Annotated in this window: 97 protein-coding genes and 1 tRNA gene (1 of these 98 only partly in view); 50 read left to right on the top strand and 48 right to left on the bottom strand. The window is 73.9% G+C overall.

The window, feature by feature from the left end; translation table 11 throughout:
• The 4 genes in view from AB0L45_RS17665 to AB0L45_RS17650 are tightly spaced (each overlapping or abutting the next) and all read right to left on the bottom strand, a layout consistent with a single transcriptional unit that may run on beyond the window.
• On the bottom strand, positions 1-774 hold the 5' portion of the coding sequence (locus tag AB0L45_RS17665; RefSeq protein WP_365840779.1) for a CDP-alcohol phosphatidyltransferase family protein. It extends 6 nt beyond the left edge of the window; the window shows 774 of its 780 coding nt (coding positions 1-774); it begins with the start codon at positions 772-774; the stop codon falls past the left edge of the window.
• Positions 752-1813 (bottom strand): iron-containing alcohol dehydrogenase family protein, encoded by a 1062-nt coding sequence (locus tag AB0L45_RS17660; RefSeq protein ID WP_365840777.1) that lies wholly within the window; start codon positions 1811-1813, stop codon positions 752-754. The genes AB0L45_RS17665 and AB0L45_RS17660 overlap by 23 nt, the downstream gene beginning before the upstream one ends.
• The gene (locus AB0L45_RS17655; RefSeq protein ID WP_365840775.1) at positions 1801-2538 is read right to left on the bottom strand and encodes a phosphocholine cytidylyltransferase family protein; all 738 of its coding nucleotides are present in this window, start codon (positions 2536-2538) and stop codon (positions 1801-1803) included. The genes AB0L45_RS17660 and AB0L45_RS17655 overlap by 13 nt, the downstream gene beginning before the upstream one ends.
• Entirely contained in the window at positions 2535-4328 is a 1794-nt protein-coding gene (locus tag AB0L45_RS17650; protein ID WP_365840976.1) for a DUF5941 domain-containing protein, read from the bottom strand. The genes AB0L45_RS17655 and AB0L45_RS17650 overlap by 4 nt, the downstream gene beginning before the upstream one ends.
• Positions 4329-5364: 1036 nt before the next feature.
• Here AB0L45_RS17650 and AB0L45_RS17645 point away from each other — a divergent pair.
• Positions 5365-6282 carry a cation diffusion facilitator family transporter gene (locus tag AB0L45_RS17645; RefSeq protein ID WP_365840773.1) on the top strand — a complete coding sequence of 306 codons (918 nt, stop codon included), beginning with the start codon at positions 5365-5367 and terminating at the stop codon, positions 6280-6282.
• 56 nt (positions 6283-6338) lie between these two features.
• Positions 6339-6950, top strand: a complete 612-nt coding sequence (gene idi, locus AB0L45_RS17640; RefSeq protein WP_365840771.1) for an isopentenyl-diphosphate Delta-isomerase — start codon at positions 6339-6341, stop codon at positions 6948-6950.
• Here the strand turns inward: idi and AB0L45_RS17635 are convergent.
• The 4 genes from AB0L45_RS17635 to AB0L45_RS17620 form a co-directional block, all read right to left on the bottom strand.
• Positions 6925-7431: an ATP-binding protein gene (locus AB0L45_RS17635; protein WP_365840769.1), complete on the bottom strand. Its 507-nt coding sequence runs from the start codon at positions 7429-7431 to the stop codon at positions 6925-6927. The genes idi and AB0L45_RS17635 overlap by 26 nt on opposite strands.
• 131 nt (positions 7432-7562) lie before the next feature.
• Entirely contained in the window at positions 7563-8231 is a 669-nt protein-coding gene (locus tag AB0L45_RS17630) for an HdeD family acid-resistance protein (RefSeq protein WP_365840767.1), read from the bottom strand.
• A 207-nt stretch (positions 8232-8438) separates the two neighbouring features.
• A tRNA-Met gene (locus AB0L45_RS17625) sits at positions 8439-8512 on the bottom strand.
• Positions 8513-8571: 59 nt separating this feature from the next.
• Positions 8572-10230 carry an ABC-F family ATP-binding cassette domain-containing protein gene (locus AB0L45_RS17620; RefSeq protein ID WP_365840766.1) on the bottom strand — a complete coding sequence of 553 codons (1659 nt, stop codon included), beginning with the start codon at positions 10228-10230 and terminating at the stop codon, positions 8572-8574.
• Positions 10231-10358: 128 nt separating this feature from the next.
• On the opposite strand from AB0L45_RS17620, the gene AB0L45_RS17615 reads away from it, so the two are divergent.
• A complete protein-coding gene (locus tag AB0L45_RS17615; RefSeq protein ID WP_365840764.1) occupies positions 10359-11111 on the top strand; it encodes an enoyl-CoA hydratase/isomerase family protein in 753 nt (250 codons plus the stop codon).
• Positions 11112-11132: 21 nt separating this feature from the next.
• Here the strand turns inward: AB0L45_RS17615 and AB0L45_RS17610 are convergent, their stop codons facing one another.
• Complete coding sequence (locus tag AB0L45_RS17610; protein WP_365840762.1) at positions 11133-11528, bottom strand: hypothetical protein; 396 nt, start codon at positions 11526-11528, stop codon at positions 11133-11135.
• A gap of 139 nt (positions 11529-11667) precedes the next feature.
• Here AB0L45_RS17610 and AB0L45_RS17605 point away from each other — a divergent pair, with 139 nt between their 5' ends.
• Entirely contained in the window at positions 11668-13761 is a 2094-nt protein-coding gene (locus AB0L45_RS17605) for an ATP-binding protein (RefSeq protein WP_365840760.1), read from the top strand.
• A gap of 9 nt (positions 13762-13770) precedes the next feature.
• On the opposite strand, the gene AB0L45_RS17600 is transcribed toward AB0L45_RS17605, so the two are convergent.
• On the bottom strand, positions 13771-14409 hold the full coding sequence (locus tag AB0L45_RS17600) for a DJ-1/PfpI family protein (RefSeq protein WP_365840758.1): 639 nt from the start codon (positions 14407-14409) through the stop codon (positions 13771-13773).
• Positions 14410-14529: 120 nt separating this feature from the next.
• Complete coding sequence (locus AB0L45_RS17595) at positions 14530-15498, bottom strand: DJ-1/PfpI family protein (protein WP_365840756.1); 969 nt, start codon at positions 15496-15498, stop codon at positions 14530-14532.
• Between the two features lie 141 nt (positions 15499-15639).
• On the opposite strand from AB0L45_RS17595, the gene AB0L45_RS17590 reads away from it, so the two are divergent.
• The 3 genes from AB0L45_RS17590 to AB0L45_RS17580 all read left to right on the top strand — a co-directional run bounded on the left by AB0L45_RS17590 (position 15640) and on the right by AB0L45_RS17580 (position 20258).
• Positions 15640-16512: a hypothetical protein gene (locus AB0L45_RS17590; RefSeq protein ID WP_365840754.1), complete on the top strand. Its 873-nt coding sequence runs from the start codon at positions 15640-15642 to the stop codon at positions 16510-16512.
• A gap of 118 nt (positions 16513-16630) precedes the next feature.
• The gene (locus AB0L45_RS17585) at positions 16631-17368 is read left to right on the top strand and encodes a class I SAM-dependent methyltransferase (protein WP_365840752.1); all 738 of its coding nucleotides are present in this window, start codon (positions 16631-16633) and stop codon (positions 17366-17368) included.
• 454 nt (positions 17369-17822) lie between these two features.
• The gene (locus AB0L45_RS17580) at positions 17823-20258 is read left to right on the top strand and encodes a Tex family protein (protein WP_365840750.1); all 2436 of its coding nucleotides are present in this window, start codon (positions 17823-17825) and stop codon (positions 20256-20258) included.
• A 51-nt stretch (positions 20259-20309) separates the two neighbouring features.
• Here the strand turns inward: AB0L45_RS17580 and AB0L45_RS17575 are convergent, their stop codons facing one another.
• From AB0L45_RS17575 to AB0L45_RS17565, 3 genes are all read right to left on the bottom strand, one after another.
• Entirely contained in the window at positions 20310-20537 is a 228-nt protein-coding gene (locus AB0L45_RS17575) for a hypothetical protein (protein WP_365840748.1), read from the bottom strand.
• Between the two features lie 511 nt (positions 20538-21048).
• Positions 21049-23391: an FUSC family protein gene (locus tag AB0L45_RS17570; protein ID WP_365840746.1), complete on the bottom strand. Its 2343-nt coding sequence runs from the start codon at positions 23389-23391 to the stop codon at positions 21049-21051.
• Between the two features lie 266 nt (positions 23392-23657).
• On the bottom strand, positions 23658-24695 hold the full coding sequence (locus tag AB0L45_RS17565) for an oxidoreductase (protein WP_365840744.1): 1038 nt from the start codon (positions 24693-24695) through the stop codon (positions 23658-23660).
• Positions 24696-24839: 144 nt separating this feature from the next.
• On the opposite strand from AB0L45_RS17565, the gene AB0L45_RS17560 reads away from it, so the two are divergent.
• The gene (locus AB0L45_RS17560; protein WP_365840742.1) at positions 24840-25808 is read left to right on the top strand and encodes an FAD-dependent oxidoreductase; all 969 of its coding nucleotides are present in this window, start codon (positions 24840-24842) and stop codon (positions 25806-25808) included.
• A 131-nt stretch (positions 25809-25939) separates the two neighbouring features.
• Here the strand turns inward: AB0L45_RS17560 and AB0L45_RS17555 are convergent, their stop codons facing one another.
• From AB0L45_RS17555 to AB0L45_RS17545, 3 genes are all read right to left on the bottom strand, one after another.
• Positions 25940-27661: a BCCT family transporter gene (locus AB0L45_RS17555; protein WP_365840974.1), complete on the bottom strand. Its 1722-nt coding sequence runs from the start codon at positions 27659-27661 to the stop codon at positions 25940-25942.
• A 121-nt stretch (positions 27662-27782) separates the two neighbouring features.
• Entirely contained in the window at positions 27783-29096 is a 1314-nt protein-coding gene (locus AB0L45_RS17550; protein ID WP_365840740.1) for a M14 family metallocarboxypeptidase, read from the bottom strand.
• 106 nt (positions 29097-29202) lie between these two features.
• Positions 29203-31170, bottom strand: a complete 1968-nt coding sequence (locus AB0L45_RS17545) for a Xaa-Pro dipeptidyl-peptidase (protein WP_365840738.1) — start codon at positions 31168-31170, stop codon at positions 29203-29205.
• A gap of 245 nt (positions 31171-31415) precedes the next feature.
• Between AB0L45_RS17545 and AB0L45_RS17540 the strand changes: the two genes are divergently transcribed.
• Both AB0L45_RS17540 and sph read left to right on the top strand, forming a co-directional pair.
• Positions 31416-32927, top strand: coding sequence for a M1 family metallopeptidase (locus AB0L45_RS17540; RefSeq protein ID WP_365840736.1), 1512 nt, complete (start codon positions 31416-31418; stop codon positions 32925-32927).
• 152 nt (positions 32928-33079) lie between these two features.
• Complete coding sequence (gene sph, locus AB0L45_RS17535) at positions 33080-34099, top strand: sphingomyelin phosphodiesterase (RefSeq protein ID WP_365840734.1); 1020 nt, start codon at positions 33080-33082, stop codon at positions 34097-34099.
• On the opposite strand, the gene AB0L45_RS17530 is transcribed toward sph, so the two are convergent.
• The 3 genes from AB0L45_RS17530 to AB0L45_RS17520 are packed head-to-tail and all read right to left on the bottom strand — an operon-like array spanning position 34084 to position 36807.
• On the bottom strand, positions 34084-34734 hold the full coding sequence (locus tag AB0L45_RS17530) for a response regulator transcription factor (protein WP_365840732.1): 651 nt from the start codon (positions 34732-34734) through the stop codon (positions 34084-34086). The genes sph and AB0L45_RS17530 overlap by 16 nt on opposite strands.
• Complete coding sequence (locus AB0L45_RS17525) at positions 34686-35978, bottom strand: sensor histidine kinase (protein ID WP_365840730.1); 1293 nt, start codon at positions 35976-35978, stop codon at positions 34686-34688. Before AB0L45_RS17525 ends, AB0L45_RS17530 begins: the two co-directional genes overlap by 49 nt.
• Entirely contained in the window at positions 35968-36807 is an 840-nt protein-coding gene (locus tag AB0L45_RS17520; protein ID WP_365840728.1) for a CPBP family intramembrane glutamic endopeptidase, read from the bottom strand. The genes AB0L45_RS17525 and AB0L45_RS17520 overlap by 11 nt, the downstream gene beginning before the upstream one ends.
• Before the next feature lie 173 nt (positions 36808-36980).
• Here AB0L45_RS17520 and AB0L45_RS17515 point away from each other — a divergent pair, with 173 nt between their 5' ends.
• On the top strand, positions 36981-38474 hold the full coding sequence (locus tag AB0L45_RS17515; RefSeq protein ID WP_365840726.1) for an MFS transporter: 1494 nt from the start codon (positions 36981-36983) through the stop codon (positions 38472-38474).
• Positions 38475-38637: 163 nt separating this feature from the next.
• Here the strand turns inward: AB0L45_RS17515 and AB0L45_RS17510 are convergent, their stop codons facing one another.
• Complete coding sequence (locus tag AB0L45_RS17510) at positions 38638-39042, bottom strand: NTP pyrophosphohydrolase (RefSeq protein WP_365840724.1); 405 nt, start codon at positions 39040-39042, stop codon at positions 38638-38640.
• An 87-nt stretch (positions 39043-39129) separates the two neighbouring features.
• Positions 39130-40626, bottom strand: a complete 1497-nt coding sequence (locus AB0L45_RS17505) for an amino acid permease (RefSeq protein ID WP_365840722.1) — start codon at positions 40624-40626, stop codon at positions 39130-39132.
• A 437-nt stretch (positions 40627-41063) separates the two neighbouring features.
• Between AB0L45_RS17505 and AB0L45_RS17500 the strand changes: the two genes are divergently transcribed.
• Both AB0L45_RS17500 and AB0L45_RS17495 read left to right on the top strand, forming a co-directional pair.
• Positions 41064-41795, top strand: coding sequence for a MerR family transcriptional regulator (locus AB0L45_RS17500; protein ID WP_365840720.1), 732 nt, complete (start codon positions 41064-41066; stop codon positions 41793-41795).
• A 17-nt stretch (positions 41796-41812) separates the two neighbouring features.
• Complete coding sequence (locus tag AB0L45_RS17495; protein WP_365840718.1) at positions 41813-43279, top strand: ATP-binding protein; 1467 nt, start codon at positions 41813-41815, stop codon at positions 43277-43279.
• A gap of 96 nt (positions 43280-43375) precedes the next feature.
• Here the strand turns inward: AB0L45_RS17495 and AB0L45_RS17490 are convergent, their stop codons facing one another.
• The 4 genes from AB0L45_RS17490 to AB0L45_RS17475 all read right to left on the bottom strand — a co-directional run bounded on the left by AB0L45_RS17490 (position 43376) and on the right by AB0L45_RS17475 (position 49293).
• Positions 43376-45550: a 3-hydroxyacyl-CoA dehydrogenase NAD-binding domain-containing protein gene (locus AB0L45_RS17490; protein WP_365840717.1), complete on the bottom strand. Its 2175-nt coding sequence runs from the start codon at positions 45548-45550 to the stop codon at positions 43376-43378.
• A 32-nt stretch (positions 45551-45582) separates the two neighbouring features.
• Positions 45583-46797 (bottom strand): acetyl-CoA C-acetyltransferase, encoded by a 1215-nt coding sequence (locus AB0L45_RS17485; RefSeq protein ID WP_365840715.1) that lies wholly within the window; start codon positions 46795-46797, stop codon positions 45583-45585.
• Positions 46798-46880: 83 nt separating this feature from the next.
• Positions 46881-48023 (bottom strand): acyl-CoA dehydrogenase family protein, encoded by a 1143-nt coding sequence (locus AB0L45_RS17480; RefSeq protein ID WP_365840972.1) that lies wholly within the window; start codon positions 48021-48023, stop codon positions 46881-46883.
• Positions 48024-48084: 61 nt separating this feature from the next.
• On the bottom strand, positions 48085-49293 hold the full coding sequence (locus tag AB0L45_RS17475; RefSeq protein ID WP_365840713.1) for a CaiB/BaiF CoA-transferase family protein: 1209 nt from the start codon (positions 49291-49293) through the stop codon (positions 48085-48087).
• A 357-nt stretch (positions 49294-49650) separates the two neighbouring features.
• On the opposite strand from AB0L45_RS17475, the gene AB0L45_RS17470 reads away from it, so the two are divergent.
• Positions 49651-50388, top strand: coding sequence for an MgtC/SapB family protein (locus tag AB0L45_RS17470; protein WP_365840711.1), 738 nt, complete (start codon positions 49651-49653; stop codon positions 50386-50388).
• A gap of 31 nt (positions 50389-50419) precedes the next feature.
• Positions 50420-50854 (top strand): protein-tyrosine phosphatase family protein, encoded by a 435-nt coding sequence (locus AB0L45_RS17465; RefSeq protein WP_365840710.1) that lies wholly within the window; start codon positions 50420-50422, stop codon positions 50852-50854.
• Here AB0L45_RS17465 and AB0L45_RS17460 read toward each other — a convergent pair.
• Together AB0L45_RS17460 and AB0L45_RS17455 are read right to left on the bottom strand one after the other, a co-directional pair.
• Positions 50839-52362: a sialate:H+ symport family MFS transporter gene (locus AB0L45_RS17460; protein WP_365840708.1), complete on the bottom strand. Its 1524-nt coding sequence runs from the start codon at positions 52360-52362 to the stop codon at positions 50839-50841. The two genes, AB0L45_RS17465 and AB0L45_RS17460, sit on opposite strands and share 16 nt — an antisense overlap.
• Positions 52359-53324, bottom strand: coding sequence for a dihydrodipicolinate synthase family protein (locus tag AB0L45_RS17455; RefSeq protein ID WP_365840970.1), 966 nt, complete (start codon positions 53322-53324; stop codon positions 52359-52361). The genes AB0L45_RS17460 and AB0L45_RS17455 overlap by 4 nt, the downstream gene beginning before the upstream one ends.
• 239 nt (positions 53325-53563) lie before the next feature.
• On the opposite strand from AB0L45_RS17455, the gene AB0L45_RS17450 reads away from it, so the two are divergent.
• A complete protein-coding gene (locus AB0L45_RS17450) occupies positions 53564-54793 on the top strand; it encodes a saccharopine dehydrogenase NADP-binding domain-containing protein (protein WP_365840706.1) in 1230 nt (409 codons plus the stop codon).
• A gap of 16 nt (positions 54794-54809) precedes the next feature.
• On the opposite strand, the gene AB0L45_RS17445 is transcribed toward AB0L45_RS17450, so the two are convergent.
• Positions 54810-55529, bottom strand: a complete 720-nt coding sequence (locus AB0L45_RS17445; protein WP_365840704.1) for an endonuclease V — start codon at positions 55527-55529, stop codon at positions 54810-54812.
• A gap of 76 nt (positions 55530-55605) precedes the next feature.
• On the opposite strand from AB0L45_RS17445, the gene AB0L45_RS17440 reads away from it, so the two are divergent.
• Positions 55606-56169 carry a GNAT family protein gene (locus tag AB0L45_RS17440; protein ID WP_365840702.1) on the top strand — a complete coding sequence of 188 codons (564 nt, stop codon included), beginning with the start codon at positions 55606-55608 and terminating at the stop codon, positions 56167-56169.
• Positions 56170-56226: 57 nt separating this feature from the next.
• Here the strand turns inward: AB0L45_RS17440 and AB0L45_RS17435 are convergent, their stop codons facing one another.
• Complete coding sequence (locus AB0L45_RS17435; protein WP_365840699.1) at positions 56227-56928, bottom strand: TetR family transcriptional regulator; 702 nt, start codon at positions 56926-56928, stop codon at positions 56227-56229.
• A 137-nt stretch (positions 56929-57065) separates the two neighbouring features.
• On the opposite strand from AB0L45_RS17435, the gene AB0L45_RS17430 reads away from it, so the two are divergent.
• The 3 genes from AB0L45_RS17430 to AB0L45_RS17420 all read left to right on the top strand — a co-directional run bounded on the left by AB0L45_RS17430 (position 57066) and on the right by AB0L45_RS17420 (position 59441).
• A complete protein-coding gene (locus AB0L45_RS17430) occupies positions 57066-58256 on the top strand; it encodes a cytochrome P450 (RefSeq protein ID WP_365840697.1) in 1191 nt (396 codons plus the stop codon).
• Positions 58257-58261: 5 nt separating this feature from the next.
• Positions 58262-58477: a ferredoxin gene (locus AB0L45_RS17425; protein ID WP_365840695.1), complete on the top strand. Its 216-nt coding sequence runs from the start codon at positions 58262-58264 to the stop codon at positions 58475-58477.
• Positions 58478-58919: 442 nt separating this feature from the next.
• A complete protein-coding gene (locus tag AB0L45_RS17420; protein ID WP_365840693.1) occupies positions 58920-59441 on the top strand; it encodes a hypothetical protein in 522 nt (173 codons plus the stop codon).
• Between the two features lie 123 nt (positions 59442-59564).
• Here the strand turns inward: AB0L45_RS17420 and AB0L45_RS17415 are convergent, their stop codons facing one another.
• Together AB0L45_RS17415 and AB0L45_RS17410 are read right to left on the bottom strand one after the other, a co-directional pair.
• Complete coding sequence (locus tag AB0L45_RS17415) at positions 59565-60398, bottom strand: nucleotidyltransferase domain-containing protein (RefSeq protein WP_365840691.1); 834 nt, start codon at positions 60396-60398, stop codon at positions 59565-59567.
• 196 nt (positions 60399-60594) lie between these two features.
• Positions 60595-62013, bottom strand: coding sequence for a sugar porter family MFS transporter (locus AB0L45_RS17410; RefSeq protein WP_365840689.1), 1419 nt, complete (start codon positions 62011-62013; stop codon positions 60595-60597).
• Positions 62014-62392: 379 nt separating this feature from the next.
• Between AB0L45_RS17410 and AB0L45_RS17405 the strand changes: the two genes are divergently transcribed.
• The 4 genes from AB0L45_RS17405 (at position 62393) to AB0L45_RS17390 (ending at position 66218) form a co-directional block, all read left to right on the top strand.
• Positions 62393-63304, top strand: coding sequence for a sugar isomerase (locus AB0L45_RS17405; protein ID WP_365840687.1), 912 nt, complete (start codon positions 62393-62395; stop codon positions 63302-63304).
• Between the two features lie 134 nt (positions 63305-63438).
• Positions 63439-64323: a class II fructose-bisphosphate aldolase gene (locus AB0L45_RS17400; protein ID WP_365840685.1), complete on the top strand. Its 885-nt coding sequence runs from the start codon at positions 63439-63441 to the stop codon at positions 64321-64323.
• A gap of 192 nt (positions 64324-64515) precedes the next feature.
• Positions 64516-65319 carry a DeoR/GlpR family DNA-binding transcription regulator gene (locus AB0L45_RS17395; protein WP_365840683.1) on the top strand — a complete coding sequence of 268 codons (804 nt, stop codon included), beginning with the start codon at positions 64516-64518 and terminating at the stop codon, positions 65317-65319.
• 164 nt (positions 65320-65483) lie between these two features.
• Positions 65484-66218, top strand: a complete 735-nt coding sequence (locus AB0L45_RS17390) for an N-acyl homoserine lactonase family protein (protein WP_365840968.1) — start codon at positions 65484-65486, stop codon at positions 66216-66218.
• A gap of 157 nt (positions 66219-66375) precedes the next feature.
• Here AB0L45_RS17390 and AB0L45_RS17385 read toward each other — a convergent pair whose 3' ends face one another.
• The 3 genes from AB0L45_RS17385 to AB0L45_RS17375 all read right to left on the bottom strand — a co-directional run bounded on the left by AB0L45_RS17385 (position 66376) and on the right by AB0L45_RS17375 (position 69135).
• Positions 66376-67155, bottom strand: a complete 780-nt coding sequence (locus AB0L45_RS17385; protein ID WP_365840681.1) for an SDR family oxidoreductase — start codon at positions 67153-67155, stop codon at positions 66376-66378.
• Positions 67156-67352: 197 nt separating this feature from the next.
• A complete protein-coding gene (locus AB0L45_RS17380; protein WP_365840679.1) occupies positions 67353-68300 on the bottom strand; it encodes an SDR family oxidoreductase in 948 nt (315 codons plus the stop codon).
• Positions 68290-69135, bottom strand: a complete 846-nt coding sequence (locus AB0L45_RS17375) for an SDR family oxidoreductase (RefSeq protein ID WP_365840678.1) — start codon at positions 69133-69135, stop codon at positions 68290-68292. The genes AB0L45_RS17380 and AB0L45_RS17375 overlap by 11 nt, the downstream gene beginning before the upstream one ends.
• 98 nt (positions 69136-69233) lie before the next feature.
• Between AB0L45_RS17375 and AB0L45_RS17370 the strand changes: the two genes are divergently transcribed.
• From AB0L45_RS17370 to AB0L45_RS17350, 5 genes are all read left to right on the top strand, one after another.
• The gene (locus tag AB0L45_RS17370; protein ID WP_365840676.1) at positions 69234-70085 is read left to right on the top strand and encodes an enoyl-CoA hydratase family protein; all 852 of its coding nucleotides are present in this window, start codon (positions 69234-69236) and stop codon (positions 70083-70085) included.
• Positions 70086-70096: 11 nt separating this feature from the next.
• Positions 70097-70957: a CoA-transferase gene (locus tag AB0L45_RS17365; protein ID WP_365840966.1), complete on the top strand. Its 861-nt coding sequence runs from the start codon at positions 70097-70099 to the stop codon at positions 70955-70957.
• On the top strand, positions 70954-71739 hold the full coding sequence (locus AB0L45_RS17360; protein WP_365840674.1) for a CoA-transferase: 786 nt from the start codon (positions 70954-70956) through the stop codon (positions 71737-71739). The genes AB0L45_RS17365 and AB0L45_RS17360 overlap by 4 nt, the downstream gene beginning before the upstream one ends.
• The gene (locus AB0L45_RS17355; protein WP_365840964.1) at positions 71736-72794 is read left to right on the top strand and encodes a nitronate monooxygenase; all 1059 of its coding nucleotides are present in this window, start codon (positions 71736-71738) and stop codon (positions 72792-72794) included. Before AB0L45_RS17360 ends, AB0L45_RS17355 begins: the two co-directional genes overlap by 4 nt.
• A gap of 318 nt (positions 72795-73112) precedes the next feature.
• On the top strand, positions 73113-73424 hold the full coding sequence (locus tag AB0L45_RS17350; RefSeq protein ID WP_365840672.1) for a hypothetical protein: 312 nt from the start codon (positions 73113-73115) through the stop codon (positions 73422-73424).
• Positions 73425-73458: 34 nt separating this feature from the next.
• Here AB0L45_RS17350 and AB0L45_RS17345 read toward each other — a convergent pair whose 3' ends face one another.
• The 3 genes from AB0L45_RS17345 to AB0L45_RS17335 form a co-directional block, all read right to left on the bottom strand.
• Positions 73459-74616: an acetyl-CoA C-acetyltransferase gene (locus AB0L45_RS17345; protein ID WP_365840670.1), complete on the bottom strand. Its 1158-nt coding sequence runs from the start codon at positions 74614-74616 to the stop codon at positions 73459-73461.
• Positions 74617-74705: 89 nt separating this feature from the next.
• Complete coding sequence (locus AB0L45_RS17340; protein WP_365840668.1) at positions 74706-75332, bottom strand: TetR/AcrR family transcriptional regulator; 627 nt, start codon at positions 75330-75332, stop codon at positions 74706-74708.
• 21 nt (positions 75333-75353) lie between these two features.
• Entirely contained in the window at positions 75354-76169 is an 816-nt protein-coding gene (locus tag AB0L45_RS17335) for an SDR family oxidoreductase (protein ID WP_365840666.1), read from the bottom strand.
• Positions 76170-76247: 78 nt separating this feature from the next.
• Between AB0L45_RS17335 and AB0L45_RS17330 the strand changes: the two genes are divergently transcribed.
• The 4 genes from AB0L45_RS17330 to AB0L45_RS17315 all read left to right on the top strand — a co-directional run bounded on the left by AB0L45_RS17330 (position 76248) and on the right by AB0L45_RS17315 (position 80935).
• Complete coding sequence (locus AB0L45_RS17330) at positions 76248-77417, top strand: acyl-CoA dehydrogenase family protein (RefSeq protein ID WP_365840664.1); 1170 nt, start codon at positions 76248-76250, stop codon at positions 77415-77417.
• Positions 77418-77444: 27 nt separating this feature from the next.
• Positions 77445-78449, top strand: a complete 1005-nt coding sequence (locus AB0L45_RS17325; protein WP_365840662.1) for an acyl-CoA dehydrogenase family protein — start codon at positions 77445-77447, stop codon at positions 78447-78449.
• Positions 78450-78499: 50 nt separating this feature from the next.
• Entirely contained in the window at positions 78500-80161 is a 1662-nt protein-coding gene (locus AB0L45_RS17320; RefSeq protein ID WP_365840660.1) for an FUSC family protein, read from the top strand.
• A gap of 267 nt (positions 80162-80428) precedes the next feature.
• The gene (locus tag AB0L45_RS17315; protein ID WP_365840658.1) at positions 80429-80935 is read left to right on the top strand and encodes a MarR family transcriptional regulator; all 507 of its coding nucleotides are present in this window, start codon (positions 80429-80431) and stop codon (positions 80933-80935) included.
• Between the two features lie 64 nt (positions 80936-80999).
• Here the strand turns inward: AB0L45_RS17315 and AB0L45_RS17310 are convergent, their stop codons facing one another.
• Positions 81000-81800 (bottom strand): phytanoyl-CoA dioxygenase family protein, encoded by an 801-nt coding sequence (locus AB0L45_RS17310; RefSeq protein ID WP_365840656.1) that lies wholly within the window; start codon positions 81798-81800, stop codon positions 81000-81002.
• Between the two features lie 466 nt (positions 81801-82266).
• Here AB0L45_RS17310 and AB0L45_RS17305 point away from each other — a divergent pair, with 466 nt between their 5' ends.
• Positions 82267-83001 carry a class I SAM-dependent methyltransferase gene (locus tag AB0L45_RS17305; RefSeq protein WP_365840654.1) on the top strand — a complete coding sequence of 245 codons (735 nt, stop codon included), beginning with the start codon at positions 82267-82269 and terminating at the stop codon, positions 82999-83001.
• A gap of 170 nt (positions 83002-83171) precedes the next feature.
• Here AB0L45_RS17305 and AB0L45_RS17300 read toward each other — a convergent pair whose 3' ends face one another.
• On the bottom strand, positions 83172-84272 hold the full coding sequence (locus AB0L45_RS17300) for an oxidoreductase (RefSeq protein ID WP_365840962.1): 1101 nt from the start codon (positions 84270-84272) through the stop codon (positions 83172-83174).
• A gap of 239 nt (positions 84273-84511) precedes the next feature.
• Here AB0L45_RS17300 and AB0L45_RS17295 point away from each other — a divergent pair, with 239 nt between their 5' ends.
• On the top strand, positions 84512-84826 hold the full coding sequence (locus AB0L45_RS17295) for a GNAT family N-acetyltransferase (RefSeq protein ID WP_365840652.1): 315 nt from the start codon (positions 84512-84514) through the stop codon (positions 84824-84826).
• Between the two features lie 38 nt (positions 84827-84864).
• On the opposite strand, the gene AB0L45_RS17290 is transcribed toward AB0L45_RS17295, so the two are convergent.
• The gene (locus AB0L45_RS17290; protein ID WP_365840650.1) at positions 84865-86331 is read right to left on the bottom strand and encodes a sigma factor; all 1467 of its coding nucleotides are present in this window, start codon (positions 86329-86331) and stop codon (positions 84865-84867) included.
• A gap of 274 nt (positions 86332-86605) precedes the next feature.
• Here AB0L45_RS17290 and AB0L45_RS17285 point away from each other — a divergent pair, with 274 nt between their 5' ends.
• The gene (locus tag AB0L45_RS17285; protein ID WP_365840648.1) at positions 86606-87019 is read left to right on the top strand and encodes an SsgA family sporulation/cell division regulator; all 414 of its coding nucleotides are present in this window, start codon (positions 86606-86608) and stop codon (positions 87017-87019) included.
• 137 nt (positions 87020-87156) lie between these two features.
• Positions 87157-88125: an aldo/keto reductase gene (locus tag AB0L45_RS17280; protein ID WP_365840646.1), complete on the top strand. Its 969-nt coding sequence runs from the start codon at positions 87157-87159 to the stop codon at positions 88123-88125.
• Here AB0L45_RS17280 and AB0L45_RS17275 read toward each other — a convergent pair.
• On the bottom strand, positions 88119-88736 hold the full coding sequence (locus AB0L45_RS17275) for a TetR/AcrR family transcriptional regulator (protein WP_365840644.1): 618 nt from the start codon (positions 88734-88736) through the stop codon (positions 88119-88121). The two genes, AB0L45_RS17280 and AB0L45_RS17275, sit on opposite strands and share 7 nt — an antisense overlap.
• Before the next feature lie 98 nt (positions 88737-88834).
• Between AB0L45_RS17275 and AB0L45_RS17270 the strand changes: the two genes are divergently transcribed.
• The 3 genes from AB0L45_RS17270 (at position 88835) to AB0L45_RS17260 (ending at position 91452) form a co-directional block, all read left to right on the top strand.
• Positions 88835-89353, top strand: coding sequence for a PH domain-containing protein (locus tag AB0L45_RS17270; RefSeq protein WP_365840642.1), 519 nt, complete (start codon positions 88835-88837; stop codon positions 89351-89353).
• Entirely contained in the window at positions 89350-90888 is a 1539-nt protein-coding gene (locus AB0L45_RS17265; protein WP_365840640.1) for a PH domain-containing protein, read from the top strand. Before AB0L45_RS17270 ends, AB0L45_RS17265 begins: the two co-directional genes overlap by 4 nt.
• Before the next feature lie 156 nt (positions 90889-91044).
• Positions 91045-91452, top strand: a complete 408-nt coding sequence (locus AB0L45_RS17260; protein ID WP_365840960.1) for an SsgA family sporulation/cell division regulator — start codon at positions 91045-91047, stop codon at positions 91450-91452.
• 100 nt (positions 91453-91552) lie between these two features.
• On the opposite strand, the gene AB0L45_RS17255 is transcribed toward AB0L45_RS17260, so the two are convergent.
• Positions 91553-92305 carry a polysaccharide deacetylase family protein gene (locus AB0L45_RS17255; RefSeq protein ID WP_365840638.1) on the bottom strand — a complete coding sequence of 251 codons (753 nt, stop codon included), beginning with the start codon at positions 92303-92305 and terminating at the stop codon, positions 91553-91555.
• A gap of 187 nt (positions 92306-92492) precedes the next feature.
• Here AB0L45_RS17255 and AB0L45_RS17250 point away from each other — a divergent pair, with 187 nt between their 5' ends.
• The 5 genes from AB0L45_RS17250 to AB0L45_RS17230 all read left to right on the top strand — a co-directional run bounded on the left by AB0L45_RS17250 (position 92493) and on the right by AB0L45_RS17230 (position 98115).
• Positions 92493-93203, top strand: a complete 711-nt coding sequence (locus tag AB0L45_RS17250; RefSeq protein WP_365840636.1) for a response regulator transcription factor — start codon at positions 92493-92495, stop codon at positions 93201-93203.
• The gene (locus tag AB0L45_RS17245; protein WP_365840634.1) at positions 93200-94873 is read left to right on the top strand and encodes a HAMP domain-containing sensor histidine kinase; all 1674 of its coding nucleotides are present in this window, start codon (positions 93200-93202) and stop codon (positions 94871-94873) included. Before AB0L45_RS17250 ends, AB0L45_RS17245 begins: the two co-directional genes overlap by 4 nt.
• Positions 94870-95457, top strand: coding sequence for a hypothetical protein (locus AB0L45_RS17240; protein ID WP_365840632.1), 588 nt, complete (start codon positions 94870-94872; stop codon positions 95455-95457). Before AB0L45_RS17245 ends, AB0L45_RS17240 begins: the two co-directional genes overlap by 4 nt.
• 466 nt (positions 95458-95923) lie before the next feature.
• On the top strand, positions 95924-97624 hold the full coding sequence (locus AB0L45_RS17235) for a CocE/NonD family hydrolase (RefSeq protein ID WP_365840630.1): 1701 nt from the start codon (positions 95924-95926) through the stop codon (positions 97622-97624).
• Between the two features lie 92 nt (positions 97625-97716).
• Entirely contained in the window at positions 97717-98115 is a 399-nt protein-coding gene (locus AB0L45_RS17230) for a VOC family protein (protein WP_365840628.1), read from the top strand.
• Positions 98116-98145: 30 nt separating this feature from the next.
• Here the strand turns inward: AB0L45_RS17230 and AB0L45_RS17225 are convergent, their stop codons facing one another.
• The gene (locus AB0L45_RS17225; protein ID WP_365840626.1) at positions 98146-99402 is read right to left on the bottom strand and encodes a DUF4185 domain-containing protein; all 1257 of its coding nucleotides are present in this window, start codon (positions 99400-99402) and stop codon (positions 98146-98148) included.
• 240 nt (positions 99403-99642) lie between these two features.
• Here AB0L45_RS17225 and AB0L45_RS17220 point away from each other — a divergent pair, with 240 nt between their 5' ends.
• The 3 genes from AB0L45_RS17220 to meaB are packed head-to-tail and all read left to right on the top strand — an operon-like array spanning position 99643 to position 104804.
• Positions 99643-101535, top strand: a complete 1893-nt coding sequence (locus tag AB0L45_RS17220; protein WP_365840624.1) for a methylmalonyl-CoA mutase family protein — start codon at positions 99643-99645, stop codon at positions 101533-101535.
• A complete protein-coding gene (gene scpA, locus AB0L45_RS17215) occupies positions 101535-103760 on the top strand; it encodes a methylmalonyl-CoA mutase (protein WP_365840622.1) in 2226 nt (741 codons plus the stop codon). The genes AB0L45_RS17220 and scpA overlap by 1 nt, the downstream gene beginning before the upstream one ends.
• 12 nt (positions 103761-103772) lie before the next feature.
• Positions 103773-104804 carry a methylmalonyl Co-A mutase-associated GTPase MeaB gene (gene meaB, locus AB0L45_RS17210; RefSeq protein ID WP_365840620.1) on the top strand — a complete coding sequence of 344 codons (1032 nt, stop codon included), beginning with the start codon at positions 103773-103775 and terminating at the stop codon, positions 104802-104804.
• 12 nt (positions 104805-104816) lie between these two features.
• On the opposite strand, the gene AB0L45_RS17205 is transcribed toward meaB, so the two are convergent.
• The 4 genes from AB0L45_RS17205 to AB0L45_RS17190 are packed head-to-tail and all read right to left on the bottom strand — an operon-like array spanning position 104817 to position 108021.
• Positions 104817-105191 carry a VOC family protein gene (locus tag AB0L45_RS17205; RefSeq protein WP_365840618.1) on the bottom strand — a complete coding sequence of 125 codons (375 nt, stop codon included), beginning with the start codon at positions 105189-105191 and terminating at the stop codon, positions 104817-104819.
• A 49-nt stretch (positions 105192-105240) separates the two neighbouring features.
• Positions 105241-106143, bottom strand: a complete 903-nt coding sequence (locus AB0L45_RS17200; protein WP_365840616.1) for a LysR substrate-binding domain-containing protein — start codon at positions 106141-106143, stop codon at positions 105241-105243.
• A 13-nt stretch (positions 106144-106156) separates the two neighbouring features.
• On the bottom strand, positions 106157-106966 hold the full coding sequence (locus AB0L45_RS17195; protein WP_365840614.1) for a glucose 1-dehydrogenase: 810 nt from the start codon (positions 106964-106966) through the stop codon (positions 106157-106159).
• Positions 106967-106971: 5 nt separating this feature from the next.
• Entirely contained in the window at positions 106972-108021 is a 1050-nt protein-coding gene (locus AB0L45_RS17190; RefSeq protein ID WP_365840612.1) for a multicopper oxidase domain-containing protein, read from the bottom strand.
• Positions 108022-108319: 298 nt separating this feature from the next.
• On the opposite strand from AB0L45_RS17190, the gene AB0L45_RS17185 reads away from it, so the two are divergent.
• Positions 108320-110734, top strand: a complete 2415-nt coding sequence (locus AB0L45_RS17185) for a ThuA domain-containing protein (RefSeq protein WP_365840610.1) — start codon at positions 108320-108322, stop codon at positions 110732-110734.
• Positions 110731-112650 (top strand): family 16 glycoside hydrolase, encoded by a 1920-nt coding sequence (locus AB0L45_RS17180; protein WP_365840608.1) that lies wholly within the window; start codon positions 110731-110733, stop codon positions 112648-112650. The genes AB0L45_RS17185 and AB0L45_RS17180 overlap by 4 nt, the downstream gene beginning before the upstream one ends.
• Positions 112651-112749 lie beyond the last annotated feature (99 nt).

Raw genomic sequence — 112749 nt, 5'->3', positions numbered from 1 at the left:
GAGCCTGCTGGAGGCGAGAATGGACACCAGGTGCAGCACGGTCTGGAGCAGCGCGATACCGGCCATCACCGCGACACCGAGCCGCGAGAAGAACAGGTCGTCCCGCACCGCGTCCACGACCGCCAGCAGCAGGATCACCAGCGACGCCTCGATGCCGAGGATCAGCCGGTGGAACTTGAGCGCCGCGGCGGCCTTGCGGGCCAGCGCCATGCCGGACGAGCGCGGTTCGGACGCCGCTTCCTTGACCGGCGGCAGTCCGCCCTGGTGCCGGGCCACGCCGACCAGGTCGGTCTCGGCCTTGATCAGGATGGCGCCGAGGGCGGCGAGGGTGCCGAGGAAGGCCCACAGCCAGTCGATCCGCCCGGAACCCCACAGGTCGGCGGCGCGCAGGCCGAAGCCGACCAGCACGGCGGCGTCGGTGAGGTAGGCGCCGACCCGGTCCAGGTAGACCCCGCCGAGCGAGAACTGCTTCTTCCAGCGGGCCACCTCACCGTCGACGCAGTCGAGCAGCAGGTAGAGCTGGACCATCACCACCCCGAGCACGGCCCCCCAGACGCCCGGCACCAGCAGGGCCGGGGCGGCGAGGACACCGCAGAGGGTCATCACATAGGTGAGCTGGTTCGGCGTGATCCTGGTGTTCACCAGGTACCGGTCGCAGCGCAGCGAGATCTCCCGCATGTACAGGCGACCGGCCCAGTGCTCACCGCTGCGCCGGTCCTTGACACCCTCGGGGTGCACGACCGGGCGGAGTTCAGCTACGGACGGCTTGTGCATAGTCGGCGTATGCGTCCCTGATCTGGTCGGTGGACAGGTCGAGGTGTTCGAGGATGGTGTAGCGGCCGGGGCGGGTCTGCGGCGCGTACTCGACGGCCCGGACGAACTCCTCGTCGCTGAAGCCGATCTCGCCGGGCGTCACCGGCAGGCCGTGCCGCCGCAGCACCTCGATCATCAGCCCGCAGGTCTCCTTGTCCCCGCGCAGGTGCGTGGCGAAGGCGGCACCGAGGCCGCACTGCTCGCCGTGGCTCGCCGCCCGCTTCGGGTACAGGATGTCGAAGGCGTGGTTGATCTCGTGGCAGGCGCCGGAGGCCGGGCGGCTGTCGCCCGCCACGGACATCGAGATGCCGGTGAGGACCAGGCCCTCGGCCAGCACCTGGAGGAAGCCGTCGTCGCCGACGCCGCCGGGGTGGCGCAGCACGGCCTCGCCGGCCTGGCGCGCCATGGCGGCGGCCAGCCCGTCGATGTTCTCGCCGGTCTCGCGGTGCGACAGCTCCCAGTCCGCGACGGCGGAGATGTTGGAGATGGCGTCGCCGATCCCGGACCGTACGAAGCGGACCGGGGCCTCGCGGATGACGTCCAGGTCGATCACCACGGCGATCGGGTTGGGCACGCCGTACGAACCGCGGCCCGCGTCGTTGTCGAGGGTGGCGACCGGCGAGCACAGGCCGTCGTGCGACAGGTTCGTCGCGACGGCGACCAGCGGCAGGCCGATGCGGGCCGCCGCGTACTTCGCACAGTCGATGATCTTGCCGCCGCCCAGGCCCACGACCGCGTCGTAGTGGCCCTTCTTCATGGCGTCGCCGAGCTTGATCGCCTCGTCCAGCGTGCCGCCGCCGACCTCGTACCAGTCGGCGCCGGGCAGCGCCGGGGCCAGCCGCTCGCGCAGCCGGGCCCCGGAGCCGCCGCTGATCGCGACGGCCAGCTTCCCGGACGCGGAGATGCGCTGATCGGCCAGCAGGCCCGCCAGGTCGTCCAGTGCGCCGGCGCTGATGTCGACGACGACCGGGGACGGAATCAGGCGGGTCAGTACTGGCATGCGATCTCACGGCCCTTCGCGAGGTCGTCGTGGTTGTCGATCTCGACCCACTTGACCTCGCCGATCGGTGCCACGTCGACCTGGAAGCCGCGGTTGACCAGCTCCTGGTAGCCGTCCTCGTAGTACAGGTCGGGGTCGCGCTCGAAGGTGGTCTTCAGCGCGTCCGCGAGCTCCTCGGCGGCCGAGCCCTCGATGAGGGTGACGCCGATGTACTCACCGGTGGCCTCGGCCGGGTCCATCAGCTTGGTGATCTTCTGGACGCCCTTGTCGGGGTCGACGACGACCTTCATCTCCTCGTCGGCGAGCTGCTTGACCGTGTCCAGCGCCAGGATGATCTTCTGGCCGTTGCCGCGGGCGGCCAGCAGCGTCTTCTCGACCGAGACCGGGTGCACGGTGTCACCGTTGGCGAGGATCACGTCGTGCTTGATCGCGTCCCGGCCGCACCACAGGGAGTAGGCGTTGTTCCACTCCTCGGCCTTGTCGTTGTCGATGAGGGTGAGCGTGAGGCCGTACTTCTGCTCCAGCGCGGCCTTGCGCTCGTACACGGCCTCCTTGCGGTAGCCGACGATGATCGCGACCTCGGTCAGGCCGATCTCGGCGAAGTTGCCGAGCGTCAGGTCCAGGATGGTGGTGTCACCATCGACCGGCACCAGCGCCTTGGGCAGGGTGTCGGTGTAGGGACGCAGACGCCGTCCGGCGCCGGCGGCCAGCACGAGGCCGATCATGCGGGTTCTCCTTCATCGTGTACGGCGGGTGCTCCGGAGGACACCCAGAAGCGGATGCTCTCCACGAGCACCAGCAGCGCCAGGACCAGTGCCAGGACCGTCAGCGCGATTGTGAAACCTGAGCCGTGCAGCAGGGCCGCCAGGAGGACGACGAGCAACGTGCGCCCCTCGTGCCCGCCGGCCGCCCGCACCAGCCAACGCGGCGGGGCCCCCGTGCCGACGCGGATGCGGTAGACGGTGTCGTAGTGATGGTAGGCGACCGCCGCGACCAGCCCGAACGCCGCGGGCAGCGCCTGGTCGGCGTCCGAGCGGGCCGCCACCACCAGGATGGCGACGTACTCACCCGCGCGGAACAGGGGCGGGACGAGCCAGTCGAGGGGGCCCTTGAGGGGGCGGGCGACGGCGGCACCGGCGAACGCCGCGTACACGGCCGCGCCCACAACCGGCCACCAGCTGCCGGCGTCGCTCCACGCGAGCTGCGCCATGAGGAACGCCACGCCCGCGAAAGCCATCAGGGGCGCGGAGACCGAACCGCCGGCGGCCGGGCCCTTGGCGGCCAGTTCCGCCGGCGACCCGGAGTCCGCCAGCTCGGCGAGTGCGGCCGCTGCCCGGTCGGTCCGCCGCGCGCGCCGCGTCAGCGAGCGCAGTACCCGGCCCGCCGTGGTGTAGCAGGCGGCCAGGGCGCAGCCGATGAGCAGCGCGTAGAAGACGATGCGCGGGGTGGTGCAGGCGGTCAGTACGGCGATCATGGCCCAGCGCTCGCCGATGGGCAGCACGATCATCCGGCGTACCCAGACCGTCCAGCCGACGCTGTCGAGCCGGTCGGACAGCGCCGCGGTGGGGCTGGTGTTGCCGGTGGCGTCGTGGTTCGCCTCGTTGAACGAGAAGTCGACGACATGCCGGCAGGTCTGGAGCACCATGGCACCCAGCGCCAGGGCCCACACGTCGTCGCCGCCGCGCGCCGCGCCGAGCGCGAGGCCCGCGTAGTACGCGTACTCCTTCGCACGGTCGAAGGTCGCGTCGAGCCAGGCACCCATCGTCGAGTACTGGAGCGAGTAGCGGGCGAGCTGCCCGTCGGTGCAGTCCAGGACGAAGGAGAAGAGCAGCAGCAGCCCCGCGGCGATGAAGCCGCCACGGCTGCCGGTGGCCGCGCAGCCCGCCGCGATCACTGCGGTGAGCAGCGATGCCGTGGTGACCTGGTTCGGGGTCAGGCCGCGGCGCGCGCACCAGCGGGCGAGGTAGCGGGAGTACGGGCTGATGCAGAAGGTGGTGAAGAAGCCGTCGCGGGCCTTCACGGCGGTACGCAGCCGTACGGCCTCGTCGTCGACGGCGGCGACGGCCTCCTCGGCCGTGGCGCGCTCGGCGGGCGTCAGCGGCACGGCCGCGACCAGACTGCCCAGCTCGACGCGGTGCGGCGCGGCGTCCCCGGCCTCCATCGTCTCGGCGAGCGCGTCCGGGAGGACGTCCACGCGGTAGCGGGTGCCGGGCCCGGCGGGCACCGCGGTGGCGGCGCGCTGGAGCGCGGCACGTGCCTCGGGCTGCGCGGTGACGGCGCCCGGTACGGCGGCGGCCGGGAACCGCGGGTCGGTCAGCGCCAGCCGGAGACTGTGCAGGTGGCCCACGAAACGGGGGTCGACGACGGCGACGCGTTCATCGGCCGGGACCGCGGCGAGCGCGTCGGCCACGGCCGCGGCACCGTCCGCCGTACGGACGTCGAAACCCAGCGAGCGCAGGGCGGCTTCGAGCGGCGACCCGGCGACCGGCGGACCGGTGAGGATGGCGGTCGACAGACGAACTCACTCCTTGGAAGCTGGCGAGGCCGCGCCGGTCGGTCCGCATTCGATACGGGCTACCCGGGCAGCGGGCGTGGCACACCTGGCCCCGCGGGGGTGGGTGGGCACGTCGGCAGAGGCTATCGGATCGCCGGATGCGGCCGTTCACCGCGCATTCACCGCACGATCGAGTGACCGCGGGCTGCGCCTGCCGCGATCATCATGGTCGATCAACGCACCCAGGAACAACTGCCGCCCACCCATCACGCCAGTTATGCCACGACTGGGCAGGTGTGGGCGAATTGCCGGGTGGGGGGTGAGGGGGGTGGTGGGTGGTGAGGGGGGCGGTGGGTGGTGAGGGGGGCGGTGGGTGGCGAGGGCGGGGGCGGGACGGGTGCGGGGGCGGGACGGGTGCGGGACGGGTGCGAGCCGGGCGCGTGGCGCGCCGGGCGCGGCCGGGCGTGGGGGTGGGGTGACGTCCCGCCGGGCCGAACGGCGCCCCTACAGGTCAAATCGAACGCCTCATTCCCCCCATCGGGGGCTTACCCAGCGGGAGCGGACGCGAAGCGCGCAGGAGGGCCTCCGGCAGGAGTGGGGCGGCCGGCACGGTGGGCACTGGATGAGCCGGGCGGGCACCGGGCCGGGCGAGCGGCCACCGGTCCGGGCGGGCCGGGCGGGCACCGGTCCGGATCGAGCGGACCAGACGGACTGGGCCAGACGGACCGGGCCGGAGAGCGGCGGAGCCTGTCGCAGGCGGGCCGTAGAGTCCGGGCCCTCCGGGCTCCGCGAGGCTCCTTACGGGGCGAATCGAACGCCCCATTTCCCCCACCGGGGGCCTACCCAGCGGGAGCGGACGCGAAGCGCGGCGGAACGCACCGCCAAGCAGAGCTGCCCCGCGCCCCGGCGACCGGGAAGCGCGCCGGAGTCGCTGTCCGGTCCGCCCCGCATCGTCGCAGGTCAGTGAGATGACAACGGTGTTCAGGCCCGCGTTGCCACATACCCCCCACCCGTAGTTCACTGCAAGGGCGACGGCAGCGGACGGGAGGCGGACCGCATGGGTGCAGGGCATGATCACGGGGCCGGTACGGCGGCCGCGGCGTATCGGGGGCGGTTGCTCGGGGCGCTGGCGTTGACCTCGGGCGTCATGGTCGCCGAGATCATCGGGAGCGTGGTCACGGGCTCGCTGGCGCTGCTCGCCGACGCGGGGCACATGGCCACCGACGTGGTGGGGCTGACGATGGCGCTGGTCGCGATCCGCTTCGCGAACCGGCCGCCGTCGCCGCAGCGCACGTTCGGGCTCGCCCGCGCCGAGATCCTCGCGGCGGTGGCCAACGCGCTGCTGCTGTTCGGCGTCGGCGGGTACGTACTGGTCACGGCGGTGCCGCGGTTCTTCGAGCCGGTGGGGATCGAGGGCGGCACGACGATGGTCTTCGGCGCTGTCGGGCTGGTGGCGAATCTGGTGTCGCTGGCCCTGCTGATGCGCGGGCAGCGGGACAGCCTCAACGTGCGCGGCGCCTTCCTGGAGGTGACGGCGGACGCGCTGGGGTCGGTGGCGGTCATCGTGGCGGCGCTGCTGGTCACCGTCACGGGATGGCCGGCGGCCGACCCGGTCGCGTCCGTCGTGATCGGGCTGATGATCGTGCCGCGTACCTGGAAGCTGTTCCGCGAGTCGCTGGACGTACTGCTGGAGACCGCCCCCAAAAACGTGGACATGACAGAGGTACGGGCGCACCTGCTGGCGCTGCCGGGCGTCGAGGACGTCCACGATCTGCACGCCTGGACGATCACGTCCGGGATGCCGGTGCTCTCCGCCCATGTGGTCGTCGCACCGGACGTCCTGGACGCGACGGGGCACGAGAAGATGCTGCACACCCTGCGCGGCTGCCTGGGCGGCCACTTCGACGTCGGGCACTGCACCTTCCAGCTGGAGCCGGGCGGCCACGCGGCGCACGAGGCGCAGCTGTGCCCATGATGCGGGCGCGGCTAGGGCAGACTTGAGCGGCGAGGAGACCGACGACAAGGATGGGCATGCCGATCACACCTGCCAATGGACAGACCGCCGGGACGACGGCGGTGAACCCACCGGGCGGCACCGCCGAACCGATCTTGCTGGAGCTTGTCGACGAGAACGGCACGACGATCGGCACCGAGGAGAAGCTCACCGCCCACCAGCCGCCCGGCCTGCTGCACCGGGCGTTCTCGGTCTTCCTCTTCGACGACAGAGGGCGGCTGCTGCTCCAGCGGCGGGCGCTGGGCAAGTACCACTCGCCCGGCGTCTGGTCCAACACCTGCTGCGGCCACCCGTACCCGGGCGAGACCCCGTTCGCCGCGGCGGCGCGGCGTACCGCCGAGGAGCTGGGCGTCGCCCCGGCGCTGCTCGGCGAGGCCGGTACGGTGCGCTACAACCATCCGGACCCGGAGTCGGGGCTGGTCGAGCAGGAGTACAACCACCTGTTCGTGGGGCTCGTGCAGGCCGCGCCGGAGCCGGACCCCGAGGAGGTCGGCGAGATCGCGTTCGTGACGCCTCAGGAGCTGGCCGAGCGGCACGAGGAGGCACCGTTCTCGGCGTGGTTCATGACCGTGCTGGACGCGGCCAGGCCCGCCGTGCGGGAGCTCACCGGGCCCGCGGCGGGCTGGTAGGTCCGCCCGCCGGCGGGGCGAGCGGCAGTTCGGCCCAGACCGCCTTACCGCCGCTCGCCGTGTGCGCGACGTCGCACTTGCCGCCCGCCTCGGCCGTGAGCATCTTGACCAGCCACAGGCCGCGCCCGCCGACATCGCCCTCGTCCGCCTCGACGGCCTTGGGGCGGTACGGGTGGTCGTCCTCGACGGCGGTCCTGACCCAGTCGGCGCCGACGGTGATCTCGACGGTGATCTCGGGGGAGAGCAGCGCGGCGTGCTGCACGGCGTTGGTGACCAGTTCGGAGACGATCAGCAGCAGGGCATCCAGGATCTCGCCGGCCGCGGGCACGCGCTGCTGGGCGAGCAGGTCCCGGACCGCGTGGCGCGCCTGCGGCACCGACGACTCCAGTGCCGGTGCGGTGAAGCGCCAGACACCTTCGTACGCGCGCGCGGCGGTCAGCTCCTCGGGGGGTTCGGCCGGGGGGCCGGAAGGCGTCCTCACCCTCCGAGTGTTGGTGGTGAGCTGGTCCGGACCGGCCCGCTGAACACAAGTCAGCTTCTATCGACGCCTTCTGACCGATTCCGAAATCGGCGATCAGACCTGCGACTGGTCCTGGCTTTTTTGTTTCGTGTTCAAGGATTGCCGGACGAGGCCGGTGGGCGCCCGGTGGCGTCCGGTGCGCCCGTACGCGGGCCCTGCCCGCCCGCCACCATACCGACGATCCGCCGGCCCCCGACGCCCATCGCGATCAGCCCGAGCCCGTCGAAGAGCAGCGCGAGGGAGAAGAAGCAGCCGATCACGTAGCGGCTGCTGTGCGGCCAGTCGCCGAGCACCAGGACGCCCAGCAGGATGCCGAAGGCCCCCTGCACCAGCGTCCAGCCGAACTGCGGCCCCCGTACGACCACGCCGCCGACGAGCCGGAACACCCCGCCGGTGAGGAACAGCAGCGCCGCGAACATCGTCAGCCCCGCCGCGGCCACCTCCGGCTGACGGATGACGACCACCCCCGCGGCGAGGTTCAGGGCCGCCACGATCACCGCGAGCCAGAAGAAGCCGGCCCCGCGCGACTGCACCGCGTGCAGCAGCCCGACCACGCCGCCGATCAGCAGCAGCCAGCCGAAGAGCAGCATCGAGGTGAGCGTCGCGAAGCCGACGTACGCGAGGCCCACCAGACCGGCGATCACCAGGACCGCCCCGAGCACCGCCAGCAGGCCGAAGCTGCGCCTCAGCTCGCCCGCCGCCTGTGCCCCCGGCGGCGTCGTACCCGCCGGCGGCTTCGAGGATCTGCTTCTGCCGAGCATCACGGCCCTCCTCACGGACGCCTTTGTCCCGGTATACCTCTTTCGGGGCCGGACGGCTCTTCCGGGGCCGGACGGCTCCTCCGGGAGCGGACGCCCCTTCCGGGACCGGACGGCCCCTCGGGACCAGGCCGGGGACGAGGACGAACGGCAGCGCACGCACGACAGCAGGCCCGGTGTTCACGAGGAACACCGGGCCTGCTGCGGAAGTAGCGGGGACAGGATTTGAACCTGCGACCTCTGGGTTATGAGCCCAGCGAGCTACCGAGCTGCTCCACCCCGCGTCGGTTGTGCCAACCCTACGGGGTACCGGGCCACACACCAAATCGCCGGACGGAACCCCTCAGAGAACGCGTTCCGCGATCCGCCCGGCCTCGACCTCGATACGCCGGTCCGTGTGCACCGCTTCCAGCATCCGCCGGTCGTGCGTCACCAGGAGCAGCGTGCCCTCGTAGGAGGCGAGGGCGGACTCCAGCTGCTCGATCGCCGGGAGGTCGAGGTGGTTGGTCGGCTCGTCCAGGACCAGGAGGTTGACGCCGCGGCCCTGGAGGAGGGCGAGGGCGGCGCGGGTGCGCTCGCCCGGGGACAGGGTCGAGGCGGGCCGCAGCACGTGGGCCGCCTTGAGGCCGAACTTGGCGAGCAGGGTCCGTACGTCGGCCGGGGACAGGTCCGGTACGGCCGCACGGAAGGCGTCCGCCAGCGGCTCGTCACCGAGGAAGGCGCCGCGGGCCTGGTCGACCTCGCCGACGACGACGCCGGGCCCCAGAGAGGCGTGTCCGGCGTCCAGCGGCAGCCGGCCCAGCAGGGCGGCGAGCAGGGTGGACTTGCCGGAGCCGTTGGGGCCGGTGACCGCGACCCGGTCGGCCCAGTCGATCTGGAGGTCCACCGGGCCGAAGCGGAAGTCCCCGCGCCGCACCTCGGCGCCGCGCAGGGTGGCCACGACCGCGCCCGCGCGCGGCGCGGCGGCGATCTCCATGCGCAGCTCCCACTCCTTGCGGGGCTCCTCGACGGCGTTGGCGTCCAGGCGTTCGATCATGCGCTGGGTCTGCTTGGCCTTGGCGGCCTGCTTCTCGGTGGACTCGGTGCGGAACTTGCGGCCGATCTTGTCGTTGTCGGTGGCCTTGCGCCGGGCGTTCTTGACGCCCTTCTCCATCCAGTTGCGCTGGGTGCGGGCGCGCGTTTCGAGGGCAGCCCTGGTGTCCGCGTACTCCTCGTACTCCTCGCGGGCGTGGCGCCGGGCCCGCTCACGCTCCTCCAGGTACGCGGTGTAGCCGCCGCCGTAGGTGTTGACCTGCTGCTGCGCGAGGTCCAGTTCGACGACGCGGCTGACCGTGCGGGTCAGGAACTCGCGGTCGTGGCTGACCAGGACCGTGCCGGCGCGCAGTCCGGTGACGAACTCCTCCAGCCGGGCCAGGCCGTCCAGGTCGAGGTCGTTGGTGGGTTCGTCCAGCAGGAAGACGTCGTAACGGGAGAGCAGCAGCGAGGCGAGGGAGGCGCGGGCGGCCTGGCCGCCGGACAGGGACGTCATCGGCTGGTCGAGGCCGACCGCGAGGCCGAGCTGGGCGGCGGTCTCCTCGGCGCGTTCGTCGAGGTCGGCGGCGCCGAGGGAGAGCCAGCGCTCCAGGGCGGTGGCGTACGCGTCGTCGGCGCCGGGCCGTTCCTCGACCAGGGCCTCGGTGGCGGCGTCCAGGGCGGCCTGGGCGGCCGTGACGCCGGTGCGGCGGGCGAGGAAGGCGCGTACCGACTCCCCGGGGCGCCGGTCGGGCTCCTGCGGGAGGTGGCCGACGGTGGCGGTGGGCGGGCTGAGGGCCAGCCGGCCCTCCTCCGGGGTGTCCAGCCCGGCCAGCAGGCGCAGCAGGGTGGACTTGCCGGCGCCGTTGGCGCCGACCAGGCCGACGACGTCCCCCGGCGCGACCACCAGGTCGAGGCCGGAGAACAGGACGCGCTCGCCGTGGCCGGCGGCGAGGGACTTGGCGACGAGGGTGGCAGCGGTGGCAGACATCAGACCGCCGATCGTATCCGGCCCGCTGCCGGCGATCCCCTCGATATCCGGTGGGCGCCCTGGCGTACGGGGCCGGGCGGCCCCCGGTGGCCCTCGCGCCACCCGAAGGCCGCCTTACCATCCGGGGCATGGAACCGGGCATCATCACACGTGTCAGCGACGGCACCGCGACCGTCACCCTCAGCCACCCCGCCAAACGCAACGCCATGACGACGGGGATGTGGCGGGAACTGCCGCCGCTGCTGGAGCGGCTGGCGGCGGACCGTGCCGTACGGGTGCTGGTGCTGACGGGTGCGGGCGACACCTTCTGCGCCGGTGCGGACATCGGGTCGCTGCGCGGGTCGGCGGGGGCGGAGAAGGGGCTGGCGACGGCTGCCGAGGAGGCGCTGGCCGCGTTCCCGAAGCCGACGCTGGCGGCGGTGCGCGGGTACTGCGTGGGCGGCGGCTGTCAGCTGGCGGCGGCGTGCGACCTGCGGTTCGCGGAGGAGGGCGCCCGGTTCGGGGTGACGCCCGCGAAGCTGGGGATCGTCTACCCGGCCTCCGCCACGCAGCGGCTGGTGCGCCTGGTGGGCCCGTCGGCTGCCAAGTACCTGCTGTTCTCGGGCGAGTTGATCGACTGTGCGCGGGCGCTGCGGACCGGGCTGCTGGACGAGGTGCTGCCCGAGGGGGAGCTGGACCAGCGGGTGGCGGCCTTCACCGCCGTACTGGCGGGCCGGTCGCAGCTGACGCAGGCCGCGGCGAAGGAGTTCGCGGACGGCCCCGCCGACGCGGAGCGGGTGGCCCACTGGGAGGCGCAGGCAGGTGAAAGCGGCGACACCGCGGAGGGTGTCGCCGCTTTCCTCGAACGCCGGACGCCGCGTTTCACCTGGACGGCTCGGTGATACGGGCCACGGGGAGACGGGTCATCCCACCTCGCCGTCCGTCTTGAGCGTCAGACGCACGTTCGTGTCGGCCGTGCCGTTGTTGGTGACGCAGGCGGTGTAGTCGCCCGCGCCGGGCCAGCCGGGCCAGGTGTCGCGCAGCTCCGCGCCGTACGCGGTGACCAGGCCGGGCGAGCCGGTGCCCGGTACGGTCGCGCCCTGGTACTGGAGCTTGAATTTGGCGCCCTGCCCGGTGGCCTTGCCGTCCGCCCGCACCTGGTGCTGGGCGGCCTGCTGCACGCAGCGCTGCTCCCCCGGGTGCAGCGTGCCGCCGTAGAACGGTGCGGCGGCGGCCGGGCCGGCGGCCGTCAGGGCCAGTCCGGCGGCCGCGGCCCCGGCGCACACGGTGCCCATGACGGTGGTGATCGTGCGGTTCATCTGTTCTGCCCCCCTGAGTCGCCGGATGGACCGACACCGGAAAGCTAGCGGCGGCCGCCGTCCGGAAAGCAGCCCGCCGGGTGTCCGTTTCCCGTCCGGTGCGGGTCCGTTCCGGCCACCTCGGCGACATACTTGTCGGGTGTCCGACCGGTTGGGCGACCGGCTCGCGACGGCGCGCGAAGAGGGCTTCGTCGGCCGCCGCGGTGAGACCGCGGCCTTCCGCGGGCTGCTGGCCGCCGGGCGCGGCGCGGTGGTGTACGTGCACGGCCCCGGCGGCATCGGCAAGACCACGCTGCTGCACCACTTCGCGCAGCTCGCCGGGCGCGCCGGGCGGCCCGCCGTACGGCTGGAGGCGTCCGGGGTGCGCTCCTACGAGGAGGAACTGGCGGAGCGCATTCCGGACCGGCCGGATCTGGTGCTGCTCATCGACGGCCTGGACGACGCGCGGGCGGCGGGCGAGACCGTGCACCGTGAGCTGCTGCCCCGGCTGCCCGCCGACGCGGTGGTCGCGCTGGCCTGCCGGACGGCGCCGCCGCTGTCCTGGCGCCTGGACCCGGCGTGGCAGGGGCTGCTGCACCTGCTGCCGCTCGGCCCGCTGGACGAGGCGGACAGCCGGGAACTGCTCACCCGGCGCGGGGTGCCGCCCGCCGTGCAGGAGCAGGGGCTGGCCTTCACCCGCGGGTATCCGCTGGCGCTCGCGCTGGTGGCGGACGTCGCCGCGCTCGGCGGGGAGGCGGCCGGGCCGGAGCCGTCGCCGCAGGTCGTACGGGCGCTGCTGGCCAGTCTGCTGGAAGCGGTGCCCACGCCGCTGCACCGCACCGCGCTGGAGGCGTCCTCGCAGGTGCTCTCGACGACCGAGCCGCTGCTGGCCGCGCTCCTGGACGTGCCCGACGCCGGGCCGTACTTCGACTGGCTGTGCGGGCTGTCCGCCGTGGAGAGCGGGGCCCGCGGGGTACACCCGCACGACCTGGTGCGGGACGCGCTGGACGCGGAGCTGCGCTGGCGCGACCCGGAGCGCAGGGCGGCGCTGCACCGCCGGGCGAGCGCGTACTACCAGCGGCTGTTCACCCAGGAGGACGACCGGGGGCGGCAGCGGGCGGTGCTGGCGGACTTCGCGTACCTGCACCGGGACAGCCCGGTCGTCGGGCCGCTGCTGGAGCCGGTGGCGCGGGGCGCGGCGGGCGCGGCCCGGCTGGACCGGCTGACCGTCTCGCCGGGGCCGGTGACCGGCGGCGAGCTGGTGGAGGCGTGCACGGTCGCCGCGATCCACGAGGGGATCGAGGCGGCGCGGCTGGTCGACGGCTGGTCGCGGTGCCCGGAGGCGGCGACGTACACCGTGCGCGGGCCGGACGGGGTGGCGGCGGGGTTCTACACGCTGATCGAGCTGACCGGCGCTCCCCCGCCGGGCGCGCCGGACGACCCGGCCGTACGGGCCGCCTGCCGCTGGCTGGCCGCGCACGGTGAACTGCGCGAGGGGGAGACGGCGTTGCTGGTCCGGTTCTGGATGAGCCGCGACGAGTACCAGGCCGTCTCCCCCGTGCAGACGCTGATCACGCTGCGCCTGACGCACCACTACCTCACCGGCCACCGGCCCGCCGTGACGCTGCTGCCGTTCGCCGACCCGGAGTTCTGGGAGCCGGGCTGCGCGTACGTGGACTTCGCCCGGCTGCCCGCGGCGGACTTCACCTCCGGCGGGCGCCGGTTCGGGATGTTCGTGCACGACTGGCGACGGGTGCCGGGGCTGGCGTGGCTGGCGATGCTGACCGAGCGGGAGCGCGCCGAGGATCCGTTCAGCGTGGCCCCGCCCGTGGCGTCGGACCCGTTGCGGGTCCTGGACCGGGAGGCGTTCGCGGCGGCCGTACGGGACGCGCTGCGCGAGCTGGTACGGCCGGACGGGCTGCGCGGCTCACCGCTGTTGGAGACGCGCCTGGTGGCCGGGCGGTGCGCGGCGGCCCCGGCGGAGGGAGCGGCCCCGAAGGAGCGGGTGGCGGCCCTGCGGGAGGCGTTCCGCGCGGCGGCGGCAGCGCTGGAGGCGTCGCCGCCGGACCGCCGGGCCTTCCGGGCGCTGCACCACACGTATCTGCGCCCGGCCGGCACGCAGGCGCGCGCCGCGGAGCTGCTGCGCCTGCCGATGACGACGTACCGGCGTCATCTGGCCGCGGGGATCGCCCGGTTGACGGAGCTGCTGTGGCAGGAGGAACTGGAGGGCGGCGGCGGGCCGGCGGCGACGTGAGAGCCGGTGTCATCCCTCCAGGACGGACCGGCTCCGGGCCCGCATCTCCGCGACGGCCCCGGCCGGGGCCTTCTCCGGCGAGCCCGCGTCGTACGGCGGCTGCGGGTCGTACTCGATGCCGAGCTGGATGGTCTGCGCGCACGTGTCGCCGGCGATCCGGCCCGCCAGCGCCAGGCCCATGTCGATGCCGGAGGACACGCCCGCGGCGGTCACGTACTTGCCGTCGAAGACGACACGCTCGCCGGTCGGTTCGGCGCCGTAGGACGGGAGCCGGTCGAGCGCGAGCCAGTGCGAGGTGGCACGACGGCCCTTGAGGAGCCCGGCGGCGGCGAGGAGCAGCGAGCCGGTGCAGACGGAGGTCGTCCAGGTGGTGCGGGTGTCCACGGCGCGCAGCCAGTCGTGCAGCGGCCCGTCGTCCATGAGCGCGGCATGGCCACGGCCGCCGGGTACCACGAGCACGTCGGGGGCGGTGACCTCGGACAGCACGGCGTCGGCGGTCAGCGCGAGGGAGCCGCAGCCGGTGCGGTGCTCGCCGGTGCGCCCGGCGACGAAGACGGTCTCGGCGCCCGGGATGCGGCTGAGGGTCTCGTACGGGCCGATGGCGTCCAGGGCGGTGATGCGGTCGTACAGGAGGACGGCGATCTGCATGGCGAAGCCTTTCGGTGGCGGGTGCTCGGTGGGATGAGGCGCGTAGCGGCTCGGCGGGGTGCGTGGCGGGGCGGGAAGTGCTGCGGGAGGCGGGGCGCGGGAGGCGGAGCGGACGGGCCGTCAGGGGAACGGTGGCGGGGCCGCGGGCCGGAAGCGGCGGCGGTATTCGGCCGGGGCGGTGCCCAGCGTGCGCAGGAAAGCGCGGCGCATCGCCTCCGGGGTGCCGTAGCCGCAGCGGCGGGAGATGCCCTCGATGCCGTCGGCGGTGTCCTCCAGGAGGCGCCGGGCGGCCTCCAGCCGTACCCGGTCGACATAGCGTCCCGGTGTCATGCCGACCTCGGCGCGGAAGGCGCGGGCGAAGTGCCGGGGCGACAGGCCCGCGCGGCCGGCGAGGGTGTCGACGGACAGGTCGGCCGCCGGGTTCTCGGTGATCCACTGCTGGACGTCGCGCAGCGGGCGCCGGTCCGCGGTCTGGGCGGCGAGCTGGGCGCTGAACTGGGTCTGGTTGCCGGGCCGGCGCAGGAAGACGACCAGGTGGCGGGCGACGGCCAGGGCCAGGTCACGGCCGTGGTCCTCCTCCACCAGGGCCAGCGCCAGGTCGATGCCCGCCGTCACCCCGGCCGAGGTGGCCACGTCGCCGTCCCGTACGTAGATCGGCTCCGGATCGACCCGTACGGCCGGGAACTGCGCGGCGAGCGCGTCGCACCGGGTCCAGTGGGTGGTCGCCCGGCGCCCGTCGAGCAGTCCGGCGGCGGCGAGCAGGAACGCTCCGGTGCACACGGCCACCTTGCGCCGGGCGTGCGGCGCGTGCGGCCGCAGCCAGTCGACCAGGCGGGGGTCGGGAGCGCGGGTTCCCCGACCGCCGGGCACGAGGAGGGTGTGCGGCGGTGTGGCGTCGGGCAGCGCGAGGTCGGGTGTGAGGGTCAGCCCGCTGGTCGTACGGACCGGGGCGCCGTCGAGCGAGGCGGTACGGACCGGGTACGCGCCGGGCACCCGCCGGTCCGCCTGGTGGAAGACCTCCAGGGGGCCGGTGACATCGAGGCTCTGTACGCCCTCGAAGAGGACGACCAGCACGTCGCGCTGTTCCATGGCGCCCATCCTGGTCGGGGTGCGGCGATGGCGGCAATGACGAAAAACCCACCTTTACGGCCATCGGCCGCGGCCGTGCGCGCGGAAACGGAGGGCGGTCCCGCCCTCCCCTCCATACCGACGGGTCGGTAACCTGCGGTCATGACCACCACGACCTCGCTCCCCGAGCGCGCCGGCCGACGTTGTCACCACGTCGTCAACCCGCTGCACTCGACCGTCTACTTCTCCCCCGACCTGCCTGCCGAGCTCGCCGGACTCGGTGTCGAGGACCGCAGCGCCGTCTACTTCGCCAGCCGCGCCGCCGCCATGGGCGCGGTGGGCCCCGGCACCGTCACCGCGGCGTTCTACAACTTCAAGCACGACCTGGTCGCCCGGCACGTCCCGCGGGTCTGGTCGGTCGTCTCGCCCGAGGACGTGCTGGCCGCGCGGCTGCGGGCGGTCGACAGCACCCTGCGGCGGCTGCTCGGTGACGCGGCGGTGGAGTCGCCGGAGATGGCCGAGGCGGCCCGCCTGGCGCTGCGCGCCACCGAGGCCTGCACCCGGCACGCCCGGCCGCTGTACGCCGCGCACGCCGACCTGCCGGTGCCCGACGCCCCGCACCTGGCCTACTGGCACGCGGCGACGCTGCTGCGCGAGCACCGCGGCGACGGCCACCTGGTGGCGCTGCTGGAGGCCGGGCTGAACGGTCTGGAGGCGCTGGTCACCCACACCGCCACCGACCGCGGCGCGGACCGCTCGTGGATCCTGGCGACCCGCGGCTGGTCCCTGGAGGAGTGGGAGGCCGCCGAGGAGAGGCTGCGCGAGCGCGGCGTGCTGGACGCGGCGGGCGCGCTGACCGAGGCGGGCGCCGAGCTGCGCGCGGACCTGGAGGACACCACGGACCGGCTGGACCTGGCGCCGTACGAGCACCTGGGCGCGGCGGGCGTGGCCCGGCTCACCGAGCTGGCGGGCGGCTTCACGCAGGCCGCGGTGGCGGCGGGCGCGTTCCCCAAGGAGCTGCTCGGCAAGCGGTGAGCCGGCGAACGCGGGTACTCCGCACGGGAGTCGGCCGGGAGGCCGGGTGCCCGTGCGGCGTCCCGCGCGCGGAAGAATCGGGGTGCGCGGGGCCGGCCGCCGCTGCCAGGCTGCGCCGATGGACCGTCAACGGATCTCCCGGATCGCGCACACCAGGCACCCCGTCGCGGCACCGCTCGACGACGACTCGGTGCGGCAGCTCCTGGAACACGCCCTGCCCCGTGGCGACGAGCGGGTGCTCGACCTCGGCTGCGGCGGCGGGGAATGGCTGCTGCGCGCGCTGGCCCGGTGGCCGCGGCTGCGCGCCGAAGGGGTCGACATCAGCCCGGAATCCCTGGCGCACGCCCATGCGGCCGCCGTCAGGCAGGGCGTGACGGGCCGTCTCGTCCTGCACCAGGAGGACGCCACGGACTTCCGCTCCCCGCACCCGTTCGACCTGGTGCTCAGCGTCGGTGCCGCGCACGCCTTCGGCGGCCTGCTGCCCACGCTGGCCGCGGCGCGCCGGCACCTGGCGCCCGGCGGGCGGGTCCTGGTCGGCGACGGGTTCTGGGAACGTACGCCCTCCGGGGAAGCCGTCGCGGTGCTCGGGGACTTCGCCGGCCTGCCGGCCACCCTGGACCGCGTCACCGCCGACGGGTGGACCCCCGTCCACGGGCACCTCAGCACCCGCCGGGAACTGGACGATTACGAGTGGTCCTGGACGGGATCGCTGGCCTCGTGGGCGCTGGACCGGCCCGCCGGCCCCGAGCGCGCCGAGGCCCTGGCGGCGGCCGATGCCCACCGCCGGGAGTGGCTGCGCGGCTACCGGGACAGCTGGGGCTTCGTCAGCCTGGTGCTGCGCCGTACCGACGGCTGAGGGTCGGTGCCGCGCGCCGCGGACGGCCGAGGAACTGCGCCGCGCGCCGCGGACGGCCGAGGAACTGCGCCGCGCGCCGCGGACGGCCGAGAGCCGGTGCCCCGCGCCGCGGACGGCCGAGGAACTGCGCCGCGCGCCGCGGACGGCCGAGAGCCGGTGCCGCACGCCGCGGACGGCTGAGGAAATGCGCGACCCGCCGCGGACGGCCGGGGGCCGCGGCGGGTCCGCTGACACGCCCGGCCGCAGGCCGCTTCCCGGCGGCCCGCCGCCCCCGGTGCCCGGTACCTCCCGCCCCGCCCGCCCCATGCGTCGGTACCCGCCCCGTACGGACCGCTCCCCCGCGCGTGCGGCTTCTCACACCTGGCCGCGGCGGCCCGGGTCGCGCGACAGTGCGGCCCGCCAACCTGCACAATGCAGGCTCAAGCAAACGCTGGAAGGCGGGGCAGGAAACAACGTGACGGCATCCACCGAGGCCAACGGGGCGTCCGGGACCATCGGATCCATCGAAGCGAGGATCGCCGACGAGCTCGGCGTCAGGGAACGGCAGGTGAAGGCCGCGGTCGACCTGCTCGACGGCGGCTCGACCGTGCCCTTCATCGCCCGGTACCGCAAGGAAGCGACCGAGATGCTCGACGACGCGCAGCTGCGCGCGTTGGAGGAGCGGCTGCGCTACCTGCGGGAGCTGGAGGAGCGGCGCACCGCGATCCTGGAGTCCGTCCGGTCGCAGGGCAAGCTGGACGCCGCGCTGGAGGCGCAGATCCGCGGCGCGGAGTCCAAGGCCCGCCTGGAGGACATCTACCTGCCGTACAAGCCCAAGCGGCGCACCAAGGCGCAGATCGCGCGTGAGGCCGGCCTGGAGCCGCTGGCGGACGGGCTGCTGAGCGACCCGTCGGTGGAGCCCGCCGCGGCCGCGGCGGCGTTCGTGGACGCGGACAAGGGCGTCGCCGACCCGGCCGCCGCCCTGGAGGGCGCGCGGGCCATCCTGACCGAACGGTTCAGCGAGGACGCCGACCTGATCGGTGAACTGCGCGAGCGGATGTGGACGCGCGGCCAGGTGACCGCGAAGGTCCGTGCGGGCAAGGAGGAGGCGGGCGCGAAGTTCGCCGATTACTTCGACTTCGCGGAGCCGTTCACCGCGCTGCCGTCGCACCGTGTCCTGGCGATGCTGCGCGGCGAGAAGGAGGAGATCCTCGACCTCGCGCTGGAGCCGGAGACCGAGCCGGTCGAGGGCGTCACGTCGTACGAGCAGTCCATCGCCGCGAAGTTCGGGATCGCCGACCGCGGCCGGCCGGCCGACAAGTGGCTCAAGGACACCGTCCGCTGGGCCTGGCGCACCCGCGTCCTGGTGCACCTCGGCATCGACCTGCGGCTGCGGCTGCGGCAGGCCGCCGAGGACGAGGCGGTCCGGGTCTTCGCGTCCAACCTGCGCGACCTGCTGCTGGCGGCGCCCGCCGGCACCCGCGCGACGATGGGCCTGGACCCCGGCTTCCGTACGGGCGTGAAGGTCGCCGTCGTCGACGCGACCGGCAAGGTGGCCGCGACGGAGACCATCTACCCGCACGTGCCGCAGCAGAAGTGGGACCAGTCGCTGGCCACGCTGGCGCGGCTGGCCGAGGAGCACGGGGTCGAGCTGATCGCCATCGGCAACGGCACCGCGTCCCGCGAGACGGACAAGCTGGCCGCCGACCTGATCGCGGCGCAGCCCGAGCTGAAGCTGACCAAGGTGATGGTCTCCGAGGCGGGCGCGTCGGTGTACTCCGCCTCCGCGTTCGCCTCCCAGGAGCTGCCGGACCTGGACGTGTCGCTGCGCGGCGCCGTCTCGATCGCGCGCCGCCTCCAGGACCCGCTGGCCGAACTGGTCAAGATCGATCCGAAGTCGATCGGGGTCGGTCAGTACCAGCACGACCTGTCCGAGGTGAAGCTGTCTCGTTCGCTGGACGCGGTGGTCGAGGACTGCGTCAACGGCGTCGGTGTGGACGTCAACACCGCGTCCGCGCCGCTGCTGTCGCGGGTGTCCGGCATCAGTTCCGGGCTGGCCGAGAACATCGTCGCGCACCGCGACACCAACGGCCCCTTCCGCGCCCGCAAGGCCCTCAAGGACGTGGCGCGGCTCGGCCCGAAGGCGTACGAGCAGTGCGCGGGCTTCCTGCGCATCCGCGACGGCGAGGACCCGCTGGACGCCTCCAGCGTGCACCCGGAGGCGTACCCGGTGGTGCGCCGGATGGTGAAGACGGCGGGCGGCGAGGTGTCCTCACTGATCGGCAACACGGCGGTGCTGCGCTCGCTGAAGCCGGCCGACTTCGTCGACGACTCCTTCGGCCTGCCGACCGTCACCGACATCCTCCAGGAGCTGGAGAAGCCGGGCCGTGACCCGCGCCCGGTGTTCAAGACGGCCACCTTCAAGGAGGGCGTGGAGAAGATCGGCGACCTGGAGGCCGGGATGCTCCTGGAGGGCGTGGTGACCAACGTCGCCGCCTTCGGGGCGTTCGTCGACATCGGTGTCCACCAGGACGGCCTGGTGCACGTCTCCGCCATGTCCAAGACCTTCGTCAAGGACCCGCGCGACGTGGTCAAGCCGGGCGACATCGTGCGCGTGAAGGTGCTGGACGTGGACATTCCGCGCAAGCGGATCTCGCTGACGCTGCGGCTGGACGACGAGCCCGGCAAGGGCGGCGGCGCGGCCGACGGCGGGCAGCGCGCGGGCGGCCGGCGCGACGACCGGCGCGGTGACCGGGAGGGCCGCGGTGAGCAGCGGCGCGGCAGCACGCCCCGGCAGCGCCAGGGCGGCGACCGGCGCGGCGGCTCCCGCGACGCGGCCCCGGCGAACGGCGCCATGGCCGACGCGCTGCGCCGCGCCGGCCTGCTGGGCAAGGACAGCGGCAAGCGCTGACCCGTGGGCGCCGGGGCCGGCTCGGGCCGGCTCCGGCGCCACGGGCTCAGCTCACTCGGTGGCGTCCGTGCGCGGTACGGGACCGGGCCCCTTGCGGTGCTTGCCGGTCCCCGGACCGCCCAGGTGGCTGACCCAGCGGTCGCCTTCCTGCGCCACGTAACTCTCCCCGACGCCGGCGGCCTCCCCGGCGCTGCGGTCCGGGGCGGCGGGCGCGCTCTCCTGCGCCGCGCGCTGCGCCCTGCGTTCCCGTTCGGGGCGGTTCTTCGACATGTCACCCATTGCTGGCTCCCGGCTGACGCTGGAATCGGTCGTTCGGTGGCGCCGTGGCGGTCCCGCCCGGCTCCTCCAGTACCGCACCGGCCCGGCGCCGTCGTCCTGCCCGGCGTGCCAAGCGGGTGGCGGCCGGCGGCAACCGCACCGGCGCGCGTGATGGGGCCACGCCTACCCCGGTCCGTACGGGCCAAGCGCGGCGGCTGGTATGTGCCGGGCCCGGTCCGTACGGGCCGAGCGCGGCGGCTGGTATGTGCCGGGCCCGGTCCGTACGGGCCAAGCCCGGCAGCCGGTACACGCCGGGCCCGGTCCATACGGGACCAAGCGCAGCGGCCGGTATGCGCCGGGCCCGGTCCATACGGGACCAAGCGCAGCGGCCGGTATGCGCCGAGCCCAGTCCGTACGGGCCAAGCGCAGCGGCCGGTATGCGCCGAGCCCAGTCCGCGCGGGCCAAGCCCGGCAGCCGGTACGCGCCGAGCCCGATCCGTACGGGCCGAGCCCGTCGTGCGCGGAGGCCGGGTCAGGCCGCGCCCGCGAAGCCGCGCATCCGTTCCAGCTCGGCGGCCACGTCCGTGAGCGTCGCGCAACCCGGTACGGGCGGGATCTGCGCGGCGAGCGCGGGCGGCCCCGGCCGGCCCGGGTCCGCCAGCGCGTCCGCCATCGCGGTGAGCGCCTCGGACAGCCGGCGCGCCTCCTGCGCGGTCGGGCGGCGGGCGCCGTGGTCGAGGCGTACGGCACAGGCGGTCGCCGCGTCGACGATGCGTTCGGCGGCAGTGACGACCGTGAGCCAGTCGGGGTTGCGGCCGCGCGCCGCCACGAGTTCGGCGGCGGCGGTCTCGGCCGCCGCGCGGGCCTCGCCCAGCGTCCGGTAGGCCTCCCGGCGCAGCACCAGCCGCTCGCCCCGGTCGTGCCCCGGTTCACTCTTCAGCACCTCGCCGAGGTACGCGTCGGTGGCGCGCAGCGCGGCGGTGACCCGGTGGCCGACGCGGCGGCGCGGGTCGGCGAGCCGCGGCAGATGGCCGACGACGAGCACGATGCCGCAGGCGGCGGAGGTGTCCACGATCCGCTCCAGCGCGGCCTGCGGGTCACCGCTGACGTGCACGAACGACAGCACCATCAGGGTGATCGCGACGGTCTGCAGCGCGAAGTGGCGGGTGGCGAACGGCAGCAGCGCGCCGCCCACGCCGGCGATGAGCGCGGGCCACCACCAGCCGGCCGGCAGCGCGCCCGCCACCGCGAAGACCAGGACACCGGCGACGGTGCCGGCGAAACGGTTCACCGTGCGGGAGAAGAGCGGCCCCAGGTCGGGCTTGACGAGAAAGGTGACGGTGGCGGGCAGCCAGTACCAGTGCTCGGCGCGCAGCGCGAGGGCCACCGCCGCGCTCACAGCGATGCACAGGGCGACCCGCAGGCCGTAGTCACGGCCGGCCGGGCCGAGCAGGCCCCGGCCCGGCCGGGCACGCGCACCGGCCGCCGCGATCAGCCGGCTGAGCGGGGAGCGGCGGCGGCCGGGCACCGGCCGTTGCACGGAGGCTCCGGTGCCGGGGGTGGGTGCCGACGGGGGGTCGGTAGGGGTGTGGGGGGCGTGGGAGGCGTGAGTGGCATGCGGGGCAGGCTTGTCGCGCGAGGCAGGCGTGTCGCGCGGGGCGGGCGTGTCGCGCCCCGTACGCGCAGTACGAGCCGGTACGGCCCCGTCCCCCTCCGCCCGGCCTGAAGCGGTCCTAGCCTCCTCCGTCCGGCCTGGAGCGGTCCCGATCTCCTCCGCCCGGCCCGGTACGCCCCCGCCCCCCTCCGCCCAGCCCGGAGCGGCCCCGTCCTCCTCCGCCCGGCCCGGTACAGTCCCGTCCCCCACCCCCCGGCCCGGCACAGCCCCCGAGATCACCGCGGGTCCGCCGTCCGCGCCGGCGGCGTCCACTGGTTCCGTGCGGGCGAAGACCACCGCGGCGTCCAGCAGTGCGCGGTCGAAGGCGCCGCGCGCCGGGGAGCTGGTCTCCGGGGCGGGGAGGCGGCCCGGCGGGCGGCCGGTGCGCAGCGCTTCGGCGAAGCGGCGCGGGCCCTCGGCGACCCGGTCCGGCAGCGGCTGGGCCTCCCAGAGCAGCGCGACGCTGGCCTCGCACAGCGCGGTGCCGGCGGCCAGCCGCTCGGCGAGCAGCCGTTCGTCGGCGCGGGGGCGGCGACGCAGCAGCCGGCGCAGCCGCAGTGCCTCGTCGGCGCGGTCGAGGGCGGCGGTGAGACGGCGCCGGGCCGCTTCGGCGCCCGGCCCGCCGACGGCCGCCAGCGCGTCCGCGAGCGCGTCGAAGACGGTGGCGACGGCCGCGCGCTCACCACTGAGCGGCCCGCCGGCCGGGCGGGGCGGGTGGAAGACCAGGCGCAGCAGGAGCAGCCACAGGCAGCCGGCCAGGAGGTAGAGGGCCTTGAGCCAGGGCGCGCCGGACAGCGGCATGCCCGCGCCGAGGACGGTGCTGGCCAGCATCTGCATGCCCGCGTTGGACCGCACCGGCCCGGCGACGCTGCCCGCGCCCGAGACGAAGCCGACGGCGAACAGCGCGGGGACCACCCACCAGCCCGCGCCGACGGTCTGCAGCGTGGCGCCCATCAGCATGCCGAACGACGACGCCAGGGCGGGCAGGCCGATGTGCACGATGCCGCGGCGGCGGGTGCCGGGGCGGTCGTTGACGCCCGCGAGCATGGAGCCGAGGCCTGCCAGCACACCGGCCGCCGGACGGCCGGTGGCCACGCCTGCGGCGAGCAGCGGACCCGCGCACAGCGCGCCGCGGATGACGGCGGCCCAGGGGACGGGCAGCCGCTGCCAGCGCAGGGGGTGGGCGAGCCAGGTGGGCACGGCGCGCGGCGCGCGGGGCATGGGCCTCCTTGTACGGCGGATGACGGGCAGGCGGGCTTATGGGTACGTACCCGTACGGAGCGGGACGTACTGCCCGGCAAAGGGATGGGCACGCGGGCGCCCGGGAAAGGGCGGTGTCCGAGGGGCGTCATCGGCCGACGGTGCTGACAACCAGCTTAAGGTCCTGTTTGTACGCCCCGGGACCTGCGGGTTACGGCAATGTCAAGATCACATTCAGCCGTACCGAACACCCGCGCCCCGCCCCGCCCGCTCCCCCGCCGCCCTGGCTACTCCCCCGCCACCGCCGCGACCAGCACGCTCCCGCTCGTCCGGGCGACCACGTACGCCGCCCCCTTCGTCGCCCGCGCGTCCACCGCCAGCCGGTGCGTGCCCGCCTCGACCTGGCCGGCGAACAACTCCGCGGTCCGCGTGCGCGACAGGCGGTCCACGCGGTACGCGGTGATGCCGAGCCGGCACGGCACCGCGGTCTCGACCGTCACCTCGCCGCGGACCGCGGCCAGCCGCAGCAGCCGCCGCTGGTCCTGCGGACAGCGGTCCAGGGCCTGTTCGATACGGGCGACGAGCAGCGGGACGACCGGCACCGGCAGGTCCACGAAGACCGCCGAGGACCCCGCCGCCACGAACGCGGCCCGCACAGCGGCCCGTTCGTCCTCCCCCACCGTGCCGGCGAAGGCCACCGCGCCGTAGGACCGTAACTCGTCCGGCGAGGCGCCCGCCGCGTCCCTGGTGATCTCCGCGCCGACGCCGATGCCGCGCAGGGCCGCGGCCAGCCGGGCCGGCAGCGCGACCCGGTGGCCGACCAGCAGGACCCGCCGCGCGGCCGCGGCGCCGCGCTCGGGGCCGGCGTCGGAGAGCAGGTGTTCCAGCGCGGCCCGGTACTGCGCGCCGTGGAAGCGGAACGGGCCGATGCCCGGGTAGCCGTCGCGCCGCAGGTCCGCGGTGCGGTCCGTCTGCCAGGCGAAGTCGCGCCAGACGACGTCCGTGCCGTCCCGCTCGATGACGGCGGTGACCGCGCCGCACTCCAGCCCCTCGCACTCCGGGCAGCCGTACAGGACGTAGCGCCCGCCGGCGAGCGGCGCGTCCTCCTCCAGGAGCAGCCGCCGCACGTGGGCGGTGAACAGGGACGGCCCGAGGTCGGCGGCGAGCGGGGAGACCGCGTCCAGGTCGGCCAGGCGCAGCAGGAGGGGTCTGCCGTCGACGATGAAGTCCCAGAAGTCACGGTGGGCTTCGTACGCGCCGTTGGACAGAACCGCTCCGGCGCGCGTGGCGGGCGCCAGTCCGAAAGTCGCGTAGTGCGCAGACATGTCCTGAGTATCCCCACGCAACCGCCGATATGAGCCGGGTGCCGGGCAATTCACGGGGAGGATGGTGTTCCGTGTCCCGCGGGCCGCCGCCGCACGCCCGTCGGACCCGTCGCCCCCGGCGGGCGCAACGGATAGCGTCCTGGCATGACGACGAGCGATGTGATCGTGATCGGCGGCGGGGTGACCGGCCTGACGGCCGCCGTCGGGCTGGCGGAGCGCGGGCGCGCGGTGCGCGTCGTCAGCCGCGACCCGGCCGGGGACACCACCTCCGCGGTCGCGGGCGGCCTGTGCTGGCCTTACCGGGTGCGGCCGGAAGAGCGGGCGGTGGCCTGGTCCCTGCGCTCCCTCCACGTGCTGACCGAGCTGGCGGCGCGTCCGCAGGAGACCGGTGTACGGCTGGTGACCGGCACGATGGCCGACGCCGGGGACGCGGAGCCGGACGGCTGGCACGCGGCGGTGCCCGGGCTGCGGCGGGCCGCGCCGGACGAACTGCCGCCGGGTTACGGCGCGGGCTGGCGGGCGCGCACACCGCTGGTGGACATGCCGTCCCACCTGCGGTACCTGGAGCGGCGGTTGGCGGAAGCGGGCGGCACGGTGCAGCGGCGGCCGTTCACCTCGCTCGCGGAGGCGGGGCGGGAGGCCGGGACGGTCGTCAACTGCTCCGGGCTGGGCGCCCGCGAGCTGGTCCCGGACCTGGCGGTGCAGCCCGTGCAGGGCCAGCTGGTGATCGTGGAGAACCCCGGCGTCCAGGAATGGTTCGGGGCGGCCGACGCGCACGCCGAGACCACGACGTACATCCTGCCGCAGCCGTACGGGGTGGTGCTCGGCGGCACGGCGCGCGAGGGCGCCTGGTCGCGGGAGCCGGACCCGGCGACCGCCCGCGCGATCGTGGAGCGCTGCGCGCGCGTCCACCCGAAGCTGGCGCACGCGCGCGTCCTGGCGCACCGGGTCGGCCTGCGCCCGGCGCGTACGGCCGTACGGCTGGAGGCGGAGCGGCTGCCGGGCGGCGCGCTGTGCGTGCACAACTACGGGCACGGCGGGGCGGGCGTGACGGTGGCGTGGGGGTGCGCGGACGAGGTGGTGCGCCTGGTGGACGGTGCGGGAACGGCGTGAGCGGCACGGGAACGGCGTGAGCGACACCGGAACAGCGTGAGCGACACCAGAACCGGGTGCGGGGAGGGCCGGTCGCCTGCCGGCCCTCCCCTGGCCTCACTTCCGTGCGGCCGGTGTCACGTCCTCCGGTGTCACGTCCTGTCGTCCTCGGAAGCCCGGGCCGCCGCACCGGCCGTGGCGGACGGGCCGGCCGTTCCCGGCCCGCCCGCGTCGTTGCCGTTGCCGTTGCCCGGCCCGATGCGGATCTCGAAGTCGCCGTCGTAGCGCTCGTGGCCCGCGATGACGGCCAGTTCGACGACCTCCTCGCCCTTCTGCCCGCGGACGATCAGCGGGTCGTGGCGCAGGTCCTTCATCAGCGCCCAGCACATCGCGATCATCACCAGGGTGAAGGGCGCCGCGACCAGGATCGTCAGGTTCTGCAGTCCGGTGAGCGCGTCGCCCGACCCGCCGCCGATCAGCAGCATGATTGCGGCGACCGCGCCGGTGACCACGCCCCAGAAGACCACCACGAGCCGGGTCGGTTCGAAGGAGCCCTTCTGGGAGAGCGTGCCCATCACGATGGACGCGGCGTCCGCGCCGGAGACGAAGAAGATGCCGACGAGGATCATGACCAGGAGGCTGGTGACGGTGGCCGCCGGGTACTGGTGCAGCACGTCGAAGAGCTGCCCCTCGGACGTGGTCTCGCCGGAGAGCTTCTTGCCGTCCTGGAGGTGCATCGCCGTACTGCCGAACACCGCGAACCACAGCAGGCTCACCACGCTCGGTACGAGGATCACCCCGCCGATGAACTGCCGGATCGTGCGCCCGCGGCTGATCCGGGCGATGAACATGCCGACGAACGGCGTCCAGGAGATCCACCACGCCCAGTAGAAGACCGTCCAGCTCCGCAGCCAGTCGCCGACCTGGTCCCCGCTGCCGGCCTCGGTGCGCCCGGCGAGCTGCGGCAGCTCGCCGATGAAGGTGCCGATGGAGGTCGGCAGCATGTTCAGGATCAGGACGGTCGGCCCGACGACGAACACGAAGACGGCCAGGATCAGCGCCAGCACCATGTTGATGTTGGACAGCAGCTGGACGCCGCGGGCGATGCCGGAGACCGCCGACAGGACGAAGGCGACGGTCAGGACGGCGATGACGACGACCAGCAGTGTGGTGCTGACGCTGTCCATCCAGCCCAGCACCTTGATCCCGCTGCCGATCTGGAGCGCGCCGAGCCCCAGGGACGCGGCGGAGCCGAACAGGGTGGCGAAGATGGCGAGGATGTCGATGACCTGCCCGCCCCAGCCGTTGGTCCGGCGCTCGCCGATCAACGGGGTGAACACCGCGCTTATCGTCTGCCTTCTCCCCCGCCGGAAGCAGCTGTACGCGATGGCCAGTCCCACGACCGCGTAGATCGCCCACGGGTGCAGGGTCCAGTGGAACAAGGTGGTGGCCAGCGCGGTGTCCATGGCCTGCGCGGCGTCCTTGGGGTCGGTGCCCGGGGGCGGCGTGGTGAAGTGCCCCAGCGGCTCGCTGACGCCGTAGAACATCAGGCCGATGCCCATGCCCGCGCTGAACATCATCGCGACCCAGGAGACCGTACGGAACTCCGGCTGCTCCCCCTCCTTCCCCAGGGTGATCCGGCCGTACTTGCTGACGGCCAGCCAGATCGCGAAGACCACGAAGCCGGAGGCGGAGAGCACGAAGGCCCAGCCGCCGTTCTTGATGATCCAGTCCAGCATCGTCGTCGAGGCGTTCTTGAGCGACTCGGTGGAGGTGGCGCCCCAGACGATGAAGGCGAGGGTGAGCAGCGCCGTGACGCCGAAGACCACGCGGTCGGTCTGTGGAGGGCCGGTACGGTGCGGCGCGCCGGGCAGTTCCGCTTCGACCGGCGCACCTCCCCCGCCGCCCGTGTCCTTGTCTGTTTCCGACACGTGTCGACCTTTCATTGGCCGGATTTTCCCTACTCGTTACCCCCTACCACACGAAGGGAAGCGTTCAGCAGCCCTTGAGCGGAGTCGCGGCCGTAAGGTGATATTCGGCCCGGCCGTCCAGCAGCAGCGGAACCAGGGCGCGCAGCGGCTGGCGGAGCGGCACGACGGCCCCGCCCTTCGCGGTCCGGTGGGACGCCACGCCGTGCAGGGCGAGTTCGTCCCCGACTTCGGTGTACTGCCGCGCGTCGAGGCGGTACGCGCAGGGCGGGTCGGCCAGGACCTGACCGGCGGTGGGCGGTTCGTTGTCGGCTCCGCCCAGGTAGACCGGGCCCCGGTCGGCGTGCCCGGCCAGCCGGGCGCGGGCCGTGGCGGACTCGATCCGGCCCCTGCGCTCCCCCACGTCGGCGAACAAGCCGGTCAGTGCGGCCTGTTGCGAGGTGACCCGGCGGCGGTTGTTGAGCGCCGGGTCGGCCTTCTCGGCGTCGGTCAGCGCGTCGATCCGGGTCTCCACGAGCAGCCCGACGGAGTTCTTCACCCCGGCGGTGTTGCGCAGGATGCGTTCCTGGCCGTCACCGGCCACCTGCTTGACCGGGTCGCCGGTGACCGGGTCGGTCCAGATGCCGTAGATGCCGGTGCTGAAGCCGGCACGGGCGGCTTCCGGCCGGACGTACCGCTCGGACAGGATGGTGGCCTCCCGGTGCACCGCGTGGGCGGTGTTGAGGTTGCGGGGCCACAGGGAGAGCAGGTCCTTCATGTAGTAGGGCACGGACGGGCCGTATTCGTGCAGGTCGTAGACGATGTCCGGGCGGTAGTCGCGTTGTACGGCGGCCAGCGCCCGTGCCTCGGCGGTCCTCAGGGCGAGGTGGTCGCGGTTGATGTCCACCCCGGCGGAGTTGCCGCGGGTGTCGGCGGCCCGGCCGTCCGGGTTGGCGGTCGGCACGACCAGCACGCTCGTGCGTTCCAGGAAGCGCCGGGTGGCCCGGTCCCCGGCGAAGGCGAGGTCGCGGACGGTGGACAGGCACGCCTCGCGCCCGGACGGCTCGTCGCCGTGCTGCGAACAGATCAGCAGCACCGCGTTGCCGCGCCGCACCTCGGGGGCGCTCTTCGGTGCGGGGGCGCCGATGCGTATGAGCTGGAGCGGGCGGCCTTGTGCGGTGGTGCCGATCCGGTCCGTACGGACCCGGTCGCTCGCCCGGTCCACGGCGGCGAGGAAGTCCTGTTCCTCCGGCTGGGTGGTCCAGCGGGCGCCCTTGCTGGTCTCGAAGCCGGTGCGGGGGAGGTCGGGGCCGGCCGCGCCGGCGGGCGGCGAGGCCAGCAGGGTCGCGGTGAGGGCGGCGGCCAGTGCCCCGAAGGCGAGGCGGCGGGAGAGGGGTGTCACGAGGGGGCCTCCGGTGTCGGACGGTGGGGCGAACGGTGGAGGTGGCCGGTGGCGCGGCCTACGGGACGGCGGGGCCGGGGCGCGGCGCCCCGGCCCCGCCGTACGGTCAGCGCGCCTCGGGGATCCGGCTCGGTACGGGCGGCTCGACTCCGGTGTGCGGTGCCGGTGCCACCCGGGCCGACCCGCCGGTCCCGGCCGTGGCCGCGGTCAGCGCCTTGGCGCCGCCGACGACGGGCAGGCGGGCGGCGGTGCGGGCGAGGTCGAGGGTCAGGCGCGGGGTGGTGGACGGCGGGTCGAGCAGGCCGGCGTCCGTTCCGGCGATGATGAGCGCGAGGCGGTGCCCGGCGGGGACGACGTGGTCGCTCGCGGCCAGGTCGAGGGTGATCGTGTAGGGCTTGCCGGGGGTCAGCGGGCGGCCCTTGCCCGGGTCCGCCCAGTTGCCCAGGTCGGCCCAGCCGCGGCTGAAGACGGTGTGGCCGACGTTCACCGTGTCGGCCTTGGTCTCCTTGAAGCAGGCGCTGTCACCGGTGGTGCTCGCGCCCCAGCAGGTGCGGTCGGCGAGGGTGGTGATGCCCTCGCCCGCGGCGCCGTAGTTGCGGATGGTGTCGGGGCCGAGGTCCACCAGGACGGCGGAGAGGTGGGCGGTGGTGGTGCTGGGCGTGGCGGTGACGGTGACCTTGCCGGAACCGGACAGCCGCAGCGGCTCGGCCAGCGGCTCGGTGGTGAAGCCGGCCTTGGCGGGCGTCGGGGTGTCGATCCGCGCGGCCCAGTCCTCCTCGTTCAGGCGCGGGTCGTCGGTGAAGGTCTCGGTGGCGCCGTGCGGCGCGCGCCGGGTGCCGAGTCCGCCGACGCCGGGGGCGGTGCCGTTGCGCGGCCGTACGGTGGTGGCCGACGTGCCGGCGGCGGGCCAGACGCGGTCGGTGGTCCACCGGTCGGGGGCGCGTTCGACGTCGGCCATCGGCTCGTCGTCGATGCCGTTGTCGTAGCCCATCAGGTAGTGGTCGAACCAGCGGTGCAGGGTCTTCACCCAGTCGGAGCGGCGGAAGTCGAACGGGTCGACGTGGCCGGTCTGGGAGAGCCAGACCTTGCGCTCGACGCCGTTGTCGGCGAGCGCGTCCCACCACTGTCCGAAGTGCTTGGTGCGGACGTTGAGGTCCTGCATCCCGTGGACGGCGAAGACGCTGGCGGTGACGTTCTGCGCGTCCTTGACGTAGTCGCGCTCGGACCACAGCCGGGTCCAGTCGCCGGTGCGGGGCGCGCCCTCGGCGAGCTTCTTCTGCACGGCGGCGCAGCGCAGGCGGGCCTCGGGGCTGTCGACGCGGTCGGCCAGCGCGTCGGGGCCGGAGTTGTACAGCGGCGCGCCCTTGGCGAAGTAATAGTCGTACCAGGAGGAGATGGCGGCGATGGGCACGATGGTCTTCAGGCCCTCGACGCCGGTGGCGGCGACGCCGTTGGCGATGGTGCCGTCCCAGCTCTTGCCGATCATGCCCGTGTCGCCGTTGGACCAGGCGGCGGTCACGCGCTTGCCGCCGGTACGGGAGTCGTAGGCGCGGCCCCGGCCGTTGAGCCAGTCGACCACGGCGCGCGCGGACTGGATGTCGGAGCGCCCGCCGACGTCCACGCAGCCGTCCGAGCGGTTGGTGCCGGCCAGGTCGACCAGGACGGTCGCATAGCCGCGCGTGACGAAGTAATTGTCGTAGAAGAGCGGGAACTGCACGGGCCGGCCGGTGCTGTCGTAGGTCTTCTTCTGGCTCTCGTTGCCCCGGCCGCAGCAAGAGTAGTAGGGGCTGGCGTCCATGATCACGGGGATCCGGCGGCCCTGCTGCGCGGGTTCGCGCGGCCGCACGATGTCGACGGCGACCCGGTCGGTCCGCCCGTCCGCGTCGCCGTCGATCCTCGTGTCCACCCAGACCGATTCACGTAGGGCGCGGTCGTAGGAGTACACGGGTCTGGACCCGTCGGGCGCGGCCCGTGCGGCGGACACGGGGCCGACGAGCGAGGACAGCAGGGCGGCAACGACCGCCGTCACGAGCGCTTTCCAGGGGATGCGGGTGATCCGCGCGCTGTTGGTCACGGGCGGACGGTAGCGCGGGGGAACTCCTGTGCGTAAGAGTGCGCGAGGTGACGGGTGGGGGCCGGGTGCGGTCCGCGGAAGTGCCGTGCCGTGGGGCGGCCGGGGCGGCCTGTGTCGTCCTGATGTCAGTCATGTGTCAGGTGGGGCCATGGACATGACGGACGGATTCCGAGTACATAAGGTCTGAAGAACTGAGGATCTGATGGGCCGAACGGGCTCACCTCCCCTACGAGCTGGAGGAATTCGTGCGTCACAGACTCATCGTTCCGGGTGCGGCCGCCCTCAGCATGCTGCTGGCGATCCCGGCTTCCGCGGCCAGTTTCACACCCGGCGCTCCGGGCGCGGGCGACTCCTATTACCCCGAGAGCGGCAACGGCGGGTACGACGTCTCCCACTACGACCTTCGCCTGAAGTACCAGCCGAAGACAGACCTGCTGGAGGGCACGGCGACGCTGCTCGCCAGGACCACGCAGGACCTGAGCCGCTTCAATCTCGACTTCGGCCTGAAGGTCAGCGAGATACGCGTGAACGGCAAGAAGGCGTCGTTCGCCACCTCCGGCAAGCACGAGCTGGAGGTCACGCCCGCCACGCCGCTGCCCAAGGGCAAGGACATCAGCGTCGTCGTGCGTTACGCGGGCAAGCCGTCCGAGCTGAAGATCGACGGCTATTCCGCCTGGCACCGCACGCCGGACGGCGGGGTGATCGCGCAGGAGCCGGACGCCGCCGTGTGGTGGTTCCCGAGCAACGACCACCCGACCGACAAGGCGACGTACGACATCTCGGTCTCGGTGCCGGACGGCAGCCAGGCGCTCAGCAACGGCGTCCTGCTGTCGCAGTCCTCCAAGCTCGGCTGGACGCGCTACAACTGGCGTTCGGACAAGCCGCAGGCGCCGTACCTGACGACGCTCGCGGTCGGCAGGTTCGACGTCACCAAGGACACCACGGCCAGTGGCCTGCCGGTGATCAACGCCTTCAGCAAGGACCTCGGCGCCTACGACGGCTCGGCGCGCGCGAGCATCGAGCGCACCACCGAGGTCACGGAGTGGCTGGAGTCGGTCTTCGGTCCGTACCCGTTCAACTCCGTGGGCGGCTACGTGCCGAACGTGAAGGCCTCGTACGCGCTGGAGACGCAGACCCGGCCGTTCTACGGCAAGGAGGCGTTCGCCGGCGGCACCAACGTCTCCGTGGTGGTGCACGAGCTGGCGCACCAGTGGTACGGCGACAGCGTCTCGGTCAAGGACTGGAAGGACATCTGGGTCAACGAGGGCTTCGCCCGCTACAGCCAGTGGCTGTGGTCGGAGAAGGAGGGCGAGGGCACCGGTCAGGAGCTGGCCGACTACGTGTACGCCCAGCACCCGGCCAATGACCCGTTCTGGACGGTCAAGCCGGGCGACCCGGGCCCGGACAACCAGTTCCACGGCGCGGTGTACGACCGGGGCGCGCTCGCGCTCCAGGCGCTGCGCAACAAGGTCGGTGACCAGGCCTTCTTCGGGCTGCTGAAGTCCTGGCCCACCGACAAGAAGTACGGCAACGCCTCGGTGCACGACTTCGTGACGTACGCCGAGCGCAAGACCGGCAAGCCGCTGGCCGAGCTGTTCGACACCTGGCTCTTCCAGCCGTCCAAGCCCGCGGCGGCCGCGGCCAAGGCCGCCTTCGGCGTCCGGTCGGCCGCCCCGGCCGAGGCACCGGTCCAGCCCAAGTCCTGGAAGTCCATCCAGGCCACGAACCACGTGCACGGGCAGGGCCACCGGCACTGACCCGGAGCGGGGCCCGGCGTACCGCGCGCCGGGCCCCGCTGTACGTGCCACGCTCCGTCCATCTCCGTGACATCCGGAAGTTACTCAGAAGTAAGTACGCCTGGTTCGATGTGCGGCGGGCCCTTCCGCCCCCTCACCGACCAGGAGTTCTCATGCCGCGCCGCGCACTGCGCCGCCCCCTCGCAGCCCTTCTCGGAATGGCGCTGGCCGCCGGGACCGCCGTCACGGCGTGCTGCGCCATGGCGCCCGCGGCGTCGGCCGCGCAGGTGCCGCAGGCCGCGGCCGAGGTGCCCGCGGTGAAGGTGCTCTCGTACAACGTCTTCCTGATGAGCAAGAACCTCTACCCCAACTGGGGCCAGGACCACCGGGCCAAGGCGATCGCCGCCGCCGGTTTCTTCCGCGGCCAGGACGTCGTCGTGCTCCAGGAAGCCTTCGACAACGCCTCCTCCGACGCGCTCAAGTCGGCCGCGGCAGCGCAGTATCCGTACCAGACGCCGGTGGTCGGGCGCGGGAAGAGCGGCTGGGACGCCACCGGAGGCGCCTACTCCGCCGCCACTCCCGAGGACGGCGGGGTCACCCTGCTGAGCAAGTGGCCCGTTCTCCGCAAGGAGCAGTACGTGTTCAAGGACGCCTGCGGCGCCGACTCCTGGTCCAACAAGGGCTTCGCCTACGCGGTGCTGAACGTCCGCGGCGCCAAGGTGCACGTCGTCGGCGCCCACGCCCAGTCGACCGACCCGGGGTGCAAGGCGGGAGAGGCGGCCGCGGTACGGGCCCGGCAGTTCAAGGAGATCGACGCCTTCCTGGACGCGAAGCGCATTCCCGCGGACGAACAGGTCATGGTGGCCGGCGACCTGAACGTGGACTCGCGCAGCCCCGAGTTCGCCTCCCTGCTCGACGACGCCGGCCTCGTGGCGGCCGACGCGCGCACCGGACACCCGTACTCCTTCGACACCCGGGAGAACTCCGTGGCGTCCTACCGCTACCCGGACGACCCGCGCGAGGACCTGGACCACATCCTGCACCGCCGCGGCCACGCCCGGCCCGCCGGCTGGCACAACGAGGTCGTCGCCGAGCGGTCCGCCCCCTGGACGGTGTCGAGCTGGGGCAAGGACTACACCTACACCGACCTCTCGGACCACTACCCGGTGGTGGCCGCTCAGCGCTTGAGGTAGGCCAGGACCGCCAGCACCCTGCGGTTGTCGTCCGCCGACGGGCCGATACGCAGCTTGGCGAAGATGCTCGCGGTGTGCTTGGCGACAGCGCTCTCACTGATGTGCAGACCACCGGCGACGGCCGCGTTCGACCTGCCCTCGGCCATCAGCTCCAGGACCGCGCGTTCGCGCTCCGTGAGGGCACTGATCGTGCCGCGGGCCGCGCCGCGCCGCAGCAGCCTGGAGATGACCTGGGGGTCCATGACGGTGCCGCCGGCCGCCACCCGGCGGACCGCGTCGATGAACTGGTCCGTATTGGTGACCCGGTCCTTGAGCAGGTACCCGACGGCGCCCTCGCCCCCGGCCAGCAGTTCGTTCGCGTACAGCTGCTCGACGTACTGGGAGAGGATGAGAACGGGCAGGCCGGGCCGCCGCCGGCGGGCTTCGAGCGCGGCCTGCAGGCCCTCGTCGGTGAAGGTCGGCGGCAGCCGTACGTCGATCACGGCGACGTCCGGTGCCGGGCGCGCCTCGTCGAGGAGGGCCCGCGTCAGGGCGGGGCCGTTGTCCACCGCCTCGACCTCGCAGCCGTGCTCCTGGAGGGTGCGGGTCAGCCCGTCCCTGAGCAGGAAGAGGTCTTCGGCGAGGACAACGCGCACGGAATCTCCAGCGTCACGGTGGTCGGTCCGCCCGGCGGACTGTGCAGGGCGAGGGTGCCGTCGAAGGTATCCAACCGCTGCCGTACGCCGGCCAGCCCGGTCCCTTTCGCGGGGTCGGCGCCGCCGTGGCCGTCGTCGGTGACGGTGGCGCGCAGCAGTCCGTCCTCGTGGGACAGGGCGACGGCGATCTCGCGGCCCCCTGAGTGCTTCGCGGCGTTCGTCAGCGCCTCACTCACCGCGAAGTAGGCGGCGGACTCGACCGGCGCCGGGAGCCGGTGCGGCAGGCGGGTCTCGACGTGGACGTCGAGGAAGCTGTCGAGCGCCAGCGACCGGACGGCGTCGCCCAGGCCCCGGTCGGCGAGGACCGGCGGGTAGATGCCGTGCACCAGGTCGCGCAGGTCCTGCAAGGCCCCCTCGGACGCACGGCGGACGTCCAGCAGGAGGGCGCGGGCCGCTGCCGGGTCCGTCTCCAGCGCGCGGGTGGCCCGGTCCAGCGACATGCCCAGGGTGACCAGCCGGGCCTGTGCCCCGTCGTGCAGGTCCCGCTCTATGCGCCGCAGTTCGGCGGCCTGCGCGTCCAGGGCCCTGGCGCGGGTGTCGGCGAGCCGCTCCACCCGCCGGGCGAGCCGGGCGCTGCGCGGCGCGGAGAGCAGCGGCCGGTTCAGACGGGTGTGCAGCCGGAGGATGGCGGGGGCCGCGAACAGCCCGGCGGCCATCAGGGCGAGTCCCAGCACCAGAGCGGCCACCATGGTGGCGGTGGTGTGCACGGGTATGAAGGCGTACCAGTTGCCGTCGTCGACGAGCCGCCAGACGAACGGCTGCACGAGCGCGCCGAACGCGCCGTACTCGATCAGGGCCAGCGGTACGGCGACGAGGAGCCCGCCGGCCGGCGGCTCCACCCAGGCCCACGCCACATCGCGCCAGAACCCCTCGTCGGCGATGACCGCGCCCGACCTCTCGCGGGCGGTGAGCGCACGGTCCGCGCCCCCGGGCAGCGGTGGTGCCGGGGCGATACGGACGCCCGTCCACCGGTCGGCGCGCGAGCGGGCACGGTCGGACAGGGCGCGCAGGGCCCGCGCGGCGGGCGGCAGCAGCCGGAATCCCACGCCGACGGGCACCAGCAGCAGGGCGAGTACCACCAGCGAGCCCACCGCCGACACGGCGAGGGCGTGCAGGCTCGCCAGCTGGCACCGGCCGACGGCGACAACGGCGTGCCGCACGGCCGTACGGAAGTCAGCGGGCATCGTCCATGATCGGAGAGATCCTAGCCGGTGCCGGTGTTGGTGCTGGTGCCGATGCGGCCGGCCGCGGTCCGCGGGCACTCCGCCACGTCCACAGCCCGGCCGCCGCCAGGCACGCGACGCCGAACAGCACCATGGGCAGCACCTCGCCGGACTCCTCGTCCAGGAACAGCAGCAGGCCGAGGTTGATCAGGGTGTGGAAGATTCCGGCGAGGGGCAGGGCGGCAGCCGCCCGCACCCCGTCCAGGGCCCATCCCAGTACGACCGACATGGACACCGCCGCCACGACGAACGCCGCCGCGTACACCGGGTGCCGCGTGAAGACCTGGACGTGCCACAGGCCCCACACCAGGCCCACCACGACCGACGCCGCGAAGGGGCCGAGGCGGGTGCGCAGCAGCGGTTGCAGGAAGCAGCGCCAGCCGATCTCCTCGCCGCACGCGCCGGTCAGCTGTGCCACGGCGATCAGCGCGAAGAGAGCCGTGGGCCGGGTGGGACCGACGTCTCCGGCGAGTACCGCGTACGCGCCCACGATCACCGCGACGATCAGGGGCGGGGTGAGGAGCAGCAGCGCTCCGGGCGCCTTCCGCGCTCCGCCGTCCGGCCCGCCGCCGGCGAACAGCTCCCGTACGCGTCCAGGCCGGAGCAGGGCGACGAGCCCCACCCCGAGGGCGGGGCCGAACTGCACCAGCTGGATGACCTCGCCGGGGATCCCGGTCGCGGGCTGGAGCGCGCCCAGGGCTCCGGACGCCAGGAACGCGACGACGAGGAACACGGCCATCGCCTTGATGTCGGCGGATCTTCTTCTGCTGTCGGCAGGTTGTGTGCGCATGGCATCGACCATGCCGTCCGGCGGGACGGCGGCCCTTGCGTCTGGATACCGGGCAGGGTGTACCCAGGTACACCCCGGGGCGCGCCGGCTCTCCGGGCACCGGGCGACCAGTAAGGGGCAGTGACCTCATGCGCCACTTGCTTTCCTGGATACAGAGGGTCCAGGATGCTGGCGTGACCGAGTTATCAGCCGATCCACGGGCCACGCCCGGGCGGCCCTCCCCCGCCACCGCCGCACTGCGCCCGGGACCGCTGCTCGCCGTCCTGCTGTCCGCGTGGTTCATGGCCCAGTTCGACTTCTTCGTCGTCAACGTCGCCGCCCCCTCGTTCGAGAAGGACCTGCACACCGGGCCCGCCGCCCTCGAACTGATCGTCGGCGGCTATGCCTTCGCGTACGCCAGCGGCATGATCACCGGCGGCCGGCTCGGCGACCTCTTCGGGCACCGGCGCACGTTCATCGCCGGGCTGGCCGCCTTCGCCGTCACCTCCCTGCTGTGCGGCATCGCGGTCAGCCCGGCCCAACTGGTCGGCGCCCGGCTGCTCCAGGGCTTCGCCGGGGCCGTCATGGTGCCGCAGGTGCTCGCCACGATCACCGCCTCGTTCCCGCCGCACGCGCGGGGCCGGGCGATGGCCTGGTACGGCGTCGCCGGCGGTACGGCCTCGGTCGCCGGCCAGGTGCTCGGCGGACTGCTGCTGGACGCCGACGTCCTCGGGCTGGGGTGGCGGATCCTGTTCCTGGTCAACGTGCCGATCGGCGTGGCCGCGGCCCTGCTGGCGCTGCGCTTCCTGCCCTCGGTGCGCTCCGGCCGCCGGGCCCGGCTGGACCTGGCCGGCGCGGGCGGCGTGGCCCTGACGCTGGGCCTGGTGCTCGTACCGCTCGCCATGGGACGCACCGCCGGCTGGCCCCTCTGGACCTGGCTCTGTCTGGCCGCCTCGGTGCCGGTGGGCGCGGCCACGGTGCTCTGGCAGCGGGCGCTGGCCGCCCGCGGCGGCGATCCCGTGCTCGACCTCGCGCTGTTCCGCGAAGGGTCCTACCTCGCCGGGGTGGTGACGGGGGCGGCCTTCATGGCGTACTGGGCGAGCGTGATGTTCACCCTGACGCTGCTGCTCCAGGGCGGTTTCGGGCTGGGGCCGTTCGGGGCGGGGCTGGCCTTCGCGCCGACCGGCGTCTGCTTCGCCGCCAGCTCACTGTGCAGCCGCCCGCTGGTGCAGCGCTTCGGCCTGCGCGTCCTGCAACTGGGCAGTGTCGTCACGGTGACCGGCCTGACGGCGCTCACCCTCGCGCTGCACTTCCGGCCGGACCGCGGGGTGCTGCCCTGGGTCGTCGTGACGATGGCGGTGGCCGGAGTGGGCAACGGGCTCACCTTCCCGCAGCTGATCGGCGCCTCGCTGGTCCGCGTACCCGCGCGGCGGGCCGGGATCGGCGCCGGAGTGCTCACCACCGCCCAGCAGTTCGGCGGCGCGGCCGGCGTCGCGGTCATCGGCGCCGCCTTCTTCGCCCTGGCCGGCAGCGCGCCGAGCGCCGCCGGTTACGCCCGGGCCGCCATGTGGACCACCGCGGTCTCGGTCGCCCTGACCTGTGTGGTCACGGTGCTGACGACGGTCATCCGGCGCGCGGCGGACCGCACGGCACGGGCCGAGGCGGCGGCGAAGGCGGCGGGCGACTGAGCGCGGCGGGCGCTTCGAAGGTCATATGGCGCGGTTCCGGGTTGGCCTGGTGATGCGCGGACCGTTGGTGGAACTGGCCGGTGACGCTTCCGCCCACGTCATGGCGGGTCGCCCGGCGCCGACTCCTCCCTCCCGGCGCCCGGCCGGGGCCGTCACCGGTCCGTCAACCGTCCCCGGGAGCACGGCGTACTGCGTACTGCGTGAAGGCTTCCCGGCCGTCGGGCACGAACGGCCACAGCCGCAGAGCCTTTCCGAGGGCAGACTCGGGGAGCCAGTCGTGCCAGGCGACCTCCGACCGACCGGGCGCCACCCCGTCCGCGATGCCGGCCTCGTGCACGCCGAGCCAGTACGGGCTGATCGCCCCTCGGCGCAGGAAGGTGAGCCAGTTGTACTGGCCCGGAAACCGTGAGACGTCGTCCGGCCGCCGGTGCACGAATTCGCCGCCCTCCGCAGCACGGCAGACGACCGTCGCCACCCGGTGCGGCCACCTCCTGCAGATGGCCTCGCCCCGGTCGGCGGCCCCCACCACTCGGTCCTGCTCGTCCACCCGCTCCACCGGTTCACTCATGGCGCCCACGATCTCGACGGCATACGGCGAGGGGCGGCCGCGCGGCGTGCGCGCGACCGCCCCTCGCCGTGTCCGGCGGCTTCGCGGTCAGCTCTTGTCGAGCGTCCCCCGGCCGGCCGTCGCGGCCTGTTCGCGCTCGGCCGCGATCCGGCTCACCCGGCCGCGGACCGCGAACCAGCCCGCGACCAGCGCGGCACCGATGACCGGTACCAGCATCACGGTCTGCTGCCCCACGCCCTCGCTGTCGAAGGCCATCAGGACGACGACGCCGAGCAGGAAGGCGATGGTCGCGATATCGGTGACGGGCGTGCCCGGCAGCTGGAAGCGGGGGCGGTCGACCAGGCCCGCGCGGGAGCGCCGGACGAAGACCATGTGACAGAGCATGATCGTGCACCAGGTGCTGATGATGCCGAGCGCCGCGATGTTCAGCACGATCTCGAAGGCCTTGCCGGGCAGCCAGTAGTTGAGGCCGACGCCCAGCACGCACACCGCGGAGGTGAGCATGATGCCGCCGTACGGCACCTGGTTGCGGTTCATCAGGGCGGCGAACTTCGGCGCCGAGCCGGCCATCGACATCGAGCGCAGGATGCGGCCGGTCGAGTACAGGCCGGAGTTGAGGCTGGACATGGCGGCGGTGAGGACGACGAGGTTCATCACGTCGCCCGCGGCCGGCACGCCCACGTTGGACAGCACGGTCACGAAGGGGCTCTCGGAGCCGGTGTACTTGTTCCACGGCAGCAGCAGCGCGAGCAGGATGACGGAGCCGACGTAGAAGACACCGACCCGCCACATGATCGAGTTCACGGCCTTGGGCACGACCTTCTCCGGCTCGCTGGTCTCGCCCGCGGTGACGCCGACCAGTTCGACGGCGGAGTAGGCGAAGACTACGCCCTGCAGCACGACCACCACGGGCAGCAGGCCGCTCGGGAAGAAGCCGCCGTGGTCGGTGATCAGGTGCAGGCCGGGGGTCTCGCCGCTCACCGGGTGCTGGGTGGCCAGCAGGAAGATCCCGATGAACATGAAGACGACCAGGGCCGCGACCTTGATGATCGCGAACCAGAACTCCATCTCACCGAAGATCTTCACCGAGATGAGGTTGATGGACAGCACCACCGCGAGCGCGATCAGCGCCATGACCCACTGCGGGACGGCGGTGAACAGGCTCCAGTAGTGGGTGTAGAGGGCGATCGCGGTGATGTCGGCGATACCGGTCGTGGACCAGTTGACGACGTACATCCAGCCCGCGACGTACGCGCCCTTCTCCCCCAGGAACTCGCGCGCGTAGGAGACGAAGGAGCCGGAGGACGGGCGGTGCAGCACCAGTTCGCCCAGGGCCCGTACGACGAAGAACGCGAACAGGCCGCAGACCGCGTACGCGACGGCGAGCGCGGGTCCGGCGGAGGCGAGCCGGCCGCCGGCGCCCAGGAACAGGCCGGTGCCGATCGCGCCGCCGATGGCGATCATGTTGATGTGCCGGCCCTTGAGGCCCTTGCTGTATCCGGCGTCTCCCGCGTCCTGGGCGGTCGAGGCCTTCCCCCCGTCCGGTGGCCTGTGGGCGTCTTCCTGGACGGTTTCCGTGCTCACAGCTGGTTCATCTCGCTTTCGGGCAGGCGATGGAGCCGTCGCCGGTCCCACGGGTCACGCGAGTCCGGCCGACGGCACACCTTCCCCCAGAGCCGCCCCCTCGTCTGTGTGCTGGATCACAGCGTGTATGAGCCATCAATAATCCGCCCCGGTATGCCCGGAATGACTTGTCGGGGTCATGCTCATGAGCCCGGAATTCCGCCACGCTCCGGTCACCATTCCTCACCCAACGGGACGGCGCGGGCGTCGCGTTCCGGTCGGTGATGGCTGGAAACCGACGGCGGAGCGACGGCGAGGTGGCGCCTCCGCCACGTCCTGGTGGTTTCACACAGCTGGTGAGACAGCAATACTGTTGAACACGGGCCGCGCCACGGGACACGGCGGACCGAGGGGGCGCGGGCACCCGCGCGGACACAGTGAGGGAAGTGAGGCGCGGCATGGCCACCGGGACCGGGGAAGAACCGACACTCACCGTCGACGAGCTGGCCGCCCGCGCGGGCGTGACCGTACGCACCGTCCGCTTCTACAGCACCCGCGGCCTGCTGCCGCCGCCCGCGATCGGCCCGCGCCGCGTCGGCCGCTACGGCGCCGCCCACCTGTCCCGGCTCGCGCTGATCGAGGAACTCCAGCACCACGGCATGACCCTGGCCGCCATCGAGCGCTACCTCGCCAACCTGCCCGACGACCTCAGCGAGCACGACCTCGCCATCCACCGCGCGCTGGTCGCCTCCTGGTCACCGGACTCCGCCGAGGAGGCCACCCGCGCCCACCTGGAGCGCCGCGCGGGCCGGGCGCTGAGCGAGGACGACATCGACCGGCTGGCGGCGATGGACGTCCTGGAGCGCACCGAGGACCCCGACGCCTTCCGGGTCGATCCGGCCGTCCTGCACCTGGGCATCCGGCTGCTGGACGTCCCGGTCGCCCTGGAGACGCTGCTCGCCGCCCGTACCGTCGTGCAGGAGCACACCCGCTCGGCGGCGCGCGAGCTGACCCGGCTCTTCCACGACGAGGTGTGGGGCCCCTACCGGGAGCGCGAGTCGGACCCGGAGCAGGTGGAGTCGATGAAGTCGCTCTCCGCCCATATGCAGCCGATGGTGGTGCAGGCGCTGGTGACGGCCTTCCAGCGGTCGATGCGCGAGGAGCTGCGGGCGACCTACGCCGAGGAGTGAGCCGGCGCCCGGCGGGCATGACCTGGGTACCGGTCCGGCGGGTGCGGCCGGTGGTGCGGCACAGCCCGACGAGCGAGACGAGGCCGTGGGTGGAGGGGCGCAGTGTTTCCCGGGCCGAGGCGGCGGACCTCCTCGCCCGGCAGGAGAGCCACTTCTGGGAGTTCAAGAGCGGCCGCAGCGGCGGGGCGGTCGTGCAGGTCATCGCCGCGGCCCTGGCCAACGCCGAGGGCGGTGAGTTCATCGTCGGCATCGAGGACCCGCGCAGCGGGCGCGGGCTGGCGCGGTGGCGCGGGTTCGCCTCGCTGGAGGACGCCAACTTCGTCCAGCAGGCCATGGTCGACCAGGTGGAGCCGCCGGTTCCGTACGACATCGAGTTCCTGCGGGTGGCCGGGCACCCGGAGCTGGGGTGGGCCTGTCTGGTCACGGTGCACAAGAGCCCGGACGTGCACCGCACGGCCCGCGGCGAGGTGCCGCAGCGCCGCGGCGCGCAGTCGCGGCGGCTGAAGGGGACGCAGATCACCGATCTGTCGCTCTCCAAGGGCGCCCGTTCCTACGAGGACCAGCTGCTGCGCGACTACGCCCTGGAGGAGCTGCGGGACGAGGACGAACTGCACGTCTTCCTCGGCCGGTACAGCCCGCGCACCTCCGCCGAACGCTTCCTGCGCCGGCAGCGCCTGGTGGACCGCGGCGGGGCGCGGGCCACCGTCGCCGGTGCCGTCCTGTTCGCCGCCGAGCCGCCCGCCGTCGTACCGAAGAAGTGCTCGGTGAAGATCGCCCGGTACGAGACCGGGGAACAGGTCCCCGACCGCCGGCACCTGGCGGCGGCGCCGACGACGGTGGACGGGCCGGCGCGGGTGCTGATCGACCGGACGCTGGCGGCGGTCACCCGGATCATCCAGTCGGTGCCGGTGCTGGGCCCGGACGGCTCGCTGTCGCCGATGGCCTATCCGCCGGAGGCACTGAAGGAGATCATCGTCAATGCGGTGATCCACCGGGACTACAACCTCTCCGACGACATCCTGATCTCGGTGTTCGACAACCGGGTGGAGGTCCGCAGCCCTGGCCGGCTGCCCGGCCACATGACGCCGGACAACCTGTTCACGGACCGCTTCGCACGCAACCCCACGATCGTGCGGCTGCTGAACAAGTACCCGGACCCGCCCAACAAGGACATCGGCGAGGGGCTGGACACGGTGGTGAGCACGATGAAGGCGGCGAAGCTCAAGGAGCCGCGGTTCTTCGTGGAGACCAACGCCTTCGTCGTGGTGCTGGAGCACACGCCGCTGGCCCGGCCCGAGGAGCTGGTGCTCCAGTACCTGCGGGCCAACCCGGAGATCCCCAACCGGATCGCCCGCCGGATCACCGGGATCGCCTCCGAGAACCGGATGAAGCGGGTCTTCCACCGGCTGCGGGACGCGGGGCAGATCGAGCCCGTGCCGGGCCGGGCCGGCTCCCGTGCGGCGTGGCGTCTGCGGCGGGACTGACCCGCGGCGGGCCGGGGGCGCTCGTGGTGCGGACCGGCCCCGGCAGGCCGGTCCGCACGCCACGCCGTACGCCACGCCGTACGGGCTACGCGTCAGCTACGCGTCGCTGAACTTCTCCCCCTTCGCCGCCTTCTCCACCAGCAGCGCGGGCGGCGCGAACCGCTCCCCGTACGCCGCCTGGAGCTCGCGGGCGCGGGCGACGAAGCCGGGCAGTCCGCCGTCGTACCCGTTGATGTACTGGAGGACGCCGCCGGTCCAGCCGGGGAAACCGATGCCCAGGATGGAGCCGATGTTGGCGTCCGCGACGGAGGTCAGCACGCCCTCCTCGAAGCACCGGACCGTGTCCAGCGCCTCGGCGAACAGCATCCGCTCCTGCATGTCCCGGAACGGGACCGTGGCGTCGGCCTTGGTGAAGTGCTCGCGCAGGCCCGGCCACAGGCCGGCCCGCCTGCCGTCCTCGCCGTACTCGTAGAAGCCCCCGCCGCCGCTGCGGCCCGGCCGCCCGAACTCGTCGACCATGCGGTCGATGACGGTGTCGGCCGGGTGCTCCGCCCAGGTGCCGCCGGCCGCCTCCACCGCCCGCCGGGTCTCGTCGCGGATCTTGCGCGGGAGGGTGAGGGTCAGCTCGTCCATCAGGGACAGCACCTTGGCCGGGTAGCCGGCCTGGGCCGCGGCCTGTTCGACCGAGGCCGGCTCGACGCCCTCGCCGACCATCGCCACCCCCTCGTTGATGAAGTGGCCGATGACGCGGGAGGTGAAGAAGCCCCGCGAGTCGTTGACGACGATGGGGGTCTTGCGGATCTGGCGTACCAGGTCGAAGGCGCGGGCCAGCGCCTCGTCACCGGTCCGCTCGCCCTTGATGATCTCCACCAGCGGCATCTTGTCGACGGGCGAGAAGAAGTGCAGGCCGATGAAGTCGGCCGCCCGCTCGACGCCTTCGGCCAGGCCCGTGATGGGGAGGGTGGAGGTGTTGGAGCACAGCAGCGCGTCGGGGGCGACGATGTGCTGGATCTCCTGGAACACCTTGTGCTTGAGGGCGGTGTCCTCGAAGACCGCCTCGATGACCGCGTCGCAGCCGGCCAGGTCCCGCGGGTCGGCGGTGGGGGTGATACGGGCCAGCAGCTCGTCCCGCTTCGCCTCGGTCGTGCGGCCGCGGCCGAGCGCCTTGGCGAGCAGCCCTTCCGAGTACGCCTTGCCCTTCTGCGCCGCTTCCGGCGAGACGTCCTTGAGGACGACGTCGATGCCGGCCTTGGCGCAGGCGTACGCGATGCCGGCGCCCATCATGCCGGCGCCGAGCACGGCGACCTTCTGGACGGTGCGCGGCGCGACGTCCTTGGGGCGGCTGGCGCCGGAGTTGACGGCCTGGAGGTCGAAGAAGAACGCCTGGATCATGTTCTTGGAGGTCTGGCCGGTGACCAGTTCGACGAAGTAGCGCGCCTCGATGGTCTGCGCGGTCTCGAAGTCGACCTGGGAACCTTCGACGGCCGCCGCGAGGATGTTGCGCGGGGCCGGGTACGGGGCGCCGTTGAGCTGCTTCTTCAGGTTGGCGGGGAAGGCGGGGAGGTTGGCGGCGAACTTCGGGTGTGCCGGGGTGCCGCCGGGGATCCGGTACCCCTTGACGTCCCAGGGCTGCTGGGACTCGGGGTGCGCGTCGATGAACGCGCGCGCCTTCTCGATCAGTTCCTCGGGGGTGGCCGCGACCTCGTGGACCAGGCCGTTCTCCTGGGCGCGGACGGCGTTGTACTGGGTGCCCTGGAGCAGCACCTTCAGCAGCGCGTCGGCGATGCCGAGCAGCCGGACCGTACGGACCACGCCGCCGGCCGCCGGGAGCAGGCCGAGGGTCACCTCGGGCAGGCCGATCCTGGTGGCGCGGGTGTCGAGGGCGACGCGGTGGTGGCAGGCCAGCGCCAGCTCGTAACCGCCGCCGAGGGCCGCGCCGTTGATGGCGGCGACGACCGGCTTGCCGAGGGTCTCGATGCGGCGCAGGTCGCGCTTGATGCCCTGGCCCGTCTCGAACGCCCGCTGGGCGTGCTCGGGGGTGACGGCGATCAGGTCGCGCAGGTCGCCGCCGGCGAAGAAGGTCTTCTTGGCGGAGGTGACGATGACGCCGCGTACGGTGTCGCGCTCGGCCTCCAGACGGTCGGCGACGGCCGTCAGCGAGGTCTTGAAGGCGGCGTTCATCGTGTTGGCGGACTGGTCCGGGTCGTCCAGGACCAGGGTGACGACGCCGGTCTCGTCCTGTTCCCAGCGGATGGTGGTGGACTCGGTCATGATGCGTGCTCCGTAGTGGGTGCGGACGAGGGTCAGACGCGCTCGATGACGGTGGCGATGCCCATGCCGCCGCCGACACAGAGGGTGGCCAGGCCGTAGCGCTTGTCCTGGCGTTCCAGTTCGTCGACGAGGGTGCCCAGGATCATCGCGCCGGTGGCGCCGAGGGGGTGGCCCATGGCGATGGCGCCGCCGTTGACGTTGACCTTGTCCAGGCTCAGGCCCAGGTCCTTGACGAACCGCAGCACGACCGCGGCGAACGCCTCGTTGATCTCCACGAGGTCGATGTCGTCGATGGTCAGGCCGGCCTTGGCCAGCGCCTTGCGGCTGGCGGGCGCGGGGCCGGTGAGCATGATCGTGGGCTCGGAGCCGGAGACCGCGGCGGAGACGATACGGGCGCGCGGGGTGAGGCCGTAGCGCTCGCCGACCGCGCGGGAGCCGATGGCGACCAGGGCCGCGCCGTCCACGATGCCGGAGGCGTTGCCCGCGTGGTGGACGTGGTCGATCTTCTCGACCCAGTGGTACTTCTGGAGCGCCACCGCGTCGAAGCCGCCCAGGTCGCCGATGGTGGCGAAGGACGGCTTGAGGCCGGCCAGCGAGTCGGCGGTGGTGCCGGGCCTCATGTGCTCGTCGTGGTCGAGGACGACCAGGCCGTTGCGGTCGGTGACGGGGACGACGGAGCGGGCGAAGCGGCCGTCCTTCCAGGCCGCGGCGGCGCGCTCCTGGGACAGCGCGGCGTATTCGTCCACGTCGCGGCGGCTGTAGCCCTCGATGGTGGCGATGAGGTCGGCGCCGATGCCCTGGGGGACGAAGCCGGTGTCGAAGTTGGTCATCGGGTCGGCGAACCAGGCGCCGCCGTCGGAGGCCATCGGCACCCGCGACATCGACTCGACGCCGCCCGCGAGGACCAGGTCCTCCCAGCCGGAGCGGACCTTGGCGGCGGCCATGTTGACCGCTTCGAGGCCGGAGGCACAGAAGCGGTTCTCCTGGACGCCCGCGACGGTGTCGGGCAGCCCGGCGGCGATCGCCGCGATCCGGGCGATGTCCGAGCCCTGGTCGCCGACCGGGCCGACGACACCGAGCACGATGTCGTCGACGGCGGCCGGGTCGAGGTCCGGGAAGCGGCTGCGCACCTCGTGGATGAGGCCGACGACGAGGTCGATCGGCTTGGTGCCGTGCAGCGCGCCGTTGGCCTTGCCGCGGCCGCGCGGGGTGCGGATCGCGTCGTACACGTACGCTTCGGAAGTCACGGTGTGCAGCCTTTCCAGCTCTTGTCTCGGGAGCAGCGGGGGTGGGGGCGGGGGAACGGTGGGACGTGCGGGGCGCGGGCCGGTCAGCCGAGCAGGGAGCGGCCGATGATCTCCTTCATGATCTCGGTGGTGCCGCCGTAGATGGTCTGGATACGGCCGTCGGTGAAGGCCCTGGCGACCGGGTACTCGCTCATGTAGCCGTAGCCGCCGTGCAGTTGCAGGCAGCGGTCGGCGACGCGCTTCTGGAGTTCGGTGGCCCACCACTTGGCCATCGAGGCGTGTACGGCGGCGAGCTTGCCGTCGGAGTGGTCCACGATGCAGCGGTCCAGGAACTCGCGGGTGACGGCGCACTCGGTCGCCATCTCGGCGATCTCGAAGCGGATGTGCTGGAGCTTGGCGAGCGGTCGGCCGAACGCCTCGCGCTCCTTGACGTAGGTGGTGGTGATCTCCAGCAGGTGTTCGGCGGCGGCGATCCCGGCGACCGCGATGCCCATCCGCTCCTGCGCGAGGTTGGTCATCAGGTGGACGAACGCGCCGTTCAGCTCGCCGAGCAGGTTCTCCTTGGGCACCCGTACGCCGGTGAAGAACAGCTCGGCGGTGTCCTGCGCCTTCTGGCCGATCTTGTCCAGGTTGCGCCCGCGCTCGAACCCCGGCATGTCCCGCTCGACGACCAGCAGGCTCAGGCCGTGCGCGCCGCCTTCCGGGGTGGTCCTGGCGACGACGATCACCAGGTCGGCGAGGATGCCGTTGGAGATGAACGTCTTGGAGCCGTTGAGCAGCCAGTGGTCGCCGCGGTCCTCTGCGGTGGTGCGGATGCCCTGGAGGTCGGAGCCGGCACCCGGCTCGGTCATGGCGATGGCGGTGATGGTCTCACCGCTGCAGAAGCCGGGCAGCCAGCGGCGCTTCTGCTCCTCGGTGGCGAGCTGGGTCAGGTACGGGCCGACGATGTCGTTGTGCAGGCCGACGGCGAGCCCGGCGGCACCGGCCCGGGTGAACTCCTCGGCCAGCACGGCGGCGTAGCGGAAGTCGGCGTTGCCGCCGCCCCCGTACTCCTCGGGGACGGCCAGGCCCAGCAGGCCCTGTTTGCCCGCCGCGCGCCAGGCGTCGCGGCTGACGATGCCGTCCTTCTCCCACTGGTCGTAGTGCGGCAGGACTTCCCGTTCGAGGAAGGTCCGTACGGTACGGCGGAAGGCGTCGTGGTCCTCGGTGAAGATCTGGCGCTCCAGCTGCGCGGTCATCGCGTGCGGCCTCCTCGGGGCGGGCGGTGCGTCGGCGGGGTGGTGGCCATCAGCCGTCCGTTTCCGGTGGCCGGGCGGCGGCGTCCGCGGCGCGGGTGCCGTCGGGCCAGGCCGCGCCGGGGCCCGGCTCCCGGCGGTCGGTGAGCGCCGGGACGTCCCAGTCGCGGGCCACGTCGAGCGTGTCGGCGCCGGGCCGGGCCGGCGGGCGCCGGATCGCGCCGGGGGTGGCGGAGAAGCGCGGGGCCGGTGCGGGCTGGGTGATGCCGCCGTGGTCGGCGAAGGTGCCGCGGGCGGCGAGATGCGGGTGGCCGGGCGCTTCGCGCAGCGAGAGGACGGGCGCCACGCAGGCGTCGGACGCCTCGAAGACGGCCGTCCACTCCGCGCGCGTACGGGTCTTGAAGCGGGCGGCGATGACGGTCCGCAGCTCCTCCCAGGCGGCCAGGTCGTCGCGGGCCGGTGCGGTGTCCTCGATGCCGAGCAGCCGGACGAACTCGCCGTAGAAACGCTGTTCCAGCGCGCCGACCGCCATGTGGCCGCCGTCGGCGGTCTCGTACGTGCCGTAGAACGGGGCGCCGCCGTCGAGGAGGTTGGCGCCGCGGCGGTCCTGCCAGCCGCCCGCGGCGAGCATGGCGTGGATCATCGCGGTGAGGTGGGCCGTGCCGTCGACGATGGCCGCGTCCACGACCTGGCCGCGGCCGCCTTCGGTCTGCGCGTGCCGGAGCGCGGCCAGGACGCCGACGACCAGGTAGAGGGAGCCGCCCGCGTAGTCGCCGAGGAGGTTGGCGGGGGCGGCGGGCGGGCCGTCGGGCGGGCCGGTCATGCCGAGCGCGCCGGTGACGGCGATGTAGCCGATGTCGTGCCCGGCGGTCCCGGCCAGCGGCCCCTGCTGGCCCCAGCCGGTCATCCGGCCGTAGACCAGCAGCGGGTTGCGCGCCAGGCAGGTGTCGGGGCCGATGCCGAGGCGCTCGGCGACGCCGGGGCGGTATCCCTCGATCAGGATGTCGGCGCGCTCCACGAGGTCCAGCACCTGTCCCGGGCCCGCGGCGGACTTCAGGTCGATCAGCACGGAGCGTTTGTTGCGGTTGGTGAGGTCGTACGCCGGGTCGACGCCGAGGCCGGAGCCGCCGGGCCGGTCGACGCGCACCACGTCGGCGCCGAGGTCGGCCAGGAGCATCCCGGCGAACGGGCCGGGCCCGATGCCGGCCAGCTCCACCACGCGCACCCCGCTCAGCGGGCCGCCGTTCCCTGTCCCTGCCATCGGGCCCCCTGAGCTCCGCAGCACTGTGACACTACTGATGTAACACTCGCGATGTTAAGAACGTGTTCCACTTTCCACAAGCCCCCGCGGCCACCGGCCGGCACCGGAAAAGCCCGTGGCGGCGGTGGTCAACTCCCACCGCCGCCACGGGCCTTCCCACGCCACTTCACCAGCGGCGCGCTCCCCCGTCGGAACCGGTGGTGGGCCCGCCCCCGGATATGGACCGCCGCACCGTCGCACCCACCGCACCCACCACCTCGCGCTCCGGACCGGCCGTCCGCCGGTCACCGTGAAATCCACGCTAGCGGCGACCACTGACAACGGCCCGTCCGCCGATCATGGATGGACAATGGACGGATGCCTCATACGCACCTCGCATCGCCGTTGTTCGACATCAGCCACGGTCAGGGCCTCCGCCAGTTCGCCGAACTGGCCCTGGCCCTCCTCCTGTCCTCCCTCATCGGGCTGGAGCGGCAGGTACAGCAGAAGAGCGCGGGGCTGCGCACCCACACCCTCGTCGGCGTGGGCAGCGCGCTGTTCATGGAGGTCTCGGTCCACGGCTTCTACGCGCTGCTGGGCACGGACGGCGTCGCGCTGGACCCGTCCCGGGTGGCCGCGCAGATCGTCTCCGGCATCGGGTTCATCGGCGGCGGCCTGATCTTCGTGAAGAAGGACGCGGTACGAGGCCTGACGACCGCCGCGACGATCTGGCTGACCTGTGCCATCGGCATGGCCTGCGGCGGCGGCCTGCCCCTGCTGGCCCTGGGCGCGACCCTCGTCCACTTCCTCGTCGTGCGCGGTTTCCCGAAGCTGTTCTCCGAGCGGCGGCGTGCGCCGTTCGTCGAGCGCGTCGAACTGCGCCTGAGCTACCGTGCACAGCACGGTCTGCTGGGCCGGATGCTGGAGATCTGCACCAGCAGCGGCTTCCAGGTGACCGACGTCCAGGTGGAGACGGGCTCGGACGACCAGGTACCGGCCGAGGTGCTGCTGCGCCTGGAGGGCACGGGCTCGGCGCACCCGCTCGTGGAACAGCTGACGGAGCTGGAGGGCGTGCGCGGAGTGTCCTTGGGGCGGGAGTCGGACCGTACGGAGTGACGGGCGAGGGCGGCGCGGAAAGGGGGACGGCATGGTGGACACGGCGTGGCAGGAGGACGGTCCGGGGGTGCTCCGGCTGCCTTCGGGGCGCACGGTCCGCGGGCGCGGCCTGCGCCGCCCGCTGCCGCCGGGCCCGGCACCGGACTTCGCCGTGTACCTGCTCGGCAAGCAGCCGCCCGAGGTCCCCTGGGAGGCCCGCTGGCTGCGCTGGCCGGACTTCCGGCTGCCCAGCGACCGGGCGCGGGCGCGGGAACTGTTCGGCCAGGTGTGGGAGCGCGCGGCGGCCGAGCGCGTCGAGGTCGCCTGCGGGGGCGGCCGCGGCCGGACCGGGACGGCCCTGGCCTGCCTGGCGGTCCTGGACGGCGTGCCGGCCGGGCAGGCGGTGGACTTCGTGCGCGGCGCTTACGACCGCCGGGCCGTCGAGACGCCCTGGCAGCGGCGCTACGTACGTCACTTCGGGCGCTGACCGCCGGTCCCGCCCGCCGGATCCGTCGCGGTCCCGCCGGCCCCAGGGGCCCCGCCCGCCGCGCCCGTCCCGGTCCCGGCGGGCACCAGGTGGTCGCCCACCGCGGTCCGGTCCAGCAGGCGGGCGAGCCGTACCGGTACGTCGCCGCCCACCAGGACGACGACGACCAGCGTCAGCCCGAAGGTGAGGACGGCCAGCGCCCGGCCCAGTGACATGCCCTCGGCGAGCCGGGCGCCGAGGACCGGGGCGACCGCCCCGCCGAGCGCGCCGACGTTGTAGACGAAGCCGAGCGACGCCGCGCGGACCGCCGTCGGGAAGTGCCCGGCGAGGTACTTGGGCAGGATGCCCGAGATGCCCTGGCCGAGGGCGAGCAGCCCGAAGAGCAGCACCCCCAGGGCGACCAGGCTGTCCTGGACGGCGAACACCGGGAAGACGAAGGCGAGCGACGCCAGCAGCGTCCCGGCGTACGCGCGGCGGGTGCCGAACCGGTCGCCCGTGAAGCCCGCCAGCCAGCAGCCCGCCATCGTGCCGAACCCAGCGTAGAACATCACGTCCGCGACCTGCCCGGGCGCGTACCCCAGCTCCGTCTTGAGGTAGGTGGGCAGCAGCGCCTGGACGGGCCAGCTGTAGAGGAACGCGCAGAAGACGGTGAACGTCAGGGACACGTGGAGTACCCAGCCGCGCCGGCCGCCGAGCTGGACGGCGAACGCGGTCAGACAGAGCGCGGCGAGCGCCGACAGCCACAGGGTGTGGCCCGTACCCGCCGGGGTGAAGACGCAGCACAGGGCGGCGGACGCGACGGCCGCGAGCAGGATGTTGAGCCGGCGCCGGGCGCGCCCGGCGAACAGCGGGCGGAACGGCCGGGGCCGTACCCCGGTGGCCGTCACCTCGACGCTCCAGTCGTCTGCCTCCGGGAGCGACCTGCGGACCCAGAGGGCGACCAGGACGGGCAGCACCCCGATCCAGAACATCCAGCGCCAGCCCCAGTGCGGCACGACCCACCGGTACAGCTGGGCGGCGAGGACCGTGCCGCCCGCGTAGCCGGATATCAGGAAGCCGGAGGCGCGGTTGCGCAGGGCGGCGGGCCAGCTCTCCAGGACGTACGTGGCGCTGGCGCTGTACTCCCCCGCCATCCCCGTGCCGATGATCAGCCGGGCGGCGAACAGGCTGGTCCAGTCCCAGGCGAAACCGCAGGCGAACGTGCCCAGCGAGTACAGCAGGATGCTGGCGATCATCGCGGCCTTGCGCCCGTACCGGTCCCCCATGGCGCCGAGCAGCGCCCCGCCGAGCCAGCGGGTGACGAACGCGCCGGACACCAGGGCTGCCGCTTCGGCCGTGCTCAGCCCGAACGTGCCGGCGATCTCGGTCAGTACGAGGGTGATCAGGACGAAGTCGAAGCCGTCCAGGAGGTAGCCCACCCAGGCGGCGGCCATCGCCTTCCACTGGCGGGGCGTCACCTGCCGGTACCAGGGCGCCCGCCCGCCGCCCCGCGGGGAGCGCGTCCTCATAGCAGCCCGGCTTCCTCCAGACAGCGCCGGACCCGCCCGACGGCGGCCTCGTCCAGCGGGAGCTGCGGCGGCGCGGTGGCCGGGCAGTCGATGACGCCCTGGAGGTGCAGGGCCGCCTTGAAGGCGCCCAGCGCGGAGGAGTTGCGGCCCATCACCGCCGGGTCGCCCGCGTCGGTGAGGGCGAAGAGGGCGGCGAGCCGGTCCTGTTCGGCGGCGGCCTCGCGCCAGCGGCCCGCCGCGGCGTGCTCGTACAGGCGTACGTAGCCGTGCGGGTCGACGTTGCCCAGGCCGGGGACGACACCGTGGGCACCGGCCAGCAGGGCACCGTCCACGGTCAGTTCCGATCCGGTGAGCACGCAGAAGTCCGGTGCCTGCGCGCGCACCCGCACCAGAAGGCGCCGCAGCGCGCCGTCCTCGCCGCTGCTGTCCTTCAGACCGGCCAGCACGCCGTCCCGGGCGAGCCTGACCACCGTGTCGGCGGGCAGCTTGGTGTGCACGGCCATCGGGATGTCGTACGCGAACAACGGCAGGCCGGCGCCGTCGCGCACCCGCTGGAAGTGGCCGGCGATCTCGGCGGGGTGGGTGCGGGTGTAGAAGGGCGCGGTGGCCACGATCGCGTCGGCGCCCAGGTCGCGGGCCTGGCGGGCGTGTTCGAGTACGCGGGGTGTGGTCATGTCGATGGCGCCGGCGAGGACGGGCAGCCGGCCGCCGGCCGCCCCGGCCACCGTCTCGACGACGGTGCGGCGCTGTGCGTCCGTCAGGTGGGCGGCCTCACCGCTGGACCCGAGGACGAACAGTCCGCTCACCCCGGCGCCCATGAGCCGGGTGGTGAGCGCGGCGAGCGAGCGGGTGTCGACCCGGCCGTCCGGGGTGAGCGGGGTGCACAGGGGCGGGACGACACCGGTGAGCGGGGTGGGCAGGGGCGCGGGGGGCTTCACGGGGAGCGGCGCGGGAGGGTGCATCGGTGACCAGCTTTCTGCTCGTGCCGCGTGCCGTACGGGGACCGGCGCGGCCCGGCCGGCCAGGAACATTCCGGACGTCGGACGTCCCATGTTGGCGGACGTGCGGGTGAATGTGGTCCAGCCGCCCTGGCGTGTCAAGACCGCCTGCCCGCCCCCCTTCGTTGACGGGCGGCCGGCCGCTGCCTAGCGTTGCGCCGCACCGGCCGGCGCCACGGCCGGGAACCGATGCGGAGGCAGGCGTGAGCGCACGGCAGGACACCGGAGCACGGCCGCACGACCTCGTGCTGTTCGGCGCCACCGGATTCGTGGGGCGGCTGACCGCCGCGTACCTGGCCCGGCACGCCCCCGAGGGCTGCCGCTGGGCCCTGGCCGGCCGCGACCGCGGGAAGCTCGCCCGGCTGCGGGACGACCTGGCCCGGACCGATCCGGCCTGCGCGGACCTCCCCCTGTTGTGTGCCGACACCGAGGATCCCGGCTCACTGCGCGCGCTCGCCGCGAGCACCCGCGTGCTCGCCACGACCGTCGGGCCGTACCTCAGTTACGGGGACGGGCTGGTCGCCGCCTGCGCGGAGGCGGGTACGGACTACGCCGACCTGACCGGCGAGGCCGAGTTCGTCGACCGGACGTATGTGCGCTACGACGCGGCGGCGCGCGCGTCGGGCGCCCGCCTCGTGCACGCCTGCGGCTTCGACTGCGTACCGGCGGACCTCGGCGCGCGCTTCACCGTCGGCCAGTTGCCGCCCGGTGTGCCACTGCGCGTCGAGGGCTTCGTACGGACCAACGGCACCATCTCCGGCGGCACGCTGGCCTCCGCGCTGACGGCGGCCTCGCGTCCGCTGGGCATGGCGCGCGCCGCCCGCGACCGGCAGCGCCTGGAGGCGCGGCCGGCGGGCCGTACGGTACGGGCCCCGCTCGGCCTGCCGTACCGCAACGGCGCCGTACGCGCCTGGGCCCTGCCGCTGCCGACACTCGACCCCCAGGTGGTCGCGCGCTCGGCGGCCGGACTGGAGGAGTACGGACCCGACTTCCAGTACCGCCACTTCGCCGCCGTCCAGTGGCTGCCGGTCGCCGTGGGCGGCGTGCTGGGCGCGGGCGCGGCATGCGCGGTCGCGCAGGTGCCGCCCGCGCGCCGCTGGCTGTCGGGGCGGCTGGCGCCGGGCGCGGGTCCGGACGCGGAGCGCCGCGCGCGCAGCCGGTTCAGCCTGCGGTTCGTCGGCGAGGGCGGTGGCCGGCGCGTCCTGACGGAGGTCGCGGGCGGCGACCCGGGCTACGACGAGACGGCGAAGATCCTCGCGGAGTCGGCGCTGAGCCTGGCCTTCGACGAGCTGCCCGCGACGTCCGGGCAGGTGACCACGGCGGTCGCGATGGGCGACGCGCTGACCGGGCGGCTCCGGCGGGCGGGTATCACCTTCCGGCTGATCGCCGAATCCGCGTCACCCGCGGGACGTACGGCGGCTACGGTGGCCTGACCGGGCGTACGGGGCGTCAGTCGGCGCGCGCCTGGGACAGGGCGCGCCGGCACAGCGCGTCGGCGGCCCGGGTCGTCTCCGGGATGCGGTACTTGGGCGTCAGGTGGAGGGTGTGCGCGCAGGCCCGGTCGAGGTCGATGCGGTGCCCGACCGACACGAACACCGGCTTGACGCCCCGCTGCGTCCGCAGCGCCCGCCCGACCACCTCGTCCTCGGCGCCGTCCAGCAGGGGCGAGGACGCGCCGCGCTCCGCGCCGGGCAGTGCGTACCGCGAGGTGAACGGGTTCTTGGCGACTCCGACGGTGGGCAGGCCGGTGAGCACGCCGAGGTGGCTGGCGAGGCCGAAGCGGCGCGGGTGCGCGAGCCCATAACCGTCGCAGACCACCAGGTCCGGCGTGCGGGTGAGACGGCGCAGGGCGTCCACGACCGTGGGGATCTCCCGGAAGGCCAGCAGGCCCGGTACGTACGGGAAGGAGATCCGGCCGACGGCCGTGGCCTCCTCGACGACCGCGAGCGTGACGCCGTCCAGCGCGACGGCCGCCGCGGCCACCAGGTCGCGCTCGTCGTCGTAGGCGACGTCCACGCCGACGACCGTCCCGGCGAAACCCGGCTCGGGCCCGGACTGCTCCCGCCGTACGTGCGCGCGCAGCCGGTCCTGGGTGGCCAGCGCGCCGGCCTCGTCGGTGGGCCAGTGGGCGAGTTCGTCGTCGAGGGAGATCGTGGCGTCGTTCGTCATGGTGCGGACACGGTATCGAACGGGCGGGCGGAAAAGCCGTTGCGGTGCGGCCGCGGCCGTGTGTGATGATGCGGGGATGTTCGCGATGACGCTGGGTGACGACGGTGCCGAACTGCGGCCCCTGGAGCCGTACCACGCCGAGGAGTACCTGGCACACATGGAGCGCGGCCGGGAGTACATCGGCCGCTTCATCGGCCTGGCCGACCTGTGCACCGACGTGCCGTCCGCCCGGGCGTTCCTGCAGTCGTACGCGGACAAGGCGGCGGCCGACACCGGGCGGCTGTACGGGATCTGGGTGGACGGCACGCTCGTCGGCGGCGTCCTGTTCCGTACCTTCGACGCCGCCGCGGGGAACTGTGAGGTCGGCTGCTGGCTGGAGGAGACGGCCGTCGGGCGCGGGCTCGTGACGCGGGCGATCCGGGTGATCGTCGACTGGGCGGTCGAGGAGCGCGGCATCCACCGCGTGGAGTGGGTGGCGTCCTCGGGCAACACCGCGAGCATCAAGCTGGCCGAGCGGCTCGGGCTGGTGCGGGACGGGGTGCTGCGGGAGAGCTACCCGCGCGGCGGCGTACGGCACGACGTGGAGATCTGGTCGGTGCTGGCCCCGGAGTGGCGTGAGCGGCGGGCGGCCGGCCGGTGACGGGGAGGCGCGCCCGCCGGGCGTGCCGTACGCGTACGCGTACCTGTACGCGTACGGTCACCCGGCCGGCGGTGGTGCCGACCGCGGCAAGTCTTCGAGGAGGGCGCCGAGCGCGCCGGTGACCAGGGCGCACACGGCGTCCGGGTCGGCGTCGGCCAGCGGCTGTTTGCCGACGACCACCCGCATCAGGCCGATACCGAGCATCCACGACAGCGCGAGGTCGGCGCGCAGCCCGCGGTCGTCGGCGGCGCTGAGGGTGGCGAGCACCCGCGCGTAATCGTCGCCCATCTCCCGTACGGCGGTGGTGATCTCGTCGCTGTCGCCGATGGAGCGCAGAAACGTCTCCAGAGCGCGGTCCCCCGGCTCCTCGCCGCGGTGGCGGAGCATCCCGCGCAGCGCCGCCTCGAAGAGTTCGCCGGGCGGTGTGCTGTGCAGCTGTTCCTGGCCGCCGAGCGCCACCACCTCACCGAACAGGGCTTTCTTCGACCCGAAGTAGCGGAAGAGCAGGGCCTGGTTGACGCCCGCCCGCTCCGCGATGTCGCGTACGGTCGCCCGCTCGTAGCCCCGCTCGGCGAACAGCGCGGCCGCCGCCTCCAGGAGCAGCAGGCGGGTGCCCTGCGCCCCGCGGCGCCGTACGGAACCGCCCGGTTCCGGTACGGAACCGCCCGCCCCCGGTTCCGGAGCGGGCCCGTCCGGCATGCGTTCCGTACCGGTCACCGGCTCGGCCACCGGCCCGGCCACCGGCTCGTTCCCGTCCATCGGTGTGCTCCTCTCGTCCCTTCCCCCGCGCCCACGGGGCCCGACGCCCCGTCAACCCGAAGATCGTGCAGGGCCGTTGACCGTACCAAGAATCCCCCTCTACTTTGTAAGCAGCTGCTTACACGAGGGAGGCCCCGGTGACCACAGCCGACACGATGCCCCTTGCCTACCCGTTCAACGAACCCGACGGACTGGCCCTGTCCGACACCTACGCGCAGGTCCGCGACCGGCCGGGACTGCTGCGGGTACAGATGGCGTACGGCGAACCGGCCTGGCTCGCCACCCGCTACGCCGACGCGCGCCTGGTCCTCGGCGACCGGCGCTTCAGCCGCGCGGAGGGACTCCACCACGACGAGCCGCGACAGGCGGAGGGCGCGCGGAACAGCGGAATCCTGAGCATGGACCCGCCTGACCACACCCGGCTGCGCACGCTGGTCGCCAAGGCGTTCACCGTGCACCAGGTGGAGAAACTCCGGCCGTGGGTGCGGGAGCTGACGCACCAGCTGATCGACGAGCTGGAGGCCGCCGGCCCGCCCGTCGACCTGGTGGACCGCTACGCGCTGCCCATCCCGGTCGCGGTCATCTGCCGGATGCTCGGCGTGCCCGAGGAGGACCGGCCCAAGTTCCGTACGTGGAGCGACGCGGCGCTGTCCACCAGCTCCCTGACGGCCGAGGAGTTCGAGACCAACCGCGAGGAACTGCGCGCCTACATGGCGCAGTTGATCGCGGACCACCGCGCGGAGCCGCAGGACGACATCATGACGCGGCTGATCGAGGCCCGCGACGTGAACGACCGGCTGAGCGAGCTGGAGCTGATCGACCTGTGCGTCGGCATCCTGGTCGCCGGGCACGAGACCACCGCCACCCAGATCCCCAACTTCGTCCTGTCGCTCCTGGACCACCCCGGTGAGCTGGAGCGGCTGCGGGCCGAGCCCGTGCTCGTCAAGAACGCCGTCGAGGAGCTGCTGCGCTTCGTCCCGCTGGGCAGCGGCGCGGCCTTCCCCCGCTACGCCACCGAGGACATCGAGGTGGGCGGCACGCTGGTCCGCGCGGGTGAACCGGTCCTGGTCGCGGTGGGCGCGGCCAACCGGGACGCGCTGCGCTTCGATACGCCGGGCGTCCTGGACATCACCCGCGACGGCAACCAGCACCTCGGCTTCGGCCACGGGGTGCACCACTGCCTCGGCGCGCCGCTGGCCCGGCTGGAGCTCCAGGAGGCGCTGATCGCCCTGCTCACCCGCTTCCCGAAGCTGCATGTGGCCGGGGACGTGGTGTGGAAGAACCAGATGCTGGTCCGCGGCCCGCGCGAGATGCCGGTGGGGTGGTGAGCCGGATGACCTGGAAGGCCTCGGTCGACGGACAGCAGTGCATGGCGACCGGCATGTGCGCCGGGATCGCCCCGGGCCTCTTCGTCCTGGACGGGCCGCACGCCCGGCCGCTGCGGGAGGAGATCCCGGAGGACGAGGACGCGCTGGACGCGGCCGACTCCTGTCCGGCCATGGCGATCCTGATCCGGGACGGTGACACGGTCGTCGGGCCACGGCCGTGACGGAGGGCCGACGGGTGTGAGGGAGAGCGGGGGCGGGGCGGGGCGGGTCGCGCGGCTGGTTCGAGACCGGTTCGCGGTCGGTTCGTGGGTGGTTCGCGGTCGGTTCGTGGGTGGTTCGAGGCCGGTTCGTGGTCGGTTCGAAACCGGTTCGTGGGTGGTTCGCGGCCGGTTCGAGACCGCCCCGTACGGCCTACAGCGCCGCGGCCGCCCCTCACCCGTCTGTCCCCGCCCGGCGCGGACAAATCACCGGCCGCGTGTCGGCGCAGTGACCTGCCGCAACGCCGCCCGGCGGGGGCCGACACGCCGGAGGGCCGCACCATACCTGACGCGGCCTCACCGGGCGGGGACGGCGCGCCGAGGCTTATCTCAAATGCGTCAGCGCGGATCCATCCGATCTGCCGCGGCGCACCCGCGCCGCCTCCGCGCTGCCGGAGGAACAACCATGCGTCCCACCCGCATCATCGCCGCTTCCGGCCTGACCATCGCCGCCCTGGGCCTGTCGACCGGCGCCGCGCTCGCCAAGCCGGTGGCCACGACCAGTCCGAAGCTCACCGGCCCCAACGGAGCCGTGACCGTCACCGTCACCTGCGACACGGGCAAGGCCAAGCGCATCGCCGCATCCTCCCAGGGGTTCCGCAGCGGCACCGTCTGGCTCTACCGCACCCACAAGCACGGCAAGACGTACCGCGGGACCGCCCGGGTGGCGTCCCAGCTCTCCGGCGGCCCCAACCACCTGGGCCGCTACACGACCTGGGGTGTGAACGGCAACTGCCCGGACGGCAAGCAGTGGTCCACGACCTTCAAGACCGACGCCAAGCGGCCGCACGGCCAGGTGCACACCGGCGTCGGCACCACCAGCCAGGACTCCAACACCACGGAGATCGTCGCGGGTGCCGCGGTCCTGGCCACCGCCGCGGTCGGTGGCACCTACTTCCTGCGCCGCCGCCAGAACAACCACTCCTGACGGCCTGGATCACCGGTTCCGCGGCACTTCGGGCCGCTGTGCCCCGGCCGGGTTCCCCCTCCCGGCCCGGCGGGGCACAGCGGCCGAAGCACGCCGTACGGCCGCGCCCGGCCCGCGGAACGGTCAGCCGCGGCCCAGCAGCCCGGCGATCTCCTCGTGCAGCGCGGCCGGCACCTCGGTGCCCCAGCAGGCCGCCGCCTCACCGGCCAGCTCCCGGCTCCACTGCCAGCTCGCCCGCGCCGCCGTCCGTACGGCGGGAAGCACGGCGGGAGCAGTGGTCGCGGTGTAACGGTCGCGGTCGGCGGCCGGCAGGTCCTGCTCCAGAGCGCGGCTGGGCGTCAGCCAGTGTGTGGTGGACCCGCGCAGCAGGCGGCACAGTTGGAGCTGCTGCGGGGCCACGACCGTGTGCAGCAGGGCATGTGCGCGGGCCGTCTCGCCGCGGGCCAGGACGTGGGCGAGCATCAGCGTCCAGTTGGCCAGCTCGTCGGTGAGCTGCTGGGCGGTCGGGCCCGGCTCCGGCGGGCAGGGGTCGGCGAGGCGGCGGGCCGCGGCGGTCAGCCGTCCGCCGCGGTCCAGCAGGACGGCCGCGCCGGGGTCCGGCAGGTGGACCGTGCCGCGCCAGGTGGGCACCTCGTCGATGCCCGGCCCGGCGGCCACGAGGTGGAACTCGCCGCGCATCAGGTCGTCGAAGACGACGGCCAGGATGCCGTACATGTTGGTGTAGGCCAGCTTCAGCGGGGCGATACGGCCGACGAACTCCGGGCCGTCGAAGGTGTCGGCGTGCGCGTCACGGACGTACAGGTACGCCTCGATGTCGGAGTGGGCGTCGGCCTCCCCGAGGGTCCACGAGCCGTAGAGCAGAACGCCCTCCAGCCGGGGTTCGGCCTCGGCCAGCTCGCGCAGGCGCGCGACGCGGCGGTCGAGGGCGGGGCAGGACGGGACCGGCGTGCGATGCATGGGTGGTGTCTCCTGAGCAGAAGCAGGGCATACGGACGGACACCACCGGCCCGGCGGCGTACGCCGGGCCGGTGGCTCTGGACCACGTCCGTCTGCTCAGCTGAAATTGCCCATGTGCCGCATCGTAGGGGACACGGCCGGCGCGCGACCAACGGTTTTGCGCGCACCGGACGGGACGGGCGGGGGCGCCCGGCCGCTACGGGGCCGGAGTGGGCCAGCGCCCTCCGTTCAGCCAGAAACCCTGGATCTCCTCCAGTTGCCGCCCCTTGGTCTCGGGGGCGGTGCACGCGGCGAAGACCAGCGCGCCGAGTGCGAGGAGGCCCAGGCCCGCGAAGGTCGTCGCGGCGCCCGCCCAGGACATCAGGGACGGGAAGAACTGCGCGATGAGGAGGTTGGCGACGAGATCGGCCGTCAGCATCGCCGACGCGCCGGTGGAGCGCAGCTGGGCGGGGAACGCCTCACTGGCGTACACCCAGATCAGTGACCCGAAGCCGAAGTTGAAGGCGGCGGTGAAGAGCAGGATCGCGCCGAAACCGATCCACGTCCCGGATCCCTCCATGTCCCCGAAGCCGAACACGACGGTCAGCACGCCGAGCATGGCCGCCATCGTGGCGATGCCGGAGAGCAGGACGACGCGGCGGCCGAGCCGGTCGATGATCAGGATGGCGAGGACCGTCGCGGCCAGGGAGGCCAGCTGCACGAAGGCCGGCAGCAGGAAGTTCTGCCCGTCGCCGGTGAAACCCATCTCCTCGAAGATCTGCGGGCTGTAGTACGTCACCGCGTTGATGCCGGTGATCTGGCAGAAGAAGCCGAGCCCGACGACGAACAGCGCGGCGCGGGCGTACGGCTTGCGCAGCAGTGAGCGCAGCGAACCGCCGCTCTCCTCGGCCAGCGCGGCCCGGACCGCCTCGGTCTCCGCGCGCGGGTCGACGTCGGGGTCGGTCAGCGCCATGACCTCGACGGCCTTCTCGGTCCGGCCCTTGAGGACGTACCAGCGGGGGGTGTCGGGCAGCCGGAACAGCGGGATCAGTACGAGGGCGGCGGGGATCGCGGCCAGGCCGAGCATCAGCCGCCAGTGGCCGCCGTCGGACAGGCCCCAGTTCACGAAGTACGTGAGGGCGATGCCGGCGACCGTGGCGACCTGGTACGCGGCCACCGAGGCGCCACGCGTGCGGGCCGGTGTCGACTCGGCGATGTACAGCGGGGCGGCCACGATCGAGATGCCGATGGCGACGCCGAGCAGGAACCGCACCGCGTCCAGCACGACGACGTTCGGGGCGAGGGCGGAGAGCGCCACGAAGACCGTGTAGGAGCCGGCGACGATCAGCATGGCGGCCTTGCGGCCCAGCGCGTCGGCCAGCTTGCCGCCGATCAGCGCACCCAGGATCGATCCGAACACCAGGACGCTGTTGACCAGGCCCTTCTCGGTGTCGCTGAGGTGGAAGTCCTGGCTCAGGAACACCAGGGCGCCGGAGATGCTGCCGGTGTCGTAGCCGTAGATGACGCCGACGACGGCTCCCGTGAGGGCGAAGAGCCGGCCGGTGCGCCGGGGCGGCGGGCCGGCGGGGTCCGGCGGCGAGGACGGTGACTGCGTGGAGCGCGTTGCAACGGACATGGGGAGTCCTTTGTGACGACTGTCGGCGGAACGGCCTTGCTGCGTGACGATCACTGCGGCAGCTGCCGTCGGACGGCCGGTGACCGGACGTACCGCCCGGCGCCGGCGCTGTCCGCGCCGCCTGACGGCCGCCGCCCCACTGCGGCTGCATGAGTGATCCTGCGAGTATTCGACTCCTTTCATTCATGTGTCAACAGTCACCTCAGGCGACCAGGCATTCGGCATCCCTCCTGCAAGGAGAGCCAGTTCATGGTCCATCCCTTCCCGCCTTACGGGCGCTTCCACCCTTCCGAGGGATGGATTACGCCGCCGGGCGTGCGTAGAGTTGCTTGCAACCGAGCATGTTGTTGCAAGTTCACGCAGACAACTGGAGGGTGTCGTGAGCGGGACCTCGTACATGGAGCAGGAGCTGCGCAGCCAGCCGGAGACCTGGCGGGAGGCGGCGCGGATCGGCGGCGGGGACACCCCGCTGCCCGGCGCCGGCCGGCGGGTCGCGGTGGTGGGCTGCGGCACCTCGTGGTTCATGGCGCAGGCGTACGCGGCGCTGCGCGAGGGCGCCGGGCTGGGCGTGACGGACGCCTTCGCCGCCTCCGAGGCGTTCCTCGGCGCCGACCGGGGGTACGACGCCGTCGTGGCGATCACCCGCTCCGGGACCACGACCGAGGTGCTGCGCCTGCTGGAGCAGGTGAAGGGCCGCATCCCGACCGTGACGGTGCTCGGTGACCCGGACACCCCGGCCACCGGGCTGTCGGACGCGACGGTCACCCTGCCGTTCGCCGACGAGCGGTCCGTGGTGCAGACCCGGTTCGCGACGACCGCGCTCGCGCTGCTGCGGGCCCACCTCGGCGAGGACCTGTCCGGCGCGGTGCGCGACGCGGAGGAGGCGCTGACCGCGCCCGTGGAGAAGGAGTGGCTGGACGCCGAGCAGTTCTCCTTCCTCGGCACGGGCTGGACGTACGGGCTGGCCAACGAGGCGGCTCTGAAGATGCGGGAGGCGTCGCAGAGCTGGACGGAGTCCTACCCCGCGATGGAGTACCGCCACGGCCCCATCTCCATAGCGGCACCGGGCCGCGTCACCTGGGTGTTCGGCCCGGTGCCGGACGGGCTGGAGGCGGATGTCGCACGGACCGGTGCCGGGTTCGTGCACCACGGGCGCGACCCGCTGGCCGACCTGGTCCTGGTGCAGCGGATCGCCCTGGAGCGGGCCCGCGCCCGCGGTCTGGACCCCGACAACCCGCGCAGCCTGACCCGCTCGGTGATGCTCACGGCGCCGGAGCCGGCGGCGGGGTAGCCGGGCAGACGGGAGAGTCGCCCGCCCCCTCTCTGCCCCCGCCCCGCTGTCCCGCTCCCCCTCGCCCTGTCGTCCCGCCACCCCGTCCACGAACCGCCGGCAACGGCCCCGGCCCGCAAGGGAGTCAGGATCCCATGCCCCTCGTTCCCACCTCGTCGATCGTCACTGCCGCCCGTGAGGCACGGGCCGGTGCCGCGGCGTTCAACGTCATCCACCTGGAGACCGCCGAGGCGCTCGTCGCGGCCGCCGAACGCAGCGGTCTGCCGGTCATCCTGGGCATCAGCGAGAACTGCATCCGGTACCACGGCAGCCTGCTGCCCATCGTCCGCGCCACCCTCGCGCTCGCCGAGGCGTCCGCCGCCCGGGTCGCCGTGCACCTGGACCACATCACCGACGCCGGGCTGGTGCGCGAGGGCGTGGCGGCCGGGGTGCGGTCGGTGATGGTGGACGCCTCGGCCCTCCCCTACAAGGAGAACGTCGCCGCCACGGCGGAGCTGACCGCCTGGTGCCATGAGCGCGGTGCCTACGTCGAGGCCGAGCTGGGCGAGGTCGGCGGCAAGGACGGCGTGCACGCCCCCGGTGCCCGTACCGACCCCGACGAGGCGCTGGCGTTCGTCCGGGCGACCGGGGTGGACGCGCTGGCCGTCGCCGTCGGCTCCTCGCACGCGATGCACGAGCGCACCGCCGTCCTGGACAAGGAGCTGATCGCGGCGCTGGCCGGGAAGCTGCCGGTGCCGCTGGTGCTGCACGGCTCCTCCGGCGTGCCCGACGACGAGCTGCGCCGGGCCGTCGCGGCCGGCATGACGAAGATCAACATTTCCACCCATCTGGTGTCCGTCTTCACCCGCAGCATCCGGGACACCCTGGACGCCGACCTGACCCTCGTGGACTCGCGCACGTACGTGAAGCCGGCGCGCGAGGCCGTGGCCCAGGAGGCCGCCCGTCTCCTGGCCCTGCTCGCCGCCCCGGCCGCGGTCCCGGGCCAGTCGGCCGCGGCGGAGGCGCCGGTGCAGGGGTGAGCCGTGGGGAGCGGGTGGGCGTGGGAGGGGTGCGGGTCGTCGGCTGGTCCGCCCCTCCGGTCCATGAGGCGAAAACGCTTGCGTACCCTCCCACCACGGGGTGTGCACGGCGCCTGCCCATCCCGCCGCCCCTGGCCGGCCGGGGGCTTCCCGATATCACGCAGGCCGCCGGAGAGGACTTAGGCTCGCGCCATGAACCGCCATGAACGGATGAACGCTCTGCTGGAGCTGCTCGGCGAACGCGGCCGGGTGGAGGTCGAGGAGGCCGCGACCGAGCTGGAGGTGTCGGCCGCGACGATGCGGCGCGACATGGACGCCCTGGCCGACCAGCAGCTGCTCACCCGTACCCGGGGCGGCGCGGTGCTCAGCTCGGTGGCGTACGACCTGCCCATCCGTTACAAGCGGGCGCACCGCGCCGCCGAGAAGGAAGCGGTGGCGCAGGCCGCGGCGAAGCTGGTCGAGCGGGGCGACGTGGTCGGACTCAGCGGTGGCACCACGACCACGGAGATCGCCCGGGTGCTGGCCACCCGGCCGGAGTTCGCCGAGGCGGGACCGCAGCCGCACCTGACCATCGTCACCAACTCGCTGAACATCGCCAACGAACTCGCCGTACGGCCGCAGATCAAGATCGTGCTGACCGGCGGGGTGGCGCACTCCCGGTCGTTCGAACTGGTCGGCCCGTTCAGCGAGCTGGTCCTCCAGCAGATTTCCGTGGACATCGCCTTCATCGGCGCCAACGGCATAGAGCCGGTGATGGGTGCGACCGTGCACGACGAGGCGGAGGCCCGCGTCAACCGCCTGATGGCCGAACGGGCCCGGCGCGCCGTGGTCGTCGCGGACTCCTCGAAGATCGGCGCACGCTGCTTCGCCCGGGTCGGCGGCGCGGACGTCTTCGACACCCTCATCACGGACAGCGGCGCCAAGGAATCCGTCCGCCGGGAGTTCGGCGAACGGGGCCTGCGCGTGGTGGCCGCCCGGGCCGCCGCGGACGACTGACCGGCGGCTGACGGACGACGGACCGGCGGCCGGCCGACGGCTGGCCGGCCGGCGCCGCCCCCTGCCACGATGGCCGGATGGATGCCGTGGGCCACGAGGGGACGACGCGCGGGCGTACGGTGCGCGGGCGTACGGTGCGCGGGCGTACGGTGGGCGGCCCGTCGATGGGCGACCCACCGGTGCGAGGCGTGGCCCGGAGTGTGGTGCGGGGTGTGCGCAGGCTCGATCTCGGGTATTTCGTCCGTCCCGCGTCGGAGACCGGCGGGGCCGGTCCGCGGGTCGAGCCGGTACTCGCGTACCTGGTGCGGCACGATGCCGGGCTGTTGCTGTTCGACACGGGGATCGGGGCTGCCGATCCGGAGACCGAGGCGCACTACCGTCCGCGGCGCCGGTCCCTGGAAGCCGCGCTGGCCGCGGCGGGCCATCGGCTCGCGGACGTGTCCGTGGTGGTCAACTGTCATCTGCACTTCGACCACTGCGGCGGCAATCCGCTGCTGAGCGGGCGGCCCGTCCTGGTCCAGGCGACGGAACTGGCCCTGGCCCGCGCGGGCGGGTACACGGTGGACGCTCTGATCGACTTCCCCGGCGTCGCCTACGAGGAGTTGAGCGGCGAGGCCGAGGTCTGGCCCGGCGTGCACCTCGTCCCCACGCCGGGGCACACCGCGGGGCACCAGTCCCTGGTGGTGGAGCAGCGGGACGGCACGGTGATCCTCGCGGGCCAGGCCCGTGACTGCGCCTCGGAGTTCGCGTCGGACCAGCTGGCCCGGCGAGCCGCCCTCGACGGAGTCGGCGCCCCGCTGCCCGGTCATCCGCCGTGGCTGGAGCGGCTGGACGCGTTCGGTCCGCGGCGGGTGATGTTCGCCCACGACGGGTCGGTGTGGGAGCCGTCCGGTCCGTGAGGGCGTACGGGCGTTACGGGTGTCACGGACGTTGCGAAGGTGACGGACGCACCGGCCCGGGCAGGCCGACACTCGTCACCCGCCTCACCGGCCGCCTCCCTCAACCATCTCACCGGCCGCCTCCCCAACCATCTCACCGGCCGCCTCCCCGACCGCCTCACCAGGTGCTGTCCCCCCGCAGTACCGCGTCCGCGCCGCCGTCGAGGAAGACGACCTGTCCGGTGACGTGCGTGTTCTCCGGCGATGTCAGCCAGGTGAGGAGCGCGGCGGCCTGTTCCGGGCGGGCGTGGCCGTGCAGCGGCATCGGCACACTGGCGTCCACGACCCGGCGCGTCTCCGGGTCGGCGAGCATGGGGGCGGTCATGGGGGTGACGACGGTGCCCGGCGCGACGGCGTTGAGCGGGATGCCGGCCCCCGCCCAGTCGGCGGTCGTGGCGGTACGGCGGACCCAGCGGGCGACGGCGGCCTTCGAGGAACCGTAGAGCAGGTACCCCTCACCGCGGTCGACGGCCGCCTGGGCCGCGGCGACCGCGGCCGCTTCGTCCCCGGCCAGCGCGGCGTCGACGACGGCGGTGTCACCGGGGTGCACGGACGCCACCGAAGAGACCACGACCGCGCGCGGGTCCGTGCCGGCGGCGAGCAGCGGGCGCAGGCCCTCCAGAGTGGCCACCGCTCCGAAGTGGTTCACCTTGACGGTCAGCGGGTCGAAGGTGGCGACGCCAGCACAGGCGATCACCGCGTCGAGCCGGCCGCCGGTCAGTTCCCGGGCGCGGGTCACCAGTTCCGTACGGCCTTCGGGGGTGGCGAGGTCCGCGTGGATGTCGGCGCCGTCGAGGTCGGCGCCGAGCACGGTGTGGCCCTGCGCGCGGAGGCGGGCGGCGGTGGCCTGGCCTATGCCGGAGGCGGCTCCGGTGACGAGACAGGTACGGGACGGCATGCGGTGCTCCTCGGCGGGTGCGGCGACCAGTGGGTGTGGCGATCAACGGGTGCGGTGATCGCCGGGCATGGCGATCAGCGGGCGTACGGCCTCGCCAACCTACCCACGCGCCACAGGCTCCCGGACACCGCACCCGCCCACCACACACCCCAAAACCCCTCCCGCACCCCAAACCCCCTCCCGTCCCCCACTCCACCTCACCCCGCCCCATACACCGGCTCCGGCGCGCTCGCCTCCGCGAGGAGCCTGCGGGCCGTGTCGCCCGCCTCGGCCGGGGTGAAGCGCGCCTGCTTGTCGGCGGTGGGCCCCGGGCGCCAGCCCTCCATGACCGTGATGCGCCCGCCTTCGGCCGCGAAGACCCGGCCGGTGACGCCTTCGGAGGCGGCGGAGCCGAGCCAGACGACGAGCGGGGAGACGTTCTCCGGGGCCATGGTGTCGAAGGTGCCGTCCGCCGGTGCCGCCATGGTCTCGGCGAAGGTCCGCTCGGTCATACGGGTGCGGGCGGCCGGGGCGACGGCGTTGACCTGTACGCCGTACCGGCCCAGTTCGGCGGCGGCCACGAGGGTGAGGCCGAGGACGCCTGCCTTGGCGGCGGAGTAGTTGGCCTGGCCGACGCTGCCGAACAGACCGGCTCCCGAGCTGGTGTTGACGACGCGGGCCCGCGGCGGCCGGCCGGCTTTGGCCTCCGCCCGCCAGTGGGCCGCCGCGTGGTGCAGCGGCAGGAAGTGGCCTTTGAGGTGCACGCGCAGGACGGCGTCCCACTCGTCCTCTTCCAGGTTGACCAGCATCCGGTCGCGTACGAAGCCCGCGTTGTTGACCAGGGTGTCCAGGCGGCCGTACGTGCCCAGCGCGGTGGCGACGAGCGAGGCGGCGCCGGCGGGCGTGGCGATGTCACCGCCGTGCGCGACCGCCTCGCCGCCCGCCGCGCGGATCTCCGCTGCCACCTCCTCGGCGGGTCCGCCCGCGCCCTCGGCCGGGCTGCCGTCCGGGCGTACGCCCAGGTCGTTGACGACGACGCGGGCGCCCTCCGCCGCGAAGGCCAGGGCATGGGCGCGGCCGAGGCCACGGCCCGCGCCGGTGACGGCGACCACCCGCCCGGCGCAGAGGCGGGCGGCGGCGTTCTCGGTGGGCCGGTCAGCGGTCATGTCCGCCCTCCAGGTCAGCGGTGGGGGCCGTAGTGGCTGTGGTGGTCGTGGCGGTCGTCGGGGGTGGGCCGGCGGCCTCCAGGAAGGACGGGCGTTCGCCCCCGCCGTGGACGGCCAGGCTCGCGCCGCTCACGTAGGCGCTCCGGTCGCTGGCCAGGAAGGCGCAGACCTCGCCGACCTCGTCGGGGGTCGCGAGTCTGCCGAGCGGGACGGTACGGCCGACCGCGGCGAGGCCCGGCCCGTCGCCGTAGTGCAGGTGGGAGAGTTCGGTGCGGACCATGCCGACGACGAGCGTGTTGACGCGGATGTGCGGTGCCCATTCGACGGCCATGGTGCGGGCGAGGTTCTCCAGGCCCGCCTTCGCGGCCCCGTAGGCGGCGGTGCCGGGTGACGGGCGGGTGCCGCTGACGCTGCCGATCATGATGATCGAACCGCCCGTCGCCTGCCGCGCCATGACGGCCCGTGCGGCGAGGGAGACGGTCAGCGGCGCGACGAGGTTCAGTTCGACGACGCGGGCGGCCTGCCGTGGCGAGGAGTCGTCGAGGAGCCGGTACGGTGTGCCGCCCGCGTTGTTGACGAGGATGTCGAGGCGTCCGTGGCGGGCCCGTATCCGCTCGAAGCACGCGGCGACCGCGTCCGGGTCGCGCACGTCCACCGGTTCGAAGGCCGCGGCGCATCCGTCCGCCGCCGCGACCGGCCGCTCGGGTGGGCGGCGCGCGCAGGCGACGACCTCGGCGCCCGCCGCCAGCAGGGCGCGGGCGATGCCGGCGCCGACGCCGCGCGTGCCGCCCGTGACGACCGCGACGCGTCCCGCCAGGTCGATGCCGAGTGTCAAAGGGGCACCTCCGCCCTCCCGTTGCGGGCGCCGCGCTGCTACCTTCTCCAGCAGCCTGCACCTAACAAACGTTTGGTGGAAAGGTAGCTGATCCGCCCATGGGTGTCTCCACCACCGTCACCGTCTCCCGCCCCGAGGACGGCATCGCGCTCGTCACCGTCGACCGGCCGCCGGTCAACGCGCTGCCCGTACAGGGGTGGTTCGACCTGGCCGACGCGGTACGCGCGGCCGGCCGCGACCCCGGCGTCCGCTGTGTGGTGCTCGCCGCCGCCGGCCGCGGCTTCAACGCGGGCGTGGACCTCAAGGAGATGCAGCGGACGCCGGGGCACGCGGCGCTGCTCGGCGCCAACCACGGCTGTTACGAGGCGTTCGCGGCCGTGTACGACTGCGCGGTGCCGGTCGTCGCTGCCGTGCAGGGCCACTGTCTGGGCGGCGGCATCGGCCTGGTGGGCAACGCGGACGCGATCGTGGCGGCCGACGACGCGAGGTTCGGCCTGCCCGAACTGGACCGCGGCGCGCTCGGCGCGGCCACCCACCTCGCCCGGCTCGTCCCGCCGCACCTGATGCGCACCCTCTACTACACCTCGCGCACCGTGACCGCCGCCGAACTCCACCGGCACGGCGCGGTGTGGCAGGTGGTGCCGCGCGACGAGGTGCGGACGGCGGCACTGGCGCTGGCCGGGGAGATCGCCGCGAAGGACGGATACCTGCTGCGGCTGGCCAAGGCCGCCATCAACGGCATCGACCCGGTCGACGTCCACCGCAGCTACCGCTTCGAGCAGGGCTTCACCTTCGAGGCCAACCTCAGCGGAGTGGCGGACCGGCACCGGGACGCCTTCACACGGAGGGGCGCCCCGGAAACCGCCCCGGAAACCGCTCCAAGAACCACACCGCAAAGCACCTCGCTACCCGAACGCGGCGCCGCCACCCCCGCAGAGGAGCCGAGTTGACCGACAAAACCATGACCGCCGACGACGTGGCGGCCCGGCTGGCGAGCGGGATGACCATCGGCATCGGCGGCTGGGGCTCGCGCCGCAAGCCGATGGCGCTCGTACGGGCCCTGCTGCGGTCCGGCCTGACGGACCTCACCGTCGTCTCCTGCGGCGGGCCGGACGTCGGTCTGCTGGCGGCCGCCGGAAAGATCCGCCGGCTGGTCACGCCCTTCGTCACGCTGGACTCGGTCCCCCTGGAGCCGCACTACCGTGCCGCCCGTGAGCGTGGCGCGCTGGAACTGACCGAGCTGGACGAGGCGATGTTCCTGTGGGGGCTCACCGCGGCGGGCCAGCGGCTGCCGTTCATGCCGGTACGGGCCGGACTCGGGTCCGACGTGCTGCGGGCCGCCCCCCACATCCGTACGGTGACCTCACCGTACGCGGACGGTGAGGTACTGGCCGCCGCCCCCGCACTGCGGCTCGACGCGGCGCTGGTGCACCTCAACCGGGCGGACGCGCGGGGCAACGGCCAGTACCTGGGGCCCGACCCGTACTTCGACGACCTCTTCTGCGAGGCGGCGGACGCGGCGTACGTCTCGTGCGAGCGGATCGTGGACCCCGCTGACCTGTGCCGGGCAGCCGGCCCGCAGACGCTGCTGGTCAGCCGGATGTTCGTCAGCGGTGTCGTCGAGGCGCCGTACGGTGCGCACTTCACGTCCTGTGTGCCGGACTACGGCCGGGACGAGGCGTTCCAGCGGGCGTACGTGCGTGCCGCGGCGGATCCGGACGCGTGGGCCGCGTTCGCCGCACGCTTCCTGTCGGGGGACGAGAGCGACTACCGGGCCGCGGTGGCGGCCTTCGCCGACGAGACCGCCGAGGAGCGCCGGTGACTCCCCGGGCCGGAACCCCGACCGTCACGCGCGCCGAGTACTGCGTGCTGGCCTGCGCCGAAGTCTGGCGTGGCGCGGGCGAAGTACTCGCCTCCCCCATGGGCACCGTCCCCGCCCTCGGGGCGCGGCTGGCACGGCTCACCTTCTCCCCCGACCTCCTGCTGACCGACGGCGAGGCCCTGCTCGTCGGCGACGCGCCGGAGCCAGGGCGCGGAACGACGGTGCCGGAGGGCTGGCTCCCCTACCGCCGCCATCTGGCGCTGGTCGCCACCGGCCGCCGGCACGTCATGATGGGCGCGAGCCAGATCGACCGGTACGGCAACCAGAACATCTCCTGCATCGGGGACTGGGCGCGTCCGTCCCGCCAGCTGCTCGGGGTGCGCGGCGCGCCCGTCAACACCCTCAACAACCCGACCAGTTACTGGGTGCCGAAGCACTCGCCGCGGACCTTCGTCGAGCGGGTCGACATGGTCTGCGGCGTCGGGTACGACCGGGCCGCGGCGGCCGGGCCGTCCGCGACCCGCTTCCACCGCGTCGCGGAGGTCGTCAGCGACCTCGGCGTGTTCGACTTCGAGACGCCCGACCGCACCATGCGGATCCGGTCGCTGCACCCCGGCGTACGGCCGGCCGAGGTCCGCGCGGCCACCGGGTTCGCACTGTCCCTGCCGGACGGCGGTGTGCCGTGCACCCGGGAGCCGGACGCCGCCGAGCTGCGGCTGATCCGCGAGGTGATCGACCCGTGCGGGCTGCGCGACCGCGAGGTGCCGCCGTGCGGCCCCTGACCACCGCGCTCACCGAGCTGACCGGCGTACGGTATCCCCTCGTCCAGACCGGTATGGGGTGGGTCGCCGGGCCGCGCCTGGTCTCCGCGACCGCCGAGGCCGGGGCGCTCGGCATCCTGGCCTCCGCCACCATGTCGGCCGGGCAGCTGCGCGCCGCGGTCCGCGAGGTCGCCGCCCGTACGGACCGGCCCTTCGGCGTCAACCTGCGGGCGGACGCCACGGACGCCGCCGAGCGGGTGCGCATCATCATCGAGGAGGGCGTACGGGTGGCCTCGTTCGCCCTGGCGCCCTCCCGGGAACTGATCGCCCGGCTGACGGACGCGGGGGTCGTCGTCATCCCGACGGTGGGGGCGCGGCGGCACGCGGAGAAGGTCGCCGCGTGGGGCGCGGACGCGGTCGTCGTCCAGGGGGCGGAGGGCGGCGGGCACACCGGTGAGGTGGCGACCTCCGTCCTGCTGCCGCAGGTCGTGGACGCGGTGGACATCCCGGTCGTGGCGGCCGGCGGCTTCCACGACGGGCGCGGGCTGGTGGCCGCCCTGGCCTTCGGGGCGGCCGGTGTGGCCATGGGGACGCGCTTCCTGCTCACGTCCGACAGCACCGTCCCGGCCGCGGTCAAGGCGCGCTACCTGGCGGCCACGGTCCAGGACGTGACGGTGACCCGCGCGGTGGACGGCCTGCCGCACCGGATGCTGCGGACGGACCTGGTGGCCGCCCTCGAACGGTCCGGGCGCCCGGCGGCCCTGCTGCGGGCCGTGCGGCACGCGGCGGCGTTCCGCCGGCAGGCGGGGACGGGCTGGGCGCGGATGGTGCGCGACGGGCTGGCCATGCGGCGCGGCACCGGGCTGTCCTGGAGCCAGGTGCTGCTGGCCGCCAACACGCCGATGATGCTGCGGGCCGCGCTGGTGGAGGGCCGTACGGACGCCGGGGTGCTGGCGTCCGGACAGGTGGCCGGGGTCATCGACGACCTGCCGTCGTGTGCGGAGCTGGTCGGCCGGATCATGGCCGAGGCGGCGGCGACGCTGGACCGGCTGGGCGGGACGGCGGGACGGGGCTGAGCGGACGGACGGGGGAAAGCTGAGCGGACCGGCGGAGCGGGGCTGAGCGGACGGACGGGGCTGAGCAGTCTGCCCGGAGCAGACCGCCGCCCCCTCCCCCCCGCAACCGGCCGAACGGCCCCTCCGCGCCGCCCACAACCGGCCGCAACCGGCCACAACCGCCCACAACCGGCCCCCCGGAACGGCCCGAGCCGCCGGCCGCCCCCGAAAGTCCGACCCGAACACCGGTCTGGATTCCGTCGCACTACGGTGGAGAATGACCACTGAAGGCCGCCCGGGCTCCTGCCGCGGGCGAAGGTTTCCGTCGGGGGAGATCAGATGCGTAAGTTTCTCGCCACGGCCGTCGCGGTGACGGCGCTCAGCACGACGCTGGGTCTGGCCACGGCCTCGCAGGCCGCGGCGGCCCCGCGGGCACCGCAGTGCGCCAAGGTGATGAAGTACTTCACCAAGGACCACCAGCGGTTCGTGCGCCTGAAGAACCTCTGCTCGCAGCGCACGGCCTGCTACACGATCGTCGTGCCGGCCCGGCCCGCCGTGAACGGCCGGCTCGCCAAGGCCGCGACGAAGGACGTCCGGTACGGGACGGACCGGGGGCCGCGCGCGCTGTACGTGAAGAACCGCGCCTGCTGACGCCCCGCCGGGCCGGACCCCCGTCCGCCCCGCCTCAGAGGCGTTCGATCACCGTCACATTGGCCTGCCCGCCGCCCTCGCACATCGTCTGGAGGCCGTAGCGCCCGCCGGTGCGCTCCAGCTCGTGCAGCAGGGTGGCCAGCAGCTTGCAGCCGGTCGCGCCGAGCGGGTGACCGAGCGCGATGGCGCCGCCGTTGACGTTGACCCGGTCGGGGTCGGCGCCGGTCTCCTTCAGCCAGGCCAGGACCACCGGCGCGAACGCCTCGTTGATCTCGATGAGGTCGACGGCGTCGATGCTCAGCCCGGTCTTCTTCAGCGCGTGCGCGGTGGCCGGGACGGGCGCGGAGAGCATCCGGATCGGGTCCTCGCCGCGTACGGACAGGTGGTGGACGCGGGCGCGCGGGGTGAGCCCGTGGTCGTGTACGGCCCGTTCGCTCGCCAGCAGCACGGCCGCCGCGCCGTCGGACACCTGGGAGGAGACGGCGGCCGTGAGCCGGCCGCCGGGCACCACCGGCGCGAGGGCGGCCATCTTCGCCGCCGACGTGTCGCGGCGCGGGCCCTCGTCGGCCGTCACGTCCCCGTACGGGACCAGCTCGCGCGCGAAGCGCCCCTCGTCGGCGGCGCGTACGGCCCGCCGGTGCGAGCGCAGCGCGTACTCCTCCATGTCCGTACGGGAGATGTCCCACTTGTCCGCGATCAGTTCGGCGCCGTGGAACTGGTCCACCGGCCGGTCGCCGTAGCGGGCGCGCCAGCCCGTACTGCCCGCGAACGGCCCGTCGGCCAGTCCGAGCGGTTCGGCGGCCCGGCGGCTCGCGAAGGCGAGGGGGACCATCGACATGTTCTGCGTGCCGCCCGCGACGACCAGGTCCTGAGTGCCGGAGAGCACGCCCTGCGCGGCGAAGTGGACGGCCTGCTGGGAGGAGCCGCACTGCCGGTCGACGGTGACGCCCGGCACCTCCTCGGGGAGCCCGGCCGCCAGCCAGCTGGTGCGGGCGATGTCGCCGGCCTGCGGGCCGACGGCGTCCAGGCAGCCGAAGACCACGTCGTCCACGGCGGCCGGGTCCACGCCCGTCCGCTCCATCAACGCTCTCAGCACGTGCGCGCCGAGGTCCGCCGGGTGCACGGCGGCGAGTCCGCCGCCGCGCCGGCCGACGGGGGTGCGCAGCGCGTCGATGATGTAAGCCTCTGCCATGCCGGCTCTCCGGGTGTCGGGCGCGCCGTGCGGTGCGCGAGCGGTCGGTCCCGTACAGCGGTGCGGTCCAGTCCTGTACAGCGGTGCGGTCAGTCCCGTACGGCGATGCCGTCCAGCACCATCGACAGGTACTGGCGGGCGATCTCCTCCGGGCCGTGCAGGCCGCCCGGCCGGTACCAGCTCGCGGCGACCCAGACGGTGTCGCGGACGAACCGGTAGGTCAGGCGGACGTCCAGGTCGGGGCGGAAGACGCCGTCGGCGACGCCGCGTTCCAGCGTGCCGAGCCACGCCTTCTCGAACTTCTGCCGGGAGTCGGTGAGATAGCCGAAGCGCGGCTTCCCGGCGAGCTGCCGGGACTCCTTCTGGTAGATGGCGACGGCGGCGCGGTGCCGGTCGATCTCCCGGAACGACTCGGTGACCAGGGCCTCGATGGTCTCCCGGGGGCCGAGTCCGGCCGCGAGCACCGCGTCGTAGCCGGCCCACAGCTCGTCCAGGAAGCTGCTGAGGATCTCGTCCAGCATCGACTCCTTGGAGTCGAAGTGGTAGTAGAGGCTGCCCGCGAGCAGTCCGGCCTCGTCCGCGATGCGGCGTACGGTCGTCGCGTCGTAGCCGTGGGCGGCGAACACCTCGGCGGCGGTGGCGAGCAGTTCACGGCGGCGGGCGGGTGACGGCGGGGTCACGGCGGCCGGTTTCTCGTTCTTCTTCGCGGTGGGCACCGGCTCATTGTCCCTCTCCGGTCAGGCGCGCTGGCTGCTGACCGCGACCGTCTCGCCGGTCATGTACGAGGCGTAGTCGCTGGCCAGGAAGACGATGACGTTGGCGACCTCCCACGGCTCGGCGGAGCGCCCGAACGCCTCCCGGGCCGTCAGCCCGGTCAGCAGTTCCTCGCCGGTGACCTTCGCCAGGTGCGGGTGGACGGCCAGGCTGGGCGAGACGGCGTTGACCCGGACGCCGTACGCGGCGGCCTCGGCGGCGGCGCAGCGGGTGAGCGCCATCACCCCGGCCTTGGCGGCGGCGTAGTGCGCCTGGCCGCGCTGGGCCCGCCAGCCGACGACCGAGGCGTTGTTGACGATGACGCCGCCCCGGCCGCCCGCGCGCATCCGGCGGAGCGCCGCGCGGGTGCAGCGGAAGGTCCCGTTCAGGGTGACGTCGAGGACGGCGGTCCACTGCGCGTCGGTCATCTCCACCAGGTCGGCGGTGCCGCCGAGTCCGGCGTTGTTGACGACGACGTCCAGCCGCCCGTGCTGCCGCTCGGCGGCGTCGAAGAGGGCGTCGACCTGCGCTTGGTCGGTCACGTCACAGGGCTGGGCGGCGATCCGGCCGGCGCCGAACTCGGCGGCGAGCGCCGCCTGGTACTCCTTCAGACGCCGGGTGTGCGCGTCGGAGAGGAGCACGTCCGCGCCCTCTTCCAGGAGCTTGCGGGCGGTGGCGCCGCCGATGCCGGTGCCCGCGGCGGCGGTGACGACGGCCGTGCGGCCGGTGAGCAGGCCGTGTCCGGGGACGTAGCGGGGCGGGGGTGCCGGGTGCGCCGTCGGAGGCTTCTCGGGCGTCATGGCCGTACGCTAACCTACCAAACACTTGTTAGGGAACGGTCCCGGAAGAGCCCGCCGCCACCCCAGGGAGGCCGCTCGATGGATCTCGAACTCACCGCGGCGGACGAGGAGTTCCGGCGGGAAGCGCGGGACTGGCTGGCCGCCCACGTGCCCGCCGAACCACTGCCCTCCCTGGAGACGGCGGAGGGGTTCGCCGCCCACCGGGAGTGGGAGCGCGAGCTGTTCACCGGCCGCTGGTCGGCCGTGACCTGGCCGCAGGCGTACGGCGGGCGCGGTGCGTCACTGCTCCGGTGGCTGCTGTTCGAGGAGGAGTACTACGCGGCGCGCGCGCCCGGCCGGGTCTCCCAGAATGGTGTCAGCCTGCTCGCCCCCACTCTCTTCGAGCACGGTACGGAGGAGCAGGTGGCGCGCGTCCTGCCCGCGATGGCGAGCGGCGCGACCATCTGGGCGCAGGCCTGGTCCGAACCCGGCGCCGGTTCCGATCTCGCCGCGCTGCGGTCGGCCGCCGTACGGACCGGGGGCGGCTGGCTGCTGCGCGGGCACAAGACGTGGTCCTCCCGGGCGGCCTTCGCGGACCGGGCCTTCGGGCTGTTCCGCAGCCACCCCGGCGGGGACCGGCCGCACCACGGTCTGACGTACCTGATGTTCGACCTGGCGGCACCGGGCGTGACGGTGCGGCCCATCGGGCGCCTCGACGGGAAGCCGGCCTTCGCCGAGCTGTTCCTGGAGGACGTGTTCGTGCCGGACCGGGACGTGATCGGCGAGCCGGGACAGGGCTGGCGGGTCGCCATGAGCACGGCAGGCAACGAGCGCGGGCTGACGCTGCGCAGCCCCGGACGCTTCACGGCCGCCGCCGGCCGGCTCGCCGCCCTGTGGCGGGCCACCGCCGACCCGGCGGACACGGCGCTGCGCGACCGGGTCGCCGACGCGCTCATCGGCGCCCGCGCCTACCAGCTGTCCGCCTACGCCGGCATCGCACGCCTCACGGAGGGCGGCACCCCGGGCGCCGGGGCCGGCCTCACCAAGGTCTTCTGGTCCGAGCTGGACATCGGCCTGCACGAGACGGCGCTCGACCTCCTCGGCCCGTACGGCGAGCTGGCCGGCGACGCCGCCGAGGCGCCGGACCACGGGAGCTGGGCCGACGGCTGGCTGTTCGCGCTGGCCGGTCCGGTCTACGCCGGGACGAACGAGATCCAGCGCGACATCATCGCCGAACGGCTGCTGGGCCTGCCGAAGGGACGGCGCTGAGCACCGCGCCGGCGAGAGGAGTGGGGGATGCGGTTCCTGCTGGACGCGGAGCAGGCGGAGTTCGGCCGGACCCTCGGCCGGATGCTGGCGGCGGCGGACACCCCGGCCGCCGTACGGGCATGGGGCGCCGGTGACAGCGGCCCGGGGCGGGCGGTGTGGCGGCGGCTCGGGGCGGCCGGGGTGTTCGGGCTGGCCGTACCGGAGAAGTACGGGGGCGCGGGATTCCTGCCGGTCGAACTGGCCGTGGCGTACGTCGAGGCGGGGCGGTACGCCGTCCCGGGCCCGCTGGTGGAGACGGCCGCGGCGGCCGTGCTGCTCGACCGGCTCGGTGATGCGGGGCCGGCCGGGGAGCGGCTGCCCGCCGTCGCGGCCGGGGACGCGGTGGTGTCGTACGCGGACCTGGCGTGCGGGCCGTACGCCCTGGACGCGACGGCGGCCGACGCCACCCTCCTCGTGAGCGGCGGCACGCTGCGGCAGGCCGGCGGGGGCGGGCCGGTCCAGCCGTCGGTCGATCCGGCCCGGCGGCTGTCCCGGTACGCGGCGGACGGCGGCACCGTCCTGGCGAGCGGACCGGCCGTGCGGGCCGCCGCCGCGCTCGCCGCGGACACCGCGCGGCTGCTCACGGCGGCGCAGGCGCTCGGCGTCGGGCGGCGGCTGCTGGACGACACGGTGGCGTACGTCAAGCAGCGCACCCAGTTCGGTGTCGCGGTCGGGTCGTTCCAGGCGGTGAAGCACCGGCTGGCGGATGTGCTGCTGGGGCTGGAGTTCGCCGAGCCGCTGGTGTTCGGGGCGGCGGTGGAGCTCGCGGGCGGCGGGGAGGCGGGCGGCGGCATCGCGATGGCGAAGGTGGCCGCGGGCGAGGCGGCCTACGCCGCGGCGCGGGCCGCGCTCCAGCTGCACGGCGCCCTGGGCTACACCGACGAGCTGCCCCTCTCCCTGTGGATCCGCAAGGCGCGGGCGCTGCGGGGCGCCTGGGGCACGCCGGCGGAGTGCCGGGCCCGCGTGCTCGCCTCCCCCGCGCCGGGCGGGTGAGCACGCGACCGCAAATCTTTTACGAGTAAAACACCTGTTAAGGTTTTGGTATGGGGAAACATGCCAGACCGACGGGACAGCGAGCGGCGGCCCGCTCCGGAAGCGGCAGCCTGGTCCGCGTACGACCGCTGCCCATCAGGAGCACCGTCCTGCTGCGCCGCCCCGTGGACATCTGGCACAAGCCCGCGCTGAGCGCGGTCGTCGCCCTCGGCATCCCCGAGTTCCTGCTGCTCGCACTGGGCCGCCTGGACCTGGTCCTCTACACCTCGGCCGGCGCGATGTGCGCCCTGTACGCACACGGCCTGCCGTACGCGGCCCGCGCCCGCACCCTGGCCTGGGTGGTCCTCGGCATGGTCGCGAGCCTCGGCACCGCCCTGACCGCCGCCTCCCTGACCACCTCGGTCCCGCTGCTCGTCCTCCTCGCCTCACTGGTCGCCGCCGTGCACAAGACGGTCTGCGACGCCACCCGCGTCGGCCCGCCGGGAAACCTGATCTTCACCTTCATCTCGGCCTCGGCCTTCTTCGTACCGCAGCGCCTCGGTCAGGTGCCCTTCCACCTGGCACTGGCCCTGGGCGCGGGCGCGCTCGCCTGGCTGGTCTGCATGGCGCCCGCGCTGGTCCGGCCGCGCGGGCCGGAGCGGATCGCGACCGCCCGGGCGCTGGAGGCCGCCGCGGCGCTGCTGCGCACCGGTCCGGCGTCCGACGACGCCCCCGCCGGGCCGGACCGCGCCCGGCACGCCACCGCCGCCGCCGTCAACGCCGCCTGGCAGACACTCTTCCAGGTCCCCGGCCGTACCACCGCCGCGGCCGCCGACCGCTCGGGGCTGGAGCGGCTGCTCGTACGGGCGGAATCGGCACTCGCGGCGCCGCAAGCCGACCCGGCGGAAGCCGAGCGCTGTGCGGCGTGGGCCCGTGACCTGCGCCGGGGCCGGGCGCTGCCCGCGGTCGCGCTGACCGGGGCCCAGGCCGGCGAGCTGGCCGGGGTCGCCGCGGAGCACGCGGACCTCGAACCGGCAGCAGGCACCACGCCACGCCGCCCGGCCCCCAGCCGCCCGCGCGGCATCCGGGCGGTGCTCCACCGCCTCGCGCCCGGCTCACCGCTGCTGCCCATCGGCGCGCGGGTGGCCGCGGGCTGCGCGCTGGCGGGCTGGGGCTCGATGGCGGCCGGTGTCGGCCACCCGTACTGGGCCGTGGTCACCGCGGCCTCCATCTACCAGGTCAACACCACCCTCTCCTGGCAGCGGGCCCTCCAGCGCACCCTCGGCAACCTCCTCGGACTGCTGCTCTTCACCGCCCTGCTGCCGGTCATCCACACCGGCCACCTCGCGATGATCCTGCTGGCGCTCACCTTCCAGTTCTGCGCCGAGGCGAGCATCACCCGCAACTACTGGCTCGGGTCGGTCTGGGTCACCCCGATGGCCCTGCTGCTCACCGAGTTCGCCCGCCACCTGCCGGCCCGCACGCTGGTCACCGACCGCTGGACCGACACCGTCATCGGCGCCGCGGTGGGCCTGGCCTGCTGCGTCCTGGTCACCAACCGCCGCGCCGCCGACCGCGTCGAGGCGGCACTGGACCGGGTGGCGGCCGCCGAGACCGCGGCGCGCCGGCTGCTGGACGGCGACGCGCCCGAGGCCGGCTGGGCGCGCGACCGCCTGGCCGCGAGCCTGGTCGAGCTGCGGGAGGCGGTGGAGGTGTCGGCCGGCGAGTGGTAGCAGCGCGCCGTCCCCGAGGAACGGGTCGCGCTGGCCGAGCAGCAGGGTCACCGCACCCTGGCCCGGCTCGTCGGCCGGCCGTCCGCACCGGTTCCGGCCGCGTAGCCGCGTGCCGCCCCGTACCGCCCCGCCCTGCTGCCCGCGCCGGCACCAGGCAGAATTGTCCGGGCGCAGCGCGGCGCGGGGCCGGTACGGCGGCCCGCGGCACGCCGTGCGCGCTTCAGGACGCCGACGGGGGCCGGGAGAGCCCGGGAAGAAGGGGTGCGCGTGACCGAGGACATCGTCGCGGGGGTGCTGCGGCAGTGGCAGCAGGTCCATCCGGGGCTGGACACCGGCCCGATGGCGGTGATCGGACGGCTCAACCGCTGTTCCGCGCTGCTGCAGCAGGCCGCCGACGCGCCGCTGCGCCGCGAGGGTCTGACCCGCCCGGAGTTCGACATCCTCGGCACGCTACGGCGGATGGACCGCGAACTGACGCCCGGCCGCATCGCGCGCGAGACGTTCGCCTCCGGCGCCGCGGTCACCAAACGGGTACGCCAGTTGGAGACGCGGGGACTGCTCGCACGGCGCCCCGACGAACGGGACCGCCGGGTCTCGCACCTCTCCCTCACCGACGAGGGCCGCGCGGTCATCGACCGCCTGCTGCCCGAGCAACTGCGCTACGAGGCCGGCCTCCTGGAGGGCATCGACGGCAAACGCCGGGCCGAACTGTCCGAAGGACTGAGCGAGTTGCTGGTGCTTCTGGAGGGGCGGCTCGGGAGTCTGCTGGACTGACGGGCCTCTGAGACAGGTACGTGCGGCGCCGGCCGGGACGGGGCGCTTGGCGGTGAGCCTGCCGCTACCCGGCGGCGCCTCCGTCCACCCCGGGCGCCTCCCGCCCCAGCCCCCGGCGGATCGCGATCTCCACGGGGGAGTACGCGCCGTCGGCCCGCTCCAGTGCGTACGGTGCGGCCGGCAGCAGGGGTGGCTGGGCCATGAAGCGGGGGCGCGTGCCGTGGTGCGGCTGGGCCGCGTGGACCAGGAACGGGTGGCACAGGTAGACGTCGCCCGGGGAGCCGGTGGCGAGGGTGAGTTCCCGGTGGTCGGACGCCGCCACCAGGTCGGGGGCGAGGGCCAGGCCGCTCGCCCCGTCCTCCCCGTACTGCTCCAGCACCTTCGGTACGTCGAGGTGCGAGCCGACCCGGATGCGGGTCGGGGCGTCCTGTTCGCCGACCTCGCTGAACAGGAACAGCATCAGCAGCGCCCGGCCGCGGGAGCGCAGATTGGTGAAGTACCAGCTCTCGCCTTCCGGCAGGTAGCTGCCCTCGATGTGCCAGCCGGCGTCGTCCGGCTCGTCCTCGTGGGGGAAGCGCAGCGGGAACGTGCCCAGTGAGTAGCGCGGCTCCCAGCGGCCCGCGCCGACGAGCAGGTCGTAGGCGTGGTGCAGCGCCGGGGAGTTGGGCGCGGCGGCGAACGGCCCTTGCGCCATGCCGGGCACCCAGTGCACGGGCCGCGTCCACGTCGCCGGATCGTCCGGGTCGCAGCCCGTCTCCCGCCACAGCAGCCGCGCGCAGTCCGCGGCCACGCGCGGCGCCACGGCGCCCGGCAGCTTCACGAAGCCGTCGCGGAGGAAGCGGGATACCAGAGTCGTGTCGTCCATGCCCTCATCGTGCGGCGGGACCGGCCCGGGCCACCCGACATTTTCCGCACCGTCTTTGTCGGGTGCGCGCCGGGCCTCTTCTGCCCCGGCCCGGGCTCGCCGGGCAGGTCGGGGCCTCGCGGACGCCGCGGGCCGGGTGACAGGGCGGGTGGGCAGGGCGGGTGGCGCACCGGCCGTTCGCCCGGCGCCTCCCCGGCAACGCGCACGAGCTGCGGAATGATGCGTTCCGTGGACGGCTCGCCAGCTGCCCGCCCGCCGGCCGGCGGGCACCGCGGCGGGGCCGGTGACGCGCGGGCGGAGGGAGGAACGCCGGTTTTGCCTGATCGCACGTCCTGTCCCGCGGGAGGCCGCCGGGGGCGGCGCCCCGGCGCCGGCGGACGCGAGCCCCCGGGCACGTACCCCGCCGTGCCCGTCCGCCCACCGCCCGCCCCCGTCGCCCGGCGACCCGCACTCCTGAGGCAGCGTCATGACCACCCCCTTCGACGGTATGGCCGCTCTGCACGAGCGCAGCATCGACGAGCTGCCCTTCCGGCGGCACATCGAGATGCCGTCCGTCCTCGCCGCGGCGGGCGGTGTCCAGGGGCGCCGGGTCCTGGACCTCGGCTGCGGTTCCGGGCACTACACCCGCTTCTTCGCCCGCAACGGGGCGGGCAGCGTGCTCGGCGTCGACCGGTCCCCCGGGATGATCGCGCACGCCCGGCACCGGGAGGAGCTGGAGCCCCTCGGCGTGTCCTACCGCGTGCTCGACGCGGCGGCCGCCGACGCGCTCGCGGGCGCCTTCGACGTGGCCGTGGCCGTCTACGCGCCGTGCTACGCCGCCACCCCGGCGGCGCTCACCCGGCTGTGCGCCGCCGCCCGCGACACCCTCGCCCCGGGCGGCCGCTTCGTGGCCGCCACGCTCAACCCGGACCTCGCGACGGTGCCGCACTACTACCGGCCCTACGGCTTCGACGTCACCGTGGCCGACGCCCACCTGCGGGACGGCGACCCGGTCGGCCTGCACGGCCGGGCCGGGGAGGAGCCGTTCCAGGTGACCGCGTACTACTGGTCCCGCGAGGCGCACGAACGGGCCCTGACGGAGGCCGGGTTCACCGGCATCGCCTGGCAGCCGCCGCGCACCGCCGCCGACGGCAGCGCGTCACTGTTCGCGCGCTATCTGGCGGCGCCGCACGTCCTGGCGGTGTCGGCGCGCGCTGCCTGACGGCGGTCGGGGGCGGCTTCCCGGAACCGTCCGGAGGCGGCCCCTCGGACCGGCCCCAGGACCGGCCGGAAACAAGGACCGGCCGGAAGCAAGGACCGGCCGGAAGCAAGGACCGGTCGGAAGCAGGGCCTCTCGGACCGGCCCCAGGACCGGCCCGAGAGGCCGGCGCGTCACGGCTCCAGGCGGGCGACGCGCCCGTCCTCCCCCGCCGCCCAGCAGCCGAAGTCCGCCGCGCAGGCGACGGTGTCGTACGAGCCGTCGTCGAAGGTGTGCCAGCTGCGGCCGCCGTCCAGCGTCACGTCGCTGCCCGTCGGGCCGACGGCCAGCGCGACCCGCGTGGTGCGCGGGAACCAGGCCACACCGGACCGGTAGCGCTTCGGCGGCCTGGCGGACGGCTGCCAGGACGCGCCGCCGTCCGCGCTCACCGCGGCGGCCTTCGGGGAGGGCTTGCCGGCGCGGTAGTCACCGCCGACCGCCAGTCCGTGCGTACGGTCGCGGAAGGCCAGGCCGAAGACCCCGCGCGCCGGGTCGCCCGCCGGGACCGGCGTCTCGGACACCGTCCAGCTGCGTCCGCGGTCCGGGGAGTACAGCACCCGGCTCTTCGCCGCGCCGCCGGTGGCGAACCAGGCGTCGTACGCCCCCGAGCTGACCAGGCACTGGCCGCTGGCCGCGAAGGACGCCTCGCCCGGCTGGGCCGGCGGCATCCCGCGGGTGGGCAGCAGCCGCCAGTTCCGGCCGCCGTCGACGGTGGACAGGATGCGGTAGGTGCCGTCGACGGGGTCGGCGAGCGCGATGCCGTGGCTGCTGTCGAAGAACGTCATGCAGTCGTAGAAGGCGCGCGGATCGGTGTTGCGGAAGCTCTCGGTCCAGGTGGCGCCGCCGTCGTCCGTACGGAAGACCCGGGACGCCTCCCCCTCGCCGGCCGCCAGGACCACGGCGTGCCGCGCGTCGAACGCCTCGATGTCGCGGAACTCCAGGCCCTCGGCGCCCGGCGGTGAGACGTCGCGCCAGTGGTCACCGCCGTCGCGGGTACGCAGCACGGTGCCGCCGGTGCCGGCGACCCAGGCGGTACTGCGGCTGACGGCGGCCAGGCCGCGGAAGCGCGCGTCGGTGTCGGTGTCCTTCAGGTCCCAGCCGCCGCCCAGCACTCCGGACACGGTCAGCGGCGCGCCGGCGGACCGTGCGGCGGCGAGCGCCTCCGCGGGCGTCCGTGCGGCGGCCGGGGCCGCGCCCGCGGCACCGAGCGCGGCGGCGCAGACCACCGCCCACATCGCGCGCGTGCGTCTCCCGCGCCCCTGCTGTCCTGGCTGTCCCGGCTTCCCCTTGACCCTCATGACGCTGGAAGCTAGCCCAGCCGGGACGCCCCGTCCAGACATTCCCGTACCGCCCTCCGCAGGGTGTCTCGCCTCGCGCGGGCCGGGCGGTCCTCCTACTGTGCTGCACGGGGGCTGCCCAGCAAACGGGGGACGACGCAGGAGGAGACGGTGATGGTCCGGCAGGAGATCCGTTCATGAACGCGCCGGCCCCGGTGACGGTGACCGACGACCGCGCCGCGAACCGCTACGAGGCCCGGCTCGGCGGCGAAGTGGCGGGCGTGGCGGCCTATCTGCGCGCCGAGGGGCTCATCGCCCTCGTGCACACCGAGGTCGATCCGGTCTACGAGGGCAACGGGGTCGGCTCGGCGCTGACCCGGCACGCGCTGGACGCGGCGCGGGCGGACGGGCTGCGGGTGCTGGCGGTGTGCCCGTTCGTCGCGGGCTGGATGGAGCGGCACCCGGAGTACGGGGATCTGGCGTACGAGAACCGTAGCGCGGTCACGGACTGACGGCCCCGGCCGTACCGGGCGCGGGGCCGGCCGGGCGTTCAGCCGGTGCGGCAGGTCCGCACCGGGATCCAGTGCCACCAGGTCCAGCCGCAGTGCCCGGACGGTGACGGGGCGGTGGTCGGGGCGGGAGTAGGAACGACCGTGGGGGTGGGGGTGGGCAGGGGCGGACGGGTGGGTGTCGGCGTGGGGGTGGGCCGGTGCGTGGGGGTGCCGGTCGGTGCCGGCGCTGTCGGGTCCTGGCTCGTCGGGGGGCTGCCGGGGGCCGCGGAGGAGCCCGGCCGTCCGGTCGCGGCCGGTGCGGAGGCTCGCGGGGCCGTCGGCCCGGAGGCTTGCGGGACGGCCGGTGCGCCCGCGCCGGGCGCCGGGGGCGTACGCGCCGCGCCGCGGGCCGCCGGCGCGGACGACGCGGTCGGCACGGACGGCGTCCCGGTGGGCTCGGAGGCCGCCGGCCGCTCCGCCGTGGCACCGGGTACCGCCCGGCCCGTGCCGCTCCCGGGCGTCTCCGGCGCCGCTGCCGCCCGCCCGGCCGGCGGCGGCGTGGGATCACCGGTCAGCGCGATGCCCGCGACGGCCGCCACCCCGGCGGCCACCGCGACACCGGCGCCCGCGACGGTGGCGGCCACCGGCCCGGCCTGCCCGGTCTGGCCGCGCAGCAGCTGCCGTACGGAGGTGAGCGCCTTCGCGCCGGCCCCCGCCGGGTGACCGCTGCCGGCCGCGGCGGCCCCGGCGCCCGCGAGCGGCAGCAGGAACTTCGCCGAACCGCCCGCCAGGAGCACCAGCAGCGCCGGCCCGGTGAGCGCGGGCAGCCGGTCGTTGGCCCGGGTCAGCAGCGCCATCCGCGCCCGGCAGTCGGCGCAGTCCACGAGGTGGCCCGCGATCCCGTCGGCCTGTTTCGCGGTGGCCCCGCCCCGTACGAACGCGGGCATCCGCTGCCAGTGCGCCGCGCACGCCGGGTCGTGCGGCGTGCCGGGCACCGAGCCGAGGAACGCCTGCCGCATGCCCTCCCTGGCCCGGTGCAGCAGGACGGCCGTGGCGCCCTTGCCCGCCCCGATCGCCTTGCCGACCACCTCAAGCGGCTGGTCCTCGGCCTCCGCCAGCCACAGCGCCGTCACCCAGCGCCGCGGGAGCCGCCCCATGACGCGGGCGAGCAGGTCGACGTGGGAGATGTGCTGTGCCGGGTCGGTGTGCTCGGCCGCCGGGCCGGTGCACGGCCACGCCTGCCCGTCCTGCGGGTCCTGCGGGTCCTGCGGCATCTCGCGGGCGGCGGCCGCGCCGACGGACGAGGCGAGGTGGCGGATGGTGGTCCGGAGGTAGGCCGGGACGTTGTCGATGCGGTGCCCGGTGCGGATGCGGCGCCAGACCCGGAAGTGCGCCTCGGCGACGAGGTCCTCGGCGAGCCAGGCGTTCGGCGTCAGCGACCGCGCGTAGGCGACCAGACGCGGGTGCTCGCGCTCGTAGAGCCGGGTGTAGTCGTCCGCCGGGGATCCCGCGGATGCTTCGGACATGGACGGACAACCCCTGACGTGTCACCCCGGCGCCCGGAGGGCTCCGCTTCCGGCCGGACGCTCAGGCCCGGTCACCGGCTCTCACGAGTGGGCAGACCCGATCCGGTTCTGGCGGCCTTGCATGGATTTCGTCAGCGTAAGGAGCACATATCCCCGCAATCAAAAGTTCGTGACGCACCTCACGCGGCCATTCGGTGCACTGGCGTCATACACGGCGCGTCTTACGGGTCGTAGAGGCAGAGACCCGTCCGCACGAGCATCCAGGGAGCCGGCGATGCCCCACGTCATCGACCAAGCCGTCCACGCCCGACTGATCGCGACCATGCCCCGGTCGCGCCAGGTCCCCGCCCGGCTGCGCTACGACAGCGGTGACCCGCTCGCGGTGCATGTCGTCTTCCCGCCCGCGGCCTCGCTGGACGGGGCGGAGGTCGCGTGGACGTTCGCCCGCGATCTGCTGGCGGAGGGCCTGCGCGCGCCGTCCGGCAAGGGCGACGTGCGCGTCTGGCCGTGCGGCCCGCACCACACGGTGCTGGAGTTCCACACCGCCGACGGTCTGGCCATGGTGCAGTTCCAGGCTCGTGACCTGCGCAGGTTCCTGATGCGGTCGTACGGCGCGGTGGCTCTCGGCACCGAGGCCCGGCACCTGGACATGGAGGGTGACCTCGCGGCCCTGCTGCGCGAGGCGTAGGCCGCCGGGTGCGGCCGTCCTGCCTCTGCCGTACCCGCGGTCCGCGCGCCGTCGCGGCGACCGCTTGACTTCGAGTGCGCTTCAACAGGAAGAGTGATCAGCACATCGGTCCCCCACTCTTCCCGAGGAGTTCCCTCATGCGTACCACCACGCTCGGCAGCACCGGCCCCGAGGTCGGCGTCATCGGTCTCGGCTGCATGGGCATGACCCACGCCTACGACCCGCAGGGCCGGGACGAGGCGACGTCCGTCGGCGTGCTGCGGCAGGCGATCGAGCTCGGTGCGACGCTGATCGACACGGCCGACGTGTACGGCCCGTACACCAACGAGGAGCTGGTGGGCCGGGCGCTGGCGGGCGGCCACCGGGAGCGGGCGGTCCTGGCCACCAAGGTCGGGCTGGAGTCCGCCGCGGACAAGCCGGGTGACCACACCGCCCTGGTGCGCAACGGCCGTCCCGAGCACATCCGCCGCTCCATCGACGCGAGCCTGCGCCGCCTGGGCACCGACCACGTGGACCTCTACCAGCTGCACCGGGTGGACCCCGAGGTGCCGGTCGAGGAGAGCTGGGGCGCGCTGGCCGAGGCCGTACAGGCGGGCAAGGCCCGGCACATCGGCCTGTCGGAGCCGACCGTCGAGGAGATCCGGCGCGCGCAGGCCGTGCACCCGGTCACCTCCGTGCAGTCCGAACTGTCGCTGTGGACCCGCGAGGCGCTCGACGAGGTCCTGCCGTACTGCGAGGAGCAGGGCATCGCCTTCCTGCCGTTCTCGCCGCTCGGCCGCGGCTTCCTGACCGGCAGCATCGCCTCCTTCGACGAGCTGCCGCAGGACGACTTCCGCCGTCGGCTGCCGCGCTTCCAGCAGGACGCGCTGAAGGCCAACCTGGCGCTGGTGGGCAAGGTCCGGGCCATCGCGGCGGAGAACGGGATCTCCCCCGCGCAGGTCGCTCTCGCCTGGGTGCTGGCCCAGGGCCGGTACGTCGTCCCGATCCCCGGCACCAAGACCCCCAAGTACCTGGTGGACAACGCCGGCGCGGCGGACGTCACCCTGCCGCCCGCCGCGCTGGCCGAACTCGACGCGCTGCCGGCGGCCGAGGGCACCCGCTACTGAGGGCCTGCCCCGGCCCCGTCGAACAGCTGGCTCAGCTGGAGGTCCAGGAGCTTGACGGCCTTCTCGGGGGTGTGGACCTCCAGCAGGATGTACGTCGAGAGGCCGTCCACCAGGCTGATCAGCAGCATCGCCGCGTCGTCGGCGTCCCGTTCCTCGCGCACCTCACCGCGCCGCATCGCCAGCCGGAGCTGGTCGGCGAAGAAGGAGCGCAGCTTGGGGATGCCGTCGCGGGCGTCGGCGCGCAGGGCGGGGTCGTGGACGGCCCGGTGGAAGTGGGCGATGCCCACCAGGAAGCCGATGCGGCTCTGCTCGTCCAGCGGCAGCATCCCCGTCAGACAGGCGCGCAGGATGTCGTAGGGGGTGGGCTCCCCGTCCAGCGCTTCGATGCGTTCGCGGATGCGCTGCTGGGCGAGGCTCTCGATGTAGCGCAGCGCGAAGACGAGCATCTCGTCCTTGGTGCGGAAGTAGTGCTGGAGCCGCCCCAGGGAGATGCCCGCCTCGGCGGCGACGTCCCGCAGGCTCGCGCCCTCCAGCCCTCGGGTGCTCGCGATCCGCCACAGCGCCTGGGAGATCTCCCGGCGCCGTGCCTCATGGTCCACCTTTTTCGGCACGTGCTTCGCGGCCTCGCCTTCTTTTTTACAAGTCGCTCGTACCGTTATAACGTACCGCTACTCAATACAAGCGACTTGCCAAAGAACGGGGACACCTCATGTCCGCATCCGCCACGCCCCTGCTGCGGCCGCCCCGCAACCGGGTCGATCCCCGCGCCCGCCGCTGGTGGACCGTCCAGGCGCTGCTGACGGTCAGCGGGCCGATGCTGCTCACCGCGCTCGCCCTGGCGGTCTGCTCGGTGCTGTTCTTCCCCGGCGCCCTGCCCTGGCTCGGCCCGCTCCTGCTGGTCGTGCTGGTGCTGCCGGCGCTCGGCTACCTGCTGGTGATGCCCCGGTGGCGCTACTCCGTGCACGCCTGGGAGCTGGGCAGCCGCGCGGTGTACGCGGCGGGCGGCTGGTTCTGGCAGAAGCGGCGGATCGCGCCGCTGTCGCGGGTGCAGACCGTGGACACCGTACGCGGCCCCGTACAGCAGCGGTTCGGACTCGCGACGGTCACCGTCACCACCGCCTCCACCGCGGGCGACGTGAAGATAGCCGGGCTGTCCGACGCGGACGCCGAGGAGCTGTCGCGGCGCATCGGCGAGGCCGCGCAGGCCGTGCCGGGTGATGCCGCATGACCACCGCCACCCCTCCCGTCACCGGCGCGCCGCCCCGCCGGCACCGCCTGGACCGGCGCACCCTCCTGGTGCACTGCGGCTGGCTGGCCGCCCCGCTCGGCTCGTTCGCCCTGACGGCGCTGGCCACCGGCGGCCGGATCGGGGCCGGTGCCTGGATCACACTGGCCGTGATCGCGGCGAGCTTCGCGGTCCTCACCGCGATCGGGGCGGTCCGCTGGGCGCGTACGGACTACCGCGTCACCCACGACTCCTTCGAGGTGCGCAGCGGGGTGCTCACCCGGCGGCTGCGCTCCGTCCCCCTGCACCGCATCCGTACGGTCGACCTGACGGCCTCACCGCTGCACCGGCTGCTCGGTGTCACCGTCCTGCGGGCCGGCACCGCGGGCTCGTCGGACGGCGGCGGCGAACTGTCGCTGGAGGCGCTGGCGACGGCCGACGCGGAGCGGCTGCGGGCCGTGCTGCTCGCCCGCGCCGACACCCGGGCGACGGACGACGACCCGGTCGTCTCCCGCATCAACTGGCGCTGGCTGCGCTACGCGCCGCTCACCTTCTGGGTGATCGGCGGTGTCTTCGCCGCGGCCGGCGGCGTCTATCGCGTCCTGGACGGCGCGGGCATCGAGCCCTGGAAGCTGGGCATCGTGCGCGGCGCGTTCGACGAGTTCGGCGCCAGCGCGCTCTGGCTGACGGTCCCGCTCGCGCTGCTGGCCGTCATCGCCCTGGGCACCGTCGGCGCGCTGGCCCTCTACGTCGAGGGCTGGTGGAAGTTCCGCCTCGAATGGACCGACGCGCGCACGCTGCGGGTGCACCGCGGCCTGCTCACCACCCGGTCGGTGACCATCGAGCGGGCCCGGCTGCGCGGTGTGGTGCTCCGTGAGCCGCTGCTGCTGCGGGCGGGTGGCGGCGCCACCGTGCGCGCTGTCGCGGGCGGCCTGGGCAACAAGGAGGAGAACCGCAAGCGCAGTGTGATCCTGCCGCCGGCGCCGCGCACCGAGGCGGTGCGCACGGCGTCCGGAACGCTGCGGGCCGGCTTTCCCGACACCGGGCTGCGCGGCCACCCGAAGGCCGCCCTGCGCCGCCGCCGCACGCGGGGGCTGCTCTGGGTCACGCTGCCGGGCACCCTGGTCCTCGCGGTCCTGGGCGCCCTGCTGACTCCCGTACTGCTGCACTGCGCCTGGGTCTTCGCGCTGGTGTCGGCGCCGGTGGTGCTGTGGCTGGCCCGCGACGCGTACCGCAATCTGGGGCACGGTCTGGACGGGCGGTTCCTGGTCGCGCGCTCCGGCACGTTCAGCCGGGACACCGTGGTGCTCCAGCGCGAGGCGGTGGCGGCCTGGACGTTCTCCAGTACGCCGTTCAGCCGGCGGGCCGGTCTGGTCACCCTCACCGCCGCGGTCGCCGCCGGCGAGGACGGATACCACGTACGCGATCTCCCGGCGGACGACGCCCCGGCCCTGGCGGCGGCCGCGGCGCCCGGGATCCTGGACGAGTTCCTGGAGCACGCCCCCGCGAAGCACCGGGCGGCCCGGCACCGGGCGTGATCACAAACCCTTGTCAACCCACGTGTTACCCACCAACCATGACGACCTGGACATGACATAGATCACACCCCCGTCACGTGCACGGCGCGGGCGGGCACACCGTCCTACATGGTGTAAGCCATGTCCCGACCCGACAGCCGTAAGGGAGCAGCCGCGGTGCAGAGTGTCATCGACCAAGCCGTCCAGGTACGTCTCATCGCGACCGCGCCCGGCTCCCGGACCGTGCCCGCGGTGCTGCACTATCACCCGGCCGACCCGCTCGCGGTGCGGATCACCTTTCCGCCGGAGATCTCGCTGGACGGCGCCGCGGTCGACTGGGCCTTCGCCCGCGAACTGCTCGCCGACGGCCTGCGGGCCGCGGCGGGCACCGGTGACGTACGGGTGCGGCCGCTGGGCCGGGACCGCACGGTGCTGGAGTTCCACGTCGAGGACGGTGTCGCGATGGTCCAGGTCGACACCGCGGACCTGCGCCGCTTCCTGGACCGTACGTACCAGGCGGTACCCGCCGGCCGCGAACTCCTCGACGTGGACCGCGGCCTCGCGGAACTGCTCGGCGACGCCTGAGGGCCCGCCCGTCCAGGGCCGTGGCCCGCTGAGCCGGTAACGGCCGGGGGCCGCGGCCCGGCCCCCGGTTCCGCCCGGGGCGCCGGTGCCACCGCCCGCGTCAGCGCTTGGGGAACCCGAAGCCGTAGCCCTGCTGCTTCATCCACGGCAGCAGCCGGTCCAGCGCCGCGACCGTCTGGCTGCGGTCGCCGCCGCCGTCGTGGAAGAGGACGGTCGGGCCGTTGTGCAGCTCCCGGCGCACGGTGCGCACGATCGCGTCGGTGCCCGGCCGTTCGAAGTCCTTGCTGTCCACGTTCCAGCCCAGCGGCCGCATCCCGCGCTCCGCGGCCAGCTTCCTGCTGTACGGCGTGAACGCGCCGCCCGGCGCCCGGTAGTACTCCACCTTCGGGCCGTCCGCGGCCTGCTCGATCATCTGCTGCGCCGGCACGATCTGCTGGGACTGGTAGTCCTCGGGCCGGTGGTCCATGCCCGTGTTGTGGCTGACGGTGTGGTCGCAGAGCTTGTGGCCGGCCGCCGCCACCTTCTTGACCAGGTCCGGGTGGGCCTTCGCCGACGGGCCGATCATGCAGAAGGTGGCCTTGACGTCGTACTTCTTCAGCACGGACAGCACCTTGGGGGTCCAGACCGGGTCCGGGCCGTCGTCGATGGTGATGTTCAGGCTCTTTCCGGGCCGGTCGGAGGCGTGCACGATGCTCGGGTCGACCGGGGCGGGCCGCGCCTGTTCCGTGGTGTCCGCGTGCGCCTCGGAGGTGGCGCCGGACTGCCCGAAGGTCAGATAGCCGGCCACCCCGAGCGACGCCGCCGCCACCGCGGCCACCCCGATGATGCCGCTCCGCCTGCCGTGCCGTGCCATGCGTATCCCGTCCCTATGCCGTGCGCGGGCCGCCGCGGACCTGGGTACGGACGCCACCGTCGGCGCCGTACGATTCCCCCTGCGGTGAACTCGCGCGATTACTGCCTTGCACCACGACAGATGCGAAGAATTGCGGGCAGGATCCGCCTGTTACCGATCCATCATGAAACTTATTGATACTGGTGCCATGCCCCGAGTACTTCTGATCGAGGACGACGCCGCCGTGCGCGACGGAGTCACCCTCGCGCTGCGCCGGCGCGGCCACGAGGTGGCGGCCGCGGCCAGCGGCGAGGACGGCCTGGACCTGCTGCCCGCCTTCCGCCCCGACATCGTCCTGCTGGACCTGATGCTCCCGGGCAAGGACGGCTTCGAGGTCTGCCGCCGCATCCGCGCCGACCGGCAGCTGCCGATCATCATGCTCACCGCCCGCGGCGACGACCTCGACGTGGTGCTCGGCCTGGAGGCGGGCGCCGACGATTACATCGTCAAGCCCGCGCGCGGCGAAGTACTGGAGGCCCGTATCCGCGCGGTCCTGCGGCGCACCGCGCTGCCCGCCGACGGGGACGCCGCCGGCCCCCCGGAGCCGGGCCCCGCGCCCGTGGAGACCTACGGCGAACTGGCCGTGGACCGTGCCGGGCTGGTCGTCTCCAAGGGCGGCACCGATCTGCCGCTGGCCCCCTCGGAGATGAAGCTGCTGCTGTTCCTGTCCGCGACCCCCGGGCAGGTCTTCAGCCGCCAGCAGCTGCTGGAGCACGTCTGGGAGCACAGCTACCACGGCGACGCGCGCCTGGTGGACGCCTGTGTGATGCGGCTGCGTACGAAGATCGAGGACACCCCGCGCAGCCCCCGGTACGTGCAGACCGTACGCGGCTTCGGCTACCGCTTCGGTCCCCTGTGAAGCGTCCCCGGCCCGCGGGCGGCGCACGGCGCCCGCTGCTGCCGCGTTCCTTCCCGCGCGGTCTGCGCGCCCGGCTCGTCGTCGCGTTCCTGCTGGTCGCCGCGGTCAGCGCGCTGACCACCGCGGCGCTGACCTACCGCGAGGCCCGCAACGCCATCCTCCAGCGCTCGCAGGACACCGCGATCAAGGACCTGCGGGGGCAGGTCAACTCGCTCGCGCCGGACCTCGCCGTACCGCCGACCCGGGCGGACGTGGACGAGTTCACCCGGCAGCTCGACCGCTCCGGCAAGGCCCGCGACTGGGACGTCTACGTCCAGTACAAGGGCGTCGCGGAGAACGACCGCAGCCGGCTGCGGCGCCGCGTCATGGTCCCCGAGGAACTGCGGGAGTCGGTCGAGACGCGGCATGTGACGGCGTTCCAGCGGGTGGACCGGGACGGCGAGCCGTGGCTGCTGATCGGCATGCCGGTGATGCAGTCGCAGACCGAGGCCCGTACGGCGTCCCCGCTCTCCGTCTACGCCCAGCTGCCGCTGCGCGCCGAGGAGGCCAACGTCGAGGCGCTGGTGAGCGCGGCGCAGAACGGCGCCCTGCCGGTGCTCGCGCTGGCCGTGATCCCGGCCCTGCTGGCGGCCCGCGGGGTGCTGCGGCCGGTACGCGGGCTGCGGCAGGCCGCCGGACGGATCGCCGAGGGCAAGCTGGAGACCCGGCTGGAGGTCAAGGGCTCCGACGAGCTGGCCGACCTGTCGAGAACGTTCAACGACATGGCCGCCAAGCTGGAGGAGAGCGTGGCGGACCTGCGGCGCATGGAGGCCAACGCCCGGCGCTTCGCGGCCGACGTCTCGCACGAGCTGCGCACCCCGCTGGCCGCGATGAGCGCCGTCACCGACGTGCTCGACGAGGACGCCGACGCGCTCGACCCGGACACCGCCTCCGCGGTGCGCCTGATCAGCCAGGAGACCGGCAAGCTGGTGCGGATGGTCGAGGACCTGATGGAGGTCTCGCGCTTCGACGCCGGGGCCGCGGCGCTGCACCTGGACGAGGTGGACGTCGCCGAGACGATCCGCAAGACGCTCCAGGCCCGCGCCTGGCAGGACCGGGTGGGCGCCGAACTGCCGGACGGCGTACGGGCGCGGCTGGATCCGCGGCGGCTGGACGTCGTGGTGGCCAACCTGGTCGGCAACGCGCTGCACCACGGCGGCGAGCCGGTACGGGTGCTGCTGCGCGCGCCGGACCCGGGCGACGGCCGGCTGGTGATCCGGATCGTGGACAGCGGCCCCGGCATCGACCCCGAGGTGCTCCCGCACGTCTTCGACCGCTTCTACAAGGCGGACTCGGCGCGCGCCCGGTCCGAGGGCAGCGGGCTGGGCCTGGCGATCGCCATGGAGAACGTACGGCTGCACGGCGGCACCATGCACGCTGCCAACTGCCCCGACGGCGGCGCGGTGTTCACCGTCGAGCTGCCACTGCCGGAGCAGGAGGCGGGCGCCGTCACGGAGCCGGACGCCGGCTCCGGTGCACCGGAGCCGGCCGGGCAGTCGGCACCGGAGCCCACCGGCCGTACGGGCGGCAGCCCCGCCGGCCCGGCCGGCGACCAGGACACGACGGACGGCGGTGAGCGCCGCCCGAAGGACCCGGCGGCCGCCCCGGCCGGGAAGGCGGACCAGACGTGAGCGTCCCGAACTCCGTGCGGGCCCGGCGGATCGTGCTGGGCGGGCTGCTGGCAGGCGCGCTCGGCGCCCTGGCGGCGAGCACCCTCACCGGCTGCGGCATCGCGCCGACCGGAGTGATCGACGCGGGCGAGCCCGCCCACGGCCTCAAGGCGCCGGGCAAGCCCGCCCCCGACGTGCAGCTGTACTTCCTCGGCCCGACCGGCCTGCGCCCCGCGAGCCGCCCGGCGACCGCGCCGGTCGGCCCCGAGGAGGCGATCAACCTGCTGCTCAAGGGCCCCAACGACGCCGAACGGCAGCGCGGCCTGACCAATGTGCTGCCGTGGCTCCCCGGCGGGATCAGCGCGGAGGCGGCGGACGGCAAGGTCACCGTCCACCTGCCCATGAACGCCAAACGGCTGGACACCCCCTCCATGAGCCAGCTGGTGTGCACCGCCGCCAACGCCTCCGTACCCGGCAGCCGCAGCCCGTCGGACGTCCTGGTGACCCTGGTGGGCGACAACACCCGGGTCGGCCCGATGGTCTGCGGCGGCACCAACGCCTTCCCGTTCATCCAGCCCACCGCTTCGCCCACGCGACCGGACTGAGGGGATCCACCGGCGGGGCCGGCGGTGCCCGAACCGTACGGGCAGTCGTTCGGCACCACGTGCGTCCTCCACCCGCATCGCGCCCCGTGCCGACGGTGTCACCTCGCACGGCGCGGGCACCGCCGGGGGGATCCTGGCCTCGCTCCCCTTCGGCGGAGCGGTCAACCAGTGCGGCGGCGCCGGCCTCGCCGACACCGATTTCGTCGGCCGCGTCATCCGGTCCGGGACCGTGGACCGGAACTGAGGAAGCCTCCCGCCCGGCCGAGAAAGCACCTTCCGTCCCGGCCGGGCATCCGGCGCATACCGACCGGTCCGGGTGGGCGTGTACGTGCGCGATGCACCGGAAGGCCGGACACTGGACCACCCGGGGTGATCCCCGGAGCCGTACAGGGAGTGACGTCCTGGGACAGTGCGTGACACGTCCCACGGGGGTGACGGACACCGGAACGGACGATGGGAGGGTCCGATGGCGGACATCATGCTGCGGGACCGGACCGGGCGGGCGTTCGGCCGCCTGGTGGACCGGTATCTGGACATGCCCGAACCGGTCACACCCGACGTCGAATGCGTACGTGACCTGCGCGTTCCCATGCGGGACGGCACCGTGCTGCTCGCCGACCGCTACCGTCCGCGCGGCGCCGGACCGCTGCCGGTGGTGCTGCTGCGTACGCCGTACGGCAAGCACAAGCCCGACATCAAGCTGTTCGCGGGCGTGCTGGCGCGGCGGGGCTTCCAGGTGGTGGCGCAGAACGTCCGCGGCGTCTTCGGCTCGGGCGGCGAGTTCCGCGCCTTCGTGCACGAGAAGGACGACGGGCTGGCGACCGCGGCGTGGCTGCGCGGCCGGGCGTGGTGCGACGGGCGGCTGGCCACCGCCGGGGCCAGCTACCTCGGGCACACGGAGTGGGCCGTCGGCCCCTACCTCGACCCGCCCCTGGAGGCGATGTGCCTGGGCATCACCACCTCCGACTTCCCGGCCGCGTTCTACCCGGGCGGTGTACTGGCGCTGCACAACATGCTGGTGTGGTCCTCGGCGACGGGCACGCAGGAGGAGGCGCCGCTCGGCGGCCTGCTGCCCAATCCCCTGCAGACCCGCAGGGTGCAGCGCGCGATGCGGACGCTGCCGGTCGGTGAGTCCGACCTCGCGGCCATCGGGCGGCCCGAGCGCTTCCTGCGCGAGGTCAGCGCGCACGCGGAGCCGGGTGACACCTACTGGGCGCCGATCGACCACAGTGCCGCGGCGCTGCGGATGACCACGCCGACCAGCATGGTGACGGGGTGGTGGGACCTGTTCCTGCCGTACCAGCTGCGGGACTTCACGGCGCTGACCGCCGCCGGGCACCGCTCGCGGATCACGATCGGGCCGTGGGCGCACGACCGGAACGCGCTGAAGGCCACGCTCACCGACCATGTGTCGTGGCTGAGCGCCCAGCTGGCCGGTGACACCACCCAGCTGCACCAGTCGCCGGTCCGGCTCTACCTCCAGCGGGCGGGCCGCTGGCTGGACTTCGACCGGTGGCCGCCGCCGCAGTGCGCTCCGGCACCGCTGCACCTCCAGCCGTCCGGCGGGCTCGACTGGCCGGAGCCGCCGGACAGCACGCCCGACCGGTTCACGTACCACGGCGCCGACCCGACCCCGTCGACCGGCGGCCCGCTGCTGCTGCCGGGCGAGATACGGCAGCAGGACAACAGCGCGGTCGAACGGCGGCCCGACGTCCTGCTCTTCACCGGCCGGCCGCTGCCCCGCGACCTCGACCTGATCGGCCCGGTGTCGGCCGTGGTGCACGTGCGTACCGACTCCGGGTACGGCGATGTGTTCGTACGGCTGTGCGACGTGGACCGGGCGGGCGTCTCGCGCAATGTCACCGACGGCATCCTGCGGCTGCGCCCGGGCTCGCCGGCGGCGGACGCCGACGGGGTGGTGGCGGCCCGGGTGGAGCTGCATCCGACGGGCTACCGGTTCCTGCGCGGGCACAGCCTGCGGGTGCAGGTGGCGGGCGGGGCGTTCCCGCGGTTCGCGCGTCACCACGGCACCGGCGAGCCGGCCGCGTCGGCGGTCGCCTGCCGGCCGATCCGGTTCGAGGTCTTCCACGAGCCGGGCCGTCCCTCCGCGGTGGTGCTGCCGCTGATGACCGCGCCGGCCCCGTCCGGCCGGAGTGAACCGGCCTGACCGCGGTACTCGTCGTCCCGGCCCGCGCGCCGCGCGGCCGGCACCGCCTGCGGTGCCCTGCCGAGGAGGGCCCACGGGGCCGAGGAGATGCCATGGGACTGGTCAAAGCCGCCGTGATCGTGCTCGACTGCTCCGACCCGGAGAAGCTGGCGGACTTCTACGCCGACTTCCTGGAGGGTGAGGTCCGTACCGAGCACCTGCCCGACCGGGTGGAGGTCGTCGCCAACGGCACCCAGATGTCCTTCCGCCGCGACCTGAACATGACGCCGCCGACCTGGCCGCGCCCCGACAGTTCGCTCCAGGCCCACCTGGACCTGCTGGTCGACGAGGCGGACATGGACGCGGCCGAGCGCAAGGCGGTCAGCCTCGGCGCGCGCCCGCTGGACACCAAGGACGACACCGGCCCCCGCGAGGTACGGGTCTACTCCGACCCGGCCGGGCACCCGTTCTCCCTGCGCTGTTCGCTGCGGTCCGGGCCGAAGACGGACTGAGCGCCGGCACCGCGGGAGTCCGCCCATGGCTCATCCGGCCCCCAGCCGCAGCCGCAGGAAGCGCGGACGGTACAGCTCGACGTCCCCGTTGACCTGGTCGTCGGAGGGGACGCCCGGCGGGCCGAGCCAGTTGATGTCGTAGCTGAGCAGGAGCCGGCCCGGGGGGCTGAGTCCGGGGTGGGCCTGCGGGTTGTACGCGGCGACGCGGTGCTGTCCGGTGGGGTCGGCCGGGCGGGGCGGGGTGATGCGTCCGGTCGGGCCGTGCCAGGGGCCCTGGGCCGAGCACGACCAGTAGGTGGTGATGGCGGACAGGCCGTTGCCGGGCTCGCCGGGTGTGTCCATCGACAGCAGTACCCAGGTGGCGCCGTCCCGTACGACGGTGAAGGAGCTGCCGACGCCGCGCCCGCCGCCCGCGCGGATCACCGGGGCCGCCCGGCCGGCGTGCGGCTGCCAGTCCTGGCCGTCCCAGTACCGCCAGGCACCGGCCTGCCCGAGCCGGCCGGTGGGCACCCGTGCCAGGTAGGCGTTGGAGGTGGGGCGGGCCGGTCCGTCGTCGCCGCCGTAGACGTACGTCCAGGTGCCGTCCTGTACGGAAGCGGTGCCGTACAGGACGCGGTGCGCGGGGTCGGGCACGGCGGTCTGGTCGACGACCGGGGTGATGCTCTCCAGCCGCAGGCTGGGCAGGGAGAGGGTGGCGACCTCGGTGGCGCGGGGGATGCCGAAGATCCACGGGGCCTGGCCGGGCGCGCGGTTCCACAGCAGGACGCGGACGACCTGTTCGGATGAACCGGGGGTACGGGGTTCCACGTGCGCCTGCACCGGCCAGCGCCAGCCGTCCGGCAGGTCGGGGAAGAACGGGCCCGAGCCGGCGGCGCCGGTCAGGGTGCGCTCCAGGCGGCCGGAACGGTCCATGACGACGAGGGAGTTGTGGGTCAGGGCGGGGGTGCGGCCGGAGTCGGCGGAGCGCCAGTGGTGCGGCTGTCCCCGCGGGTTGGGCGGCGGCTGGATCCGGTCGGTGAAGGTGTCGGAGAAGATCCACAGGGTGCGGCCGTCGGGCAGCCGGACGGAGTGGGTGCCGTCGCCCGCGGTCCAGTCGTCCACCCGGGTGTTGTCGTTGCCGTATCGGGTGAACTCCTGGGTGAGGCGGGAGTCGGCCGCCCATGAGGTGATCTTCCGCCCGGTGCACGCGGGGCCCGCGCGCTCCGGAAGGGCGAGGAGCAGCACGGCGCCGGCGATCAGGGCGAGCACCGCCGCCAGGACGACGGTCCGCCTCACCGGCACGCGCATGTCCCTCCTCGTCACAGTGGCGCGCCGCCCACCGTACAGAACCGGCACCCCGTGGCCGTGGAACACCCGACATGCCGAGATTGCGGCGATCTGCTCGCGCCAAGGTGTCTACTCGCGGGTACAAACACCGCCGGAAGGGCGATCGTCGAGCTTCCCAATGGAGCAATCCCAGGTCAACGAGTGCAAGGTCACAGCCCGATGCCCTGCTGCGGCTAACGACCGTTCGCCTAGCCTGCTGCCATGACCGCCCAGTCCCCCGAACTCCCTCTGGCCGCCGCGTTCCCTGACGCGGACCGCGAGCAGTGGCAGCGCCTGGTCGAAGGCGTCCTGCGCAAATCGGGCGCCGCGGAGGCGGCCGGCACCGCCGCCGAAGACGCGCTCGCCACCGCGCTCCAGGACGGCATCCAGGTCCGTCCGCTCTACACCGCCGAGGACGCGCCCGCCGCAGCCGACGCCACCGGCCGTCCCGGCTTCCCGCCGTTCGTACGGGCCGGCCGGGCCACCGGCAGCACCGTCGCGGGCTGGGACGTACGGCAGCGGCACGCGGACACCGATCCGCGGCGCGCCAACGAGGCGGTCCTCGCCGACCTGGAGAACGGCGTCACCTCGCTGTGGCTGGCCGTCGGGGACGGCGGCGTGCCGGTGCCGGAGCTGGCCGCCGCGCTCGACGGGGTCTATCTGGACCTCGCGGCCGTCGCCCTGGACGCGGGCGCGGACTTCGCCGCGGCGGCCGACGCCTGGTTCCGGCTCTGCGACGCCAAGGGCGTCGCGCCGTCCGAGACGGCGGGCACCCTGGGCGCCGACCCGCTGGGCGTGGTGGCCCGTACCGGCCGTGCGGACGGTCTGGCCGGGCACCTGGAGGCGGCCGCGGGCCTGGCCCGCCGGTGCGCCGGCGAGGCGCCGCGGATGCGCGCGCTGGCCGTGGACGCGCTGCCGTACCACGAGGCGGGCGGCTCGACCGCCGAGGAGCTGGGCTGCTCGCTGGCCACCGGCGTGGCCTACCTGCGGGAGCTGACCGCGGCGGGCCTCGGCGTGGACGCCGCCTGCGCCCAGCTGGAGTTCCGGTACGCGGCGACCGCCGACCAGTTCCTGACGATCGCCAAGCTGCGGGCCGCCCGGCGGCTGTGGTCGCGGGTGGCCGAGGTGTGCGGCGCCTCCCCCGCGGCCCGCGCGCAGCGGCAGCACGCGGTGACCTCGACGGTGATGATGACCCGTCGGGATCCGTGGGTGAACATGCTGCGCACCACCGTGGCGGGCCTCTCGGCGGGGCTGGGCGGCGCGGACGCCGTCACCGTCCTGCCGTTCGACGCGGCGCTCGGGCTGCCGGACGCGTTCGCCCGCCGGATCGCGCGCAACACCCAGTCGATCCTGCTGGAGGAGTCGCACCTGTCGAAGGTGATCGACCCGGCGGGCGGCTCCTGGTACGTGGAGCGGCTGACCGACGAGCTGGCCCGTGCCGCCTGGGCGTGGTTCCAGGAGATCGAGGCCGCGGGCGGGCAGGCCGCGGCGCTCGGCTCCGGGCTGGTCGGCGAGCGGCTGGCGGCGACCTGGCGCAAGCGGTCCGAGGACCTGGCGCACCGCCGTGAACCGGTCACCGGTGTCAGCGAGTTCCCGTTCCTGGCCGAGCCGGCGGTGGAGCGCGAGCCCGCGCCCGTACCGGCGGGCGGCGGGCTGCCGCGGGTGCGCCGGGACGAGGCGTACGAGGCGCTGCGCGCCCGCTCGGACGCGCACCTGGCGGCGACCGGCAGCCGTCCGAAGGCGTTCCTCGCGGCGCTCGGCCCGGCCGCGGTGCACACCGCGCGCGCCACCTTCGCCTCCAACCTCCTCCAGGCGGGCGGCATCGAGCCGGTGCACGACCCCGTGTCGGTGGACGCGGAGTCGGTGGCCGAGGCGTTCACGGCGAGCGGCGCGGGTATCGCCTGTCTGTGTTCGAGTGACGCGCTGTACGCCGAGCAGGCCGCCGAGGTCGCGGCGGCCCTGAAGGCCGCGGGCGCGCGGCAGGTGCTGCTGGCCGGGAAGCCGGGCGGGCAGCGGGAAGCATATGAACGAGCCGGAGTGGACGCCTTCGTCTTCGCGGGCTGCGACGCGGTCGGGGTGCTGTCCTCGGCCCTGGATGTCATGGAGGTGGCGTGATGGAGCACGCGACGGAGCAGTCGGGCGCCATCCCGGACTTCAGCACGGTCGAGCTGGGCGAGCCGCAGGCCCCCGAGGGCGACGCGGCGCAGTGGACGGCCGCCGTGCAGGAGGCCACCGGCAAGGGCGTCGACGACCTGGTGTGGGAGACGCCCGAGGGCATCGAGGTCAAGCCGCTGTACACCGGTGAGGACCTGGCCGGGCTGGACTTCCTGAACACGTACCCGGGCATCACGCCGTACCTGCGCGGCCCGTACCCGACGATGTACGTCAACCAGCCCTGGACCATCCGGCAGTACGCGGGCTTCTCCACCGCCGAGGAGTCCAACGCGTTCTACCGGCGCAACCTGGCGGCCGGTCAGAAGGGCCTGTCCGTCGCCTTCGACCTGCCGACCCACCGCGGCTACGACAGCGACCACCCGCGGGTGACCGGTGACGTCGGCATGGCGGGCGTGGCCATCGACTCGATCTACGACATGCGGCAGCTCTTCTCCGGCATCCCGCTGGACAAGATGACCGTCTCCATGACGATGAACGGCGCGGTGCTGCCCGTCCTCGCGCTGTACATCGTGGCCGCCGAGGAACAGGGCGTACCGCCCGAGAAGCTGGCCGGGACCATCCAGAACGACATCCTCAAGGAGTTCATGGTCCGCAACACCTACATCTATCCGCCGCGCCCCTCGATGCGGATCATCTCCGACATCTTCGCGTACACCTCGCAGAAGATGCCGCGCTACAACTCCATCTCCATCTCCGGCTACCACATCCAGGAAGCGGGCGCGACGGCCGACCTGGAGCTGGCGTACACCCTCGCGGACGGTGTGGAGTACCTGAAGGCGGGCATCGACGCGGGGATGGACGTGGACGCCTTCGCGCCGCGGCTCTCCTTCTTCTGGGCGATCGGCATGAACTTCTTCATGGAGATCGCCAAGCTGCGGGCCGCCCGGCTGCTGTGGGCCAAGCTGGTCCAGCGGTTCGACCCGAAGAACCCCAAGTCCCTCTCCCTGCGCACCCATTCGCAGACCTCCGGCTGGTCGCTGACCGCGCAGGACGTGTTCAACAACGTCACGCGGACGTGCGTGGAGGCGATGGCCGCGACGCAGGGCCACACCCAGTCGCTGCACACCAACGCGCTGGACGAGGCGCTGGCCCTGCCCACCGACTTCTCCGCGCGCATCGCCCGCAACACCCAGCTCTTCCTCCAGCAGGAGTCGGGCACCTGCCGGGTCATCGACCCGTGGGGCGGCAGCGCGTACGTCGAGAAGCTGACCCACGACCTGGCGCGCCGGGCCTGGCAGCACATCGAGGAGGTGGAGGCGGCCGGCGGCATGGCCAAGGCCATCGACGCGGGCATCCCGAAGCTGCGCGTGGAGGAGGCCGCGGCCCGTACGCAGGCGCGGATCGACTCGGGGCGGCAGGCGCTGATCGGCGTCAACAAGTACCGGGTGGACACCGACGAGCAGATCGACGTACTGAAGGTCGACAACTCGGCGGTGCGCGCGCAGCAGATCGACAAGCTGCGGCGGCTGCGCGCGGAGCGTGACGAGGCGGCCTGCCAGGACGCGCTGCGGGCGCTGACCGCCGCCGCCGAGGCCGGTCCGGGGCAGGGCCTGGAAGGCAATCTGCTGGCGCTGGCCGTGGACGCGGCCCGCGCAATGGCGACGGTCGGTGAGATCTCCGACGCACTGGAGAAGGTCTACGGGCGCCACTCCGGGCAGATCCGTACGATCTCCGGTGTGTACCGAGACGAAGCAGGCCCGTCCTCCGGGGTGGACCGGACCCGGGACCTGGTGGCCGAGTTCGAGCGGGCCGAGGGGCGCCGGCCGCGCATCCTGGTCGCCAAGATGGGCCAGGACGGCCACGACCGCGGCCAGAAGGTGATCGCGACGGCCTTCGCCGACCTGGGCTTCGACGTGGATGTCGGCCCGCTGTTCCAGACGCCGGCGGAGGTCGCCCGGCAGGCCGTCGAGGCGGACGTGCACGTCGTGGGCGTCTCCTCGCTGGCCGCCGGACACCTGACGCTGGTGCCCGCGCTGCGCGAGGAACTGGCGGCGCAGGACCGGGAGGACATCATGATCGTGGTGGGCGGGGTGATCCCGCCGGGTGACATCCCGGCGCTGCACGAGGCGGGCGCCACGGCCGTCTTCCCGCCCGGTACGGTCATCCCCGATGCCGCGTACGACCTGGTCAAGGACCTCGCCGAGGCCCTCGGCCACGACCTGTGAGCCACGACGTCGATGCCTGAGACACCCCGGCCCCGAGCGGCCCGCAAGCGACCGACGATCGACATCGACCAGTACGCGGCGGGCGTCCGCGAGGGCTCCCGGGCCTGGATCGCGCGCGCCATCACGCTGGTGGAGTCCACCCGCGCCGACCACCGGGCGCTCGCGCAGCGGCTGCTGGTCGAGCTGCTGCCGCACTCCGGCGCGGCCCGGCGGGTGGGCATCAGCGGGGTGCCCGGAGTCGGCAAGTCGACCTTCATCGACGCGCTGGGCACCCAGCTGACGGAGGCCGGGCACCGGGTCGCCGTGCTGGCCGTCGACCCGTCGTCCAGCCGGACCGGCGGCTCCATCCTGGGCGACAAGACGCGCATGGAGCGGCTGGCCGCCGATCCGGCGGCGTTCGTGCGGCCCTCCCCCACCTCGGGCACGCTCGGCGGGGTGGCGCGGGCGACGCGGGAGTCCATCGTCGTGATGGAGGCCGCGGGCTACGACGTGGTGCTCGTGGAGACGGTGGGCGTCGGGCAGTCCGAGACGGCCGTGGCCAACATGGTCGACACCTTCCTGCTGCTCACCCTCGCCCGTACCGGCGACCAGCTCCAGGGCATCAAGAAGGGCGTGCTGGAGCTGGCCGACCTGGTGTCGGTCAACAAGGCGGACGGACCGCACGAGCGGGACGCGAAGTCGGCGGCCCGGGAGCTGTCCGGCGCGCTGCGCCTGCTCCAGTCGCCGGACGCCGCCTGGACCCCGCCGGTCCTGACGTGCAGCGCCCGCGAGGGCACCGGTCTGGACACGGTGTGGGACCGCGTCGAGCAGCACCGCAAACTGCTGGAGTCCACCGGCGCGCTGGCGGAGAAGCGACGGGACCAGCAGGTCGACTGGACCTGGTCGATGGTCCGCGAGCAGCTGCTGAACCGGCTCCAGGACCACCCCGGCGTGCGGGACGTGGCCCCGGAGGTGGAACGGGAGGTACGGGCCGGCACGCTGACGGCGACCCTCGCGGCGGAACGCATCCTGGGCGCGTTCGGGATGCCGGGCGGCGAGCTGTGAGGCGCCGGTACCTCACGCCGGGGACATCACCTCGTACAGGTTCCCGGTCTCGTCCTTGAAGAAGAGGCCGCGCGGGCACAGCGGGTGGTCGGTGCGGCCGTTGTCCGGGTGGGCGGGTTCGCTGCCGTAAGGAATCCCGGCGTTCCGTATACGGGCGAGGATCGCGTCGAAGGTGTCCGGGTCCACGTCGAAGGCGAGGTGGTGGCCCTCCGGTTCCGGCACCGCCATGAAGTCGAGGGTCAGTCCGTCGTTGACGCGTACGGGAGCGAAGTGCCCGTCGCGGCCGGCCGGCGGCAGTTCTGCCAGCCCCATGACCGAGGCGAAGAACCGGGCCGCCGCACGGTGATCGGCGGCGGGCACGATGGTGTGGTTGAGGGTGACGGGCACGGGCGCTCCCCAAAGGTCGACGAGGTGTCCCACCGTACGGAGTGAGTACTCACTCCGTCAATGACGCGCCCCGGCCCCGCGGCGCGAAATGGGCGACGGCCGCCTCCTCGAAGTGCCGCTCCGCCGCGGAGACATAGCGGTCCGCGCGCCGCACCAGGCGCAGGGTCCGGCGGCAGTCCGGCACGTCCAGGCGCAGCCAGTGCACCGGCGCCTCCGGCGACTCGTTGCGGGCGAGAGCCGGGATGAGTCCGATGCCGAGCCCGGCGCCGATCAGGAACTGGGTCGCGGCCGGCTCGTCGCCCTCGCAGGTGATGACGGGCGCCCGGCCCGCCGTGGCGAACAGCCGGTCGAGCAGCTCGCGCTGCCAGTGCCCGGGGCGGGTGGTGACGAACGGCTCGTCCACGACGTCCTCCAGGCCGGCCCGCTGCCGCCCGGCCAGCGGATGGCCGACCGGTACGGCGAGCAGCACGTCCTCCTCCATCAGCACCACCGAACGCAGCCCGGCCCCACGCAGCGGCTGCGAGGCGACGCACAGGTCCACCTCGCGCTCCGCGAGCTGACGCCGCATCACTTCCGCGGTCGACTGGTGGAGGCGCAGCTCGACGCCGGGGTGCGCGGCCCGGAACGCCGAGAGCAGCGAGGAGAGCGTCAGCAGCGTCTCGGCGGCGACCACGACGCGCCCCTGGTCCAGCCCCGCGGCGTCGGCCAGCTCGCGCCGCGCGTCGTCCAGTTCGCCGAGGGCGCGCTCGACGCGGCACAGGAAGGCGGTGCCGTACCGGTTGAGGCGCACCGAACGCCCCTGCCGGTCGAAGAGGAGGACGCCCAGGTCGGCCTCCAGCCGGGCGATCGTCCGGCTCACCGCGGGCTGCGCGGTCCGCAGTTCGGCCGCGGCCCTGCTGATGTGCTGGTGCCGGGCCACCGCCCGGAACGTCCGCAGGGACGTCAGGTCCACTCCGGTCTCCCGCTCAGACGGTGAGGCCGCCGTCGACGGGCAGGATCGCGCCCGTCACGTACGAGGCCCGGTCGCTGAGCAGCCAGGCGGCGGCCTGCGCCACCTCGTCGGGGGCGGCCGCGCGGCGCAGTGGCGTACGGGCGGTGAGCCGGCCGACGACGTCCGGTTCGCGGGCGGCCCAGTCCTCGATCATGGCGGTCATGGTCGTGCCGGGGGCGACGGCGTTGACGCGGATGCCCTGGGGGCCGTACTCGACGGCGGCGGTCTGGGTGAGGCTGTTCACGGCCCGCTTCGAGGCGCCGTACAGGCTCATCCCGGCGGACGGCTTCAGGCTGCCGACGCTGCTGTTGTTGACGATGGCGCCGGTGCCCGCGGTGGCGAGGATCGCCCGTATCTCGGCGGCCATGGCGAGCCAGACGCCCCGGTGGTTGACGGCGGTGATCCGGTCGAAGTCCGCCAGGGGGATCTCGGCCAGCGGGGCGTGCCCGATGCCCATGCCCGCGTTGTTGAACGCGCCGTCCAGGCGGCCGTACCGCTCGACGGCCGTGTCCACCGCCCGCTGCACGGCGTCCGCGTCCGCCAGGTCCGCGACGACGTGCTCGGCGCTGCCGCCCGCCGCCCGGATCTCCTCGGCCACCGCGGCCAGTTCCGGCCCGGTCCGCGCGGTCAGGACGACCGCGGCGCCTTCCCGCGCGAACAGCCGTGCCGCGGCGGCACCGATGCCGCGACCCGCGCCGGTGATCAGCAGGACCTTGCCGTCCAGCAGGCCGCCGCCGGCCGCGCCCCGCCCCGTGTCCGCGCCCGTACCCGTCGTCTCCGTCATGTCGATCATTGTGCAGGAGGCCGTGGCGGTGCCGGCTGGTGCCCTCCGTGCTCTCCGTGCTCTCCGTGCCGGCCATGGCCGTGCCCGCTGTGCCCATCGTGCCCGTCGTGCCCGGGGATCGTGCCGTCCGGCTTGGCGATCAGCAGCAGCCCCGCCATCCCCATGTCGGAGTGGCTCTGGACGTGGCAGTGGTACATCCACGCGCCGGCGCCCGCCCCTTCGCCCGCGAGGAACTGGAAGCCGAAGGAGTCGGCGGGCCCGGTGATCTTGTTGTCGATGACGCGGCTGGGGTCCGCGGGGCCCTCCAGGAGGCCGGTGCGGTTGTCCGCCCAGCGGTGACCGTGCAGGTGGAAGGTGTGGTAGTACTCGCCGTGGGTGATCGAGACGATCTCCACGCGCTCCCCCACCGTGGCCCGGAAGTCCGGGCCTTTGGGCAGGTTGTTGATCGTCATGTCGTTGAAGACGATGGTGAACTGCCGGTCGGGCAGCGGGTCTCCCGCGCGCCGTACGACCACCGGCCCGTACAGCCCCCGGCGGATGCCGCCCGTGCCGTGCTCGGTGCCCACGACGTGGTCGTGGTAGTGCCAGTAGCCCGCGCTGCCCGGCCGCCAGGTGCCGTCCGCGCGCCGGCCGGGGGCGTGGGTGCGCCAGGTGTACGTACGGGTGGCGCCGGGTTCCAGGTGGCTGCGGTTCATCCGGGTGCCGTCACTGGCCACGTCGTAGTCGAGACCGTGCACGTGCAGACTGGCCGCGATGTTCAGGGTGTTCTCGCACTCGATGTGCAGGGTGTCGCCCTCGACCAGCTCGATCGGCGGGCCGGGCACGGTCGCCTTCCCCTTCTCCAGGCCGTACCCGAGCTGTCCGCCCGGCAGCTCCTCGATGTACAGCTTGAGGTGCTTGACCGCGCCCCCGGCGGCGGCGGTGCGGCCCGTCCGCGCCGGGCGGGCGGCGGCCACGGTGGGGGCGGCCGCCGTGCCGAGTGCCGCGACGGCGGCGCCTCCGGCGAGGAGACGGCGGTTGAAACCGCGCCTGGGGATGTCGGGTTCCTCGGTCATCGTGCTCCCACGGCAGGAGGGACGGGTCGGAGGGGACGCCTGGGACGGTAGCCGCACGATCTTCGTTTATCCACACTCAGGACAAAGTTGGACGGGTTGCGGCCATAGCTCTTGGCGAGTCACCGAAAGGGGTCTAGCTTCAACGGCTGCTGCTGTCCGTGGCCACAGAGGGGCGGGTGCACCCGTGCGACGATTCCGGCACCGATTACCACGGCCTCTGCGCGCGTTACCGCGCACCGGCAGACGCAGACCACCACGGCGCCCGCCGGCCGGGCGCGCCCTCGGCCTCCCCGCACTGGTGCTGGCCGTCGCGGCCGCCCTGCTCGGCGGCGCGCCGGCCGGCGCCTCCGGACCGGCCGCCGGGCCACGCCTGCCGAGCCCGCCGGGCGGCGAGAACGTCCGCGTCCTGGTCTTCCACGCCTCGGCGGGCGCGGAGCCGCCCACCGTCGACGCCGGGATCGAGGCGGTCGAGCGGATCGGCCGCCAGGGGCCGGCCGCCGAACGCTTCGCGGTGGACGCGACCGACGACGCCTCGGTCTTCACCGACGCGCGCCTCGGGACGTACAACGCGGTCGTCTTCCTGACCGGCGGCGGCGACCTCCTGGACCCCGAGCAGGAGGCGGGGCTGGAGCGCTACCTGGAGGCCGGGGGCGGGTTCGTCGGCATCCATGACGCGGCCCGCGCCGAACCGTACTCGGACTGGTTCACCGGCCTGATCGGGGCGCGGCCCGCGGCCACCGTGCCGGGCACGGCGCAGCGGGCCGTCGTCGAGGTCGGCGACCGCGATCACCCGGCCACGAAGGACCTGCCCGTCGAGTGGAGGCGCCCGGACACGTGGCTGAACTGGGCGGCCAACCCCAGCGGTTCGGTGCACACGGTGGCCCGGGTGCGGGAGTCCACCTACCGGCCGGGGCCCGGCGCCAACGGCTGGGACCACCCCGTCTCCTGGTGCCGCGACTACGACGGCGGCCGGTCGTTCTACACCGGCATGGGCGGCACCCCCGACAGCTTCCGCGAGGCGGACTTCCGTACGCATCTGCGCGGCGCGCTGCTGTGGACCACCCGGCTGGCCCGCGCCGACTGCCAGGCCACCATCACCGGCAACTACAAGGCCGAACGGCTCACCGCGCCCAACAAGCCCGGGCAGTCCGACCAGATCGGCGAACCGCACGGGCTGGTCACCGCGGCGGACGGCCGGGTCTTCTTCATCGGCCGCGGCGGCGGTGACGCGAGCGCCCCGGTCGTCACCGACTGGAACGATCCGGCCGTCGGCAGGGGCGAGGGCACCGTCCACGTCTGGGATCCGAGGACCGGCAAGGTCTCGCTCGCCGGCACGGTGACCGTCTTCGGCAACAAGGGCGGCGGTGACGAGCTGGTCAAGAACGAGGAAGGGCTGCTGGGCATCGAACTGGACCCGGCCTTCCTCACCAACGGCTGGGTCTACCTGCACTACACCCCGCACTCCGGCGTCGACCGGAGCACCCGCACGGCCGAGCGCCGCGTCTCCCGCTTCACGCTGGACCCGCGGACCGGCAAGCTGGACCCGGCTTCCGAGAAGGTCCTGCTGAAGTGGCCGGTGCAGGTGCACAGCTGCTGCCACGCGGGCGGCGGCATGGCCTGGGACGCGAAGAACAACCTCTACATCGCCACCGGCGACAACAACTCCTCGCGCTTCAGCGGTGGTTACTCCGGCAACAACCCGGCGCCGGACTACCGGGGCGTGGCGTTCGCCGACGCGCGGCGTACCGCGGGCAACACCAACAACCTCAACGGGAAGATCCTGCGCATCCACCCCGAGCCGGACGGCACCTACACCCTGCCCGAAGGCAATCTCTTCACCGGCAAGGAGACGGACGAGGGCGGCGGCAGGACCCGCGGCGAGATCTATGTGATGGGCGTGCGCAACCCCTCGCGCATCTCCGTCGACAAGAAGACCGGCACGCTGTACGCGGGCTGGGTCGGGCCGGACGCCACCGAACCCAGCACCACCTGGGGCCCGGCCAAGTACGACACGTTCGCCGCGATCACCCACGCGGGCAACCGCGGCTGGCCGTACTGCATGGGCAACAACCAGCCGTACCGCGACCGCAACCTGCCCGACCCGGAGAAGCCGCTGGGCTGGTACGACTGCGCGCACCTGAAGAACGAGTCGCCGCACAACGACGGCCTGGTCTCCTTGCCGCCCGCCGAGCCCAACAACATCTGGTACGCGCCGCAGGGCGGCGGCCCGGACTTCCCGCGCGACGCGCAGGGCGTCCCGAGTTACCAGGCCTCCCAGCAGAAGCTGCTCCTCCCCTGGCTGAAGGGCGGCGGCCAGGCCGCGATGGACGGCCCGGTCTACCGCCGCAACCCGACCGGTGCCGGCCGGGGGGCGTGGCCGGCCTACTGGGACGGCAAGTGGTTCGTCGGGGACTTCTACGACGGCGACCAGCCGCGGCACGCGCTGGTGATGGACCCGCGCACGGCGGGCTCGGGCGGTCTGCCGGTGCACGCGGAGAGCCTGGACAAGATCGTGCCGGTCGGCGAGAACGGCATCCGCAACCTCATGGGCTGGACGTTCGGCCCGGACGGGGCGCTGTACGTCCTCGACTACGGGCGCGGCTTCTTCACCTCGGACGCCAAGTCCGCGCTGTGGCGGGTGACGTACACGGGCGGCGAGCCGACCCCGCGCCCCACGGAGCTGGCCCGTACGGGACGGGAGACCGGGCGATGACCATACGGCGCGGGTGGGCGGTGCTGCTGACCGCCCTGCTGATGCTCGTCGGCCTGACCGCCGCGACAGCACACGGACGGCCGCCCGTACGCCCGGCGGCACCCGACCCCCCGGCGGCACAGCAGACCCTGACCTGGACCGCGGGCGACGACATCACCAAGTACACCTCGGCGCCCGCCACCGCCGTGGCCGGCCGGACCACCATCGTCTTCGAGAACAGCACGGCCACCGGCAACACCACGGGCATGCCGCACACCCTGACCTTCGACGTCTCCGACCCGCGGTACAACCACGACGTAGCGCTCAACATCCTCGCCAACCCCGGTGACGCGCACGGCGGCACGTACACCACCGAAGTCACTCTGACCCCGGGCACCTACCGCTACCACTGCACCATCCCGGGCCACGAGCAGATGCAGGGCATCCTGGTCGTCACGGCCGGCGGCGGCCCGGACACCACGCCGCCGGAGACCTCCGCGAGCGTGGACGGCGTACGGAACGCCGACGGCGCGTACGTCGGCGGGGCGACGGTGACGGTCACCGCCTCCGACTCCGGCTCGGGTGTCGGCACCGTCGAGTACGCGCCGGGCGACGGGGCGTTCCAGCCGTACACCGCGCCGGTGCTGGTCCGCGAGCCGGGTGCGTACCAGGTCCGCTACCGGGCCACCGACAAGGCGGGCAACACCGCCGCCGAGAAGTCGGTGGCGTTCGCGGTCGTGGCGCCGGCCGGTGACACCACGCCGCCGCGGACCTCCGCGACGACCGAGGGGCAGCGCAACTCGGACGGCGAGTACCTGGGCCGGGCCACCGTGACGGTCACCGCCACCGACGAGGGCTCCGGCGTGGCCAGGACCGAGTACTCGCTCGACGGCGGCCCGTTCCTCGCGTACACGGTGCCCGTCGTCGTGGACCGGGCCGGCCGGCACACCGTCGCGCACCGCGCCACCGACCGGGCGGGCAACACCTCCGAGGCGGTACGGGTGCCCCTGACGGTCGTCCCGGGCGGCGGGGTGCCCGCCCCGAACTGCCCCGAGTGGGACGAGCGGCGCACCGTCGTCGTCGGCACGGTCGACACCGGCGTGCCCAACCGCGTCACCCGCGACCGCTGCACCGTCAACGAACTGATCGAGGACGAGAAGGACTGGTCCTCGCGCGCCCTGTTCCTCAAGCACGTCAAGGCGGTCACCGCCAGGCTGCTCGCGGACGGGGTGCTCGACGAGCGCGAGAGCCGGGCCGTCAACGCGGCCGCCGACGCGTCCGGGATCGGCACGCCCGGTCACCACACCGGCTACCGCGACCTGTTCGACGGGACCAAGGCGTCCTTCGACCGCTGGCGGCAGGTCGGCGGCGGCGCCTTCGGGCTGACCGCGGACGGCGCGATGACCAGCAGTTCCACGGTGCCGGGCATGGGGATGCTGTGGTTCCCGCGGCGTACGTACGACGACTTCTCGCTGAAGCTGCGGTTCCGCGACGACGCGCCGGGCACCGGCAACGCCAACGGCGGGGTCTTCGTCCGCTTCCCGTCCGTGTACGACCATCCCGAGGAGCCGCGGCCGGAGTGGGTGGCGGTCAAGTACGGGCACGAGGTCCAGATCCTGGACCGGCCGGACGGCGACCTGTACAAGACGGGGTCGGTGTACGGGTTCGACCGGGTCGGGCTCGGCGGAGCGGGTGTCACGCCGAAGGGCACCTGGAACGACTACGAGATCCGGGTGATCGGCCAGCATTACACGGTCTTCCGCAACGGTGTGCTGATCAACGAGTTCGACAACACCGGCGGGCAGCGGTTCTTCCCGCCCCGGGCGGACGATCCGGGGACCGACGGGCGCCGGTTCGCCGCGGGCTACCTCGGCCTCCAGGTGCACGGGACGGCCGACGTCATCTCGTACCGCGACGTCCGGATCAAGGAACTGTAGGGCTACGGGGACGGGCCTCGACGGCCGCGGGGCGGGGGGGGGGGGGGGGGCCCCCCCCCCCCCCCCCCCGGCCCGGGGGGTTTTGGTAGAGTTTTATAT

Origin of the sequence: Streptomyces sp. NPDC052496 (assembly GCF_040679095.1) — a bacterium.
Lineage (GTDB): Bacteria > Actinomycetota > Actinomycetes > Streptomycetales > Streptomycetaceae > Streptomyces.
This window is presented reverse-complemented; position numbering and strand designations above follow the sequence as displayed.

Bases quoted from the DNA above. Each gene is read 5' to 3' on its own strand.
- AB0L45_RS17195 (WP_365840614.1), bottom strand. From the start codon at position 106,966: ATGACGGAGACGACGGGTACGGGCGCGGACACGGGGCGGGGCGCGGCC.
- AB0L45_RS17220 (WP_365840624.1), top strand. From the start codon at position 99,643: ATGACCGCCCAGTCCCCCGAACTCCCTCTGGCCGCCGCGTTCCCTGAC.
- AB0L45_RS17645 (WP_365840773.1), top strand. From the start codon at position 5,365: ATGGGTGCAGGGCATGATCACGGGGCCGGTACGGCGGCCGCGGCGTAT.
- AB0L45_RS17585 (WP_365840752.1), top strand. From the start codon at position 16,631: ATGGACCGTCAACGGATCTCCCGGATCGCGCACACCAGGCACCCCGTC.
- AB0L45_RS17225 (WP_365840626.1), bottom strand. From the start codon at position 99,402: ATGCGCGTGCCGGTGAGGCGGACCGTCGTCCTGGCGGCGGTGCTCGCC.
- AB0L45_RS17265 (WP_365840640.1), top strand. From the start codon at position 89,350: ATGACCACCGCCACCCCTCCCGTCACCGGCGCGCCGCCCCGCCGGCAC.
- AB0L45_RS17290 (WP_365840650.1), bottom strand. From the start codon at position 86,331: ATGTCCGAAGCATCCGCGGGATCCCCGGCGGACGACTACACCCGGCTC.
- AB0L45_RS17255 (WP_365840638.1), bottom strand. From the start codon at position 92,305: ATGGCACGGCACGGCAGGCGGAGCGGCATCATCGGGGTGGCCGCGGTG.
- AB0L45_RS17490 (WP_365840717.1), bottom strand. From the start codon at position 45,550: ATGACCGAGTCCACCACCATCCGCTGGGAACAGGACGAGACCGGCGTC.
- AB0L45_RS17280 (WP_365840646.1), top strand. From the start codon at position 87,157: ATGCGTACCACCACGCTCGGCAGCACCGGCCCCGAGGTCGGCGTCATC.
- AB0L45_RS17655 (WP_365840775.1), bottom strand. From the start codon at position 2,538: ATGATCGGCCTCGTGCTGGCCGCCGGCGCCGGACGGCGTCTGCGTCCC.
- AB0L45_RS17440 (WP_365840702.1), top strand. From the start codon at position 55,606: ATGTTCGCGATGACGCTGGGTGACGACGGTGCCGAACTGCGGCCCCTG.
- AB0L45_RS17425 (WP_365840695.1), top strand. From the start codon at position 58,262: ATGACCTGGAAGGCCTCGGTCGACGGACAGCAGTGCATGGCGACCGGC.
- AB0L45_RS17455 (WP_365840970.1), bottom strand. From the start codon at position 53,324: ATGCACCCTCCCGCGCCGCTCCCCGTGAAGCCCCCCGCGCCCCTGCCC.
- AB0L45_RS17600 (WP_365840758.1), bottom strand. From the start codon at position 14,409: ATGCAGATCGCCGTCCTCCTGTACGACCGCATCACCGCCCTGGACGCC.
- sph (WP_365840734.1), top strand. From the start codon at position 33,080: ATGCCGCGCCGCGCACTGCGCCGCCCCCTCGCAGCCCTTCTCGGAATG.
- AB0L45_RS17660 (WP_365840777.1), bottom strand. From the start codon at position 1,813: ATGCCAGTACTGACCCGCCTGATTCCGTCCCCGGTCGTCGTCGACATC.
- AB0L45_RS17575 (WP_365840748.1), bottom strand. From the start codon at position 20,537: ATGGGTGACATGTCGAAGAACCGCCCCGAACGGGAACGCAGGGCGCAG.
- AB0L45_RS17345 (WP_365840670.1), bottom strand. From the start codon at position 74,616: ATGGCAGAGGCTTACATCATCGACGCGCTGCGCACCCCCGTCGGCCGG.
- AB0L45_RS17365 (WP_365840966.1), top strand. From the start codon at position 70,097: ATGACCGCCGACGACGTGGCGGCCCGGCTGGCGAGCGGGATGACCATC.
- AB0L45_RS17610 (WP_365840762.1), bottom strand. From the start codon at position 11,528: ATGAACCGCACGATCACCACCGTCATGGGCACCGTGTGCGCCGGGGCC.
- AB0L45_RS17500 (WP_365840720.1), top strand. From the start codon at position 41,064: ATGGCCACCGGGACCGGGGAAGAACCGACACTCACCGTCGACGAGCTG.
- AB0L45_RS17310 (WP_365840656.1), bottom strand. From the start codon at position 81,800: ATGGACGACACGACTCTGGTATCCCGCTTCCTCCGCGACGGCTTCGTG.
- AB0L45_RS17370 (WP_365840676.1), top strand. From the start codon at position 69,234: ATGGGTGTCTCCACCACCGTCACCGTCTCCCGCCCCGAGGACGGCATC.
- AB0L45_RS17410 (WP_365840689.1), bottom strand. From the start codon at position 62,013: ATGTCCGTTGCAACGCGCTCCACGCAGTCACCGTCCTCGCCGCCGGAC.
- AB0L45_RS17525 (WP_365840730.1), bottom strand. From the start codon at position 35,978: ATGCCCGCTGACTTCCGTACGGCCGTGCGGCACGCCGTTGTCGCCGTC.
- AB0L45_RS17230 (WP_365840628.1), top strand. From the start codon at position 97,717: ATGGGACTGGTCAAAGCCGCCGTGATCGTGCTCGACTGCTCCGACCCG.
- AB0L45_RS17235 (WP_365840630.1), top strand. From the start codon at position 95,924: ATGGCGGACATCATGCTGCGGGACCGGACCGGGCGGGCGTTCGGCCGC.
- AB0L45_RS17330 (WP_365840664.1), top strand. From the start codon at position 76,248: ATGGATCTCGAACTCACCGCGGCGGACGAGGAGTTCCGGCGGGAAGCG.
- AB0L45_RS17560 (WP_365840742.1), top strand. From the start codon at position 24,840: ATGACGACGAGCGATGTGATCGTGATCGGCGGCGGGGTGACCGGCCTG.
- AB0L45_RS17615 (WP_365840764.1), top strand. From the start codon at position 10,359: ATGGAACCGGGCATCATCACACGTGTCAGCGACGGCACCGCGACCGTC.
- AB0L45_RS17350 (WP_365840672.1), top strand. From the start codon at position 73,113: ATGCGTAAGTTTCTCGCCACGGCCGTCGCGGTGACGGCGCTCAGCACG.
- AB0L45_RS17435 (WP_365840699.1), bottom strand. From the start codon at position 56,928: ATGGACGGGAACGAGCCGGTGGCCGGGCCGGTGGCCGAGCCGGTGACC.
- AB0L45_RS17445 (WP_365840704.1), bottom strand. From the start codon at position 55,529: ATGACGAACGACGCCACGATCTCCCTCGACGACGAACTCGCCCACTGG.
- AB0L45_RS17285 (WP_365840648.1), top strand. From the start codon at position 86,606: ATGCCCCACGTCATCGACCAAGCCGTCCACGCCCGACTGATCGCGACC.
- AB0L45_RS17520 (WP_365840728.1), bottom strand. From the start codon at position 36,807: ATGCGCACACAACCTGCCGACAGCAGAAGAAGATCCGCCGACATCAAG.
- meaB (WP_365840620.1), top strand. From the start codon at position 103,773: ATGCCTGAGACACCCCGGCCCCGAGCGGCCCGCAAGCGACCGACGATC.
- AB0L45_RS17295 (WP_365840652.1), top strand. From the start codon at position 84,512: ATGAACGCGCCGGCCCCGGTGACGGTGACCGACGACCGCGCCGCGAAC.
- AB0L45_RS17495 (WP_365840718.1), top strand. From the start codon at position 41,813: ATGACCTGGGTACCGGTCCGGCGGGTGCGGCCGGTGGTGCGGCACAGC.
- AB0L45_RS17300 (WP_365840962.1), bottom strand. From the start codon at position 84,272: ATGTGGGCGGTGGTCTGCGCCGCCGCGCTCGGTGCCGCGGGCGCGGCC.
- AB0L45_RS17320 (WP_365840660.1), top strand. From the start codon at position 78,500: ATGGGGAAACATGCCAGACCGACGGGACAGCGAGCGGCGGCCCGCTCC.
- AB0L45_RS17475 (WP_365840713.1), bottom strand. From the start codon at position 49,293: ATGGCAGGGACAGGGAACGGCGGCCCGCTGAGCGGGGTGCGCGTGGTG.
- AB0L45_RS17630 (WP_365840767.1), bottom strand. From the start codon at position 8,231: ATGCTCGGCAGAAGCAGATCCTCGAAGCCGCCGGCGGGTACGACGCCG.
- AB0L45_RS17270 (WP_365840642.1), top strand. From the start codon at position 88,835: ATGTCCGCATCCGCCACGCCCCTGCTGCGGCCGCCCCGCAACCGGGTC.
- AB0L45_RS17420 (WP_365840693.1), top strand. From the start codon at position 58,920: ATGCGTCCCACCCGCATCATCGCCGCTTCCGGCCTGACCATCGCCGCC.
- AB0L45_RS17620 (WP_365840766.1), bottom strand. From the start codon at position 10,230: ATGTCTGCCACCGCTGCCACCCTCGTCGCCAAGTCCCTCGCCGCCGGC.
- AB0L45_RS17190 (WP_365840612.1), bottom strand. From the start codon at position 108,021: ATGACCGAGGAACCCGACATCCCCAGGCGCGGTTTCAACCGCCGTCTC.
- AB0L45_RS17570 (WP_365840746.1), bottom strand. From the start codon at position 23,391: ATGCCCCGCGCGCCGCGCGCCGTGCCCACCTGGCTCGCCCACCCCCTG.
- scpA (WP_365840622.1), top strand. From the start codon at position 101,535: ATGGAGCACGCGACGGAGCAGTCGGGCGCCATCCCGGACTTCAGCACG.
- AB0L45_RS17335 (WP_365840666.1), bottom strand. From the start codon at position 76,169: ATGACGCCCGAGAAGCCTCCGACGGCGCACCCGGCACCCCCGCCCCGC.
- AB0L45_RS17470 (WP_365840711.1), top strand. From the start codon at position 49,651: ATGCCTCATACGCACCTCGCATCGCCGTTGTTCGACATCAGCCACGGT.
- AB0L45_RS17180 (WP_365840608.1), top strand. From the start codon at position 110,731: ATGACCATACGGCGCGGGTGGGCGGTGCTGCTGACCGCCCTGCTGATG.
- AB0L45_RS17380 (WP_365840679.1), bottom strand. From the start codon at position 68,300: ATGACCGCTGACCGGCCCACCGAGAACGCCGCCGCCCGCCTCTGCGCC.
- AB0L45_RS17395 (WP_365840683.1), top strand. From the start codon at position 64,516: ATGAACCGCCATGAACGGATGAACGCTCTGCTGGAGCTGCTCGGCGAA.
- AB0L45_RS17565 (WP_365840744.1), bottom strand. From the start codon at position 24,695: ATGTCTGCGCACTACGCGACTTTCGGACTGGCGCCCGCCACGCGCGCC.
- AB0L45_RS17510 (WP_365840724.1), bottom strand. From the start codon at position 39,042: ATGAGTGAACCGGTGGAGCGGGTGGACGAGCAGGACCGAGTGGTGGGG.
- AB0L45_RS17460 (WP_365840708.1), bottom strand. From the start codon at position 52,362: ATGAGGACGCGCTCCCCGCGGGGCGGCGGGCGGGCGCCCTGGTACCGG.
- AB0L45_RS17590 (WP_365840754.1), top strand. From the start codon at position 15,640: ATGACCACCACGACCTCGCTCCCCGAGCGCGCCGGCCGACGTTGTCAC.
- idi (WP_365840771.1), top strand. From the start codon at position 6,339: ATGCCGATCACACCTGCCAATGGACAGACCGCCGGGACGACGGCGGTG.
- AB0L45_RS17390 (WP_365840968.1), top strand. From the start codon at position 65,484: ATGGGCGACCCACCGGTGCGAGGCGTGGCCCGGAGTGTGGTGCGGGGT.
- AB0L45_RS17415 (WP_365840691.1), bottom strand. From the start codon at position 60,398: ATGCATCGCACGCCGGTCCCGTCCTGCCCCGCCCTCGACCGCCGCGTC.
- AB0L45_RS17385 (WP_365840681.1), bottom strand. From the start codon at position 67,155: ATGCCGTCCCGTACCTGTCTCGTCACCGGAGCCGCCTCCGGCATAGGC.
- AB0L45_RS17465 (WP_365840710.1), top strand. From the start codon at position 50,420: ATGGTGGACACGGCGTGGCAGGAGGACGGTCCGGGGGTGCTCCGGCTG.
- AB0L45_RS17595 (WP_365840756.1), bottom strand. From the start codon at position 15,498: ATGGAACAGCGCGACGTGCTGGTCGTCCTCTTCGAGGGCGTACAGAGC.
- AB0L45_RS17325 (WP_365840662.1), top strand. From the start codon at position 77,445: ATGCGGTTCCTGCTGGACGCGGAGCAGGCGGAGTTCGGCCGGACCCTC.
- AB0L45_RS17250 (WP_365840636.1), top strand. From the start codon at position 92,493: ATGCCCCGAGTACTTCTGATCGAGGACGACGCCGCCGTGCGCGACGGA.
- AB0L45_RS17305 (WP_365840654.1), top strand. From the start codon at position 82,267: ATGACCACCCCCTTCGACGGTATGGCCGCTCTGCACGAGCGCAGCATC.
- AB0L45_RS17400 (WP_365840685.1), top strand. From the start codon at position 63,439: ATGCCCCTCGTTCCCACCTCGTCGATCGTCACTGCCGCCCGTGAGGCA.